General features: G+C 70.9%; 96 protein-coding genes, 1 pseudogene and 2 riboswitches (1 of these 99 only partly in view). Of the genes and pseudogenes, 41 read left to right on the top strand and 56 right to left on the bottom strand.

Annotated elements, in window-relative coordinates; genetic code table 11:
* Positions 1-77: 77 nt before the first annotated feature.
* From OG992_RS08140 to OG992_RS08130, 3 genes are read left to right on the top strand one after another with little or no spacing between them, the layout of a single operon-like run.
* Positions 78-1,361 (top strand): glycosyltransferase family 4 protein, encoded by a 1,284-nt coding sequence (locus OG992_RS08140; RefSeq protein ID WP_238684999.1) that lies wholly within the window; start codon positions 78-80, stop codon positions 1,359-1,361.
* Complete coding sequence (locus OG992_RS08135) at positions 1,358-2,377, top strand: sulfotransferase (RefSeq protein ID WP_266302866.1); 1,020 nt, start codon at positions 1,358-1,360, stop codon at positions 2,375-2,377. The genes OG992_RS08140 and OG992_RS08135 overlap by 4 nt, the downstream gene beginning before the upstream one ends.
* Positions 2,378-2,380: 3 nt before the next feature.
* Entirely contained in the window at positions 2,381-3,310 is a 930-nt protein-coding gene (locus tag OG992_RS08130) for a sulfotransferase (RefSeq protein ID WP_238684997.1), read from the top strand.
* Here the strand turns inward: OG992_RS08130 and OG992_RS08125 are convergent.
* From OG992_RS08125 to OG992_RS08110, 4 genes are read right to left on the bottom strand one after another with little or no spacing between them, the layout of a single operon-like run.
* Positions 3,289-3,777 (bottom strand): hypothetical protein, encoded by a 489-nt coding sequence (locus tag OG992_RS08125; protein ID WP_266302865.1) that lies wholly within the window; start codon positions 3,775-3,777, stop codon positions 3,289-3,291. The two genes, OG992_RS08130 and OG992_RS08125, sit on opposite strands and share 22 nt — an antisense overlap.
* A complete protein-coding gene (locus OG992_RS08120) occupies positions 3,774-5,051 on the bottom strand; it encodes a signal peptidase I (protein WP_238684995.1) in 1,278 nt (425 codons plus the stop codon). Before OG992_RS08120 ends, OG992_RS08125 begins: the two co-directional genes overlap by 4 nt.
* 11 nt (positions 5,052-5,062) lie before the next feature.
* A complete protein-coding gene (locus OG992_RS08115; protein WP_238684994.1) occupies positions 5,063-5,695 on the bottom strand; it encodes a SipW-dependent-type signal peptide-containing protein in 633 nt (210 codons plus the stop codon).
* Between the two features lie 9 nt (positions 5,696-5,704).
* Positions 5,705-6,340 carry a SipW-dependent-type signal peptide-containing protein gene (locus tag OG992_RS08110; protein WP_238684993.1) on the bottom strand — a complete coding sequence of 212 codons (636 nt, stop codon included), beginning with the start codon at positions 6,338-6,340 and terminating at the stop codon, positions 5,705-5,707.
* Positions 6,341-6,554: 214 nt separating this feature from the next.
* Here OG992_RS08110 and OG992_RS08105 point away from each other — a divergent pair, with 214 nt between their 5' ends.
* The 8 genes from OG992_RS08105 to OG992_RS08070 all read left to right on the top strand — a co-directional run bounded on the left by OG992_RS08105 (position 6,555) and on the right by OG992_RS08070 (position 17,856).
* Positions 6,555-7,232: a hypothetical protein gene (locus OG992_RS08105; RefSeq protein WP_266302864.1), complete on the top strand. Its 678-nt coding sequence runs from the start codon at positions 6,555-6,557 to the stop codon at positions 7,230-7,232.
* A 176-nt stretch (positions 7,233-7,408) separates the two neighbouring features.
* The gene (locus OG992_RS08100; protein WP_238684991.1) at positions 7,409-8,227 is read left to right on the top strand and encodes a basic amino acid ABC transporter substrate-binding protein; all 819 of its coding nucleotides are present in this window, start codon (positions 7,409-7,411) and stop codon (positions 8,225-8,227) included.
* Positions 8,228-8,352: 125 nt separating this feature from the next.
* Positions 8,353-9,147, top strand: coding sequence for an amino acid ABC transporter permease (locus OG992_RS08095; protein ID WP_091406922.1), 795 nt, complete (start codon positions 8,353-8,355; stop codon positions 9,145-9,147).
* A gap of 5 nt (positions 9,148-9,152) precedes the next feature.
* On the top strand, positions 9,153-9,992 hold the full coding sequence (locus OG992_RS08090; protein ID WP_238684990.1) for an amino acid ABC transporter ATP-binding protein: 840 nt from the start codon (positions 9,153-9,155) through the stop codon (positions 9,990-9,992).
* Positions 9,993-10,341: 349 nt separating this feature from the next.
* On the top strand, positions 10,342-11,346 hold the full coding sequence (locus tag OG992_RS08085) for a multicopper oxidase domain-containing protein (RefSeq protein WP_091406920.1): 1,005 nt from the start codon (positions 10,342-10,344) through the stop codon (positions 11,344-11,346).
* A 23-nt stretch (positions 11,347-11,369) separates the two neighbouring features.
* Positions 11,370-15,308 (top strand): ThuA domain-containing protein, encoded by a 3,939-nt coding sequence (locus tag OG992_RS08080; RefSeq protein ID WP_266302863.1) that lies wholly within the window; start codon positions 11,370-11,372, stop codon positions 15,306-15,308.
* An 8-nt stretch (positions 15,309-15,316) separates the two neighbouring features.
* A complete protein-coding gene (locus OG992_RS08075; protein WP_266302862.1) occupies positions 15,317-16,846 on the top strand; it encodes a plastocyanin/azurin family copper-binding protein in 1,530 nt (509 codons plus the stop codon).
* 32 nt (positions 16,847-16,878) lie between these two features.
* Complete coding sequence (locus OG992_RS08070; RefSeq protein WP_266302861.1) at positions 16,879-17,856, top strand: hypothetical protein; 978 nt, start codon at positions 16,879-16,881, stop codon at positions 17,854-17,856.
* A 271-nt stretch (positions 17,857-18,127) separates the two neighbouring features.
* Here the strand turns inward: OG992_RS08070 and OG992_RS08065 are convergent, their stop codons facing one another.
* Complete coding sequence (locus OG992_RS08065; RefSeq protein ID WP_266302860.1) at positions 18,128-19,264, bottom strand: DUF1996 domain-containing protein; 1,137 nt, start codon at positions 19,262-19,264, stop codon at positions 18,128-18,130.
* A 231-nt stretch (positions 19,265-19,495) separates the two neighbouring features.
* On the bottom strand, positions 19,496-20,032 hold the full coding sequence (locus tag OG992_RS08060) for a hypothetical protein (RefSeq protein WP_266302859.1): 537 nt from the start codon (positions 20,030-20,032) through the stop codon (positions 19,496-19,498).
* 214 nt (positions 20,033-20,246) lie between these two features.
* Between OG992_RS08060 and OG992_RS08055 the strand changes: the two genes are divergently transcribed.
* The 3 genes from OG992_RS08055 (at position 20,247) to OG992_RS08045 (ending at position 22,496) form a co-directional block, all read left to right on the top strand.
* Entirely contained in the window at positions 20,247-21,497 is a 1,251-nt protein-coding gene (locus tag OG992_RS08055) for an Ig-like domain-containing protein (RefSeq protein ID WP_266302858.1), read from the top strand.
* Between the two features lie 57 nt (positions 21,498-21,554).
* Positions 21,555-22,007 (top strand): hypothetical protein, encoded by a 453-nt coding sequence (locus OG992_RS08050; RefSeq protein WP_266302857.1) that lies wholly within the window; start codon positions 21,555-21,557, stop codon positions 22,005-22,007.
* Between the two features lie 105 nt (positions 22,008-22,112).
* Positions 22,113-22,496 carry a MerR family transcriptional regulator gene (locus tag OG992_RS08045; protein ID WP_266302856.1) on the top strand — a complete coding sequence of 128 codons (384 nt, stop codon included), beginning with the start codon at positions 22,113-22,115 and terminating at the stop codon, positions 22,494-22,496.
* Between the two features lie 86 nt (positions 22,497-22,582).
* Here the strand turns inward: OG992_RS08045 and OG992_RS08040 are convergent, their stop codons facing one another.
* Positions 22,583-23,692, bottom strand: a complete 1,110-nt coding sequence (locus OG992_RS08040) for an ROK family transcriptional regulator (protein WP_266302855.1) — start codon at positions 23,690-23,692, stop codon at positions 22,583-22,585.
* Positions 23,693-23,733: 41 nt separating this feature from the next.
* On the opposite strand from OG992_RS08040, the gene OG992_RS08035 reads away from it, so the two are divergent.
* On the top strand, positions 23,734-24,954 hold the full coding sequence (locus OG992_RS08035) for an MFS transporter (protein WP_266302854.1): 1,221 nt from the start codon (positions 23,734-23,736) through the stop codon (positions 24,952-24,954).
* 54 nt (positions 24,955-25,008) lie between these two features.
* On the opposite strand, the gene OG992_RS08030 is transcribed toward OG992_RS08035, so the two are convergent.
* On the bottom strand, positions 25,009-26,337 hold the full coding sequence (locus tag OG992_RS08030; protein WP_266302853.1) for an alpha/beta hydrolase: 1,329 nt from the start codon (positions 26,335-26,337) through the stop codon (positions 25,009-25,011).
* Between the two features lie 86 nt (positions 26,338-26,423).
* The gene (locus tag OG992_RS08025; RefSeq protein ID WP_266302852.1) at positions 26,424-27,800 is read right to left on the bottom strand and encodes a serine hydrolase; all 1,377 of its coding nucleotides are present in this window, start codon (positions 27,798-27,800) and stop codon (positions 26,424-26,426) included.
* Positions 27,801-28,036: 236 nt separating this feature from the next.
* Here OG992_RS08025 and OG992_RS08020 point away from each other — a divergent pair, with 236 nt between their 5' ends.
* Complete coding sequence (locus OG992_RS08020; RefSeq protein ID WP_266302851.1) at positions 28,037-29,413, top strand: NAD(P)/FAD-dependent oxidoreductase; 1,377 nt, start codon at positions 28,037-28,039, stop codon at positions 29,411-29,413.
* Between the two features lie 46 nt (positions 29,414-29,459).
* Here the strand turns inward: OG992_RS08020 and OG992_RS08015 are convergent, their stop codons facing one another.
* The 6 genes from OG992_RS08015 to OG992_RS07990 form a co-directional block, all read right to left on the bottom strand.
* Positions 29,460-29,936, bottom strand: coding sequence for a heme-degrading domain-containing protein (locus OG992_RS08015; RefSeq protein WP_112584538.1), 477 nt, complete (start codon positions 29,934-29,936; stop codon positions 29,460-29,462).
* Positions 29,937-29,984: 48 nt separating this feature from the next.
* Positions 29,985-31,445, bottom strand: a complete 1,461-nt coding sequence (locus OG992_RS08010) for an SDR family oxidoreductase (protein ID WP_238684975.1) — start codon at positions 31,443-31,445, stop codon at positions 29,985-29,987.
* A gap of 131 nt (positions 31,446-31,576) precedes the next feature.
* A complete protein-coding gene (locus OG992_RS08005) occupies positions 31,577-32,482 on the bottom strand; it encodes a siderophore-interacting protein (protein ID WP_266302850.1) in 906 nt (301 codons plus the stop codon).
* A 25-nt stretch (positions 32,483-32,507) separates the two neighbouring features.
* The gene (locus tag OG992_RS08000) at positions 32,508-34,607 is read right to left on the bottom strand and encodes an iron ABC transporter permease (RefSeq protein WP_274531166.1); all 2,100 of its coding nucleotides are present in this window, start codon (positions 34,605-34,607) and stop codon (positions 32,508-32,510) included.
* A 5-nt stretch (positions 34,608-34,612) separates the two neighbouring features.
* Complete coding sequence (locus OG992_RS07995) at positions 34,613-35,596, bottom strand: ABC transporter substrate-binding protein (RefSeq protein ID WP_238684972.1); 984 nt, start codon at positions 35,594-35,596, stop codon at positions 34,613-34,615.
* A gap of 31 nt (positions 35,597-35,627) precedes the next feature.
* Positions 35,628-36,461, bottom strand: a complete 834-nt coding sequence (locus tag OG992_RS07990; protein WP_238684971.1) for an ABC transporter ATP-binding protein — start codon at positions 36,459-36,461, stop codon at positions 35,628-35,630.
* 113 nt (positions 36,462-36,574) lie between these two features.
* Here OG992_RS07990 and OG992_RS07985 point away from each other — a divergent pair, with 113 nt between their 5' ends.
* Positions 36,575-39,754, top strand: coding sequence for a BTAD domain-containing putative transcriptional regulator (locus OG992_RS07985; protein ID WP_266302849.1), 3,180 nt, complete (start codon positions 36,575-36,577; stop codon positions 39,752-39,754).
* Between the two features lies 1 nt (position 39,755).
* Here OG992_RS07985 and OG992_RS07980 read toward each other — a convergent pair whose 3' ends face one another.
* From OG992_RS07980 to OG992_RS07920, 13 genes are all read right to left on the bottom strand, one after another.
* A complete protein-coding gene (locus OG992_RS07980; protein WP_124822795.1) occupies positions 39,756-40,583 on the bottom strand; it encodes an ABC transporter permease in 828 nt (275 codons plus the stop codon).
* Positions 40,580-41,560: an ATP-binding cassette domain-containing protein gene (locus OG992_RS07975; RefSeq protein WP_266302848.1), complete on the bottom strand. Its 981-nt coding sequence runs from the start codon at positions 41,558-41,560 to the stop codon at positions 40,580-40,582. The genes OG992_RS07980 and OG992_RS07975 overlap by 4 nt, the downstream gene beginning before the upstream one ends.
* A 334-nt stretch (positions 41,561-41,894) precedes the next feature.
* The gene (locus tag OG992_RS07970) at positions 41,895-42,698 is read right to left on the bottom strand and encodes a methyltransferase domain-containing protein (protein WP_266302847.1); all 804 of its coding nucleotides are present in this window, start codon (positions 42,696-42,698) and stop codon (positions 41,895-41,897) included.
* A gap of 51 nt (positions 42,699-42,749) precedes the next feature.
* The gene (locus tag OG992_RS07965; RefSeq protein WP_238684968.1) at positions 42,750-43,520 is read right to left on the bottom strand and encodes an ABC transporter ATP-binding protein; all 771 of its coding nucleotides are present in this window, start codon (positions 43,518-43,520) and stop codon (positions 42,750-42,752) included.
* Positions 43,520-44,263 (bottom strand): ABC transporter ATP-binding protein, encoded by a 744-nt coding sequence (locus OG992_RS07960; RefSeq protein ID WP_266302846.1) that lies wholly within the window; start codon positions 44,261-44,263, stop codon positions 43,520-43,522. The genes OG992_RS07965 and OG992_RS07960 overlap by 1 nt, the downstream gene beginning before the upstream one ends.
* Positions 44,260-45,279, bottom strand: coding sequence for a branched-chain amino acid ABC transporter permease (locus OG992_RS07955; protein ID WP_266302845.1), 1,020 nt, complete (start codon positions 45,277-45,279; stop codon positions 44,260-44,262). Before OG992_RS07955 ends, OG992_RS07960 begins: the two co-directional genes overlap by 4 nt.
* On the bottom strand, positions 45,276-46,172 hold the full coding sequence (locus OG992_RS07950; protein WP_238684965.1) for a branched-chain amino acid ABC transporter permease: 897 nt from the start codon (positions 46,170-46,172) through the stop codon (positions 45,276-45,278). Before OG992_RS07950 ends, OG992_RS07955 begins: the two co-directional genes overlap by 4 nt.
* On the bottom strand, positions 46,169-47,362 hold the full coding sequence (locus OG992_RS07945; protein WP_238684964.1) for an ABC transporter substrate-binding protein: 1,194 nt from the start codon (positions 47,360-47,362) through the stop codon (positions 46,169-46,171). The genes OG992_RS07950 and OG992_RS07945 overlap by 4 nt, the downstream gene beginning before the upstream one ends.
* A 53-nt stretch (positions 47,363-47,415) precedes the next feature.
* On the bottom strand, positions 47,416-47,820 hold the full coding sequence (locus OG992_RS07940; protein ID WP_030490280.1) for a roadblock/LC7 domain-containing protein: 405 nt from the start codon (positions 47,818-47,820) through the stop codon (positions 47,416-47,418).
* A gap of 16 nt (positions 47,821-47,836) precedes the next feature.
* On the bottom strand, positions 47,837-50,311 hold the full coding sequence (locus OG992_RS07935; protein ID WP_266302844.1) for a nitrate- and nitrite sensing domain-containing protein: 2,475 nt from the start codon (positions 50,309-50,311) through the stop codon (positions 47,837-47,839).
* Positions 50,312-50,489: 178 nt separating this feature from the next.
* On the bottom strand, positions 50,490-50,972 hold the full coding sequence (locus OG992_RS07930; protein ID WP_266302843.1) for a helix-turn-helix transcriptional regulator: 483 nt from the start codon (positions 50,970-50,972) through the stop codon (positions 50,490-50,492).
* Between the two features lie 262 nt (positions 50,973-51,234).
* Positions 51,235-52,527, bottom strand: a complete 1,293-nt coding sequence (locus OG992_RS07925; protein WP_266302842.1) for a cytochrome P450 — start codon at positions 52,525-52,527, stop codon at positions 51,235-51,237.
* 478 nt (positions 52,528-53,005) lie between these two features.
* A complete protein-coding gene (locus OG992_RS07920) occupies positions 53,006-55,360 on the bottom strand; it encodes an AbfB domain-containing protein (protein WP_266302841.1) in 2,355 nt (784 codons plus the stop codon).
* A 256-nt stretch (positions 55,361-55,616) separates the two neighbouring features.
* On the opposite strand from OG992_RS07920, the gene OG992_RS07915 reads away from it, so the two are divergent.
* From OG992_RS07915 to pdxY, 3 genes are all read left to right on the top strand, one after another.
* Positions 55,617-56,633, top strand: a complete 1,017-nt coding sequence (locus OG992_RS07915) for a LacI family DNA-binding transcriptional regulator (RefSeq protein WP_238684959.1) — start codon at positions 55,617-55,619, stop codon at positions 56,631-56,633.
* 156 nt (positions 56,634-56,789) lie between these two features.
* On the top strand, positions 56,790-57,584 hold the full coding sequence (locus OG992_RS07910) for a trypsin-like serine protease (RefSeq protein ID WP_238684958.1): 795 nt from the start codon (positions 56,790-56,792) through the stop codon (positions 57,582-57,584).
* Positions 57,585-57,758: 174 nt separating this feature from the next.
* A complete protein-coding gene (gene pdxY / locus OG992_RS07905; protein WP_266302840.1) occupies positions 57,759-58,610 on the top strand; it encodes a pyridoxal kinase PdxY in 852 nt (283 codons plus the stop codon).
* Between the two features lie 82 nt (positions 58,611-58,692).
* Here the strand turns inward: pdxY and OG992_RS07900 are convergent, their stop codons facing one another.
* The 6 genes from OG992_RS07900 to OG992_RS07875 form a co-directional block, all read right to left on the bottom strand.
* Positions 58,693-59,025 carry a putative quinol monooxygenase gene (locus OG992_RS07900; RefSeq protein ID WP_238684956.1) on the bottom strand — a complete coding sequence of 111 codons (333 nt, stop codon included), beginning with the start codon at positions 59,023-59,025 and terminating at the stop codon, positions 58,693-58,695.
* 9 nt (positions 59,026-59,034) lie between these two features.
* The gene (locus OG992_RS07895) at positions 59,035-62,271 is read right to left on the bottom strand and encodes an ATP-binding protein (RefSeq protein WP_266302839.1); all 3,237 of its coding nucleotides are present in this window, start codon (positions 62,269-62,271) and stop codon (positions 59,035-59,037) included.
* The gene (locus tag OG992_RS07890) at positions 62,268-62,981 is read right to left on the bottom strand and encodes a hypothetical protein (protein ID WP_266302838.1); all 714 of its coding nucleotides are present in this window, start codon (positions 62,979-62,981) and stop codon (positions 62,268-62,270) included. Before OG992_RS07890 ends, OG992_RS07895 begins: the two co-directional genes overlap by 4 nt.
* Entirely contained in the window at positions 62,978-64,081 is a 1,104-nt protein-coding gene (locus OG992_RS07885) for an endonuclease domain-containing protein (protein ID WP_266302837.1), read from the bottom strand. The genes OG992_RS07890 and OG992_RS07885 overlap by 4 nt, the downstream gene beginning before the upstream one ends.
* 68 nt (positions 64,082-64,149) lie before the next feature.
* Positions 64,150-65,568 carry a PQQ-binding-like beta-propeller repeat protein gene (locus OG992_RS07880; RefSeq protein ID WP_266302836.1) on the bottom strand — a complete coding sequence of 473 codons (1,419 nt, stop codon included), beginning with the start codon at positions 65,566-65,568 and terminating at the stop codon, positions 64,150-64,152.
* Positions 65,569-65,746: 178 nt separating this feature from the next.
* Positions 65,747-67,366, bottom strand: coding sequence for a hypothetical protein (locus OG992_RS07875; RefSeq protein WP_266302835.1), 1,620 nt, complete (start codon positions 67,364-67,366; stop codon positions 65,747-65,749).
* A gap of 209 nt (positions 67,367-67,575) precedes the next feature.
* Here OG992_RS07875 and OG992_RS07870 point away from each other — a divergent pair, with 209 nt between their 5' ends.
* The gene (locus tag OG992_RS07870; protein ID WP_266302834.1) at positions 67,576-68,709 is read left to right on the top strand and encodes a tyrosine/phenylalanine carboxypeptidase domain-containing protein; all 1,134 of its coding nucleotides are present in this window, start codon (positions 67,576-67,578) and stop codon (positions 68,707-68,709) included.
* Between the two features lie 15 nt (positions 68,710-68,724).
* On the opposite strand, the gene OG992_RS07865 is transcribed toward OG992_RS07870, so the two are convergent.
* The 3 genes from OG992_RS07865 to OG992_RS07855 all read right to left on the bottom strand — a co-directional run bounded on the left by OG992_RS07865 (position 68,725) and on the right by OG992_RS07855 (position 71,253).
* Positions 68,725-69,060: a hypothetical protein gene (locus tag OG992_RS07865; RefSeq protein WP_266302833.1), complete on the bottom strand. Its 336-nt coding sequence runs from the start codon at positions 69,058-69,060 to the stop codon at positions 68,725-68,727.
* Positions 69,061-69,201: 141 nt separating this feature from the next.
* The gene (locus tag OG992_RS07860) at positions 69,202-70,140 is read right to left on the bottom strand and encodes an acetamidase/formamidase family protein (RefSeq protein WP_266302832.1); all 939 of its coding nucleotides are present in this window, start codon (positions 70,138-70,140) and stop codon (positions 69,202-69,204) included.
* Between the two features lie 90 nt (positions 70,141-70,230).
* Positions 70,231-71,253 carry a polysaccharide deacetylase family protein gene (locus OG992_RS07855; RefSeq protein WP_238684947.1) on the bottom strand — a complete coding sequence of 341 codons (1,023 nt, stop codon included), beginning with the start codon at positions 71,251-71,253 and terminating at the stop codon, positions 70,231-70,233.
* 441 nt (positions 71,254-71,694) lie between these two features.
* On the opposite strand from OG992_RS07855, the gene OG992_RS07850 reads away from it, so the two are divergent.
* The 3 genes from OG992_RS07850 (at position 71,695) to OG992_RS07840 (ending at position 79,412) form a co-directional block, all read left to right on the top strand.
* Complete coding sequence (locus tag OG992_RS07850) at positions 71,695-72,774, top strand: glycoside hydrolase family 19 protein (RefSeq protein WP_266302831.1); 1,080 nt, start codon at positions 71,695-71,697, stop codon at positions 72,772-72,774.
* Positions 72,775-73,040: 266 nt separating this feature from the next.
* Positions 73,041-78,656 (top strand): GH92 family glycosyl hydrolase, encoded by a 5,616-nt coding sequence (locus OG992_RS07845; RefSeq protein ID WP_266302830.1) that lies wholly within the window; start codon positions 73,041-73,043, stop codon positions 78,654-78,656.
* 96 nt (positions 78,657-78,752) lie between these two features.
* Entirely contained in the window at positions 78,753-79,412 is a 660-nt protein-coding gene (locus OG992_RS07840; protein ID WP_266302829.1) for a phosphotransferase, read from the top strand.
* Between the two features lie 41 nt (positions 79,413-79,453).
* Here OG992_RS07840 and OG992_RS07835 read toward each other — a convergent pair.
* From OG992_RS07835 to OG992_RS07820, 4 genes and pseudogenes are all read right to left on the bottom strand, one after another.
* Positions 79,454-79,630, bottom strand: a pseudogene (locus tag OG992_RS07835) (TetR family transcriptional regulator); the annotation flags it as partial.
* 47 nt (positions 79,631-79,677) lie between these two features.
* Positions 79,678-80,274: a histidine phosphatase family protein gene (locus OG992_RS07830; RefSeq protein WP_266302828.1), complete on the bottom strand. Its 597-nt coding sequence runs from the start codon at positions 80,272-80,274 to the stop codon at positions 79,678-79,680.
* On the bottom strand, positions 80,271-81,041 hold the full coding sequence (locus OG992_RS07825; RefSeq protein WP_266302827.1) for a CbtA family protein: 771 nt from the start codon (positions 81,039-81,041) through the stop codon (positions 80,271-80,273). Before OG992_RS07825 ends, OG992_RS07830 begins: the two co-directional genes overlap by 4 nt.
* Positions 81,032-81,235 (bottom strand): CbtB domain-containing protein, encoded by a 204-nt coding sequence (locus OG992_RS07820; RefSeq protein WP_238677442.1) that lies wholly within the window; start codon positions 81,233-81,235, stop codon positions 81,032-81,034. Before OG992_RS07820 ends, OG992_RS07825 begins: the two co-directional genes overlap by 10 nt.
* Positions 81,236-81,269: 34 nt before the next feature.
* A riboswitch (cobalamin riboswitch) is annotated at positions 81,270-81,425 on the bottom strand.
* A gap of 265 nt (positions 81,426-81,690) precedes the next feature.
* Between OG992_RS07820 and OG992_RS07815 the strand changes: the two genes are divergently transcribed.
* From OG992_RS07815 to OG992_RS07795, 5 genes are all read left to right on the top strand, one after another.
* On the top strand, positions 81,691-82,569 hold the full coding sequence (locus OG992_RS07815; protein WP_266302826.1) for an amidohydrolase: 879 nt from the start codon (positions 81,691-81,693) through the stop codon (positions 82,567-82,569).
* Positions 82,570-82,892: 323 nt separating this feature from the next.
* A complete protein-coding gene (locus tag OG992_RS07810; RefSeq protein ID WP_238684939.1) occupies positions 82,893-83,900 on the top strand; it encodes an ABC transporter permease in 1,008 nt (335 codons plus the stop codon).
* Between the two features lie 40 nt (positions 83,901-83,940).
* Positions 83,941-84,993 carry an ABC transporter substrate-binding protein gene (locus OG992_RS07805; RefSeq protein ID WP_091406812.1) on the top strand — a complete coding sequence of 351 codons (1,053 nt, stop codon included), beginning with the start codon at positions 83,941-83,943 and terminating at the stop codon, positions 84,991-84,993.
* Positions 84,993-85,811, top strand: coding sequence for an ATP-binding cassette domain-containing protein (locus tag OG992_RS07800; protein WP_238684938.1), 819 nt, complete (start codon positions 84,993-84,995; stop codon positions 85,809-85,811). The genes OG992_RS07805 and OG992_RS07800 overlap by 1 nt, the downstream gene beginning before the upstream one ends.
* Positions 85,808-86,827 (top strand): aldo/keto reductase, encoded by a 1,020-nt coding sequence (locus tag OG992_RS07795; RefSeq protein WP_238684937.1) that lies wholly within the window; start codon positions 85,808-85,810, stop codon positions 86,825-86,827. Before OG992_RS07800 ends, OG992_RS07795 begins: the two co-directional genes overlap by 4 nt.
* 10 nt (positions 86,828-86,837) lie before the next feature.
* Here the strand turns inward: OG992_RS07795 and OG992_RS07790 are convergent, their stop codons facing one another.
* On the bottom strand, positions 86,838-87,560 hold the full coding sequence (locus tag OG992_RS07790) for a FadR/GntR family transcriptional regulator (RefSeq protein ID WP_238684936.1): 723 nt from the start codon (positions 87,558-87,560) through the stop codon (positions 86,838-86,840).
* Positions 87,561-87,567: 7 nt separating this feature from the next.
* Positions 87,568-88,965: an enolase C-terminal domain-like protein gene (locus OG992_RS07785; protein ID WP_266302825.1), complete on the bottom strand. Its 1,398-nt coding sequence runs from the start codon at positions 88,963-88,965 to the stop codon at positions 87,568-87,570.
* A 432-nt stretch (positions 88,966-89,397) separates the two neighbouring features.
* Positions 89,398-89,615: riboswitch (cobalamin riboswitch) on the top strand.
* A 191-nt stretch (positions 89,616-89,806) separates the two neighbouring features.
* Between OG992_RS07785 and OG992_RS07780 the strand changes: the two genes are divergently transcribed.
* Together OG992_RS07780 and OG992_RS07775 are read left to right on the top strand one after the other, a co-directional pair.
* On the top strand, positions 89,807-92,125 hold the full coding sequence (locus OG992_RS07780) for a ribonucleoside-diphosphate reductase subunit alpha (protein ID WP_266305175.1): 2,319 nt from the start codon (positions 89,807-89,809) through the stop codon (positions 92,123-92,125).
* Between the two features lie 56 nt (positions 92,126-92,181).
* Positions 92,182-93,177 carry a ribonucleotide-diphosphate reductase subunit beta gene (locus tag OG992_RS07775; RefSeq protein WP_266305174.1) on the top strand — a complete coding sequence of 332 codons (996 nt, stop codon included), beginning with the start codon at positions 92,182-92,184 and terminating at the stop codon, positions 93,175-93,177.
* A 460-nt stretch (positions 93,178-93,637) separates the two neighbouring features.
* On the opposite strand, the gene OG992_RS07770 is transcribed toward OG992_RS07775, so the two are convergent.
* On the bottom strand, positions 93,638-94,552 hold the full coding sequence (locus OG992_RS07770) for a MerR family transcriptional regulator (protein ID WP_266302824.1): 915 nt from the start codon (positions 94,550-94,552) through the stop codon (positions 93,638-93,640).
* Positions 94,553-94,670: 118 nt separating this feature from the next.
* Between OG992_RS07770 and eno the strand changes: the two genes are divergently transcribed.
* Positions 94,671-95,936 carry a phosphopyruvate hydratase gene (eno, locus tag OG992_RS07765; protein WP_266302823.1) on the top strand — a complete coding sequence of 422 codons (1,266 nt, stop codon included), beginning with the start codon at positions 94,671-94,673 and terminating at the stop codon, positions 95,934-95,936.
* On the opposite strand, the gene OG992_RS07760 is transcribed toward eno, so the two are convergent.
* Genes OG992_RS07760 through OG992_RS07750 form a run of 3 tightly spaced genes read right to left on the bottom strand, consistent with a single transcriptional unit; the run spans position 95,918 to position 97,818 of the window.
* Positions 95,918-96,358 (bottom strand): arsenate reductase ArsC, encoded by a 441-nt coding sequence (locus OG992_RS07760; protein ID WP_266302822.1) that lies wholly within the window; start codon positions 96,356-96,358, stop codon positions 95,918-95,920. The two genes, eno and OG992_RS07760, sit on opposite strands and share 19 nt — an antisense overlap.
* Before the next feature lie 18 nt (positions 96,359-96,376).
* Positions 96,377-97,468 carry an ACR3 family arsenite efflux transporter gene (gene arsB / locus OG992_RS07755; protein ID WP_266302821.1) on the bottom strand — a complete coding sequence of 364 codons (1,092 nt, stop codon included), beginning with the start codon at positions 97,466-97,468 and terminating at the stop codon, positions 96,377-96,379.
* Positions 97,465-97,818, bottom strand: a complete 354-nt coding sequence (locus OG992_RS07750; RefSeq protein ID WP_238684932.1) for a metalloregulator ArsR/SmtB family transcription factor — start codon at positions 97,816-97,818, stop codon at positions 97,465-97,467. Before OG992_RS07750 ends, arsB begins: the two co-directional genes overlap by 4 nt.
* Before the next feature lie 95 nt (positions 97,819-97,913).
* On the opposite strand from OG992_RS07750, the gene OG992_RS07745 reads away from it, so the two are divergent.
* Both OG992_RS07745 and OG992_RS07740 read left to right on the top strand, forming a co-directional pair.
* Entirely contained in the window at positions 97,914-98,411 is a 498-nt protein-coding gene (locus OG992_RS07745) for a GNAT family N-acetyltransferase (protein ID WP_238684931.1), read from the top strand.
* Positions 98,412-98,461: 50 nt separating this feature from the next.
* Positions 98,462-99,856: an FAD-dependent oxidoreductase gene (locus tag OG992_RS07740; protein WP_266302820.1), complete on the top strand. Its 1,395-nt coding sequence runs from the start codon at positions 98,462-98,464 to the stop codon at positions 99,854-99,856.
* Positions 99,857-100,006: 150 nt separating this feature from the next.
* Here the strand turns inward: OG992_RS07740 and OG992_RS07735 are convergent, their stop codons facing one another.
* On the bottom strand, positions 100,007-100,360 hold the full coding sequence (locus tag OG992_RS07735; protein WP_266302819.1) for a TraR/DksA C4-type zinc finger protein: 354 nt from the start codon (positions 100,358-100,360) through the stop codon (positions 100,007-100,009).
* Positions 100,361-100,477: 117 nt separating this feature from the next.
* Between OG992_RS07735 and OG992_RS33775 the strand changes: the two genes are divergently transcribed.
* A complete protein-coding gene (locus OG992_RS33775) occupies positions 100,478-101,068 on the top strand; it encodes a TetR/AcrR family transcriptional regulator (RefSeq protein WP_323181805.1) in 591 nt (196 codons plus the stop codon).
* Between the two features lie 126 nt (positions 101,069-101,194).
* Positions 101,195-101,545 carry a DUF1330 domain-containing protein gene (locus OG992_RS07720; RefSeq protein WP_266302818.1) on the top strand — a complete coding sequence of 117 codons (351 nt, stop codon included), beginning with the start codon at positions 101,195-101,197 and terminating at the stop codon, positions 101,543-101,545.
* Positions 101,546-101,608: 63 nt separating this feature from the next.
* On the opposite strand, the gene OG992_RS07715 is transcribed toward OG992_RS07720, so the two are convergent.
* From OG992_RS07715 to OG992_RS07700, 4 genes are all read right to left on the bottom strand, one after another.
* On the bottom strand, positions 101,609-102,820 hold the full coding sequence (locus tag OG992_RS07715; RefSeq protein ID WP_266302817.1) for a ferritin-like domain-containing protein: 1,212 nt from the start codon (positions 102,818-102,820) through the stop codon (positions 101,609-101,611).
* On the bottom strand, positions 102,817-103,662 hold the full coding sequence (locus OG992_RS07710) for a phosphate/phosphite/phosphonate ABC transporter substrate-binding protein (RefSeq protein WP_266302816.1): 846 nt from the start codon (positions 103,660-103,662) through the stop codon (positions 102,817-102,819). Before OG992_RS07710 ends, OG992_RS07715 begins: the two co-directional genes overlap by 4 nt.
* Positions 103,662-104,831 carry an acyl-CoA dehydrogenase family protein gene (locus tag OG992_RS07705; protein WP_266302815.1) on the bottom strand — a complete coding sequence of 390 codons (1,170 nt, stop codon included), beginning with the start codon at positions 104,829-104,831 and terminating at the stop codon, positions 103,662-103,664. Before OG992_RS07705 ends, OG992_RS07710 begins: the two co-directional genes overlap by 1 nt.
* Before the next feature lie 78 nt (positions 104,832-104,909).
* On the bottom strand, positions 104,910-105,857 hold the full coding sequence (locus tag OG992_RS07700; RefSeq protein ID WP_266302814.1) for an ion transporter: 948 nt from the start codon (positions 105,855-105,857) through the stop codon (positions 104,910-104,912).
* A 217-nt stretch (positions 105,858-106,074) separates the two neighbouring features.
* Between OG992_RS07700 and OG992_RS07695 the strand changes: the two genes are divergently transcribed.
* Positions 106,075-106,761 carry a TetR/AcrR family transcriptional regulator gene (locus OG992_RS07695; RefSeq protein ID WP_266302813.1) on the top strand — a complete coding sequence of 229 codons (687 nt, stop codon included), beginning with the start codon at positions 106,075-106,077 and terminating at the stop codon, positions 106,759-106,761.
* Positions 106,762-106,805: 44 nt separating this feature from the next.
* Here the strand turns inward: OG992_RS07695 and OG992_RS07690 are convergent, their stop codons facing one another.
* Together OG992_RS07690 and OG992_RS07685 are read right to left on the bottom strand one after the other, a co-directional pair.
* Positions 106,806-107,270 (bottom strand): GNAT family N-acetyltransferase, encoded by a 465-nt coding sequence (locus OG992_RS07690; protein WP_266302812.1) that lies wholly within the window; start codon positions 107,268-107,270, stop codon positions 106,806-106,808.
* Between the two features lie 181 nt (positions 107,271-107,451).
* Positions 107,452-108,309, bottom strand: a complete 858-nt coding sequence (locus OG992_RS07685) for an SDR family oxidoreductase (protein WP_266302811.1) — start codon at positions 108,307-108,309, stop codon at positions 107,452-107,454.
* Positions 108,310-108,405: 96 nt separating this feature from the next.
* Between OG992_RS07685 and OG992_RS07680 the strand changes: the two genes are divergently transcribed.
* The gene (locus OG992_RS07680; RefSeq protein WP_196924914.1) at positions 108,406-108,801 is read left to right on the top strand and encodes a helix-turn-helix domain-containing protein; all 396 of its coding nucleotides are present in this window, start codon (positions 108,406-108,408) and stop codon (positions 108,799-108,801) included.
* On the opposite strand, the gene OG992_RS07675 is transcribed toward OG992_RS07680, so the two are convergent.
* Positions 108,798-109,754, bottom strand: a complete 957-nt coding sequence (locus tag OG992_RS07675; protein ID WP_266302810.1) for a DMT family transporter — start codon at positions 109,752-109,754, stop codon at positions 108,798-108,800. The two genes, OG992_RS07680 and OG992_RS07675, sit on opposite strands and share 4 nt — an antisense overlap.
* On the opposite strand from OG992_RS07675, the gene OG992_RS07670 reads away from it, so the two are divergent.
* Positions 109,753-111,141 (top strand): PLP-dependent aminotransferase family protein, encoded by a 1,389-nt coding sequence (locus tag OG992_RS07670; RefSeq protein WP_266302809.1) that lies wholly within the window; start codon positions 109,753-109,755, stop codon positions 111,139-111,141. The two genes, OG992_RS07675 and OG992_RS07670, sit on opposite strands and share 2 nt — an antisense overlap.
* A gap of 37 nt (positions 111,142-111,178) precedes the next feature.
* On the opposite strand, the gene OG992_RS07665 is transcribed toward OG992_RS07670, so the two are convergent.
* On the bottom strand, positions 111,179-112,141 hold the full coding sequence (locus OG992_RS07665) for a helix-turn-helix transcriptional regulator (protein WP_238684918.1): 963 nt from the start codon (positions 112,139-112,141) through the stop codon (positions 111,179-111,181).
* 422 nt (positions 112,142-112,563) lie between these two features.
* Between OG992_RS07665 and OG992_RS07660 the strand changes: the two genes are divergently transcribed.
* Together OG992_RS07660 and OG992_RS07655 are read left to right on the top strand one after the other, a co-directional pair.
* Entirely contained in the window at positions 112,564-113,226 is a 663-nt protein-coding gene (locus OG992_RS07660; protein WP_238684917.1) for a hypothetical protein, read from the top strand.
* A 234-nt stretch (positions 113,227-113,460) separates the two neighbouring features.
* On the top strand, positions 113,461-114,603 hold the 5' portion of the coding sequence (locus tag OG992_RS07655; protein WP_266302808.1) for a phosphoesterase. It continues 369 nt past the right edge of the window; the window shows 1,143 of its 1,512 coding nt (coding positions 1-1,143); its start codon is at positions 113,461-113,463; its stop codon lies beyond the right edge, outside the window.

Here is a 114,603-nt window from a genome sequence, read left to right as displayed (position 1 = left end):
GCCCTGGCCGGGGCGGGCAGACCCCGGTCATCACCTCCGGGCCCGGATCGCCCGATCGACGTGAGCAGGGCGAGTCGATGCGCGTGCTGCATGTGAACAAGTTCCTCTACCGCCGTGGCGGCGCGGAGGGGTATCTGCTCGATCTCGCCGACCTGCAGCGGGCTGCCGGCGACACCGTCGCCTACTTCGGCATGAGCCACCCGGAGAACGAGTCGCCCCTGCCGTACGCCGCGCGGTTCCCGTCCGAAGTGGAGTTGGAGCCGACGCCGAGCGGGGTACGGCCCCGCGCGGTGGCCGTCGGGCGGATGCTGTGGTCACCGACGAGCCGCCGTGGGCTGGCCCGGGTGATCGACGACTTTCGGCCGGACGTGCTGCACCTGCACAACATCTACCACCAGCTCTCCCCGTCGGTGCTCGCCGCGGCCCGGGCCGCCGGTGTGCCGTGTGTGCTGACCATGCACGACTACAAGCTCGCCTGCCCGAGCTACCAACTGCTGGACCGGGGTCGCCCCTGCCAGGCGTGCGTCACCGGTGGCCCGTTGCAGGCGGCCCGTCGCCGCTGCAAGGACGGATCGCTGTCGCGCAGTGGCCTGCTCGCCGTCGAGTCCTGGTTGCACAGGCAGTTCGACGCGTACGACCCGGTGCAGCTCTTCGTGAGTCCGAGCGGGTTCCTGGCCGACGTGATGCGCCGCGCTGGCGTCTACCCGGACCGGCTGCGGGTGGTCAACCACTTCGTCGACCTGACCGGCGTCGCGGCCAAGCAGACGCCCGGCGGCGGTGTCGTCTTCGCCGGCCGGCTCGCGCCGGAGAAGGGTGTCGACGTGCTGATCGAGGCGACCGCCGCGCTGCCGGACGGGGTCAGCGTGGACATCGCCGGAGACGGCCCGGCCCGCCCGGAGTTGGAGGCGCTCGCCGCGCGGCGGGTGCCCGGCCGGGTCCGGTTCCACGGCCGTCTGGACAAGCCGCGCCTGCACGAGCTGATCCGGTCGGCGGCGGTGGTCGCCGTTCCGTCCCGGTGGCACGAGAACCAACCGATGGCGGTGCTGGAGGCGTTCGCCTGCGGTGTGCCGGTGGTCGCCACCGACCTGGGCGGTCTTCCCGAACTGGTCGAGCCCGAGGTGGATGGCCGCGTCGTCGCCGCCGACGCGCCGACGGCCCTCGGCGACGCGCTCAACGACCTCCTGGCCGACCCGGAGCGGGCGTACCGGATGGGCCGGGCCGGCCGGGCGAAGATCGCCGCCCAGTTCGCCCCGGACCGGCACCTGGACCGGATCCGTGGGCTGTACGCGGAGGCCGCCGAGGCGCTGCCGTCGCGGCGGCGGGCCGCCCGGGGCACCGCCGGTGGGGGAGCGGTCCGATGAGCCCGGTACGGGTGCTCTACCTCGCCGGCAGTGGTCGCAGTGGCAGCACACTGGTGACCACGGTCCTGGGACAGTTGCCGGGCTTCTTCGCGGCGGGCGAGCTGCGGTACCTGTGGCGGCGCGGGATCCTGGAGAACCGGCAGTGCGGCTGCGGATCCCCGGTCGCCGACTGCCCGCTCTGGGCCCGGGTGCGCGCCGACCTGACCGACGCCGACCCGGCCGGGATCGCCGCCCGGTTGGCCCAGCGGCTGCGGCTGCGCGGGCTGCCCGCACTGCTGCGCCGCCAGCGTCGGGGGCAGCCGCCGGTAGCGGGTCACCCCGACGACACGCAGCTGGCCCGGCTCTACGCCTCGATCGCCGAACACGCCCTGGCCGGCCGCCCGGACGGCGTCATCGTCGACTCCTCCAAGCTGCCGCCGTACGGGGCCCTGCTCGGCAGCCTGCCCGGCATCGACCTGTACGTCCTGCACGTGGTGCGCGACCCGCGCGCCACCGCGTACTCCTGGCGTCGCCGACGCCCGCTGGACGGGCGCGCCGACGATGAGCTGATGAGCCGGCCACCGGTCGGCAAGGCCGCGCTGCTCTGGCTGGTCTGGAACACCGCGACGGTACGGCTGTGGGGCGACCGCCGTCGTGCGCCGGGCCGCTACCTGCGGGTGCGGTACGAGGACTTCGTGGCCGATCCGGCCGGCGTCACCGCCCGGATCGCCGGCTTCGTCGGCGCGACCCCCGACGAGCTTCCGTTTCCGACACCGGCCACGGTGCGGCTCGCCCCCACCCACTCGGTGGCCGGCAATCCGTCGCGGCACCGCACCGGACTTGTCGACGTGGTCGCCGACACCGAGTGGCTGACCGGGCTACCCACCCGCGCGTACGCCGTGGTGACCGGGCTGACCGCCGTGGTCTTGCCCCGGTTCGGCTACCCGTTGCGTCGCCCGGCGGCCACCTCTCCCGCCGCCCGCCTCGCCGCGGACCCGGCTGTCTCTCCGTCACCCGCCACCCGGCAGGAAGGCTGAACGATGCTCTCACTGGTGGTGGGCACCGGTCGCTGCGGTTCGACACTGGTCCAGGAGTTGCTCTCCCGGCATCCCGCTGTCGGCTTCGTCTCCGGCCTGGACGACAAACTGGCCCGGCTCAACCCCAAGGGCAGGTTCAACGGCGCGCTCTACCGGCGTTCGGCGCCGCGCCCGGCGGGGATGACATCGCTGCGTCACAGTCGACGACTGCTGGAGCGGGGTCGGCTGCGGGTGGCGCCGTCGGAGGCGTACCACCTGCTCGACCGGCAGGTGCTTGCCGGCTTCTCCCGGCCGTGTCGGGACCTGGTCGCCGAGGACCTGACCCCGTTCGTGACCCGGCGGCTGCGGGCCTTCTTCGACGAGCGGATCGCACGGCAGGGCTGCCAGCAGTTGGTGCACCACGTCACCGGATGGCCACGGACCGGCCTGCTGCACGCCGCGTACCCGGACCTGCGGGTGGTCAACGTGGTGCGCGACGGCCGGGCGGTGGCCAATTCGTGGCTCCAGATGGGCTGGTGGGACGGGTGGCGTGGGCCGGACAACTGGATCTACGGCCCGCTCCCGTCCGACCTGCGCGAGGAGTGGGCCGAGTCCGGTCGCTCCTTCCAGGTGCTCGCCGCGCTGGGCTGGAAGATGCTGATGGACGCCTTCGCGCAGGCCCGGCTGCGTCACCCGGTCGACCAGTGGTTGGACGTGCGCTACGAGGACCTGGTCGAGCAGCCGCGCGAGCAGGTCGGCCGGATGCTCGACTTCCTCGGGTTGAGCTGGTCGACAGCCTTCGAGAAGGGCTTCTCCCGTTACGACTTCACTGTGGGCCGGGCGGAGGCGTACCGGGACGAACTCAGCCCGGCGCAGCTCGCCGCTATCGAACGGGTGCTGGAGAAGCCGCTGGCCGAGTGGGGCTACCCGGCCTACGGCACGCTGCAGGAGTAGAGCACAGCCGTCAGCATGCTGACCGTGCCGGTGACCGGGGTCGACGTCCAGCCGCCCGGGCCGTTCGCCACCAGGTTGAAGGTGCCGCTCCCGATGGACAGCAGCGCCCCGGAGAGGGTGATCGAGGTGGCGCTGGGGCCGAGAGTGCCGCCGCCGGTGAAGCCGCCCGACAGCGACCAGGTGAAGCCGCTGCGCGTCAGGCCGCCGACCGGCAGGGTCCAGGTGAAGGTCGGCGGGGTGAGCAGACCCGCTGTGCACTGCAGGTTGGTCGGTGGGTTGACGGTGCCGGCCTGCAGCGAGCCGCGGCCGTACTCGGTGTCGGTCCAGGCGGCCAGCGTCGACTGCGGCGGTGGGAGCACGACGGCGGTGCCGGCGAGCAGCAGGGCCGTGGCACCGGCGAGCCAGCGCCGCCGGACGTGACCGGTTCGCTGCCGGGCCGGCAGAGCGCGGATGCGTGCACGTCTCACGGCCGCCCCACGGGGATGCGGTACCGGCGCGCGGCGCGCACGAGCAGCAGACCGGTGAAGAGCGCACCGCCTCCGGCCAGCAGCGGTGTCCACAGGTTGGTTCCGGTGCGCGGCAGCGGGCCGACAGTGCCGCCCGCCGATGCGCTGTCGCCGAACCCGGTCGCAGTGACGATCAGGTCCGCCGACCCCGAGGCCACCGAGTTGGCGAGCAGGCTCGCGGTGACGAGCACCCAACGCTGCTGGTCGGCGCGCATCGAGCTGATGATGATCGGGTGTGCGGCCAGTCTGGTGGCAGGACCGTCGGCGAGGACCTGCTCACCCTGGCCGGTGGGGCAGGCACCCTTCACCCACCGGATGGCGCAGACGGCGACCTTCACCTGAAGTCCGTCCGGTCGGACGGTGAGGGGGCCCGACGCCGAGAGCGAGATGGTCACCTCACCGGGCTGCCTCGCGTGTGCCGATACGCCCACCTGCCAGGGCACTGGCTGGTCCGGCGCCAGGTTCGTCATGCGATCGTTGTCGCCGATCGAGACCAGTGTGAGGTGCCTGCTCCGGATGACCTCCTCGGTGGTGTCCGCACGGGCCTGGCCCGGCGTCGCCAGGACCGCGGCGGCGACGCCCGGCAGTACCGCCAGCACCACCAACATGCGCCCCAGCGTCGAGTCGCCGTGCGCTCCCGGACCGCTCGGCTGGGTGCCGATCTCCGGCACTGCCCCCGCGTCGTCCGGCACCGCCGAATCCGGTCGCCGGCGTCGCCGGGTCCCCTGCTCGCCCCCGCGCGGCCAGAACGCCCACGTGACGATCGCGGCGGCCCCGATCGTGATCAGACTCGTGGCGTACACGTTCGACACGGCTCGCACCGCGTACCCGAGCCTGGGCACCGACCACTCCACGAGCCGTACGTGGCTCACCGCGTGCGGTGCGGCGTCGTTGGTCGCGTTCGCGTCCCCCCGCAGGGTGAGCAGGCGGGTGGGCCCGCCGCCGTTGGCGATGTCGACGACCCGGTGGGTGATCGGTGCCAGCGGCGTGCGGTCGACGGTGACGACGTCTCCCACGTGGACCTCGGACGCGGGGATCTCCCGCACCACGGCCAGTGACCCGGCGGGAATGGTCGGGCCCATCGACCCGGTCTTGAACAGGATGAGCGAGATGTCGAAGAAGAACGCCAGCGGGACGAGGACGACGCAGGCCGACCCACCGACGGCGAGCGCTGTCAGCACCAGGTCGCCGACCCGGGCGAGGGTGCCGTGCCGTCGACGTTCGCGTCCCACCATCTGCAGATCCTTTACGTAGACGTGGCAGTGAACACCCAGGTGACGATCCCGGTCGTGCCCTGGTACGCGTTGCTGGCGCCGGCCTGGACCCGGACCTCGAAGCAGAACCGCAGCTGCGGCGTCGCGCCGCTCGGCACGGTGATGGGGGACGACACCGGCGAGCCGGGAACCGCGGTGATGGCGGAGTAACCGGGCCCGACGATCCAGGTGGGTGAACCGGAGAAGGCGGCGGCGGCACACGTGGTGCTGGTGGTGGCGGTCCGCACCGCCCGGTACTCGAGCGCGGGCAACAGGGCGCCGGAGTTGTTCGACGAACTCGTCAGCGCGACAGTGCCGCCGACGTTCGTCGTCGAGGTCGTCCGGATGTCGATGAAGGCGTAGAACGACACCGAGGGGGACATCGCCGTCGCGTTGAACGCCAGCGCCGCGGCGTTCGCCACCGGGGTGTGGCTGGCCCAGGTACTGGAGGCGGTCTGCGATTCGGTGCCGAAGACGCTCGCACCGAACGACCCGGTGCCGTACTCGCTGTCGGTCCACGCGGCGAGCGTGGACGTCGTCCCCAGGCCGAGAACGAGGGCGCCAGCGAGTACGGCACGGGTCCGGCGAAGCCGTGGTGTTCCGGCCGGCGTCCGACGGTTGACCACGGCCACCACCTAGACGGACTCGGCCAAGAGCTGCCAGGTTTCCGTTACCGACGTGCCCTGCACCAGAGTGCCCCCCGCCGTGACGACGAAGCAGAGGTTCACCGGAGCGCCCGGCGTCGTGGGAGGGGTGCCCTGCGTCAGGTTGAACGGCACCGCGCCGGCCACCGAGTTGAGCGGAGTGCCCTGCGCCACGATCCAGGTCGGGGTGGTGGGTGTCGCGCTGCAGTCGGCGAAGGCCGGGACGGTCGCGATGCCGTAGGTGAGGCCGACGAAGGCGGGTGGAGCGGGGGTCGCTGACGCCACAGTGACTGTCGCGTCGTACGTCGTGGCGGCGGTCAGCCGGACGGCGAACGGTGCCGCGACCACGTCACCGGGGCTGATGTCGTCGAAGCCGGTGCTGAAGGTCAACGCTGCCGCCGTGCCGGCGGTGTTGTGCTCGGCGTAGGTGGTGCCGTTGGTGCTGCCCTCCATGCTGAAGGTGCCCGCCGTGAACGTGCCGGTGGCGTACTCCGAGTCGTTCCAGGCGGCGAGGGTGATCGTGGCACCGAGGCCGAGGACGATTCCTCCGGCCAGGATGGCCTTCAGCTTGCGGCGGCGGCCTCGACTGCTCGGTTTCTCCACTGCCACCCCTGTCGGTTCGCTCAATGTGTCCTCCTCGGTGCTGGGCGGTTGGTTGTCGTGGGCCGGTGCCAGCGGCGCAAGGATCACGATAAGCACCAGACATGGACAAAACACCCAAAGCACTCAAGTCGGCACGAGAGGGTGCAGGCGGGCGGCCGGACCCACCGGTCGGCACTATCGACGGACGTCACGGGGCCGGTTAATCTTTGGCCCCACACCATCGATGTGAGGAGATCCGATGGCGCGCCGTACCGGCCGACCCTCCTACCAGCTGGACAAGGCCGACGTGCGCCGCCAGCGAACAGTGCGCTCGGTAGCCGTCGCGGGGGTGATCGCACTGGTCACCGCGCTGCTGGGTGGGTTGGTCGGCTACCAGGTGGGCCGTCCGGACGCCACCGAGGCGACCATCGCGAGCATCAAGCAGGACGAGGCGAAGCGGGACGCTCAGCAGATCGTGGAGCTGATCGAGACGGCCCGACGGGTCCGCGACCAGGTCGCCCCGGTCCTGACCGCCATCAAGACGGAGACGACCGGTGGACGTGCGCCGGATCCGGCGAAGGCACGCCAGTGGCAGGAGGTCATGCGCCAGGCGGCCGAGCCGTTCGCCGACCCGCCGTCGGGGGCCACCGCCACCAATGTGGCGCGCGGAGGATTGCGCGGAGCTGTCCAGCAGGCGTCGCTGGCCGTCGACGCCTACGCTCTGGCGGCCGGCGTTCCGGTCGCGCAACGGGCGGCCCTGCTGGACGTCACCGCGCGGCAGGCGGCCGAGGCCGCGACGATCTGGTCGGTCGCGGCGACCCAGCTCGATCAGATCAGCGTCGATTCCGGCCAGGGCCACCAGCACGTGTTCCTGGACACAGACCCCCACGAAGGGGCCCTCACCCCCGACGGGGCGGCCGAGGGAACCGGTGGCTGAGGCACGTTGCGGGGCAAGTGTCGGGTTTGCCGGCGGAGGTGGCCGGGCGGGGTCGACCGAGCGGTCCCGGTGTGATCTGGGGGCGACGCGCCGGATCGGGTACGGTCGCTTATCGCAAAGTCTATGAACCAAATTGGCTTTCTGTGCAATGGAAGCCGAATCGGAGGGACACAGCCGTGAGGTTCCCCAACGCCGTCCGTCAGGCCGGCCTCGTCGTGGCCGTCGCCGCCCTCGCGCTGACCGCGGGTTGCGCGAAGAAGGACGACAGCGAGGTCCAGGCGAGCGGCGTCAAGCTGGTCGCGGCGGGCAAGCTGACCGTCTGCACCCACCTGCCGTACCCGCCGTTCCAGTCCAAGGACGCCAGCGGCAAGGTGACCGGCTTCGACGTCGAGATCATGGACCTGGTCGCCAAGGAGCTCGGCGTCGAGCAGACGATCATCGACACCCCGTTCGAGGGAATCAAGTCCGGCCAGGACCTCAACACCGGCAAGTGCGACGCGGCAGCCGCCGGCATGACCATCACCGAGGAGCGGCGGAAGGTCGTCGACTTCTCCGACCCCTACTTCGACGCCACCCAGGCGATGCTGGTGAAGACCGGCAAGACGTACAAGTCGCTCGACGACCTCAAGGGCAAGAACCTCGGCGTCCAGGCGGCCACCACGGGTCGTGACTACGCCAAGAAGCTCGAGGCGGAGAAGGGTCTGAAGCTCGTCGAGTTCGAGGACCTCGCCGCCCTCCAGCAGGCCGTCTCCAACGGCCAGGTCGAGGCCGCCATCAACGACCTGCCGGTCTGGACCGAGTACCTGAAGAAGAACCCGGGCGGGTTCGAGGTGGCCGCCGAGTTCGACACCGGCGAGCAGTACGGCTTCCCCGTGAAGAAGGACGCCAACCCGGAGTTGCTCAAGAAGATCAACGAGGTGCTGGCCAAGGCCAAGCAGGACGGCACGTACAACACGATCTACGAGAAGTGGATCGGTAAGCAGCCGAGCGCCTGAGCCGCACAGCGGCCGAGCGCCTGAGCCGCACAGCGGCCGAGCGCCTGAGCGCCGTGTAGTACCGGAGGGCGCGCGTCCCGCGCGCCCTCCGACGTCGGTAACCTCCGGGAAGGCAACGAGCGAACGTGAAGCTGCGACGCCGCCAGCGGGAGCGGCTGTCTCTCGGGCTCCAGTACCTGGTCTTCATCGCCATCATCGCCACGGTGCTCGTCGCCGCGGACTGGGACAGGTTGGCCGACGCGTTCTTCCGCGTCGACATCATCAAGTCGATGTTCCCGACGATCATCACCGTCGCGCTGCGCAACACCATTCTCTACACGCTGGGCGCGTTCGCCTTCGGCCTCGTGTTCGGCACCATCCTGGCGCTGATGCGCCTGTCCCGGGTGGCCCCGTACCGCTGGGTGGCGACGGCGTACATCGAGCTGTTCCGGGGTCTGCCCGCGCTGCTGGTGCTCTTCCTCGTCGGGTACGGCATCCCGATCGCCTTCCCGGAGCGCGAGATTCCGGGCGGGGTGTTCGGTTCGATCGCGATCGGCCTCGGGTTGACCGCCGCGGCGTACATGGCGGAGACGATCCGGGCCGGCATCCAGGCCGTGCCGAAGGGGCAGATGGAGGCGGCGCGGACCCTCGGCATGTCGCACTTCACCGCCATGCGCACGATCGTCATCCCGCAGGCGTTCCGGATCGTGATCCCGCCGCTGACGAACGAGCTCATCCTGCTCACCAAGGACTCGTCGCTGGCCTACGTGCTCGGGGTGACGGCGCAGACGATCGAGATCACGAAGTTCGGTCGGGACATGCTCAACGACCGGGTGAACGCGACGCCGCTGCTGGTGGCCGGCCTCGCCTACCTGGTGATCACCCTGCCGCTGTCGCAGGTGGTACGACGCCTCGAACTCCGCTACGCCAAGGCCCGGTGACCCCGATGACGACCACCCCATCCCGCCCCGCCGTGGAGATCCGCGACCTGCACAAGTCCTTCGGGCCGCTCAAGGTGCTCAAGGGCATCGACTTCGAGGTCGGCCAGGGTGAGGTGGTCTGCGTCATCGGGCCGTCCGGCTCCGGCAAGTCGACCCTGCTGCGTTGCGTCGACCTGCTGGAGGAGCCGACCGCCGGCAAGATCTGGGTGAACGGGGTCGAGATGACCGACCCCGACGTCGAGATCGACGCGGTCCGCCGCGGCATCGGCATGGTGTTCCAGTCGTTCAACCTGTTTCCGCACCTGACCGTCCTGAACAACCTCACCATCGCCCAGCGTCGGGTGCTTCGGCGAGGTCGGGCCGAGGCCGAGGGGATCGCTCGGGCCAACCTGGAGCGCGTCGGGCTCACCGACAAGGCCGACGCCTTCCCGGCGCAGCTCTCCGGTGGGCAGCAGCAGCGGGCGGCCATCGCCCGGTCGCTGTCGATGGAGCCGAAGCTGATGCTCTTCGACGAGCCGACCTCCGCGCTCGACCCGGAACTCGTCGGCGACGTGCTCACCGTCATGCGCAAGCTGGCCGAGGACGGCATGACGATGATGGTGGTCACCCACGAGATGGCGTTCGCCCGCGACGTGGCCGACCGGGTCGTCTTCATGGACGGCGGTGTGGTGGTCGAGCAGGGGCCGCCGCAGGACGTGCTGGGCGCGCCGAAGCACGAACGGACCCGCGCGTTCCTCGCCCGGGTCCTGGACCCGACCCGCGTCGCGCAGCTCGGTCAGCCGGACCAGGCGTCCGCGCCGCCGCAGACCCCCAGCCTGCCGGCGGACGATCGCCACCACCTCTGACAGCACCTCCCGTACGTCCCCGCCGGGCTGCCTCATCGAGGGCAGCCCGGCGTTCCTCTGTGCGCTGCCCGGGAGGGGCGGCGGCGTCCGCCCCGCCACCGACCAGGTCGACGGGCTCCGTGTCAGCTTCATGTCAATCGACGGACGTCGTGATGTCAAGGTAATCTTTTTGCAATCAGACCTGTACTTTCGTCGATGGATTACATAAGTTGCTGTCATCCATCGAAAGTTCTGAGTCTTCCGAGCAAAGCCCGCGACGAGCCTCACCCTCAGTCGTGCCACCGCCCGTGCTCGGCGGTCAATGCACCCTGCCCTCGTCGCGTCTTCGCCCGGTCGGGAACGGAGACCCATGGACGATCACGCTGGTGGCCCTCACCGCCACCTGTCCCGCAGATCGCTGATCGCCACCGGCGCGCTCGCCGCCGGGGCGTTGGGCGCGTCCGCCCCAACGATCGGCACCGCGTTCGGCGGCAGCCCCGCCCGGGCCGCCGCCGGTGTCACCAAGAAGATCACCATCTACGCCGAGCAGTTGCCCGGCAACCTGTTCGGGTACGGCCTGGCACCCGGTCAGGCCACCGTCCCGGGCCCGATCCTGGAGATGTACGAGGGTGACACGCTGGAGATCACCCTGGTCAACACCACCAACCAGCGGCTTTCCATCCATCCGCACGGGGTGGACTACAGCACCGAGTCCGACGGCAGCCCGTTCAACGCCTCGTTCAACAACCCGGGTGAGACGCGGACGTACGTCTGGCGCTCCCACGAGATGGTGGCCGCGGCGGGTCGGCGGTACATGCCGGGCAGTGCCGGCTACTGGCACTACCACGATCACGCGATGGGCACCGACCACGGCACCGGCGGTGTCGCGAAAGGACTGTACGGCGCGCTGATCGTCCGACGGCGTGGCGACATCCTGCCGTCGAAGCAGTTCACTGCGGTGTTCCACGACATGATGATCAACAACAAGATGGCTCCGGCGACCCCGATGTTCGAGGCGAACCTGGGCGAGCGCGTCGAGTGGATCGCCATCGGCCACGGCAACCTGTTCCACACCTTCCACCTGCACGCGCACCGCTGGGCGGACAACCGCACCGGGATGTTGGAGGGGCCGAGCGACCCGAGCCTGGTGGTCGACAACAAGGACCTCAACCCCGGCAGCTCGTTCGGTTTCCAGGTGCTGGCCGGGGAGGGCGTGGGACCCGGCGCGTGGATGTACCACTGCCACGTGCAGACGCACTCCGACGGCGGCATGGCCGGGATCTTCCTGGTGCGCAACGCCGACGGCAGCATGCCGCCGGGCGCCGAGGAGGCGATCCACCGGTTCCAGGGCCACACCCACACGCACGGAAGCTGACCGAACCGAAAGTGGGGACGGGCATGACCAGAAAACTACGACGAACCCTTGCCGCGGTAGCGGCCTTGGCGACACTGCTCCCGGCGACGACGGCGGCTGCGGCCGCACCACGAACGGCGGCCGCCCCGCAGGCGGCGGCGCCGCAGCAGACCGCGGTCCTGGTGTTCCACGGCCCCGTGGCCGAGCAACAGGACCCGGTCGCACGCGCGGTGGACACCATCAAACAGCTTGGTGCCCTTCATGACATCGATGTCACGGCCACCACGGACCCGGCCGCCTTCACCGCGGCCGGCCTGTCCGCGTACCGCAGCGTGGTCTTTCTCTCCGCGACGGGCGCCGCACTGAACCGCGACCAGGAGTCGGCGCTGCAGAACTACGTCAAGGCCGGCGGCGGTTTCGTCGGCATCGCCGACGCCGCCCGCGCCCAGGTCGACTCCACCTGGTTCACCGGGCTGATCGGCACCCGCCCGGCCGGCGCCATCCCGGTCGCCGAGCCGGTGACCCGGGTGACCGCCAGCGGCGAGAACCCGCCCAACGAGACCAAGGAGAAACTGACCGACGGCGACGCCAACACGAAGTGGCTCGTCCGCACGCCGACCGCCTGGGTGGCGTACGAGTTGAGCGCACCGAAGAAGATCACCGGGTACGCGCTCACGTCGGCCAACGACTCCTCAGGTCGGGACCCGAAGGACTGGACCCTGCAGGGCTCCACCGACGGTCAGAGCTGGACCGACCTCGACCGCCGCACCGGGCAGACCTTCCCGGACCGGTACCAGACCCGGCGGTTCGACATCGCCGCGCCGCAGGAGTTCACGCGCTACCGGCTCAACGTCACAGCGAACAGCGGTGAACCGCTGGTCCAACTCGCCGACCTGCGCCTGTTCACCGGCAGCACCACCGCCCCGGAGCCACCCGCGGTGAACCGCGCGGTGGTGAACATCCTCGACCGCAAGCACCCGGCCACCGCGTCGCTGCCGATGACCCTCACCCGGTCCGACCGCTGGGAGAACTGGGACCCGAATCCGATCGGGACCGTGCACACGCTCGCCCAGGTCGAGGAGCGGCACTACAACCCGGGGGCGGCCGCCAACGGCGCCTTCCACCCGGTGTCCTGGTGCCGGGACTACGACGGCGGCCGGTCGTTCTACACCGGCATGGGCCACACCGAGGGCAGCTACGGCGAGGAGGCGTTCCGCACGCACCTCGCCGGCGCCCTCAACTGGACCACAGGTCGGGTACGCGGCGACTGCCAGGCCACCATCGCCGCGAACTACAAGGTGGAGCGACTCACCGCCGCCAACCAGACCGGGCAGCTGGACCAGATCGGTGAGCCGCACGGGCTCACCATCGCGCCGGACGGCACTGTCTTCTACGTCGGCAAGGCGGCCTGCCCGAGCGGCCCGATCGCGGACTGGAACAACCCGAAGGTCGGCCTGGGCTGCGGCACCATCCACTCCTGGGACCCGCGCACCAAGCAGGTCAAGCTGCTCACCACCCTGGAGGTGATGGGCAACCGGGGCAGCGGCTCCGAGTTGGTCAAGAACGAGGAGGGTCTGCTCGGCATCGTGCCCGACCCCGCGTTCGCCGAGAACGGCTGGCTCTACGTCTACTGGATGCCACACGACTCGGTCGACCGGGTGAAGCGGGTCGGTCAGCGGACCGTCTCGCGGTTCACCTACGACCGGCAGGCGCAGAGCGTCGACCAGGCGACGCGCAAGGACCTGTTGCAGTTCCCGGTGCAGATCCACAGCTGCTGCCACGCCGGCGGCGGCATGGCGTTCGACGCCAAGGGCAACCTCTACGTCGGCTCCGGCGACAACAACTCCTCCGAGGGGTCGCAGGGCTACGCCGGCAACAACTGGACCCAGGAGTACGAGGGGATCTCGTTCCAGGACGCCCGCCGCACGTCGGGCAACACCAACGACCTCGCCGGCAAGATCATCCGGATTCACCCGGAGCCGGACGGCACATACACCATCCCGGAGGGCAACCTGTTCCCACCGGGCACCGAGAAGACCCGGCCGGAAATCTACGTGATGGGCGTACGCAACATCGCCCGCCTCCAGATCGACCCGGTGCACCAGTGGCTGACCGCCGGCTGGGTCGGCCCGGACGCCTCGTCGCCCAGCCCCACCCTGGGCCCGGCGAAGTACGAGACGGCCACCATCATCACCTCCGCCGGCAACCAGGGCTGGCCGTACTGCATGGGCAACCGGCAGCCGTACCGCGACCGCAGCAACACCGACGCGACGGTGCTGACCGGCTGGTACGACTGCGACAACCTGAAGAACACCTCGCCGCGCAACACCGGACTGGAGGACATCCCGGCGGCCCGGGACAACATGATCTGGTACTCGCCCGACGGTGGCGGCCCGGTGTTCCCGAAGCGGACAGACGGCAGCGGCCTGCCGACCTACGTGGCGGCCGACGCCACCTACACGCAGCCGTACCTGCGCGGCGGCGGACAGGCCATCATGTCCGGCCCGACGTACCACCGTAGCCTCGTCGACACCACCAGCGGCGTGGCGTGGCCGGAGCACTGGGACGGCAAGTGGTTCATCGGCGACCAGTCGAACGCCGCCAACCGGGTCGCGGTCACCGTCGACCCGGCCGGCGTGCCGCAGGCCGCCCCACCGGTGTACGCCGAGTCGCTGCGGGCCATCATCCCCGGTGGCAACGGCGACAACCGGCTGCAGAGCTGGATGGACGCGAAGTTCGGCCCGGACGGCGCGCTCTACCTGCTCGACTACGGCGGCGGCTTCTTCAGCCTGCACGCGAACCAGAAGCTGATCCGGGTCACCTACACCGGCGGGGCGCCCACCCCGGCACCGGCGGCGGCCTCGGTCGCCGTGCAGAACAAGCCACTGACCATCGCCTTCACCGGTTCCCGCTCCGGCGGCGTCAGCCACCGCTGGGAGTTCGGCGACGGCGCCACGTCGACCGAGGCGGACCCCCGGCACACCTACGCCACTGTCGGCACCTACACGGCGAAGCTCACCGTCACGTACGCCGACGGTCAGACGGCGACGGTGCAGACCACTGTGACGGTGGGCTGCGCGGTGCCCGACGACCGGTCGACGGTGTGGCTCGGCGACACCGACACCGGGGTGCCCAGTCGCACCGTCGGGCAGGGCTGCACGGCCAACGACCTCATCGACGACGAGAGCACCTGGGCCGACCACAACGGTTTCGTCCGGCACGTCACAGCGGTCGCCCGCACGTTGCAGGACGACGACCTGCTCAGCACCCGCGAAGCCGGCACCCTCACCCGCCTGGCCGCCGCGTCGCAGATCGGCCGGGACGGGCACACCGGGTACGAGCCGCTCTTCGACGGCACCACCGAGTCGCTGCGCGGTTGGCAGCAGGCGCCGTCGGGACAGTTCGGCATCCAGCCGGACGGGTCACTGCGCTCCAGCGGCGGCCTGGGCATGCTCTGGCACACCAAGGAGCTGGGCGACTTCTCGCTGAAGTTGCAGTTCCGGGACATCGCGCCAGGCACCGGCCGGGCCAACACCGGAGTCTTCATCCGGTTCCCGGACCTGCGAACACCCCTCGACCAGCGGCCACCGGACAGCTGCGGCACTGTCGGGTCGGCGCGGACCTCGGCGGCCTGGATGGCGATCTACTGCGGACACGAGATCCAGATCTACGACGGTGACACCGGTGAGCCGCAGAAGACCGGCTCGGTCTACAACTTCGACCCGGTGCCGCTGGCCCAGGCCGGCGTGACGCCGAAGAACGAGTGGAACGACTACGAGATCCGCGCCGTCGGGCAGCACTACACGATGATCCGCAACGGCGTGGTGATCAACGAGTTCGACAACACGCCCGGCAAGCAGTCGTCGCGAGCCGGCGACCCGCCGACCGACCTGCGGCAGTTCCTGCGCGGCTTCATCGGCCTGCAGAACCACGGTGACAACGACCTGACCGAGTTCCGCAACATCCGTGCGCGGGAACTCTAGGAGTGACGATGACCCGACGACTGACGGCCGCGCTGGCGGCGCTCCTGCTCACGGTGATCCCGTTGGCAGTGGCGCCCGCCTCCGCCGCCCCGCGCGTCGCCGCCGACCAGGTGTTGACCTGGACCGCCGACGACAGCATCACCCAGTACAAGTCCGCGCCCACCACGGCGGTGGCCGGAGCGACAACGATCATCTGGGAGAACAGCGCGGCCACCGGCAACACCACCGGGATGCCGCACACGCTGACCTTCGACACCAGCACCGAGGGCTACAACCACGACGTCACACTCAACATCCTGGCCAGCCCGTTCGACGCCAACGACGGCCGCCACCAGGCGACAGTGACGCTGACGCCGGGCCGGTACCGGTACTTCTGCTCGATCCCCGGCCACAGCTCGATGGTCGGTGAGCTGGTGGTCACCGACGGCGGTGGCGGTGGCGACACCACCGCGCCGACAGTGACCGCCGCGGTCTCCGGCGACCAGGACCAGGACGGCAACTACCTCGGCGCGGCCACCGTGACAGTGACGGCCACCGACGCCGACTCGGGGGTGCAGACCGTCGAGTACCAGGTCGACGACACCAGCTTCCTGCCGTACACCGAGCCGGTGCGGGTGACAGCGATCGGCGACCACGCGGTGCAGTTCCGCGCTACCGACCAGGCCGGCAACACCAGCGCCGTCGGCTCGGTGGCGTTCCGGATCGTCGAGCCGGGGGAGGACGACACCACAGCGCCGGTGGTCGCGATCGCGCTGGCCGGCGACCGCGACGACGACGGCAACTACATCGGTACGGCCACCGCCACGTTGACCGCCACCGACAGCGGTTCCGGCGTCGCCACCATCGAGTACGCCCTGGACGGGGCGGCCTTCGCCGCGTACACGAACCCGATCGTGGTGAACGCGGCCGGGATGCACATGCTGCACTACCGGGCCACCGACGTCGCCGGGAACACGTCGGCGGAGCAGATGTCCCACTTCACAGTGGTCGAACCGCAGGCGGAGGACACGACTCCACCCACTGTCGCCGCCACTGTGGCCGGTGACCGCAACGACGACGGCGGGTACGTCGGCGGCGCGACAGTCACCGTCACGGCCACCGACGCCGAGTCCGGCGTGGCGAAGATCGAGTACGCGCTCGACGCCGGGGCCTGGACGGCGTACACCGCTCCGGTCGCCGTCCGCGCACCCGGCGCGCACACAGTGCGGTACCGGGCGACCGACACGGCGGGGAACTCCTCCACCGAGCAGTCGACGTCGTTCACAGTGGTGGTCGACGGCACCGACCGTTGCCCCGACTCGGACACCCGGGCCACCGTGATCATCGACGGCGGCGACACCGGTGTGGCCAACGCGGACACCGGCGACGGCTGCACCATCAACGATCTGATCGACGAACACGCCGACTACCCCGGCCACGCCGAATTCGTCCGACACGTCGAAACGGTCACCGCCGCGCTCGTGACCGGCGGCACGCTCGACCGGCGGCAGCAGGGCGCCATCGTCCGGGCCGCGGCCCGATCGGACGTCGGCGCATGAGTCCTCGAACCTCACCGACAGGGAGAACCACGATGCCCGGACGTACCGTCGCCAAGCTCGCCACCGTGAGCGCCGTCATCGCGGCCTCGGTGCTGGCCGTGGCGCCCACCGCACACGCCGACCTGGTCACCCACTGCATCGGCACCGGCGGCGCGGTGACAGTGCCCAACGACCTGCTCGTGCCCGCCGGTGAGTCCTGCGCGCTCACCGGCACCACGATCACCGGCAACGTCACCGTCGCGGCCGGCGGCAACCTGGTGGTGACCGGTGGCCGGGTCAGCGGCGAGGTACGCGTGTCCCCGGACGGCTACCTCGACGCCACCGACACCACAGTCGACGGCCAGGTGGTGCTGGCCGCCGGCGGGTACGGCATCTTCCTCTCCAACGCCCAGACCGGCAACGTGACAGTGCGACCGAAGGGCAGCGCGACCATCGACAGCTTCCTGTTCGCCGAGGGATCGACGGTCGCCGGGACCGTCACCGTCGGCGCCGGTGAGGTCCGGCTCGACGGTGGCACCCAGGTGCAGCGCAACCTCAGCAGCACCGGCACCTACTACACCGACCTGCACGACTCGTTCGTGGACGGCACGCTGTCGGTGCTCAACAGCGCCACCGGCAGCGTCGTGTGCGGCAGCGCGGTGCGCGGCAAGGCCACGTTCGCCGGCAACCTGGCCGGCGTGCAGGTGGGCCCGAACGGCACGCTCGACAGCTGTGCCTCCGGTGGCTACTGGGGCGGGGACGTGAGCATCACCAGCACCACCGGCGGCGTCACCGTCGACGACAACATCATCAACGGCCAGTTGACGGTGACCGACAACAACCCGGCCGCCCAGGTGGCCGCCAACAACCGGATCCGCGGCGGGGTGACCGGCGACCAGGCGGCCACGACCACCAACCGGTCGGCCCGGGTGGCCGGCCCGGATCGGGAGGACGCCGGCGACCAGCGGGCCGAGGTCCGCCGTACCTCGGCGGTGCAGGAGGCCACCGAGGCGGGCGCCGCCCGGCTCTAGACGAGTGAGTCCAACCCTGGCTGGGGCGTGGGCGCGCAGCCGGCGGCCGGCGGTGACCGTCGGTCACCTCCGTCGGGGCGGATGCGGCAGTGAGGGGTATACCTCAGGGGCATATTCATACCTCTGAGGTATACCGCTCATCAGCACATGGAGAGGGTGGGCTAGCCAAAGCGCCGCCCTCAGCCCCAGAGTCAGCACGAGTGCGAGGCACACGCGAGAGCGGCCGGTCGCCCCCAGGGGGTGACCGGCCGCCACCGTCGGGCCTCGTCGACTAGAAGTTACCGGCCGAGTTGCACTTGACGCCCTGGTCGAGGCAGTTGCGCACCCGTGCGGCGAGCGCCTCGTCCTTCCACGCGTTGAAGAAGTCCGCGTGCATGGAGAACGACGTGCCGGACGCGAGCGTGATGCCGTCCGTGTTCGCGCTCAACGGGTACGAGATCACGAAGGACACCGAGGGGACGGGCACCGGGTGGCTCCTGGGGCACGCCCCGGTGTGGTCCCCGTTGGCCATGTGCGCCTTGTGGTCGGGGCTGTCGAGGTGCTTGCCGTCCCAGCAGTCCGGGAAGGTGATCTGCCGGACGATGTTCGCGGTCTTGGCGCAGACCGGGAACGTCTTGTCGGCGCTGCGGCCGATCTCGCCGCCGATGCCGGCGCACCAGAAGTGGTTGCCCTGCTTGTCCGGGGTGTCGACCTGGTTCTTGGCGTTACCGGTGATCATTCGCAGGCCGAACGGGAACGGCTGGGTCTTGCCCGGGTCCTTCAAGCGGGAACCGTAGTAGACGGTCACCTCCTTCGGGTCCACGACCTTGCCGTTCTGGTACATCGTCGGCACCCAGTAGGCGGACTGGTCGTCCGGTGAGTTGCAGGTGGTCGCCTTGGACGCCCGCAGCGATTCCGCTGTCGAGTTGGCATCGGTCGACCTGTTGCCCCAGAACGTGTGGTTGTGCGAGCCGCCCACCAGTTTCGGCAGCACGATCGGGTCGTCGCTGTTGTGGTGGCTGGTCGTACAGCCGACGTTGAATTCGGGCACCTTGACGGGGTTGCCGGTCACCGGCTTGGGCTTACGCGCGAAGAACGCCTTCGTCGCGGCGGCCTGAGCGGCGGCGTCGATGGTGATCCAGCCGCCGGACGCGGTGGGCGGGGCGGCGCTGGTCGCCGGCGTTCCCGGCTTGCCCGGCGCGGACGGGGTTGCCGAGGTGCCCGGGGCGCTCGACGTGGCCGACGGGCCGCCAGGGGCGGTGGCAGTCGGCGCATCCGGGCCGGGCGAGCCGATGCCGGTGTCGCTGGACGGGCCGGACGCGCCGGGCGTGCCCGGCGCCTCCTTGCATCCGCCGGCGAGCGCCACGCTCACCAGCAGCAGCGCGGTGACTGAACGGCGGCGTCGAGGGGTGGATCGGAGATTTATCAACGGGGGCGCACCTTTCTTCCGAGCACGAAGAATACGAGTCGGCCCCCTGCTCGTTTCCCACTGAAACGATTAATTCTCCCTTAAATAGCGCTCAGCGATTGCCTGGTCAGCTCTGCGGAGCCGCCGCGATGTCGACTCAATCTCAATTCTTTGATTTTCCTCTAAAAACCGTAATCGACGGCTGCGGCGGCACTCTGCTTCTCTGCCGGGTCCCCGCGACCGCCGTCCTGCTCAACACTTGTCCCGTGCCTTGCGCAGGAAGGTCTCCCGGGACACGACAGTCGTCGAGTCCTGTCCGCGCGGCGCCAGCACCTGGTCCGGGCCGATCCGTGGGAGGTCCGCGAGGGTGAAGTCCACCGGAATGGCGTCACGGCGGCTCGACCCGCTGACGGTGTAGGTGACCCCGGGCAGAAATTCGGTGAGCGGCTCGACGTCCGGATCGATGCCCGCCTCGGCCGCTGGGGTACCGACAACGCCGGCGACCTCCCAGCCCTCCGGCGGCTGACCCAACAGGGCGACTTCCACGATCTCGCTCGCGGGCGGGCCGTCGATGCTCCACCTGATCAGGGTTCGTTTGCCCGGTTCACCCTGATGGTTGTTCTCGAATACCGCGAGGCGCGCGTACCTGTCCTCGCAGGTGACCAGTACGCCGACGGGCTGGCCATCCTGGACGGCGAGAGCGGCGATCGGCTCATCCGGTGGGGTGCAGGCGGTCAGGAGGAGGAGGGGCAGCGGGAGCAGAATCCACTGACGTCGTCTTCTGCGCATGTCGGCCAGCATTCCACGGCTGCATCACGCTTCGATGCCCCGAGGATCACGAAAGGGAAGCGCAACGGACGGACCCGGACCGCGTGCCGTGCCGAACGTTCCCACCTTCGTTGCGTGATTTCCGGAAACAGCACAGGGCACCGTCGGCGCGGAGAGAATTGCCGCCACGGAGCACGCGGAAGCCGGGGGACGTTCGATGGGTTTACGAAGGCGTATGGCGCTCGTTGCGGTGACCGTCGCGGCGACACCGCTGGTCCTCGGTGGGTGCACCACCGAGCGAAAGGCCGCCGTGCGTCCCGCCGAGCAGGTGGTGCCCTCGCCCGAACTGACCCTCACGCCCGCCGATCTCTCCCGGGACGTGCCGCTCAGCGCCGAGGTGGCTCCGCTCGTCACGGGCGGGAAGATCACCGCCGTGCGCATCGTCGACGACACCGGCGCGCTGGTCCGGGCGGAGCCACGCGAGGACGGCTCGGCCTGGGTGCCGAGCGCTCCGTTGCGCCCGCAGCAGACCTACACCGCGGCGGTGACCGCCACCGGCGACTCCGGGCGGACCACCACCCGCACCACCACCTTCACCACCGCGGCGGCGTCGACGAAGCCGCAGGTGAGCAGCACCCTGTACTTCGCCGACAAGCAGACGTACGGCACCGCGATGCCGGTGACCATCGGTTTCGATCCGCCCATCGCCAGGGCGGCCCGGGCCGACGTGCAGCGTCGGCTGTTCGTCACCACGAACCCACCGCAGCCGGGTGCCTGGTCCTGGGTGGACGACGGCAGCCAGGTCTACTACCGGGCTCCCGACTTCTGGCGGCCCGGCACGACCATCAGTGTCCGGGCTGGCCTGGCGGGGCTGCCGATCGGCAAGAACCACGTCGGTGACGCCGACCGCACCGCGACGTCCCGGATCGGACGGCAGGTGGCGCTCGAAGTCGACAACGCCACCAAGCAGATGCGCGTGCTGCGCGACGGCAAGCTGATCCGCAGGATCCCGGTCAGCCTGGGCAAGCGCAGTACCCCCACGTCCACCGGCAAGATGGTGATCATGGAGAAGCACCAGTACACCACGTTCGACACGCGCGGCGAGCCGAACGGCGGCTACGTGGTGAACGTCGAGGACGCGCAACGGCTCACCTGGGGCGGCGAGTTCATCCACGGGGCACCCTGGTCCGTGTCGGATCAGGGACACCGCAACGTCTCACACGGCTGCACGAACATCTCGGCGGCCAACGCCGACTGGTTGATGGGCGTCACCCGGGTCGGTGACCTGGTCACCTTCACCGGCACCGAGGTCCGGCTCCAGTCGGGCAACGGCTGGACGGCCTGGAACACCAGTTGGGGCCAGTTCGTCAAGGGCAGCGCGCTGCCCGTACCCGCGGATCTGCGACCGGCCCCGGCGTCGGCGCCGCCCGCCCGCGCGGTCGCCGGTGGCGTGCCGACGCCGGGGCCGTCCGCCTCCGGAGGCTGAACCACCGGGCGCCCGGCGGGCTCTCGCCGCTGGCCCGGCGGCCCTACCCTCCGGGTCATGACGTACGAGCCGATGATGGTTCCCGCCCCGAGGCCCAACCGGACGCTTCGTACGGTCCTGCTCGTCGTCGGCGCCCTCCTGGCGTTGTGCTGCGTGGTTGGCACCTGCGTCGGCCTCTGGCTCTACCGCTCGGTCAAGGAGTCCGTCGAACCGGTCCGGGTGGCCGCGACGGCCTACCTCGACGACGTGCGGGCCGGCAACTACGCGAGCGCGTACGGGCGGCTGTGCGACCGGGTGCGCGACACCATGACGCAGGAGGACTTCGCCCGGATCCAGAGCGCGCAGTTGACGATCAGCAGTTACGAGATCACCGGTGTGAACGTCAACAACTACAACGGGCGGGTCACCGGGACCGTCCAGGTCGAGGCGGTCCAGGCGGCCACCGGTGCGAGGTTCACGCAGGGGGTGGCGCTGGTCAAGGAGGACGGCGACTGGCGCGTCTGCCAGTGAGTCACCGTGCCGTGCAGGGAAGTCGGTACGCGAGCTACGGTAAAACCTGACGTTCGCGTGAGGGAAAGCTGTGTGGCTGGCGTCACCGGCTGGGGGGAGGGGTCGATGCGGATCGGGGAACTCGCCACGAAGACCGGGGTGTCGGTACGCGCCCTGCGCTACTACGAGGAGCAGGGCCTGCTGGCTGCCACACGGAGCAGCGGCGGTCAGCGCCACTACCTCGACGACGCTGTCGACCGGGTGTATCTGATCCAGATGCTGTACGCCGCCGGCCTGTCCAGCCGAACCATCCTGGACCTGCTGCCCTGCGTCGACGCGAAGGTCAACACACCGCAGTCGCGGGCCATGCTCCGTGCCGAACGCGACCGCATCGACCGGCAGATCACCCAGCTCCGGCAGGCGCGCAAGCGGCTCGACGAGGTCATCGCGCTCAGCGAGAGCCCGACCAACGGTTGCACCCGAACGGACACCGACGCCGCGGTGGCGTAGCGACGCGGCGAACCCCCGTCGCAGGCATCTGAGCTCGCGGCGATCGGTGGCAGCTCAGCAGGGCGCCGTTCGGCGTGTCGAGCTGCTCAACTGCCAACGATCAGGGGATGGGCCAACTCCGGGATGCCGTAGTGCTGGTCGAGAACCTGCATGGCGGCGCCCGCGGCGATCACGTCCGCGCCGAGACTGGACAGGGCCACAGTGGTGCTGAGCCAGTCCGCGCGCCGGGCGTCCGCCCCGACGGCCTCGGTGACCGCCGCGAGATAGGTCTGCGGGTGCCGGAGGAGGTCCGCGCCCGCCAGCACCACGTGGGCGAGGTCGAGGGTCTGAAGCAGGTTGACGACGCCGACGGCCAGCACGCGGGCGGCGTGTGCGGTGTCTCCGGCCTCGGTGGCCCGGTGGTGCACGATCTCCAGGCACCCGTGCCGGCCACAGACGCAGCGGGGCCCGGTCAGGTCGACGACCGTGTGGCCGAACTCGCCCGCGTTGGTGTGCGCCCCCCGGTGGGCCGCACCGCCCAGCCAGAAGCCTCCACCGATGCCGGACTCGACCATGATGAGGGCCGCGTCGCCGAACGTCGCGCCGTGCCGCCAGGCCTCCGCCGTGATCCCCGCCGTGACGTCCTTGTCCAGGTGGACGGGGAGGCCGAGGTGCTTCTCGGCGATCTCGCGCAGCGGTACGTCGTGCCAGTGCCGCAGACCGTGGGCGTCGCGGACCAGGCCGTTGGCGTGGTCGAGCGGGCCGATCATGCCGATGCCCAGCCCGGTGAGCCGGCTCCGCAGGTCGCCGATGCCGGCCATCGTGTCGATGCCGGCGCTCAGGGCGTCGAGGAGCTGCTCCGGGGTGAAGTCGCGGGGCAGTGGGCTGACCGCCGAGTGGTGCACGGCGCCGGCCAGGTCGACCAGGACGAGCCGCAGCGTGCGTCGGGCCACGTGGGCGCCGATCGCGTACCGGCTGTCCGGGACGAGTTCGTAGACGACAGCGGGCTTGCCGATGCCTGGACGTCGCACGCCGGCGGGGCGGATCAGGCCGTCGGCGGTCAGCCGGGCGATGACCTTGGAGACCGCTTGTGGCGTCAGGCCGGTGGCCTCGACCACCGTCGCGCGCTCGAACGTGCGATTCGTGCGCCCCACCGCCATGACCAGTGCCTGGTTGTAGCCGCGTAGGAAGGTGACGTCGGCAGTGACGCGAGTCATCTCACCACCCTATTACGCAACGCTGTTGCTAAATTTTTTCGGTGATCGAGTTGAGTAGACGTCGACGGTTGGCGGCGCTGGCCGCCCTGGCACTGGGCGGCGTCGCGGTCGGCCTCACCGAGTTCGTGGCGATGGGGCTGCTGCCCGACATCGCCCGTGGTCTGCTTCCGCACGAGTACGCGCAGTCGTCGTCGGACGCCGTCGCCCGAGCGGGCTGGATGATCACCGCGTACGCGCTCGGTGTGGTCGTCGGCGCGCCGCTGATCGCCGCGTTGAGCGCACGCCTGCCCCGCAAGAAGCTCGTCCTCGGGCTGCTCGTGCTGTTCGCCGTCGGCACCGTCGCGTCGGCGCTCGCCCCCACCTTCGACCTGGTGCTGGTGGCCCGGTTCGTGGCGGCGCTGCCGCACGGCGCGTACTTCGGTGCGGCCGGTCTGCTCGCGGCGACCCTGATGGGCCCCGGTAACGAGGCCCGTGGTTTCGCCACGGTGCTCGGCGGTCTGACAGTGAGCAACCTGGTCGGCGTACCCCTCATCACACGGCTCGGCCAGGCGGTCGACTGGCGGGTCGCGTACCTGGTCATCGCCGGCTTCTTCGTGCTCACCCTGCTGGCGGTGCTGGCGGTCGTCCCGGAGGTCGCCGCGGCGGTCGACGGCTCGCCGGCCGCGGAGTTGCGGGCGCTGCGGACCTCGCAGGTCTGGTGGGTCGCCGCGACGGGCGCTGTCGGTTTTGCCGGTTTCTTCGCGGTGAACACCTACATCGCACCGGTCACCACCGACGTCACCGGCCTCTCCGCCGCGACGGTGCCGTGGACGTTGGTCGCCGTGGGTCTCGGGATGACCGTCGGCAACGCCCTGGGCGGCTGGCTGGCGGACCGCGACCTGCAGCGGAGCATGGTCATCGGCTTCGTGGCGATGATCGTGAGCATCGCCGTGTTCAGCCTCGTGGCGTCGACCCGCGTCGGCCTGTTCGTGGGCGCGTTCCTGGTCGGTGCGACCAGCCTGTATCTCGGTCCGGTCCTGCAGGCACGCCTGATCACCGTCGCCCCGGGAGCGCAACTGATGGGCGCGGCGGTCAACCAGTCGGCAATGAACATCGCGAACAGCCTGGGCGCCGCGCTGGGCAGCGTCGCCATCGCCGCCGGATTCGGCTACCTCGCGCCGGCTCGGGTGGGCGTCGTTCTGGCGGTCATCGGGTTGATCCTGGGGCTGGTCAGTTTCGCCGTCGGGCGACGAGTGCGCGAGCGGGTTCCGGCCACCGTCTGACGAGTGCGAGCGGTCCCGGCCACCTGAGGCGGCCGGGCCGTCCGCGAGACGCGGTCAGAAGTCGTCCACGCTGACCGTCACCCGATCGGTGCTCGATCTCCAGTTGGGCACGTTGATCACCTCGTGGCCGCCGCCGCGTTGGCCCACGGTGATCCGTACCAGGCCGAGGTGTGCCGGCGTCGCCGGGATGAAGACGTCCATGCCGGTGATGAAGGTCTGGCTGAAGAACTCCGGCAGCGGGGCCGTCAGGTCGGTGACGCCGTCGCTGCCGTCGTCGAAGGCGAAGATGCCGATCGTCCGCTTGACGCGGGGTGCGTTCGCCGCGTTCAGGACATCCCTGCCGTTGATCCAGAGTTGGTCGCCGGCGTCGCCCTGGTCGCCCCACCACTCCTTCTGCCGTTGGATGGTGAGCGCCGTGTGCCGGTCGCTGGTCTCGACCAGGCCGCTGAGGCCCTCGCCCGGCTCGCTGGTCGCCAAGCGCAGGAACGAGTCCGAGCGGAGGAACGGCTGGAAGTAGAAGTGGTGCGTCGCGGCGCCCGGGCGCACGATGGCGAACTCGTAGCGGGCCGTCGCGAGCACCGGGAGGGGGCCGAACGAGCCGTCGCCGCCGAGCGGCAGCCGGTGTGCGGGCCGGTGTGACAGTCGGCCGCCGGTCAGCGGGCTGACCGGGTAGACCTCGAGGGTGGCACCGGTGACACCGACGTTGCTCGGGAAGAGCACGGCGCGGCCGGAGACCCGGGCGGTGCCGAAGAGTTGCGGCACGATCCGCGTCGTGTGCGGCGCGTGGCCCCGGAGGAAGCCGAACATCTCGGTGAACGACTCCGCCGACGACACGGTCTGGGTGTGCGACTGGTTCGGCAGGTGCACGTTTGTCGCGCCGACGACGGTGCGGGCCGGGTCACCCTCGCCCCAGATGGCGAGCGTGGGCACACCACCCGGCGGGGAAGTGGCGGTGCGCCCGTCCAGGTTGACGTAGTGCGCGACCCGGGCGGCACGCACCGGCGAGCTGGTGAGATAGCCCTGGGAGACGAAGGTGCCCAGCGAGTGCGCGACGAGGTCGACCCGGTCCGCGCCGGTGGCCGCCAGCAGGCGGGAGATCCGTGCGTCGAGTCCCGCGTACACCTGGGGCAGGATCGTCGCGATGCTCGGGGAGTCGTACTCGTGGGCTTCGATGATGTCGATCGGGTACCCGTTGCTGGCCAGCCGTTTGGCCTGGGTCTCGAACTGCGCCGCCGATCCCGCGCTGCCGTGTACGAAGATCACTGGACGGTGCGTCGGTGTGGCGGCGGCTTCGGCGGCGCGGGGAACGGCGACGGCGGACAGGCTGGCCACGAGGGCGACCCCGGCCAGCACGGAGAGCAGGCTCCGGCGAGATGTGTGCATCGATCCTCCACCTGGACGGACGAAGTATTTGCACTACTAGCGCAAGTATCGTGTCAGGGTGGGACGCGATGGTCCACACCTTCCGGTCAGTTGACCTTCGTGGCGAGCAGGTCGCCGACGGCGGCGCGGACCGGGTCGGGGTTCGACCAGCTCCAGTTGGGGTGCGCGCGGTTGGTGAGCAGCGCCAGGACGAGTCTGCGGTCGGGCGCGACCACCAGCGAGGGGCCGGCGAATCCGGTGTGGCCGAAGGCCCGGGCCGAGGTGAGCTTCCCCATGAACCAGCTCTGGTTGAGCACGACGCCGAGGCCGTGCGCCGAGGTCCGGTTGGGGCGCTCGGGGTCGATGGCGGGTTTGCCGGCGTTGTGGTTGGTGAGCATCCGGCGCACCGTCGCCGCGGCGAGGATCCGCTCACCCCGGTGGATGCCCTCGTCGAGGAGCAGCTGGCCGATGGCCGCGAGATCGGTCGCGGAGGCGAAGATGCCGGCGTGACCGGCGACGCCACCGAGGTGATTGGCGACGTCGTCGTGGACGACGCCACGGAGCAGCCCCCGGGACGAGCGGGCGTCGGTGGCGACCAGCCGGCTGGCCTTCGCGGCGGCCGACAGCCAGCTGTTCGGGTTGAAGCCGGTGTCGCGCAGGCCGAGCGGGTCGGTCAGGTGGGTCTTGAGCGCCTGGTCGAGCCGCTGGCCGGTGACCTTCTCGACGATCTTGCCCGCGACCATGAGCCCGACGCTGGAATAGCGGAACGTCTTCCCCGGCACGGCGCCGGAGACCAGCGGCGTACCGAGCACGGCGTTCCAGCGGGCCGCGTTGTCGCGAAGGCCGGTGACAGTGGCGCCGACGGGAAGGCCGCTGGTGTGGGTGAGCAGCATCTCGACGGTGATCCGCTCCTTGCCCGCGCCGGTGAAGGCGGGCAGGTAGTCGCGCACCGGAGCGCCGAGGTCGACACGTCCCTTGTCGACCTGCTGCAACAGCAGGATGGCCGTGTACACCTTGGTGACCGAGGCGAGGTCGAAGATGGAGTCCGGGCGCATCGCGACGCGCTGGTTCGCCGCGAGCAGCTTCGGGCCCGCCGAATACCGCAACGCCTCACCGACAGCAGTGTGCACGGTCACCTTCCCGCCCACCAGGACGAGAGCGACCGCACCGGGAAAACCCTTGTGTTGCACGGTCTGCGGGGTCGCGGGCAGGTGTCGCCGGAGCAGGGCGGTCACGTCCTGCCCGTAGGGGGCCTGACGGACCGGTGGGTTGCCGCCGACCGGTGCGTCCGGTGCCCTGAGCGGCGGCCCGGCGTCTCCCGCCGGACCAAATCCGACCCGGCTGCCGGTGGCGCCCTTCCCGGTCGCCGCGTCGCCAGAGCCGGCCGAACCGGGGTTCGGCGCGCCGGTGGCACCGCAACCGGTGAGGGCGGAGGTCGCGGCGGCCAGGCCGATCCCGAGCAGAGTTCGACGTGCGACGGGCATGCCGGAGATCGTGACAGCCGGCCAGGAGACGCGCCACCTGACCCGTCCGAACGTCGGACCCGTCCGGCCCATCGGTCAACAGGTCGTCATCTGGCGGACACAGCCGGTTGCCGTTCAGGTGGTTGTGCGACGATCGGCGGGCAAAACGTCGAATGACCGTCCACCGGTCTGTCCGCGCACGGTCGCGGACAGTGACCGGGGAGGGCACACACCCCGTTACCCCCTTGGAGAGCACGATGTCCCTCTCCCCGTCCCGGGTCTTCGCAGAGCTGAATGCGGATCGACCCCCTGACCAGCCGTCCCCGACGATGGGCACGGCCGTCGTGGTCGGCGGCAGCGTCGCCGGTCTCCTGGCCGCCCGGGTGCTGTCCGACCACGCCGACACCGTCGTCATCATCGACCGGGACGACCCGCAGGTGACCGGCGCGCGGCCCGGCGTACCCCAGGGGACGCAGCTGCACGCGCTGCTGCCCGGCGGCCTCTTCCAGCTGGAGCGGCTGTTTCCCGGATTCCGCGACGAGGCACTGGCGCGCGGAGCGGTCGAGGCGCCGCCCGCGGCCCGGCGCAACTACCTCGACGGGCGTCTGAAGGTCGTCGTCCCCGACGACGCCGACAGTCTGGCCGGCAGTCGGCCGCTGCTGGAAGGGCTGATCCGCCAGCAGGTGCTCCGACTGCCCAACGTCAAGACGATCACCGCCCGCGCCACCGGCCTCGTGTTCGACGGCACCACGGTCACCGGCGTCCGTTGTGAGGTCGGTGGGGTGCCCGGTGTCGAACGCGCTGACCTCGTGGTGGACGCCATGGGGCGGTCCAGCCGACTCTCGGACTGGCTGGAGCAGGCCGACTGGGACCGGCCGGTCACCCGGCGGATGACAGTGCACCTCAACTACGCGACAGCCCTGTTCCGCCGCCCGGAGGTCACCCCGCCCTCGACTGTCGTGCTGGCCCTGAACACGCCGAGGACGGCGATGGACGTGGCAGGGGCCGCGTTCTTCGCCATCGAGGACGACCGGTGGATGGCCATGATGGCCGGTTACGGCAACGACCGTCCGGGGCGTACCGCTGACGACTTCGTCCGCCGCCTGCGCGAGCAGTTCCCACCGGAGTTCGGCGAGGTCGCCGACCAGGAGATGATCGGCGACGTCCAGACCTACCACCACGCCGACAGTCGACGACGGGACTTCCACGCGCTCAAGCGGTTCCCGGCCGGCCTGATCAGCGTCGGTGACGCCGTCGCGTCGTTCAACCCGGTGTACGGGCAGGGCATGACCGCGTCGGCCCTGCACGCGGCCTGCCTGTCGACGTACCTTCGGTCCGGCCCGGACCTGCGGGCGCCCGCGCGCCACTACCTCGCGCTCCAGAAGGTAGTGGTCGACGCCGCCTGGTCGCTCTCCACCTCGGCGGACCTGGCGTTGCCCCACGTCGACGGGCCCTACCCGCGCGGCTACCGGTTCTCCCGCTGGGCCAGCGGCCAGGTCATCGCCGCGACCGTCACGGACGTGGCGACCGCGCGGCGGTTCAACGACGTGGTCTCCATGCGCGAACACCCGCACTCGCTGGCCCGCCCCGGCGTGCTCCTGGGCGCCCTGCGCGCCAACCGGCGCACACGCTGAGCGCGTGACCCGGCGGCCTCGCCTGCGAGGCCGCCGGGAACGCGCTCTAGCGGGGGAGCTTGCGGAGGATGTCGACCACGAAACGGTGGTCGTCCAGCTGCGGCAGCCCGGAGACACCGACCCAGCCCACCACGCCGGTGCCGCGTACGCGCAACGGCACCGCGCCCCCGGCCGCCGCGTACCGCGAGGCCGGCAGGCCGAACCGCTCGGCCAGCGTCACCTGCTTGTCCTGGCACAGCCGCGCCATGTAGAGCGAGGAGTGCTCGAACCGCATCACCACCCGACCCTTGCGGCGCAGCCACGCGTCGTTGTCCGCCGTCGACCCCGGCAGGCCACAGTGGAACAGCTGCCGCCCGGCCCGCCACACGCCCACCGAGACCGGCAGTCGCTGCTCGGTCGCGGCGGTGACGGCGAGCATCCCCAGCTCGTACGCGTCGGTCTCGGACAGGCCCGCGAGCTCCAGCTCGTTCTCCTCGCGCAGCAGCTCGTCCAGCGTCGGCCACGATTCACGGTCAGCTGACATGTTCTTCTCCTTATTGGTGCGGGCGATCATCCTCGTCCTGCGGGGCGATCACCAGGCGCAGGGCGCGTAGTCCTTCAGGAAACAGCCGTACAGGTCCTCGCCCTGTTCGCCACGGACGATCGGGTCGTACACCCGGGCCGCGCCGTCGACCAGGTCCAGTGGGGCGTGGAAGCCCTCGTCGGCCAGCCGCATCTTCGTCGGGTGGGGGCGCTCGTCGGTGATCCAGCCGGTGTCGACGCTGGTCATCAGGATGCCGTCGGTCAACATCTCCTCGGCGCTGGTGCGGGTCAGCATGTTCAGCGCCGCCTTGGCCATGTTGGTGTGCGGGTGCCCCGGCCCCTTGTACCCGCGGCCGAACTGGCCCTCCATCGCCGACACGTTCACCACGTACTTGCGGCGGGCCGACGCGGCGGCCATCACCGGACGCAACCGGCTGACCAGCACGAACGGTGCGGTGACGTTGCACAGCTGCACTTCGAGCAGCTCGACCGGGTCCACCTCCTGGACCCGTTGGACCCAACTGTTCACCGAGTCGAGGTCGGGCACGAGACCCCCGGCGTCGATGGCAGTGGACGCCGCGATCCGTTCCGGCGAGGCCGAGCCGCTGGTCAGTGCCAGCGCGGTGAGCGCGTGCGGGGTGAGCGCCGTCGACTGTGGCCCGGCGGTCAGGCTGCCCACCGGGCCGCTCTGCCCGTCCGACTTGGCGAACGTGATCAGCTCCGGCAGCGGGCCGTCCGGCAGGGCCGCGGCCTCGGCGGCGATGAGCTGCGCGTACGCCCCGGGGGACCGGCGGACGGTCTGCGCCGCGTTGTTGATCAGGATGTCGAGGGGGCCCTGACTGCTGACGTCGTCGGCGAGGGCGATCACCTGGGCGGGGTCGCGCAGGTCGATCCCGACGATCCGCAGTCGGTGCAGCCAGTCCGCGCTGTCGGGCATCGCGGCGAAACGGCGTACCGCGTCGTGCGGGAACCGGGTCGTCACCGTCGTGTGCGCGCCGTCGCGCAGCAGCCGCAGCGCGATGTACATGCCGATCTTGGCCCGGCCGCCGGTGAGCAGCGCACGCCGGCCCGTGAGGTCGGTGCGGGCGTCGCGGCGCTCCCGGTTCAGCGCGGCGCAGGAGGGGCAGAGCTGGTGGTAGAAGGCGTCCACCTCGCGGTAGCGCTGCTTGCAGACGTAGCAGCCGCGCGGATTGTGCAGGAAGCCGGCCGTCTCGCCCGGGACGGAGGACGCGAGCGGAATGCCCTGCGTCTCGTCGTCGATCCGCCCCGGAGCGCCGGTGGCGGTGGCCTCCGTCACCGCCCGGTCGGCGGCGAGGATGGCGTCGCGCCGCTCCTCCCGCCGCCGCTGCTTGATCACCTTGTAGAGCCGGGCGGTGGCCCGCTGCACCTGCACCACGTCGGGATGGTCGGAGGGCAGCGCCTCCAACGCCTCGAAGACGCTGAGGCAGGCCTCCAGCCGGCTTCGGTCAATACCCTCTTGACCGTTTTCGGTAATGTTGTCCACCGTCATGCGTCGTTGTCTCGTCCCGTATCCCGTGCCGGCTCCAGCCGACCCGCCCCAAGTCCGACCCGAAACGGTACGCGCCTCACGGCCTCCGACGCACCTCGCGGCCGCCCGGCGTGGTGCGCCTCGCGGCGCTGTCAGTCGGCGTCGACGTGACCGAGACGCCAGTAGCCCATGAAGGCCACCGCCCGCCGGTCCAGACCCCGCTCGGTGACCAGGTGCCGGCGCAGGTTACGGATGACACCGGCCTCCCCGGCCAGCCACGCGTAGAGCGGCGCCGAGGCCACCTGTTCGGGCACCTCCCACAGGATCTCGGTGTCCACGTCGACGTCCGCAACGGGTTGGGCGGCTTCCGACACGCCGGGGGCCAGCAGTTCCCCGGCCGCCGCGACGACGGCGGGCACCAGCCGGCTGCCGTAGCCGCCGGCGCCCCGGGCCAGCCAGCGGACCTCGACGCCGGGCGGCGCGAGCAGCGGCAGCACGTCGGCGGCGTCGGGCACCTCCAGCACGACAGTGCCCCGGGCGTCGAGGGGGAGCCGCTCGCAGATGCTGCTGATCGCCGGCACGGCGGTCTCGTCCCCGGCCAGCAGCAGCGTGCCGCCGGTGGACTGTCGAAACTCGATCCCGCCGTGGTTGCCGTCGAAGCCGGCATCCGGCCCGACCAGCGCGATCTCGTCGCCGACGCTGGCCCGCCGAGCCCAGCGCGTCGCCGGGCCACTGTCGCCGTGCAGCACCAGGTCGACGTCCACCTCGGCCAGGTGCGGGCGGACCGCACGCACCGTGTAGGTGCGTATCGGGTTGCGCAGGTGCTCGGGTAGGGCCCGCCACGTCGCGTACCAGTCCGCGCCGTCCGGCAGGGTCGCCCGGTCCTGACCGGGCAGCGGCATCGCCAACTTGATCCGCTGGTCGTAACCGTTGTCGGCGAAGCGGTCCAGGTCCGCCCCGGTGAAGGTCACCCGGGTGAAGGACGGGCTCAGGCGGCGTACCGCCCGGACGGTGACGGTGAACACGCGCCACGGGGCGATGGGCAGGGTCTCGGTCATGGTGCCTCTCTCGACTCGGGCGGCTCTACCGGGTGGTGCTCGCCACGGCGCGGGAGCGCCACAGCAGCCAGACGAAGTACGGGGTGCCGATCATGGCGGTGACCAGGCCGGCGGGGATCTGGGCCGGCGCGATGACCGTCCGACCGAAGGTGTCGGCGATGCTGACCAGCGCCGCGCCGAGCAGGGCGGCCACCGGGAGCACCCGGGAGTGCCGGCCGCCGACGAGCGCCCGCGCGGCGTGCGGGGCGACCAGACCGACGAAACCGATGACCCCGACGGCCGAGACGGCGGTGGAGGTGAGCAGCGCCGCCGCGCCGAGCGCGATCAACCGGGTGCGTTCCAGCCGGACGCCGAGCACGCGGGGGGTGTCGTCGTCCAGCGCCATCAGGTCGAGCTCCCGGCGGGCGGCGACCACGGCCGGCGTGAGCACCAGCAGGGCGATCAGCACCGGCAGCACCTGGGTGGGCATCCGGCCGTAGGTGGAGCCGGACAGCCAGGTCAACGCCTTCCCGGTGTTCCACGGGTCGAAGGCCACGACCAGGTAGGTGATGACCGCCATGCCGCCCTGCCACGCACCGAAACCGATCAGCACCAGTCGGTCGGAGCTCAGCCCGCCGCGCCAGGCCAGGCCGTAGACCAGGGCGAACGCCAGCATCGCGCCGAGCCCGGCGACGCCGGAAACGGCCCACACCCCGGCCAGTGGCACGAAGGTGAGCAGGGAGACCGCGCCGAGGCCGGCACCGGCGGTGATGCCGAGGATGCCGGGTTCGGCCAGCGGATTGCGGCAGACCGCCTGCACCGTGGTGCCGGCGACCGCGAGCGCCGCGCCGGCCAGGACCGCCGCGGCGACGCGCGGCCACCGCTGGTCCAGCACAAAGGTGTACGCGGGCCCGGTGGTGCCGTTGACCCAGTTGACCACGTCACCGAGCAGCACCCAGGTGTCACCGGCGAGCATGCCGACCGCCACTGCGCAGACGGCCAGGGTGGCGGTGACGGCGACGACGCCGCGGTGGAAGGCGGCGGAGCGGACGGCCGCGTGCCCGCCGGGCGGACGACGGGTGGGGCCGGCGTCGCGGTGCCGGCGGGCCAGCCAGATGAGGATCGCCGCGCCGAACAGAGTAGTGACCACGCCGGTGGGAATGTCGACCCCGGCCTGCCCGCCCATCACGGCCCGCAGCAGCACGTCGGATCCGAGCACGATGATGACCCCGGCGATGCCGGACAACGGCAGCAGGACGCGGTGCCGGTGCACCCCCGGCACCACGGGGGCGAGTAGCCGGACGATCACCGGTGCGCACAGGCCGACGAAGCCGACCGGGCCGGTGAGGGTGACTGCCGCGGCGGAGAGCAGCACGGCCAGCACCATGACGGTCAGCCGGGTGCGCCGCACGTCGAGGCCGAGCACTGTGGCGGTGTCGTCGCCGAGGGCGAGGATGTCGAGGCGGTGCCCGAGCAGCACGAGCACGATGGCGGCGCCGACGATCACCGGAGCGAGTTGGGTCAGCGCGGTCAGGTCGCTCTGCACCAGCGAGCCGTTGCCCCAGGCGAACAGTCCGATGGTGGCCTGTTCGAACAGGAGCAGCAGCACTGTGGTCACCGACCCGAGCGCCAGCGCGGTCGCCGAGCCGGCGAGGATCAGCCGGGTGGTGCCGGCCTGCCCACCGGAGGACATCGCCATCACCAGGCCGGCGGCGGCCAGCCCGCCGCAGAAGGCGAGGCCACCGGCCGGCAGCGCGGGCAGCGAGACGCCGAACGCGGCGACGGCGACGATCGCCAGGTGGGCGCCCGCGTTGACAGCGAGGGTGTCGGGGGACGCGAGCGGGTTGCGGGCGATCGACTGCAGCGCCGCCCCGGCGAACCCGAGCGCCACGCCGATGGCGAGCCCGGCGAGCAGCCGGGGCAGGCGGGACGCGATCAGGACGCGGGCCGCCTCGTCGTCGGCGCCGGTCGCGAGCCGCAGCAGGTCGAGGGCGCCGACGGTCGAGGTGCCCTGGGTGAGGTGCACCGCGCCGACCACGAGCAGCAGCAGGATCGCGGCGACGAAGACGACGGCGATGCGGGGCACGGCCGGGCGTCCGCCCGGAGCCGGCAGGGTGGCCGGCTCCGGGCGTGGGGGCGCGTTCAGCACGCTCACACCGCGTACGTCTTGACGAGTTCGTCGATGTACTGCTTGCCGGAGAGTGGACCGCCGAAGGTCCAGATGCCGTTGGGCATCTTGTGCAGGTTGCCCTTCTGCACGAAGGGCAGCGACTTCCAGATGGCGTTGCCGGCGAGACCGTCGGCGAAGACGTCGTCGCCGTCGGAGGCGTTGTAGAAGAGGTGCGTGTTCGGGTCCTTGAGGACCGTCATGCCCTCGACGTCGGTCTGGCCCAGGCCCCACACCTCGTCGGTCTTGCCGGTCCAGGCGTTGGTGAGGCCGAGTTGGATGCCGATCTGGGAGACCAGCGCGCCAGTGCCGAACATCCGGATGCTGACGGTGCTGCCCTCCTTCCAGCCGTCGGCGATGGCGAACGGTCGGCCGGCGGCACCCGCGTCGGCGATCTTCTTCTTGCCGTCGGCGATGGCGGCGTCGAAGTCGGCGAGCAGCTTCTCCGCCTCGGTGGTCTTGCCGACCGCCTTCGCGATCATGTTGAGGTCGGTGCGCATCCGGCCGAGGTTGTCGGTGGCGTCACTGCCCTTGGCGACCACGACGGGCACGAACTTCTCCAGCTGACTGACGATGTTGGCGCCCCGGTCGTCCTCCATCACGACGAGGTCGGGTTGGAGGGCGACGATCGCGTCGACGCTGGGCTCCCCGCGGACCCCGACGTCCTTGACGCCCGGGTCGAGCTTCGCGGAGGTGACCCAGGTGCCGTAGCCCTTGGGGTCGGCGACACCGACGGGCATGACGCCCAGGCTGACCAGCAGCTCGACCTCGCCCCACTCAAGCCCGACGACCTTGGTCGCCGGCGCCTTGAGGGTGATCTCCTTGCCCCGGCTGTCGGTGACGGTGACCGGGCCGCCGGACGCCGAGGCGGAGGTGTCGGGGGCCGCGGCGTTCTCGGTGGTGCCGCAGGCGCCGAGCGTCAGCGCGGCCACGACGGCGATGAGGGCGGTGAAACGGGTACGGGTCATGACGGTCTTTCTCTGCTGTGGATGGGGGTGTTCAGACCAGGGCGCGGATCTGGTGCCGCCCGACCGGGCGGGTGGTGACCAATCCGCTGACCGGATCGGTGGTCACCTCGATGCGGATCCCGTAGGTCTCGGTGAGGGCGTTCTCGGTGAACACCGTTGCCGGGGTGCCGGTGGCGCGGACCCGGCCCTGCTGCAACAGGACCACCTCGTCCGCCACGGCGGCTGCCTGGTTGAGGTCGTGCAGCACGACGCCGACGGCGACGCCGTGATCGTCCGCGAGGTCACGGACCAGGTCGAGGATCTCCACCTGGTAGCGCAGGTCGAGAAACGTGGTGGGCTCGTCGAGGAGCAGAACCGGGGTGTCCTGGGCGAGGCAGGCGGCCAACCAGACCCGCTGCAACTCGCCTCCGGAGAGTTCGTCGACGGGACGGTCGGCCATCGCGGCGACGCCGGTGACGTCCATGGCGCGTGCGATGGCGGCGGGACCGTCCGGGTCCTCGGTGCGCCAGCGCCCCCGGTAGGGGTGGCGGCCGTAGCCGACGACGTCGCGGACGGTGACACCGCTGGGCACCGGCCGGCTCTGAGCGAGCAGGGTGACCCGCCGGGCGAACTCCCGGGCCGCGAGGCTGGCGGCCGTGACACCGTCGGCGAGGTGCACGATGCCGGCTTCGATCGGGTGCAGCCGGGCCAGGGCCCGCAGCAGTGTGGACTTGCCGCTGCCGTTGGGCCCCACCAGTGCGGTGACGGCACCCGCGCGGAGATCGATCACGGCGCCGTGCACCACCGGCACACCGTGATAGCCCAGACGGAGGTCGACGCCGGACAGGCTGCGCTCCCCGTTGACCGACGCCAACTCGCTCTGCATGAGGTTAGGCTAACCTAACCGAACGACGGCCTGTCAAGCCGGCCTCGGGGCTGCGACCGGCCTGGCGGGCCGGTGGTCGTCGGGTCGGTGCGCGCGTGGGGGATGCTGGGTCCGTGCAGATCGCGACCCTCGGCCCACTCGCCGTCGACGGCCAGCCCGTTCGGGGTGAACGGCTCGCGGCGGTGCTCCGCGCGCTCGTCGACGCGCGGGGGCGGGCGGTCTCCGTGACCCTGCTCGTGGACGCCGTCTGGGACGGCGCGCCACCGGACGACGCGACAGGCGCCGTCCAGGCGCTCGTGTCCCGGGTACGCCGTCTCGGGCTGCCCGTGGTCGCGGTGCCGGGCGGATACCGGCTGCCCGCCGAGGAGATCACCGTCGACGCGGTCGAGGCGCGCGCGCTCGTCGATCAGGCGGGCACCGTGCTCCGGTGCGGTGATGTCCGTGCCGCCCGCGACCTGGCCGATCAGGCACGGGCCCTGTTCCCCGTGGTGCCGGAGTTTGTCAGCGCCGAGGACAGCCGCCTGTTCGCGGAGGTCGCCGCGCTGCGCGCGCAGGCGGCACTCGCCGGCGTGGGCCCCTTCGACGAGGTCGACCTGGGCCGACTCGTCGCGCGGACACCGCCGGACGAGCCGTCCGCCGCCCTGCTCGTCCGGGTGCTCGCCGCGCAGGGACGGGAGGCGGAGGCGTTGGAGGTGGTCGAGCGGCTGCGCGCCGAGCTGGCCGACCGCTACGGCACCGACCCGTCGCCCGTGATCACGAGCGTCCACCTGGCGTTGCTGCGCGGTGAACTCACCGCACCGCCCGTCGCGGCGCCGCCCCGGCAACAGGCCCGGATCACGCTGCCCGCCGCGTGGCGCCGCCCCATGGCCGGCCTCGTCGGACGGGAGCGGGACGTCAAGGCCGTCACCGACGCGCTCGCCGAGACACCCGTCGTGACGATCGTGGCGACCGGCGGGGCGGGCAAGACCCGGCTCGCCGCCGAGGTGGCCAGGCGTACGGCAGCGGGTGGGCGCGCGGTTCGCGTGATCGAACTCGCTGGTCTGCGCTCGCCCGACGAGGTGCTGCCCACTGTGCTCGCCGCGCTCGGCGGCGCGGACACCACGGCGACCGGCGGCAACCTGGGTCTGGAACGGCGGGTCCTGAGCCCCGAGGAGCGGCTGCGCGCCGTGGCGCCGGACCTCGACGGGTTGGTGGTGCTGGACAACTGCGAGCACGTGCTCGACGCGGTGGCCGTCGTCGTCGCGGACCTGGTCGCGGCTGCCTCGCCGGAGGTCGCGGTGCTCGCGACGAGCCGCGCCCCACTGGGCCTGGTCGGCGAGTTGGTGCACCGGCTGACCGCGTTGCCGGACGCCGACGCGCTCGCGCTGGTCGAGTCCCGGGCGCGGGCCGGCGGCGCCGTACCGACCTGGGACACCGAGCGGGCGCTCGCCCTGTGCCACCGGCTCGACAACCTGCCGTTGGCCCTCGAACTGGCCGCCGCGCGACTGCGGCACATGCCGATCGACGACGTGCTGGCCGGGCTGACCGACCGGTTCGCGCTGCTCGACGACGCCCTGCGCGGCCTGCCTGAGCGGCACGCGAGCCTGTGGGCGCTTGTCGACTGGAGCAGGGAACTGCTCGCCGAGGCCGACCGCGACCTGCTCCAGCGGGTCGCGGTCATTCCCGCGCCGTTCACAGCGGACCTCGCCGCCGCCGTCGCGCAGGCCCCGGACGTGCGTCGCGGCCTGGCGACCCTCGTCGAACAGTCCCTGTTGACGCTGGTCGAGGGGGACGGTCCGCCGCGCTACCGCATGCTCGAAACGGTCCGTGAGTACGGCGAGGCCCGGCTGGACGCGGCCGGTGCCCGGGATCAGGCCATGGCCGGCCTGGTCAGGTGGGCGCGGGAGCAGGCCGTGGCGCTGGCCGCCCGCTTCATCGGCCCCGGCCAGGTCGAGGCGCTGCACCGTTGCGCCGCCGAGCAGGACAACCTGGTCGCGGGCCTGCGGTGGGCAATGGCAGCGGACGACGAGCCCGCCTCCGTCGACGTCGCCACCGCGCTGTTCCACCTCTGGTCGGTGCGGGGCCTGCACCTGGAGGTCCTCGCCTGGGCGCGCGGGCTGTTGCACATCGACGACCCGCAGCGGCGGCTGCGATCGGCGATCCTGCGCGGCGCGGCCAGCGGCCGGCCACTTCCCAACGCCGACCGGCTGGCCTGGACCTGCGTGGTGATCAGCGTGAACGCCGGCGTCAGCGCGGACCTGCGGCCCGCCGTGCTCGCCCGGCGGGCGCTGCGGACGCTCCTGATCGAACGTCCCGGCGAGGTGTCGTCCCGGTTGACCGCTCTCACGTCGGCACTGCCCGGTTTCGACGCCGCCGACGTGGAGCAGAGCCTGAAGAGCGCTACCGAGATGGTCGCGCACCCGGACCCGTACGTGCAGGGGCTGGGGCTGTTCGCGCGCGCGGCGGTACGGGAGAACGGCGGCCTGCCGGAAGCGTCGATCAGCGACGCCGAGCAGGCTTACCACCGCTTCGAGGCCGCCGGCGACCACTGGGGCATGGCGATGGCGGCGGGTGCTGTCGGGCAGTTCCTGGTTCCGGGCGGGGATGCCCGGTCGGCCGAGTGGCTGACCCGCAGCGTCCGGCACATGGAGTTGGTCGGCGCCACGCAGGACGCCAGGTCGATCCGGGTACGGCTGGACGTGCAGCTCGCCCTGACCGGCGACGCGGAGGCGGAGCGGCGACTGGGTGAGACGGCCGCGCTGGGCCAGGCCGAGCAGATCGACGCCGCGCAGGCGCTACTGGGCCTGGCGCACCTCGCCTGGCAGCGTGAGCGGTACGACGAGGCACTCGCCCACGCCGACGAGGTGACGCGGGTCCTCGCCGGCTGGGTCGGGCCGCAGCCACAGCCGCGCGTGATGCTCCGGGCCACGGCGGCCATCATCTACCTGCGGGTGGCCCAGGTTGGGCGGGTGTCGGGCACCGACGCCACCATCCAGGCGGCCGCGATGCTGTCGCTCGCCCGCGAGGACGCGCTGACCTCACGGGACCTGCCGGTGATCGGGGCGTGGGCGTCGGGCGGCGCGGAGTTCGCGGCGTACCGGGGTGACGTCGACGCCGCCCGCGAACTGGCCGTACTCGCGAAGCGGATCGGCACCCAGATCGAGATGTTCTTCCCCTTCGAAAACGGCGAACGGCTCAACGCCATCCTCGGGAACGAGGAGCAGCGTGAGCCGTTGCTTGCCGCGTGGCGCGAGCGGCCACCCGCCGCGGCCGTCAGCCGGATCCGCGAGCTGATGGACGACCTGCTCGCGTAGGTCAGATCTTCTTGCGGTACGCCCGCAGCGCCAGCGGCATGAACACCGCGACGAAGCCGGCGCACCAGGCGAGCGTCCACCACACGTGGTTGCCCAGCGGGGTGCCGAGGAACAGCCCGCGCACCGACGCCACCAGGTGGGTCATCGGGTTGACGTCCACGAACGCCTGCATCCAGCCCGGCAGGGTGTCGGCGCCGACGAACACATTGGACGCGAAGCTCAGCGGCATGATCAACGCGAACATCACACCCTGCACGGCACCCGCGGTCCGCACCTTCATCGACACCAGCACCGGCAGCCAGCTCAGGCAGAGCGCGAACAGCACAGCGAGCAGACACCCGGCGATCGCCCGGAACGGGTCGGTGTCGATCCGGAAACCCATCACGTAGCCGATCGCGAGGGTCGACACGGTGACGATGACGTACCGGACGACATCGCCGAGGACCGCGCCGACCAGAGGTGCGGAGCGGGGGATCGGCAACGACCGGAACCTGTCGAAGATGCCCTTGGCGATGTCGGTGTTGAGGTTGACGCCGATCGCGATGGCGCCGGTCGCGATCGTCTGCGCCAGGATGCCGGGCAGCAGGAACTGAAGGTAGTCGTGGGTCGATCCGGCGACGGCGCCGCCGAAGACGTACACGAAGATGATGAGGAACAGCACCGGTTGCAGGGTGACGTCGATGAGCGCTTCGGGCGTACGCCAGGTCTTGATGAGGCTGCGCTTGGCGAGCGCCAACGAGTGCCGCACCAGCCGGAACGGCCGAGGGTTCGGCGCCGTTGTCGAGAGTGCGCGGCTTCGCGTGGGCGCGGTGTCGGTCAGAGTGCTCATGCCGCGACCTCCGTGGGGCGGGTGGTGTCGTCCTCAGATGCCGTACGCCCGGTGAGGGTGAAGAACACCTCGTCGAGGCTCGGCAGGTGCAGGGAGAGTTCGGTGACCGCGATGCCGGCCGTGGCGAACCGCGCGACGCTCTCGGTCAGGGCCGCGTCGTCGGTGACCGGCACCGCGAGCACGCCCTTGCGGATCTCGTCGGCCTGCGCGCCGGAGCCGACCTGGGTCAGGATCTCCGCGGTGCGGGGCAGCTGAGCCGGATCGGACGGCCGGACCTCCAGGGTCTGACCGCCGACGACCCGCTTGAGCCCTTCGGGGGTGTCGTGCGCGATGACCCGGCCGTGGTCGATCACCGTGATCGCATCGGCGAGCGCGTCGGCCTCCTCCAGGTACTGGGTGGTCAGCAGCACCGTCGAACCGTTGTTGACAAGCGTTCGGACGACGTCCCACATGTCCTCGCGCTTGGCCGGGTCGAGCCCGGTCGTCGGCTCGTCCAGGAAGATCACGTCGGGGGAGCCGACCAGGCTGGCGGCCAGGTCCAGCCGTCGCCGCATGCCACCGGAGTAGGTCTTGGCCTGACGGTTCGCGGCATCGGACAGGTCGAACCAGTCGAGCAGTTCGGCGGCCCGTCGCCGGGCGCCGGCACGCCCCAGCTCCAGCAGGGTGCCGAACAGCTCCAGGTTCTGCCGCCCGGTCAGGTCCTCGTCGACCGAGGCGTACTGGCCGGTGAGGCCGATACTCTGCCGAACGCGTTCGGCGTCCCGTACCACGTCGAAACCGCTGATTCGGGCGGTCCCGCCGTCCGGGGTGAGCAGTGTGGAAAGGATGCGCACGGCGGTGGTCTTGCCGGCGCCGTTGGGCCCGAGTACCCCGAGCACCGTCCCACGGGGCACGGCGAGGTCCACGCCCTGTAGCGCCCTCGTCTTCCCAAACGTCTTCACGAGGCCCTCGGCCTCGATCACCAGGTCAGCTGTCATGCGCCCAGTCTGCGCGGGCCCGCTGACACCGCCCCGACACGCCACCGACACGGGCTGACACGGGCGAACGTCGGTGCCGAGAGCGCCCCGTCCGCGCCGATCTTGCAGTTTCGGTTGCCGAAACGTGCGAAATGCACCCTTTGCTGGGACAGTAAGTGCAAGATCGCGGGGCTGGGCGAGGCACCACGGACATGGGCCGGCCGGGCTCCCTCGCGGGGAGCCCGGCCGGTGCGGTCGACGCCGTCGTAGAGCTGTCCGGAGCGCAGCGGGGGGAGGGGCTGCGGCGGGAGAGGTACGGACGGCGTGACCGCGCTCCGCGCGGTGGTCCACCTGCTCAGCTCGGTCGGCGGCCCCGCGTGGAGACGAAGTGGTACGACATGACGGCGAACCCCGGGTCACGGAGCAGCCGCCGGAAGGCGTGCAGTTGCTGGGGCGACAGCCCGGCCGCCAGCAGGTCCGGTTCCAACTGGCGGGAGTTGGTCTCGTAGAGCGACGTTCCGGTCGACCCGCCGGCCCAGCTCTGCGAGTGGGTGATGGTGTCCAGGTCGGTCAGACCGGCGAGGGCCATCTCGGTGTGTACGTCCTGCGCCCATCCCAGGTCGGCGCCGTGGTCCTCCAGGACACCCATCATGGCGTCCATCACCTGCGCGAAGAGCTTCGCGGCGTCGTCGGTTGGGGCGGTCAGCACCCGCTGCGGCGCGGTGCAGTCGAACTCCTCGACCACCAGCCACCCGCCGGGTGCCAGCGCGCCGCTGAGCGTGCGCAGGACCCGTCGTCGATCGGGGAGGTGCAGCAGCACCAGCCGGGCGTGGATCAGGTCGAACGCGTCCCCCGGTGGCGGTTCGGTGCGCACGTCGTGCTGGCGTACGTGCAGGTTGGCCTCGGCCACCAGGTGGGTGGGGTCGATGTCGGTGGCCAGCACGTGCCCGTCGTCGCCGACCGCGCGGGCCATCCGCCGGGCCATCGAGCCGCCACCGGCCCCGACCTCCCAGCAGGTCGCACCCGGTTCCAGCACCGGGCGGGCCAGCCGACGCGTCGTGATCGGATCCAGGAAGGACTCCAGCGCGTGCATCTGGGGAACGGCGTCCGGTGCGCCGTTGTCGAACGTGTACCTGTCATCGCTCGTAGCGGTTGTCATCGGTGTCTACCTCTCCGTAAAGGGTCGGGTGACTCGAGAATGTTCGGGTGACTACGGGGTGTCGGCCCAGAGCCGAGGGGTCGATCGGTTGGCCGGGGGCGGCGCAACGGCGGCGACGCTCAACATCGCCGCCAGTGGGGCCGGGTCGCGGCGGGCCTCCGCGGTCGGCCGGTCGTAGACCACCCGGCCGTACTCCAGCACCGCCACCCGGTCCGCGAGCTCGATGGCGTGCTGGAGTTGCTGCTCCACGAGCAGCACGGTGAGGCCGTCGGCGGCGAGACGGTTGACGAGTTCGCGGACCCGCGCCGCCAGATCGGGCGAGAGCCCCTCGCATGGTTCGTCGAGCAGCAGCACCCGGGGTTGGCCGAGCAGCGCACGGGCTATCGCCAGCATCTGCTGCTCGCCCCCGGAGAGTTCGCAGCCGCGGTGTCGCAGCCGTACCGCCAGCCTCGGCAGCAGTTCCAGGGTCCGGGCGACCGTCCAGCCCTCGCCGCCGGAGGTGCGGGCCCGCCACGGCGCGGCCGCCAGGTGCAGGTGCTCGGCGACTGTCAACCGGGAGAAGACCCGGCGGCCCTGCGGGACGAGACCGACGCCGGACTGGGCGATGCGATGTGGTTGCCGTCCGGCGACGTGCACGCCGCCGATCTCGACGCGACCGCTGGCCGCCCGCACCAGCCCGGCGATGGTGTGCACGAGCGTGCTCTTGCCCGCCCCGTTGCGGCCCACCACGGCCTGGATGCTGCCCGGGCGCACCCGCAGGCTGACCTCGTGCAGGACGATTCCCCCGCCGTAGCCGGCGCAGAGGCGATCCACTGTGAGCATCAGGCCACCCCGTCGGCGTAGGCCTGCCGCACCAGCGGCGAGGTGCGGATCTCGTCCGGTGTGCCGGCGGCCAACGTCTGACCGTCGCGCAGCACCGTGACCGTGTCGGAGAGGGCGTACACCAGGTCCAGTCGGTGTTCGACAAGCAACACGGCGACCGCCCTGGGCAGCGCCTGGAGCAACTCGACCAGCCGGCCGACCTCGATGGCGGACAGCCCGGCCGCCGGTTCGTCGAGGAGCAGCAGGCGGGGGCGACCGGCCAGGGCCATCGCGATCTCCAACTGGCGTCGTTGCCCGTGCGCGAGGTGCCCGGCGGGCACCGCTGCGACGGCGCTGAGCCCCATCTGGTCCAGCAACGGGTCGGCCAGTTGCCGTGCGGCGCGGCGGCGTCCGCCCGGCCACCACCGGTGGCCCGGGATGACCCGTGGCAGTGCGGCCACCACGACGTTCTCCGTCGCGGTGAGCGTCGGAAAGACAGCGGGTCGTTGGTGGATGCGGTTGATGCCCCGCCGGGCCCGGGCTGCCGGGCCGAGCCGACCGACGTCCCGTCCGTCGAACCGCACGGTGCCGCGTTGCGGCCTGGTGGACCCGCCGAGCACGTTGAGCAGTGTCGTCTTGCCGGCCCCGTTCGGGCCGATCAGCGCGTGCCGTTGGCCGTCGTGGATGCGCAGGTCCACGCCGTCGAGTGCGGCGAGCGAGCCGTAGCGCACGGTGATCTCCTGGGCTTCCAGCAGGCCGGTCATCGGTGCAACTCCGCGACGGTGGCCTGATCATGGGCGGCTGGCCGGTCCGGCTGTCGTGCCGGGACGCCGGGCAGGCGCAGCCGACCCCGGGCCCGGTTGACGCCGGTCGGCAACAGGTAGACAGTCGCCACGAACAGCGCGCCCAGCACCAGCGGCGCGTGGCCGGGCAGCACCCCGAACAGCCAGTCCCGGACGGCGATGACCAACGCCGCACCCACCAGGGCGCCACCCACCGAGGCGGTGCCACCGATGACGACACCGAGCAGCAGCAGCGCGGACGTGTCGAAGCCGAAATCGGCGGGGGAGATGTACTGCTGGGCGACGACCAGCAGCGAGCCGGCGGCACCGGCGATCGCCCCGGCCGCGATGTGCGCGCCGGACAGGTGCACCGCCACCCGGTGACCGCTGGCCCGCAACCGCGTCTCGTCGTCGCGGCCGGCACGCAGCACCAACCCGGCCCGGGTACGCAGCAGCACCAGCACCGCGCCGACCAGCGTGGCCACGACGACCAGGGCGTACAGGTAACGGGCCTGATCGTTGGCCAGCGCCGGGAGCCCCCAGAACGGGCGGACCGCGGGGATGCCGGCCAGCCCGTCCGTGCCACCGGTCACCGACCGCCACCGCCCGAGGACGATGACGACGAGTTCACCGATCGCCAGGGTGATCATCAGGACGATCACCCCTCGGGCGTGCACGACGAGCGGCACGGTGAGCGCGGCCAGCAACGCCCCGGCGGCCGCCGCGACGACGAGCTGCACGACGCCGACGTCGGAGACTCGGCTGCCGACCACGGCGCAGGCGTAGGCGCCGGCCGCGTACGGCGCCGTCTGACCGAGGGTGGGCATGCCGGCGACGCCGGTGAGCAGGGCCACGCTCACCCCGACCAGGGCCAGCGCCAGCGTCCGGGCGAGGATCGACGTGGTGTAGTCGTCGACCACCCAGGGCGCCACGACCAGACCGACCAGGACGAGCGCCGCGATGCCGCCCCGAACGCGGCGGATCACCTCACCCCTCATGCCGCCCTCCACCTGCCGGCCAGGCCACGCGCCCGCACGGCCAGCACGGCCGCCATCGCGGCGAACAGCAGAAACGGCGCGGCGGACGGCAGCAACGCCACTCCCAGCGTCTGGATCTCGCCGATCGCGAGCGCGGCCAGCAGGGTGCCCGCCATCGACCCGAGACCACCGAGGACGACCACCACCAGGGACAGCAGCAGCACCGTGTCGGCGGTGCCCGTGCCGGGGCCGATGATGGGCGCGCCCAGGACACCGGCCGCGCCCGCCAGCGCGCCGGCGGCGGCGAGCACACCAGCCCGGATCCGTGCCGGACTCACACCCAGACAGGCGACCATCTCCGGGTCGTCGACGGCCGCCCGGACCAGCATCCCGGCCCTGGTGCGTCGCACCACCAGGTAGAGGGCGGCGGCGAGCACCGCCGCGACGACGATGAAGACCAACCGGTACGCGGCGTAGCGGTGACCGGCGACCATCACCGACCCCTCCAGGGCTGCGGGCACCTGGACCTGCGGGTTGTCGGGCCCGAAGCCGGCGACGAGCAGGCTGCCGCCGGCCAGCGCCACCCCGAACGTCAGCAGCGCCTGACTCAGGTGATTGCCGGTGGCGACCGGTGTGAGCAGGCCGGCCAGGAGCACCCCCGCCGCGGCGGCGGCCAGCACACCGACGGCGAGGGCCAGCGCCAGGCTCGCCCAGCCGCCGTCGAGCACCGCCGCGGCGGTGTACCCGCCGATCGCGTAGAGCAGGCCGTGCGCCAGGTTGAGGATGTTGGCGACGCCGAAACAGAAGACCAGGCCCGACGCGGCGACGAACACGAGCAGCCCGTAGGCGACCCCGTCCAACGCCGGGATCAGGTACGGGTCGATCCGGTTCGTGCCGGCCGCCACCGCTATCACCGGCCGACGGTCGCGAGGTCGCCCACGACGGTGTTGGACAGCGCCCGGCCGTCCTGGCGGACCTGCCGCAGATACCACTTCTGCACGGGGGAGTGCGTGGTGGTGGAGAACTGCCAGGTGCCGCGCGGGCTGGCGATCTGGCCGAGTTGGCCGATGGCCGTGTTGATGGCCTCGGGGGTCGGGTCGCTGCCGGCGGCGCCGATCGCCCGGTCGAGCACCGCCGCCGCGTCGTACGAGGCCAGCGCGTAGGTCGTCGGCGAACCGTCGTGCTTCGCCTTCCACGCGGCCACGAAGGCGCGGTTCTCGGCGTTGTCGAGGTCGGGCGAGTAGTTGAGCACCGAGTAGATGTCCCGGGCGGCCTCGCCCTGAGCGTTGAGCACGCCGCCTTCGGTGAGGAACCCGGCCGCGTACAACGGGATGTCCTTGATCTCCGACTGCGCGTACTGCTTCACGAAGTCGACGGCGGCGCTGCCGGCGTAGAAGGTGTAGACGGCCGCCGCGCCGGAGGCCTTGATGCGGGCGAAGTACGGGAGGAAGTTGGTGGTGGCCGGGAACGGCGTGAAGGTCGTCTTGCCGTCGGCGTTCGCGAGCTTCCCGCCGATCTTGCCGAACGCGTCGGTGAAGCCGCGCAGCTCGTCCCAACCGCCCTGGTAGTCCGGGCCGATCGCGTACACGGAGCCCTTCACGTTGTCGCGGACGTGCTGGGCGATCGCCGCCCCGGGCTCGTCGGAGAGGTACGAGGTGTGCCAGACCCGGGAGACATCCTTGAGCTCCGGCCGACCGTTGGAGCCGACCAGTGGCACCTTGGTCTCGTTGAGCACGGGGGTGACTCCGGCGACCGAGCCGCCACCGACGATGCCGGTCAGCGCGGACACCCGGTCCTGCTTGAGCAGCTTGGTCGCCGCCGGAACAGCGGTCTGGGCGCCGTTGCCCTCGTCCGCGACGATGAGGTCGACCTGCCGGCCGCCCAACTTGCCGTCGTGGGTGTCCAGGTAGAGCTGGAAGCCGTCGCGGATCTCCGTACCGACCGCCTGGTACGTCCCGGACAGCGACGCGAGCAGGCCGATCTTTATCGAGCCGCCGGCGCTCGTGCCCGGAGCGTCGTCGCCGCAGGCCGTGCTGGTGGTCAGCACGGCGGCGAGCAGCGCGGCGGTGAGGGCACGGCTGCGCCAAGGCGTGGTGAGAGGCATGTCTAACTCCAGAGGAAGGGGAAGGGGTCTCCGGCGTGGGGGCGCCGGGGTGGTCAGCGGCTGCGGGCGAGCGCCGCTCGGGCAGCGGGGGTCAGCGCGTCCCCGATGCGGTTGGCCAGCTCGGTCATCTCGTAGGAGACCTTGCCCACGTCGCACTCGGGCGCGGCGAGCACCAGCAGCGAGGCGCCGTCGTTGAAGGCCATGGAGAACATGAACCCACCCTCGAGCTGGGTGACGTTGGAGATCACCGCGCCGGCGTCGAAGAAGGCCGCCGCCCCCCGCAGCAGGCTGACCAGCCCGCTACCCGTGGCGGCCAACTGGTCGGCCCGATCCGGTGGCAGGTCGCGGGTGGCGGCCACCATCAGGCCGTCGCTGGAAATGGCGATCGCGTGGCTGACCTCGGTCGCGCGCGCCGCGAAGTTGTCCAGCAGCCAGCCGAGATCCTGTTGGTCGGTCACGTGCTCTCCTGTCGCGTCATTTGTTACCGAGGTTGATCGGGGTGCGCCGTCGGTTCGCCACGCCGCGCGCGTACGCGGCCATCGCCGTGGCCACCTGCGCCGGGTCGCGGTACTCGGACCGTTGCTGCTGTTGCGGCACCGTCACACCGCCGGGCACGAGGTGCCGTTGCGGCTGTCGTTTGGGCAGGCCGGAATTGGTGGTCGTGGCGACCTCGGGGGTGTGCGCCTGGGCGGCCGTACGCCAGGCGTCGTCGGCGGGGCTGGACCACTGCTGGCCGTTCTGGCCGTTCTGGCCGTCGACGACATCGCTCTGGAACCAGTGGTTGACCTGTTCGAAGATGAGCAACTCCTCGGTGGGCGCGTCACCCCGATCCGGGGACGGGGGAGCCGGTCGGAAGACCGGCGCGGCCGGCAGGGTCCGTTCGGTCGGCTGGCGTCCGGCGGTGGGTTCGGGGCGCGGCTGGTACGGCGGCGGAGGGCTGGGCGTCCGCGCCGCCCGCCGCGACAGCCGGCCGGGTGCGAGCAGGTACTCCTCCGGCGGCAGCGACCGGATGATCGCCGCGGGCAGTGTCGCCTCGGCGAGGATGCCGCGTCGGGGGCCGCGCCGTAGTTGGACGGTGGCGCCCAGCCGGGCCGCGAGCTGGCCCACGACGACCAGCCCCATCGCCCGTACGGCGGCCACGTCGATCGCCGGCGGACGGGCCAGCAGCTCGTTGAGTTGCTGCATCCTCTGCGTGGACAGCCCCACACCCTCGTCGCTGATCTGGACGATGACGCGGTCTCCCAGGCTCCGGCCGCTCACCCAGGTCTCGCTGCCCGGCGGCGAGTACGTCGTGGCGTTGTCCATGAGTTCGGCGAGCAGGTGCACGACCTCGTCGACGGTCTTGGCGGCCACCGCGACGTCCCCGTCGATCATGCCGAGCCGGACCCGTGCGTAGTGCTCGATCTGGGACAGCGCCGCCTGGAGCACCTGTTGCAGCGGAACGTCGCGCTGGCGTACGCGACCCACGCCGACACCGCCGAGCACCAGCAGGCTGGCGTTGATCCGGCCCATCCGGGTGGCCAGGTTGTCCAGTGTGTACAACTGGTCGAGCCGGTCGGGGTCGGTTTCGTCCCGCTCGACCAGGTCGACCTGGGCCAGGACGGCGTCGACCAGTCGCTGTTCCCGGCGGCTGAGGTGGATGAAGATGTCGGCGGTGTTGGCGCGCATGACGGCCTGTTCGGCGGCGGTCCGCACGGCGGCCTGGTGCACGGCGCTGAACGCCTGACCCAGCTCGCCGATCTCGTCGTCGCTGGACGGTTCGAGGGCGGCACTGGACTGCTGGTGGGCCAGTTTCTGTGGGTCGACGGCGGCGCTGCCGGGCTGTTGGAGCTGGGCCACCACGGCGGGGAGTTGTTCGAAGGCAACGGCGTTGGCAGCGTCGCGCAGCCGGCGCAGCCGTCGGGTGATCTGCCGTGCGACGGCCCAGGTCACCAACGCGGTCAGGATCAGGGCCAGGAGGACGCTGGCCGCCTCGGCCACGGCCCGGCGGCGCTGGTCGGCGTGGGCGGCCCGAACGTCGTCGCGGACCGCGTCGTCGACCCGGGCGCGCAGGTCGGCCAGCCGGGCGGCGCGCGTCTGGGTGGTGGACACCCAGGCGTCGGTCTCCAGTTTCAGCCGCGACCCCGGCTGGGCCCGGGACACCTCGTCCTGCATCCGTTGCAGGGCCAGCGCCTCCTTGCCGGTGCCGGCCTGCTCCCACCAGATGCTCCACTCGGGTGGGGCCAGGGCCAGGAACGACAGGCTCGACTCGGTGTAGCTGGTGCGGGCCGCGGTGATGTCCTGCTGCATGGCCGGGGTCAGTTCCCCGCCCGCGACGGCACGCAGCACGGCCACCTGTTGCTGACCAATGGCCTCGGCCGTCTTCGACAGCGCAGCCGAGGCCCGGATCCCGTCGGCGAGTGGGGCGTCCACCACGCCGTGTGAGACGTTCTCCCGGAGGTTGATGAGGTCGGCGATCGCGATGCGGTAGCTGAAGGTCATCGCCGACACCGACGCGTGCGTGGCGGTGCGCACCTGGGTACGCAGCGGGGCGAGGCCGTCCAGAGCAGCATCGATGCGCCGCAGGAGAGCGGAGCTGGTGCCGTTGTCGGTGGACAGTCGGTCACGCTGTCCGCGGTAGCGGGCGACGGCGGAATCGGTGGCGGCCATCTCCACGCCGAAGGCGTCCTGCTGCTCCGGCCGGGCGTAGGTGAGCAGGTCGGCGGCGGCGATGCGCTCGCGTTGCAGGCGGTAGGCCAGGTCGCCGGCCTCGGCACCGACCTGCGCCAGGATCTGCAGGTCGCCGGCGCGGGCCGTCTGGCGTGCGCTCTCGGTCAGTGCGAGACCGGCGAAGCCGATCACTGCGACGAGCGGGGCCGCGACGATGAGGCGCATCCGGCCGGCGATCTTCCAACCGCGTCGGCGGGTCGGGTAGGGTCTGGCCGCGTGGGACCGGGTGCTCGACGCCAAGATTGACTCCCACGACTCGTCGATGACGGTCTATCCGCACATTGCCGAATGCAAGTCCCATTCGGCCGGAAGCCGCGCTCGTAGACCAGACCTGGCCGTGGTACAAACTGCCGGTACCAGCATCTGTACCCAACGTCAGCGACCGGTGACGCCGCGAGGTCGGGTCGGATCCGTCAGGTCAGCGCTGGTTGTCGAGGGGTTCGGCCGACGGGTGCCGCCGCTCCGGTTCATCCGGTTCGGGTTGGCCGTTGAGCACCTGGCCGATCAGCTCACGCAGCTCGTCGATCGCGTCCACCACGGCACCCGGGTCGCGCGCGTCACGCCGTCCACGCTGACGCGGCACCTGCCGATCCAGTCGAGGCGGCTCTGGCGCGCGAGGGCCTCGGCGACCGTCTGCCGCCAATTGCTCGGCCGCGACCTGCGGCCACAGTGCGGCCAGCCGGCCGCCGGTGTCGAGCACGTCATCGCAGCGCAGCGCGAACTCGTGGCTGCCGAACCGGCGACCTGACTCGACTGCCGCGACCGTCTCCCGGCTGAACCGCACCAGGTCCGCCAGGGCTCGTTGGGTCAGGCCCTGTTGGACGCGGGAGTCGCGTAACTCCCGTCGGAACCGCTGACTGGCCGCAGAGTGAGCCGAGCTCGACGGGGACGTGTGCTCCATGCGCTCACCTTCGTGGAACGGGCATTCAGCGGCGGACGCCAGATCGAGATTGGCCGATGAGTCGAACATTCGCAGAGGGCAATTCTTAACCCAGGAAGCGATGGGTGTGAAGACGTTCACCGGTATGGATCGTCGGGAAAAGCGGGAAAGGTGCACGCCGGACCCGGTGCCGGCACCGACGTGCCCGGGTGGAACGGGTCGACGCCGGCCCACCCCACCCTCGGCCCGCCCGCAGGTCAGCACCGCTGGCGCCAGTGCCCGCTCAGGCGGCGTGCACTTCGGCCGTCGCGCCCTCCCGTCCCGCCGGCACGTCCGTGGGCGCCGGAACATCGATTATCGCGAGCAGCGTGCGGTGCGCGCGAAACGCGACATTGGGTTTGTACGAGCGATGTTGCTCCGGTGACAATCTCAGCCCGGGAATGGATTCGGCGAGCCGGCTGAGGGCGATTCCGGCTTCCAGTCGCGCCAATCCCGCACCGATGCAGAAATGTGGACCGTGGCCGAACGACAGGTGATTGCCCACATCGGCCCGGTGTGGGTCGAACCGGTCCGGGTCATGGAACGCCGCCGGGTCCCGGTTCGCCGCTCCGATCAACAGCAGGCACCGTGCGCCGGCGGGGATCGTCACGGCACCCACCGTGACATCCCGGGTGGTCACCCGCAGCCAGCCGTCGATGGCGGGCGCGAACCGGAGCGTCTCGCCCACGAAGGCGGGGACGAGCCCCGGGTCCACGGTGATCGCCGACCAGCGCTGGGGAGCCGACAGGGCCTGGTCGAGGGCGTGCGCGAGCAAACCGGCGGTGGTCTCGTGGCCCGCGACCAGGAGATTGAAGGCGAGGCTCGCCACCTCGGGCACCGTCAGCACGCTGTCGTCGTCGTCCCGGTAGTCCAGGGCACGGCTGATGAAGTCCTCGCCCCGGTGTCCACTGTCCACCCGCTGGCGGACCAGGTCCTCGCAGTAGTGCCAGAACTCCAGCAGGCCCTGGGCCAGGCGTACCTGCTCGGCCGGGTCCGGCTGCCCCCAGATGAGGGCTATCTGCCCGTCCGCCCAACTCCGGATCCGCCCGATGTCGGCGTCGGGCACCCCGAGGATGTCCAGGACCACCAGCAGGGGAAGCTCGGTCGCGAACTCCGGGATCAGATCGACCTGATCGCCCTGGCGGGCGGCGAGACGGGACACCAGTTGGTCGACCCGGCGTCGGATGATCGCCCCGTACTCGGCCTCGACCCGCTCGGCGGTGTTCGCGAAGGTCGCCCGTAGGGCCCGCCGGGTGCGCGGGTGCGCCGGTGGGTCCGCGGCGGCCGTCGTGGGTGGCGCGTCGATCTGCATGATGACGTTCAGTGCCGGTGGGCACACCTCGTAGACCGGGGCGAGGGTGAGGGCGTTGGCGAATGTCGTGGCGTCGGCGAGGGCCCGCCGGACGTCCGCGTGCCGGCTGATCAACCACAGGCCCAGATCCTCGGCGTAGTGCACCCCGTCAGGATCGTCGAGAATGCGCCGCCACATGCTCGCCGGATCGGTGAGATAGACCCCGATGAACGGATTCAACCGCATGGAAAGCCTCCTGATGCACGCGGCGCGAAACCGGCAGCGCCCCCATTTGGCGATCCACTTCAGCCGGGCCGATAATGGCGTGCATCTGCCTCTGGCTCTTTACGGTGCGCTGGCCGGCCGTACAAGTCAAGATTGGTTCTTGTCTATTTATTGGTCGGCGTAATTGCGTGTTGCAACAGCCGAGTGAACCTGGCCAGATGCAAGTTGCGGCGCGGTCCTTGCCGTGAAGTCGACCCAGCCGGACGGTGCGATCAACTCGCCGCTTTCGCTCATGACCGGGGAAACGACGTCCGAGACGACGAGTGACGCCGGGGTCCGGTCACCGACCGCGACGGAAGACGTCGGCGCTGGCGGAAGGGCCGAGCCCCGGGCGGGCGGAGCCGGCCCCGCCGCATCGCCCGCGCGTCGCGGGGTTTCCGGACCATGCCGGAACCCCCGCGCGTCTTCTTCGTGGAGCGGCTCGGTCAGCGCGCAGCGGTCAGGGTGCCCACGGTGCGGCGATGTTCCAGGTGCTGTCGGCGGTCCACGACGTCGGCGTGTTGTACGCGTCGCCGCCGGCGCCGTTGCTGAGCCAGACCTCGGCGTTGTAATGCCGCAGGTACCTACCTCGGAAGTTGTACGACTCCAGCGACACGCCGGTGCCGGTCAGTCCGGTGCGGGCGCACCAGGTGGCGTCGGCGCGCAGCAGCGCGGAGCCGTCGTCCGGCGAGTTGCGGACCCGGGAGTTCTGGTGGCGCAGGTACTGCCCGGGAAAGTTGACCGACTCGAACGAGTAGCAACCGGCGCCGGCCAGACCGGGCCGGATGGTGTACGTGGCGTCGGCCTTGAGCAGGCTGGAACTCGCCGCGTCGACCACCTCCGTGTAGGCCAGGCTGTCCTGGTGGCGCAGGTAGCGGTTGGTGAAGCCGGGCGTCGTCACCTGCAACGACCGCCGGGCGTTGACCGGCAGGGCCACCGGCGCCGAGCCGCCGATGGCCTTCGAGGCGTTGATCAGGGCGGTGTTGGCGGCGCGGACCCGCGCCTGGTCCATCTTGATCACCTGCCGGTCGTACGTCAGGAAGCCGTTCAGCTCACCCTCCAGGTCGGTGATCTCGGTGTAGACCGAGGCGCTGAGCCCCTTGCCCAGCATCAGGTTCTGGCTGCCCTGCACCAGACCCACGTACCGGTCGGTGAGGGCGCTCGAACTGGTCTGCCACTCGTAGGCGAAGAAGCCGCCGCTCGGGCTGTACTCGTGGCCCGGCGTGTGCAGGCCCAGCCCGCCGAACTCACCGAGTGCCGCGATCCGGCTGCTCGACGGCGCGGGTGAGTCCGGCCCGAGGTAGACGTGCCAGTCGTCGATGTCGCCGTTGCCGGGGTTGCCGAGGGACTGGCAGCAGTTGTGGCCGCTGTGGGCGTTGACCAGACGGGTCGGGTCCTGGTTCTTGATGTTCTGTGCCACCCGCCGGGTGTCGGCGAGGGACCGCTCGCCCCACCCCTCGTTGTACGGCGTGTACGCGACGACGGCGGGCGAGCTGCGGTGCTCGTCCACGATCTCGCGCGCCTCGGTCTCGAACTGCGCCTGCTGGGCGTCGGTGGGGTCGACGTCCTGTGCGGTCAGCGACGGGATGTCCTGCCAGACCAGTAGGCCGAGCCGGTCGGCGTGGTAGAACCAGCGCTGCGGCTCGACCTTGATGTGCTTGCGCACCATGTTGAAGCCCAGGTCCTTGTGCTTCTGCAGATCGAAGGCGAGGGCGGCGTCGGTCGGCGCGGTGTAGAGCCCGTCCGGCCAGTAGCCCTGGTCGAGGGTGCCGACCTGGAACACGAACTGGCCGTTGAGCTTGGGGCGCAGCACCCCGTTGACCAGGCCGGTGGTTATCTCCCGCATGCCGAAGTAGTGAGTGGTCCGGTCCACCGTGGCGCCGGTGGTGCCGCGCACTGTCACCCGGAGGTTGTAGAGGAACGGGTCGTCGGGTGACCAGCGGCGGGCGTTGGGCACCGGCACGCTGAAGTCGGTGAAGCCGCCGGTGGCCGATCCGACCACTGTGGCGCCGTTCAACGCCTCGGCGAGGACGCTGTGCCCGCTCACGTCGCCCCGGGTGAAGACCCGGACCCGCAGTGTGTTGTTGCTCAGGTTCGGGTAGACGTCCACGCTGCTGATCGAGGCGGCGGGCACCGGCTCCATCCACACCGTCTGCCAGATGCCGGAGCTGGGGGTGTAGAAGATCCCACTGGGTGTCTTGGTCTGCTTGCCGATGGCGGGCAGGCTGCCGTTCTGCCGGGTGTCGGTGGGATCCCAGACCTTGACCACGATCTCGTTCGTCCCGGTGGTGAGCTGGGGCGTCACGTCGAAGGTGAAGGCGTCGTAGCCGCCGGTGTGCGCGCCGACCCGCACACCGTTGACCCAGACGGTGCTCTGCCAGTCGACTGCGCCGAAGTGCAGCAGGGTGCGCCGGCCCGACCAGTTCGCCGGGACGGTGACGGTGCGTCGGTAGAACAGGTAGTTGCGGTTGTCGTTGGCGGCCCGCTGGATGCCGGACAGGGCGCTCTCCACTGGGAAGGGCACGTTGACCCGCTCGGGCAGGCTGGTGCCGAACTGCGGGGCGTCGTCGGTCGTCGACTGGCGTAGCTGCCACTCGCCGTTGAGGTTGAGCCAGTCCGGCCGCGTCATCTGGGGCCGCGGGTACTCGGGCAGTGGTGTGCCGTTCAGGGCCTGGCTGGTCCACGGGGTGGCCAGGGGTGGTGTCTTGGCCGGTGCGGCGTGCGCCGACGGGGCGGGCGCGGCGAGAACGCCGGCGACCAGGGCGATGATGAGCAGTAGTGGCAGTGCGGGGCGGATGGGGACGTGACGTGTCATGCCGTCTCCGGGGGGGCGAGTCGCCGCGGGCGGTGCAGCCAGGCCCGAAGCGCGTGGATGGTGGGCATCGGGTGGTCATTGACGGGGGACGGGCGTCAGCGACGGATGTCGGTGGGATCTCCACACGCCAACGGTGACCGGCATATTGACATCCATCATCACCTGTATAACGTTATAGAGCCGCGCCGACCCTCCCGTCAATGCTTGTTCATCAATGTCCGGTCGGCCCGCCCGTCGAATTCGCGAAAGGTGGGGGATGGGCGTCAACCTGAAGGACATCGCCCAGCGCGCCGGTGTCTCCCTGGCCACGGTCTCGAATGTGGTGAATGGGTACCGGCCGGTGGGGGAGCGGACCCGACAACGGGTGCAGCAGGCGATCGACGAACTCGGCTACAGCCCCAACCTCGGCGCCCGGCATCTCCGTCGGGGCCGTACCGGCCTGATCGCCCTGGCCGTCCCGGAACTGACCAACCCGTACTTCGCCGAACTCGCCGAGATCGCCATCTCCGAGGCCGCCGCGCTCGGCTACACGCTCGTCATGGAGAACACCGCAGCGGACCGGGAGGCGGAACTGGCGCTCCTCGACGGCTCGCGACAGCGCATCATCGACGGCCTGATCCTCAGCCCGGTGCGCATCGGGCGGGAGGAGGTGCTGGCCCGCACGGCCGGCAGCCCGCTCGTGCTGATCGGCGAGGGCGTCTACGACGTGCCACACGACCACATCGCCATCGACAACGTCGCCGCCAGCCACGCGGCGATCCGGCATCTCGTGGCCATCGGCCGCCGCCGGATCGCGTTCATCGGCGCCACCCCGGGCGGTGACCGGCAGTCGGCCCACCTTCGAGTCCGGGGTTACCGGGAGGCCCTGGCGGCCGCCGGCCTGCCGTGCCGACCACGGTTGGTCGCCCCCACCGACGCGTTCGGTCGGCGCGACGGCATGCGCGCCATGTGTGACCTGCTCGCCCTCGGTGAACCGCCGGACGCGGTCTTCGGATACAACGACCTGGTCGCCATCGGCGCGCTGCGGGCGCTGGCCGAGGCCGGTCACCGGGTGCCCGAGGACGTCGCGGTGGTCGGGATCGACGACATCGAGGAGGGGCGGTTCACCGCCCCGACCCTCACCACGATCGCCCCGGACAAGAGGGAGATCGGCCGTCTCGCGGTGCGCCGCCTCGTCGCGCGCATCGAGGGCGCGGAGGTCGCGGGCCCGCTGACAGTGCAGACACCGTTCCGGCTTCTCCGCCGCGAGAGCACCGGCACACCGGACGCCTGACCACCGGTCGCCGACAAGCCCCGCGCCGCGTGATCCATACCGCCGGTGATACGACCCAGAGAGGATGACCCGCTAGATCCATAAACCTCAATATGATGACCGCTATCTCGATTGCGGTGCGCTCACGAGGCGTGCCATCCCGATGCGGAGGAATGCATGGTTCGCTGGCGTACCCTCACTGGCCTGCTGGCCACCGCGTTGGCCGCGGTGACCGCGGCCAGCCTCACCCTCACCGCGCCGGCCGCCGCGGCCGACAGCCCCGTGACGCCGAACGTCGTCGGCGGCACCCGCGCCGCCCAGGGCGAGTTCCCGTTCATGGTCCGTCTCTCAATGGGCTGCGGCGGGGCGCTGTACAGCGCACGGCTGGTGCTCACCGCGGCGCACTGCGTGGGCGGGACCGGCACCAACACCAGCATCACCGCGACGCTCGGGACGGTCGACCTCCAGTCGTCCAGCCGGATCACCGTCCGGTCCAACTACGTCTACCGTGCCCCCGGCTACAACGGCGCCGGCCGCGACTGGGCGCTGATCCGGCTGGCCAGCCCCGTCACCGGGCTGAGCACGCTGCCGATCGCCAGCACCACCGCGTACGACAGCGGCACCTTCACCGTGGCCGGTTGGGGCGCCGCGCGTGAAGGTGGCGGCCAGCAGCGGTACCTGCTCAAGGCGACGGTGCCGTTCGTCAGCGACTCCACCTGCAACGCCAACTACGGCGGGGACCTCATCCCCGCCCAGGAGATCTGCGCCGGCTACGCCAGCGGCGGCACTGACACCTGCCAGGGTGACTCGGGCGGCCCGATGTTCCGCCGCGACGCCTCCAACGCCTGGATCCAGGTCGGCATCGTCAGTTGGGGCAACGGCTGCGCCCGGCCCAACTACCCGGGTGTCTACACCCAGGTGAGCTACTTCGCCTCGTCGATCGCCTCGGCCGCGGCGAGCCTCGGCGGCTGACCGTACGACGGGACGGCCAACCAGCGCATCGGTCGCCCCGCCACCGCTCGGGCGGCCCGGACGACACGGTCCGGGTCGCCCGTTCGTGCCGTCCCGGGTGGGCGGCGAGTGGGGCACCCGACAGAAACGGCGGGCCGTCGGTGCGCCGCCGGCCGCAGCGGCGATGATGGGCCGGTGAAGATCCTGTCCATCCAGTCGTCGGTCGCCTACGGTCACGTGGGCAACTCGGCGGCGGCCTTTCCGCTGCAACGCCTCGGGCACGAGGTCTGGCCGGTCCTGACTGTGCACTTCTCCAACCACACCGGGTACGGCGCGTGGCGGGGACCCTTGCTCCCGGCGGCGGACGTGGCGGAGGTGATCGCGGGCATCGAGGACCGCGGGGTCCTCGGCAGCGCCGACGCCGTGCTCTCCGGCTACCAGGGCGACCCGGCGATGGGCGCGGTGATCCTGGACGCGGTGGCGACGGTGAAGGCGACCAACCCGGCCGCTGTGTACTGCTGCGACCCGGTGATGGGCGACGCCGGCCGGGGCATGTTCGTCCGGCCCGGAATTCCGGAGTACCTACGGGACACCGTCGTGCCCCGTGCGGACATCATCACGCCGAACCACTTCGAGCTGGACTTCCTCGCCGGTCGCACCACGAACTCGCTGGCCGAGGTGCTCGACGCGGTCGACGTGGTGCGCGCGACCGGGCCACGGCACGTCCTCGTGACCAGCGTGCTCCACGGCGACCTGCCGCCGGACTCGCTGGAGGTGGTGGCGGTCTCCGACGAGGGCGCCTGGGCGGTGACCACGCCGCTGCTGCCGATCAACCCGAACGGTGGGGGCGACGTCACCGCGGCGCTGTACCTGGCCCACCTGTGGACGACCGGCTCACCCGCGACCGCGCTGGAACGCACCATCGCTTCCGTCTACGCCGTGCTCGAGGCCACTCTCGCGGCGGGCACCCGGGAGATCCAGCTGATCGCGGCGCAGGACGTGATCGCCGACCCGCCGGCCCGGTTCACCGCCCGCCGACTGCGTTGACGACGGTCGCGGACCGGCTGCGTTGACGGCGGGCGCGGACCGGCTGCGTTGACGACGGTCGCGGTCCGCTGACCGGTGGCGGTCAGCGACCCTCGGGAACGGCCATTTCGCCGAGCAGCGACCAGTCCTCCTGCGGCACCGTGGCGTTCACGATCCGCGGCGTCTCGGCCAGGTACGGCGGCAGGGTCTCCTGGGCCGTGCGGAAATGCGCGGACTGGACGTGGGCCCCGCCGGCCTGGTCGTCGCGGAACGCCTCGACCAGCACGTACTCGGTGGGATCGTCGAGGCTGCGGGACCAGTCGAACCACAGGCAGCCCGGCTCCGCCCGGGTCGCCTCGGTGAACTCGGCGGCGATCTGCGGCCACCGGTCGGCGTGCTCGGCCAGGACCCGGAACTTGGCGGTAATGAAGATCATGGCCCCAGGCTACCCAGCCGGGCGGGCGCGGGCGACGACCTCCTCGGGGGTCAACGGCGCCTTCGGGTGGTGCGTCAGGCACAGCGGGGTACGGACCTTGACGAACGAGAACCCCTCCCCGGCCGCGTAGAACTCACCGCTGTTCAGCAGACCGATGTCCGGCAGCCGCCCGCCCTTGGCCTCGGCGAGCTGCCGGGCCGCGTCGATCTGCGCCGGCGCGTTGAGCAGCCCGAAGAACTGCGTCGTCGCGTTGCCGGAGATCTGGTTGTGCAGACCCTTGGGCGCCTGGGTGGCGAAGACCAGCCCGAGCCCGTACTTGCGGGCCTGCGAGGCCAGCGCGATCGTGCTGGCGGTGCAGGCAGTGGTGCCGGTCGAGGGCGCGAGCGTCTGCGCCTCGTCCATCACGAACAGCCCGCCCAGCGGTCGGTCACCGGCGGGGTGCCGTTTGATCCACGCGAAGAGCGCCATCTGCAACTGGTTGACGAAGCTCTGCCGCTCCTGATCCGAGGTGAGGCCGACGAAGCTGATCACCGACACCCGGGCCCGCCGCCCGGCCGACGGTGTCAGCAGCAGCCCCGGGTCGGCCGGCGCGCCGACCCCGCCGAAGAGCGGATCGGTGACCATCGCCGCCTTGAGCGCCTCGGCCAACTCCTCGGCGAGCTTCCCCGCGCGGGCCAGCCGACTGACCCCCTCGGGCAGGTCGGTGAGGAAATCGGTGAAGCCGGGCAGGCCCACCATCCCGCTGCGCGCGTACGCCTGCAGGGCCTCGGTCAGGACGGCCTTGCCCTGCTGGGCGAGCCGGCTGGAGCGGTCCACGCCCGCCCGTGGCGCGAGCGCCTCCACGGCGGAGCGGACGGCCTGGTCGAACTCGTCGGGCCAGTCCCGCAGCGAGGTGAAGTCGGGCAGCGGCTGGAAGCTCAGCGGCCGACCGGCGGTGACCCGGGGCGTCCACACCACCACCTCGGTGTGTGCGAGGTAGTCGGCGGCGCGTTCGGCGTCGCCGGGGCCCCAGCCGCCCGGCGGGTCGGGCCACGGGTCGCCGAGCCGGGCCAGGTCGTTGTTGGGGTCGAGCACGATCGCGGAGACTCCCTCGCGGGCACACTCCTCGACCAGCCGGCGGATCAGCACGGTCTTGCCCGAGCCGGACCCGGCGAACACGACCGCGTGGCGGCGCAGCGACTCCAGGGGAACCGTGAAGGGGTGACCACCGTCGACGGTCCGCCCCAGCCCGACGGCCCGACCGCCCTCGCCGACGACGAGGTCCGCCGGGTCAGCGGGTACGGGCTCGGCCGCCGCACCGGCGGGGACGTCGGCTTCCGACACGGTCGTCGGGTCGGATTCGGGACCACCCGACGGTGGCTCGTCGTCGTCGGGCGTCGGCGGCTGGGCACCGCCGCGCGTCCCGTCGGGCCCGGGCAGGACCGCGCGGAACAGCTCGGTGCCGCTGGCCGGACGGCGGGCCACCAGCCACTCCTGCAAGGCCGTGGACGGTTCGGCCGCCATCACCCGCAGCGCAGCGAAGACCCGCAGGTCCGCCTCCGGTACGGCACACCGCAGGCCGCCGGCCGCGTCGAAGCCCGTCAACACCTCGGTCGTACGCTTCCCGGTCGGCCACGGACCGTTGCGCAGCAGGATCAGCCGACGTTGTGGCAGGTCCCGGTCCAACCCTGCGAGGGTGCAGGCGGCCTTGACCCGGGCGGTGACGGCGACGGCATTGGGGTGCGCGACGGCCCGGAAGCACCAGTGCGCCTCGTTCTCGGTGGCCTCGTCGAGCACCTCGATGAGCCGCCCGTGCAGCGCGGGCTTGCGCCCCGGCGGCGGGTCGTACTTGTAGGTGGCGCCGGTCGGCGCCTGCTCGGCGATCCAGGCGGCCAGGCCGGCGGCGAGCAGCGGCGGCATGTGCTCGTCCTCGCCCGTCGGGTTGACGGCGGCGGACACGTCCGCGGCCTCGACCAGTTCCGCGAACCGTGCGTCCAACTCGTGCAGGCGGCGCTCGTCAGTCGTCGCCTCGGCGGAAGCGCTACGGGCGGTGCTGGCCGTCGGCGTCGAGTCGGTGCCGTCGATGAGCCGGTCGAGCTCGACCACCTCGTCGCGGTCACGGCACCAGGCGATGTGGCGGTCCACCCGGCGGAGCAGAGCGCGGGGCGTCAGGGTGGGTGCGTCGGCGAAGGCGGCGGGGGCGATCGGCCAGGTGGGGTGCGGTGGCCCGAAGTACATGCCCGCGAACGCGGCGGAGAGGCGCTTCGCCACGATCGCCTGCCCGATCTCCGGCGTGGGGATCCGGTCCGGCAGGGCCGCCGTACGGAAACGGTCAGCGACCGGGGTGGGCGCGGTGCGGGTCAGCAACACCCAGGTGTCCGGCAGGCACGAGACGACGACCAGCGTGCGGCGGGTGATGTCGCGGAGCTTGAGCAGGCCGTCGGCGATCGGGCCGAGCACCTTGGCCTGGCCGTCCTCCAGACCCTGATGCTGGTTGAGCAGTGAGGTGCTGGTCTGGGCGAACAACGTGTCGAGCTGGTCCACGGCGATGACGGTGGGGTCCAGGGTCAGGGCCATCAGCCGGGAGATGTCCTGCACGACCTGCTGGGGGGTGCGGATCGCGGTGCTCAGACCCCACGCCGCCCGCGAGGCCGGGTCACCCGGCTCGGAGATCAGGTGGGCGTAACCGACGTCCTGTGCCTCGAAGTCGACGGCGCCGTGCAGGACGAGCGCCCGAGCGGTGTCCTGGGCGTCCCGCCCGACCTCCCGATCGCGCTCGCGCAGCGCCCAGATGAAGGTGTCGAGCTGCGCACGGGTCACCGGTCGGGCGCCGGCTACCGCGTCGCGGACCTCCACCGGCAGGCCGAGCTGGGGGGTGAGTCGACGCAGGAAGGTCTTCAACTGGGTGCCCCAGCCGACGTGGGGGCGGCCCATTCCCTCCACCAGGGCCAGGGCCACGCTTTCCCAGAACGTCTTGCCACTGACCATGTCGACAAGGAAGAAGTAGCCGCCGTCGCCCTGGATCCGTTCGCGGACCGCCCCGAGCAGGTGCGTCTTGCCGGCACCCGCGCGGCCCTGCATGGCCACGCCGAGCGGCATGCTCGTGTCGTCGGTGCGGGCCCGCGCCACCCCGCGCAGGATCTCCGCGGCCACCTTCTCGTGCAGCTCCGGCACGTTGTGCGCGCTGGGTCGCCAGACGTCGTCCGGGGTGACCGCCGGGTTGAGGCTGACCGCTTCCAGCGCGGCCCGCTGGTCGTCCGAGATCATGCCGGGCCGATCGCCAGGGCGTGGTTGTCCTCGTTCCCGATGCGGACGGCCGCGGCCCGGTCCCGTGCGGTCAGTGACTTGGTGTTCGCCACCGGGATGATGCGGACGTCCTCCCGGCCGACCATCGCCCGCAACGCCGCGTCGAGGGTGGCCCGGTCGGTGTCGGCGAGCCGGTCGCGGACGTCGGCGAGGCCGACCCAGGCGCCCGGCGCGGCGGCCAGATCCCGGTACGCCGAGCGAACCAGTGCCTCCACCTGCACCGCGGACACCGGTGCCGCCGCCGTCGCAGGCGCCGCGGGTGCCGGTACTTCCCGTAGCGGCTCGCTGGTCGCCGGGGCGGCCGTAGCCCCGGTCTGCTTGAAGAAATCGCCGTGGCTGACCCGGAGCCGGTCCAGCGAACGGTGCAGGTTGGACAGGACGACGAACAGGGACCGGGTCGTCGAGCCACCCTGCTTCGGCGGCGCGGCGGTGTGCAGCTGACGTGCCACCCGCCAGCCCTGCTCGGTCAGCTCGTGGGCGAAGGGCCGGTGCGTCCGATCGGTGTCCACCAGGCCCAGGTCGACGAGCTTCGTGTTGTCCTTGCCGGTCAGCGTGAAACCGGCCAGCTCTTTCAGCTCGACGTTGGTGAGTCGGCGTGCCTCGACCATCAGCACCACGAGGGCGTTGATCTGGTTCGGCGTCAGGTGCGGGACGTCCGCCGGGCTCGTCATGATGTCTCATCTCCGTGGGGGTGCGTGCCGCCCGCGCGTCGCCGGGCCAGCAGCCGACGGATCCCGTCGACCACCGCCGGCGCGTCGGTGAGCACCTGCTCGTTGGTGAAGCGGAGCACGTCCAGCCCGAGGAGTTGCAGCTGTACGTCTCTCCGCCGGTCGTTGGCGAAAGCGATTCGCCCACGATGCTCCGGGCCGTCCACCTCGACCGCAAGACCCTCAGCGGGCCAAAACAGATCCAGACGGTACGCCGTGGCCAGGACGTGCCACTCGTAGGTCTGGTTCCACCGCCGGCCCCGCGCCCAGTCGTGCGGCGCGAGCGCACGTTCCAACGCCTGCTCGGCGGCGCTGTCACCGCGCGGCACACCCGCGATCGGCGGCCACGCCAGCACCGTCGACTCCGGCTCGGCGGCGAGGGCCGGAATCCGTTCGGTCGTGCTGGCCAGCTGGGCGAATCGGGCCGGCAGAGGCAGGGGCACCGAGCGCACCCGGTCGGCGTGGCGCAGCGGCCCGCCAGCCAACCACACAGTGAAGCCGCCGTGCCGCACGAGCCACTCGGCGGCGGCCACCAGCGTCCGCTCGGCTTCGGCGTCCAGGTCGGGCAGGGCCACGACGAGTACACAGCTCTCCCGGTCGTACGCGTCGGCGATCACCCGGGCGAGCCCGGCGGCGCGTACCCCCGGGGCGAAGCGGGACCGGCCGCCGGGGCGGCGCGGGCCGCGCAGCCCTTGCTCGGCGAGGTCGGCCAGGAACGGGCCGAAGTGCCGGGAGCGGGCGGCGGTACGGGCCGCGAGTGCCCGTACCGCCGCGACGCCGAGAGTGCCCTCGCTGTCGAACTGGTCGGCTCCCGTCAGCCAGCGGGGGAACATCGTGAGGGCCGCGGCGTCCAGTTGGTCGAGCACCACGTCCACGAGGTCACCGAGCGGACGCGTCACAGTGGGCCGGTAGTGCACGATCGCGGGTGCTGCCGGTGGCAGCGGGTCGAGTGCCACCCGCAGCAGCTCCGGGTCGATGCCCGGCAGGTGACTGACCCGCCGTGCCGGCGGGGCAGCCCACCAGGCCCTGCTGGCGTCGCCGTTGGCCCGGACGGGGTGCGCCATGGCGGCACCCTACGACACGGACGGGCGCGACCGGGGACCCCTGGGTAGCGAGGCGGAGCGCCCGCCGCTCAGCGCAGCCGGCGGATGTCGCCGTACGCGCGGTAGTAACCGCCGCGGCTGGATTCGCGCACCTCGGTCACCAGGTAGCGGGCGCCCGGCTCGCGGATCCCCTTGGGGAACTGCACCGACCAGTCGCGCCGGTAACCGTCGGAGAGCACCTGAACCCGCAGCCGCCCCCGATCGTCCAGGCACTGCACGACCACGCCCGCGCCCGAGTCGCTGGTCACCTCGACGATCGTCGGCTGCACCGGCTGGGGCGCCTGGCGGGGGGCCTTGACGTCGCGTACCTGGGGCACGTTGCCGGCCTGCGCCGCGCGGATCGCCGGCTCGCTCGCGTCGATGCAGGCCAGATGGCCGCCGGTGGTGACGACGTAGAGCCGGTCGTCGTGGTACTGCATGGAGTACGCCGAGCCGCAGCCCGTGCCGAGCTTCCACAGCCGGGTGCCCGCCGCGTCGAAGCAGTAGATCGAGGACTGGCTGTCACCGGCGAAGACGTACTCGCCGCCCTCGGCGGTGGCACAGGAGAAGACCGGGGCGTCGCACAGATAGGTGCGTTCGTGGCGACCCGACTTGGACAGCCGCACCACCTCGCGGCTGCTGGTGCCGGCGAACACACTGCCGTGCTCCTGCCAGCCGAAGAGCACCGAACCGGTATTGGTGTGCCACAGCTCGCTGCCGGTCCGCCACTCGTAGCCGGTCACGCCCTGCGAGTGGCCGTGATAGATGGCATCGTCGTCGCACCGCACCATCCAGGCCGAACGCCCCCGCCCGGGCCGACGCCACAGGAACTCGTCCTCGTGGTCGACGGCGGTGATCCCGCCGTCGGCGTCGGAGACGCCGAGGACGCCGTCGTGGATGTCCAGCCAGTAGATGTCGATCTCCGGGGCGATCGCGTACGCCACGCGGGGCACCTTGCCGGACAGGTCGTAGACGTTGCCGTCGTCGCAGCCGGCGTAGATCCAGGCGTCGTCGGCGACGATGCACTTCACCCCGTCGGGAAGGCGGACCTGGCTGCGCACCTGGGCGTCGTGGTCGAGCGTGGTGATGACACCGTGCTCGTTGCCGACCATGCAGTGCTGCCCGTCGACGAAGATGCCGAAGGCGGGGGCGCCGGAGTCGTAGCGCCAGAGCACCGGGGCGGTGTGGGCGGTGGAGCGGGTGCTCACGATCTGCCGCCGCGACACGGTGCGCTTCTGGCGGACGCCGGGGACCGCCGGGGCGTAGCCCTTGCGGACCTTCTCCCCGATCTTCTTCGCCGCGGCGGCCCGGGCCCGGGCGTTGTCCGGATAGGCACTCGCCTTCACCTGCCCCTGGTCGCCGATCCGGCCGTAGCGCACCGTCAGCGTGGTGTTGTCGACGATGACCTCGTAGAACTTGTGCGCACCGTCCACTTCGGACAGTTCGAGGTAGGTCGTCTCCTGGGACATGGGGGGCCTCCGAGGGTCAGCGAGCGGCGCGATCCGGCCGGCGCGGCGACAGTGACCACACGGTAGCGGTGCCCCCCGACAGGATCGGCTGCCGCTGACGGCTGGGCCCGAGCGGCGCGTCGGTCCGGTCCGCGACCCCTGCCGGGCCCCGTCGAGGACGGGCTCAGCCCACCCCGGGTCAGCCCTGGCGCAGGACGCGCGCGATGGCTGTCGCGACGGCTGTGGTCAATACCCATCCCGACAGGATCAGGCCCCAGGCCACCCATCGGGCGCCGCTGTCGAAGCGCCAGGTCGAGTCCTGCCCGAGGCTCACCACCGGAATCAGGAGGTCCACCGAGTAGACGAGTGAGTGGAACTGCGGTGGCTTCTCCACGGCGGCGATGGCGCTGTCACCGATCGGCGTGAAGATGGACCACCCCAGAGCCGTCAGCCCGATCAGCCAGATCGACGCGAGCCACGTGCGATAGCCGTAGCCCACGGTGGCCCACAGGATCCCCGACCAGATTCTTGAGATCCCTCTGACCTCCTTCGCGCGGGCGTGTTGCTTCCGGTACCCGACGACACGCGCCTCGTGCTCCTGTCCGGCTTGCCGGTACGCCGCGATCAGTTGTTCGTACGGCTGCGGGCGGTAGGTGGCGTCGCCCCTGGTGAGCCACCTGATCCTCTCGTGGACGGTGACCGGTTGGGGCGAGCTCAGTCGGTCGTACGCGAACCCGTCGAGCACGATGGCTGCGGGCCAGGTGCTCGGGTTGTCCGTCACCACTCGGGCAGACACGTTCGTCATGTCGAGCGTCGCCGGGGGTTGTGCGAAGTCGAGGTCGACCATTCCGGCAGACGTCCCGGACAGGTCGACCAGGCTCGGGTCCGCCGCTGAGTCAGCCGCACCGGGAGCGAACGCCGCCGTGTCGAACGAGACCGCCCCCTCCACGCTGGCGTAACACAGACCGATCGCCCCGTCCGACCGAAACGCCTGGTCACACCTGATGTCCCTGGTCACCTTGAGCCCGTACGCCTGCAGGCTGGTGGGGCGGTCCTTCAGCCGCTTGCGCGTCGACCCCCGATGCGGGTGGGTCAGTGCGACGCCACTCAACAGGATGGACCCACCGACCTTGGCGTTGTCGAGAATGATCCGTCCCTCGACGGTGGCCGCTCGTCGTGTGGCGTCCGCGTCGAACCAGAGGCCCTCATCAATTTCCGTACGCTCGGCCTGCAGGCACACGTTGCCCGGATTGCGCAGCTCCGCACCGCGGAAGATGGCGGCTCCGCCGATCTGGGCGCCGATCATGCGAATCTGACCGGTGACGGCGGTCTTGGCGAAGGACACGTTACTTCCGACGGCCATCTGGCTCGCGCGGACCGCGTGCGAGGAACTACGGAGATCGCACTCCCGAAAGTGCAGCACGCCGTCGATCTGGGCGTAGCGCAGATCGATCGTGTCGGTACTGGTGACCCGAACCATGCTGACCGAGCCTCGGACCCTCAATCCGGTGGCGTCGAGCCCGGGGATCGTCGAGTCGGTGAGGGACAGACTCAGCAGGTTGGCGTCGCAGAGCCGGGGAGCCTGGTCGAATTCGCACCCGTCGAAAGTCAGCGGGTAGCCGATGTCGAGGCCGGTCAGGACCAGTTCACCGACGATGGACGCTCCGATGAGGTGGATCGTACGGATCTCGCCCACCAATTCCTTGACCTGACCGGTGACGAGCCGCTCCAGAAAATCCGCGCGGACCGTTTTATCGGCGACCGACCCTGCGTCGGCGGGCGTGCGGCTTGTGCAGACGGCCAGTATCAGCCGCTCCATCGGAGAAACGTCGGCGTCCGGTCCGTCACTTGTGGAACGTGGCTGGGGCACATCCATTCCCAGCATTCTTGTGACGGTGACATGAGACGGCAATGACCCATCAATGCCTCAACCGTGGCTGATCGTCCGGTTGCTGTCGCCGAACGTCCGTCCGGCGCGACTCTGTGAGAGCATCTCATGCAGCCGTCATGCCGCGAAGGGATCAGACAATGGGCGTCGACCTGGATGCTGTCAACCACGCCACCCGGGTGGTGCTCGACGCCGTTCACCCTGTTCGCTACGCCCACTACATCACGCCCACCAACCTGGCACAGGTGCGCGCGGAGTTTCTGGACGCGTACAACGCCGGCCGTGCCGTGGATCCACTATTCGAATACCCGCCGATACCCGGCCAGCTCGCGGCCGCGCTCGACGCGGCGCGGGCCGCGTCGACGGGGGCGGGGCCGTGGCGAGAGACCCTGGACCGAGAGTTGACATACGCGCGGGCAGGTCTCGCGGCACTGCGTTCTCGTGACCCGGAGGCGATGACGAGCTACTCGCAGAGCCAGTTCGGCGACGTTGCCGCCGCTGCGGTGGCGGGCGCGCGCCGACGCCTGGCAGAGCAGCCACCGACCGTCGACACCGAAGCGACGTGGAGCTCCGATCGGGTGGCAGCCGTCATGGGCCGGGTCCTGGCCGAGCTGGGCCTGGACGATTGGACCATTGATCACAATGACCGCATGGCAGCGCGGATGAGTGTGGTCGGCCGGCGGCGTCAGGTGCGAGTCAAGCGTGGCGTCACTTTCACCGCCACGACGGTACGGCGACTGATCGTGCACGAGGTCGGTACCCACGTGCTGCGCACGGCCAACGGCATGCGGCAGCCACTGCATCTCCTGGCGCACGGAATCCCCGGCTACCTGGGGACCGAGGAGGGCCTCGCGGTCTGGCACGAGCAGCAGGCGGGGATGACAGATCCCGGTGTCATGCGGCGGTACGCGCTGCGGGTAATTGCCTGTGATACGGCGCTGCGGGCCGGCTTTCGAACCGTTTTCGATGCTGTTCTTCCGCATACCACTGCCGACGAGGCCTTCGATCTCACGCTCCGCGTGAAGCGGGGGCTACTCGACACGTCCGTGCCTGGCGGTTACATCAAGGACCACATCTACCTTGGCGGCTTCATCGAGGTCACTAATCATCTGGAGCGCAACCCAGGTGATCACGATCTGTTGATGGCCTGCAAGTGGCCACTGTCGGAGGTGCCGATGTTGCGGACACTTCTCGACGACCGGTCGTCGATCCCGCCGCACCATCGGGTCGACAAGGTGGTCGACCTGACTCGGACAGTTGTCGCCGAGGGTTGAGGTGTGAGGCCGCCGTTACTCTGTCTTGAGGACCTCCCACTTGTGGTAGAAGGCGGAAATCATCTCGAAAAGCTCCCGAGCGCTCCGCGTCTCGGGACTCTCCGGCCCCCGAAGGAACTTCAGCGATACAGAGTAGATGTTCCACTGCATCAGTGGTTCGACGAGCGCTGTGTAGAGATTCCCGGTGGCTCCGATGAGGACGAAGAAGCTGACGACGGCGTTGAGGGTCTCGACGATTTCCGGCCCGGCCGCCGCAGGGTCGATCTCCCCGGCGTCCACCTGTTGCTGCAGGAAGCCCACCCGCTCCAGCGCGGCACCGGCGTCATCCTTTGACTCGATCGTGACCGGCACTGTGCCTCCTGGTCGGTTGTGGAAACCCGGAGCCAGATTAGATGCCATAACGTGAGAATGGTCCGCACTGACCGTTAGCCGACACGCTCGCCTCTGGTGAGGGGACCGCCCGCCCTGGGGGGTTCGGCGTAGCGTTCTTGGTCACCGATCTGGCCAGCGCAGCGCGTCGTCGCGGAGCACCGCGTGCGCGCCGACGATCTGGTTGACGATCTGCGTCACTCGCACGTCGACAGCGATGCTGGCCAGCGCCGCCGCGTCCGCGCGGCTGAGGCCGTGCAGTCGCTGCATCAGCGTCAGCATCGAGTTCAGGGCGGTGAACGTGGCGTCGTCGAGGGAGTCGCCGACACCCAGGGTCAGCCATGCGTCGGGGGTACGGGCCACCGGGCCGGTGACCGGAAAGTCGTCGCGTACGTCGAAGGTCAACGTCACCTCGTCCATCGGACACTCGATCGCAGTGCCGCCGACCTCGCCGTCACCCTGGGCGGCGTGCCCGTCCCCGACGGAGAACAGCGCGTCGTCCACCGGGATCGGCAGCAGGAGGGTACTGCCGGCGGTGAGGTCCCGACAGTCCAGATTGCCGCCCGAGGGGCGCGGTGGAGTCGTCGAGTGGAGCCCCGGCTCCGCGGGTGGCATGCCGAGCACTCCCATGAAGGGCCGCAGCGCGATCGTGTGGCCGTGCTGGTTGCGGCCGGTCATCGTCACCGGGTCCAGCGCCCAGGCGTGCACCACCTGTTGGTCCTGCACGCCGTAGCGCTGGTTGAACGCACTCGGCCAGCCGCCGGCCACTGTGGTTCCCCAGCGGCCCGGGACGACCGCGTCGACGCGTACCGCGAGGGTCTGGCCGGCGCGCGCACCGCGGACCGCGACCGGACCGATCAACGCGTGGCCGTGGTCGGGCCGGTGCTGCGCGACCCGGGGTCGGTCCCGGTTCGGCCCGCCGGGGTACGGGCCGGCGGACCACCAGCAGTCCAGGGTGCGATAGGTGACGGTGTCGCCGGGGTCGATGGTCAGCACCGGCGGGAAGTCGGGGGAGAAGTGGCCGTGCAGGCTGTCATTTCCGGGCGTGAGGGTGTGTCGCATCAGTGCAGGCTAGTGGCCAGGTGCGGCGGGCAGGCAGGTGCGCGGTGGGTGCCGGGCGCACCCACCGCGCACGTCTCAACCTGGGCGATGTCAGCCCGAGGTGCAGGAGCGGATCTGTGGGCGGGCGCTGCTGTTGCCGTTGGTCATCGTGGTGAAGCCGAAGGTGTTGCCGCTGCCGTTGGACCGCATGGTCATGACTGTCCCGCTGCTGTCCCAGGTGGCGGTGCCGTTCCAGATGGTGGTGACCCGCTGCGGCGAGGTGATGGCAACGACCACCGTCCACGTGCTGGCGCCGCTGACCGTCACCGACGTGTTGTACCGGTCGCCCCAGACGTTGGGGGTCGTGGCGGTCGCGGTGCAGGTGCCGCCGGCGGGCGGCGGAGTGGTGGTGGGCGGCGGGGTGGTGCCGTCCGGCGCGACGGCGCGGCCGGTGGACGGCGAGATCATGCCGGGGCACAGGTTGCGGCTGGTCAGGTTCGCCATGATCTGGGGGATGGCGTCGCGGGTGTTCTGGATCCCGTCGTGCATCAGGATGACCTGACCGGCTTGGAGTCGGCTCGCGTTGGCCACGATCTGGCTGACGCTGGCGCCGTTCCAGTCCTGGGAGTCCACGTCCCAGAGCACCTGGCGCATGCCCAGTGACGACGCGACGGACTGCAACGTGGAGTTGGTCTCGCCGTACGGCGGCCGGAACAGCACCGGTCGGCTGCCGGTGGCCGACTGGATCGCCGAGCTGGTCTGGGAGAGGTCCGACTGCATCTGAGCCTGGCTCATCGAGGTCATGTGGGCGTGGTTCCAGCTGTGGTTGGCCACCCACATGCCGGCGGCCACCTGTGCCTGCGCGGCCGACCGGTTGTTCTGGACGTTCTGCCCGACGTTGAACATGGTGGCTCGTACGCCGTTGGCGCGCAGCACGTTCAGCAGGGAGCTGGTGCTGCCGGTCGGACCGTCGTCGAAGGTGAGGCCGACGTAGCCGTTGCAGGCGGCGGCGCTCGACGGGGTGGAGGTGGCCGCGATGACGACGCCGCACATGGCGACGGCGGTGGCCAGGACGGCGAGCGCCGCGCGCAACCGCCTGGACCACAGGGCCGTGCGGGGGAAGAGCCTGCTCATCTGGTGCCCCTTCGCGCAGGCCCGGACGCGCCCCGGGGCGGGCAGCACGGTCCGGACAGGTGTGGACAAGTGGGTAGGTGGAGCGGAAACCGCAACGAAGCCGATCGCATTGACCTCAGTGGATCGGAGTATTACAGCGAGAATTCCAACGCGTCAACAAGTTCCGGAACATCCTCGGAACAACTCAGGAGGCTCTGCGGCGGTCGGTGCAGGAAGGCCCCGGTCGTCGCTGGAGCTCCGACGCCCTCTCGATCACGTCATTTGGCGGATCTGCCGGTTACGTGATCCGGAAAGTGGCCGGAACTATCGATCGCCGAGCGCCGGGTCCACCGTCGCACCGTCGCGCTTAATAGTAAAGATTGTGAACAGAAGATGTTACAGTCATCGCGGTCGATATCCGCTCGGGTTTCGGCCGATGAGGTTCCAGAAAGGAGTGATCACATGGCGAGACTGCGCGCGCTGGTCGCGCTGGCGGCACTGATCGTCGCCGGTGGGCTGGTCGCTGTCATCCCGGCCACCGCCGCCTCGGCGGCGGCCTGCTCGGCTTCGTGGCAGGCCTCGGCCGTCTACTGGGGAGACGCCCAGGTCTCCCACGGCGGCCGCAACTACCGGGCGAAGTGGTGGACCCAGAACGAGGCGCCGCCGGGAACGACCGGTGTCTGGGAGGATCTCGGCGCGTGCGGCGGGGGCACCACGCCGCCCACCGGGGGGACGTGCAGCTACCCGAACTGGACCGCCGGGACCTGGTACGCCACCGGGGCGATCGTGCGGTACACGAACGGTTCCTACTACATCGCCGAGCACGACAACCCGGGGTACGACCCCATCGTGAGCACCTGGTACTGGGAGCCCTACACCTGTGGCGGTCAGCCACCGACCACCCCGCCGCCCACCAACCCGGGCGGCTTCGTGGTCACCGAGGCCCAGTTCAACCAGATGTTCCCAGGCCGCAACTCCTTCTACACGTACTCCGGGCTCGTCGCCGCGCTCAGCGCCTACCCGGCGTTCGCGCGCACCGGCAGTGCCACGGTCCAGCGTCAGGAGGCCGCGGCCTTCCTGGCGAACGTCTACCACGAGACCGGCGGGCTCGTGCACGTGGTCGAGCAGAACACCGCGAACTACCCGCACTACTGCGACTACGGCCAGCCGTACGGCTGCCCCGCCGGGCAGGCCGCCTACTACGGGCGGGGGCCGATCCAGCTCAGTTGGAACTTCAACTACAACGCCGCGGGCAACGCCCTCAACCTGCCGCTGCTGACCAACCCGTGGCTGGTGCAGACCGACGCCGCGGTGGCCTGGAAGACCGGTATCTGGTACTGGATGACCCAGAACGGGCCGGGCACGATGACCGCCCACAACGCGATGGTCAACGGTGCCGGGTTCGGCCAGACGATCCGCAGCATCAACGGCTCGATCGAGTGCAACGGCGGAAACCCCGCCCAGGTGCAGAGTCGCGTCACCCGTTACCAGCAGTTCGTCGGCATCCTCGGGGTGTCCGCCGGAGCCAACCTCTACTGCTGAACAGTGGCCGGGCCTCGGCGGACGGCGTCGAGGCCCGGCATCTCGGCCGCCGAGGCCCGGTGAGGGCGGCGGCCGTATCGGCGCGATCAACCCGTTGACACGGCCGTGCTGCGCCCGGAACTATCAGCGGCAGTCCACCCGTCCTGGCTCCCGTTGCTCACGAACTCTCATGACAACGATGTCAGGGCTCCGACCCGCCACCCGATCCACACTGCCCAGACGTTCGACGTACTCGACCCGGTTCGAGTCGAAAGGCTCCGTCCCTCATGTCGCACACCCCCCTTGCGCGCTCCCTCTCACCCCGCCTGATCGCGGCGACGACAGCCGCCCTGCTACCGCTGGGCCTGCTCGTCGCCGCGCCCCTGGCGAACGCCGCCCCCAATCCCGCACAGCCGGGCAACTTCACCTCCTCGTTCGAGTCCGGCGACCCGCAGCCCGCCACCAGCACCGCGGAGGTCGGCCCGAACGGAAAGCCGGTCCAGGCCAACCTGAGCGGCACTGTCGCCACGCTGCCCGGCAGCCTGCTCGGCCAGGTCAGCGCCGTGACCGCGAGCGACGAGAACCCGCCGCGAGAGATCGCCGCGAACCTCACTGACGACGATCCGTCGACCAAGTGGCTCGTGTTCGCGTCCACCGGCTGGGTGACCTACCAACTCGCCAAGCCGGCGACGGTGGCGCGCTACTCGCTGACCGCGGCCGACGACGCACCGACCCGGGACCCGAAGGACTTCGTCATCCAGGGGTCGAACGACGGCAGCACCTGGACCGACCTGGACAAGCGTGCCGGCGAAAAATTCGGCGGGCGCTTCGCCACCAAGACGTACAGCATCACCAACCCGAACGCCTACGGCTTCTACCGGCTCAACATCACCGCCAACTCCGGTGACTCGCTCGTGCAGCTCGCCGACTGGAACATCAGCGACGGCTCAGACGTCCGCCCGCCGGCCACCCCCATGGTCAGCGAGGCGACCGCAGGCCCGAACGGCGGCTACACCACGAAGCCGGACGTCGGGTTCACCGGACTGGCCGCGCTGCGCTACTCCGGCGGTGCCGAGGGCAACGGCCGGTCGTACGCGACGAACAAGCTCTTCGACGTCACCATCCCGGTCGGGCCGGAGACCCGACTGTCGTACAAGCTCTTCCCCGAGTTCACCAGTGGAGACGGCCGGTACCCGTCCACCTACGCCGCCGTCGACCTGCACTTCACCGACGGCAGTTACCTCAGTGGTCGATCGCCCGTCGACCAGCACGGCTACCCGCTCACGGGCGCCGGTCAGGGCGCCTCGAAGGTGCTCTTCGCCGACCAGTGGAACCTGGTGCAGGCCGACCTGGGCGCCGTCGCGCGCGGCAAGACGATCGACCGCATCCTGCTCGCCTACGACAATCCGCAGGCCACCGGGGCTACCCGCTTCCAGGGTTGGCTCGACGACATCGAGCTGACGGCCGCGCCGGCGTCCATCGACGGCTCGAAGCTGACCAACTACGTCGACACCCGACGGGGCACCAACTCGACGGGCGGCTTCTCGCGCGGGAACAACCTGCCGATCACCGCAGTGCCGAACGGGTTCAACTTCTTCACCCCGGTGACCGACGCGACCTCCGACTCGTGGGAGTACGAGTACCACCGGATCAACAACGAGGCCAACCTGCCCATGCTCCAGGGCCTCGCGATCTCCCACGAGCCCAGCCCCTGGATGGGTGACCGCAACCAGATGTCCGTCATGCCGGTCGTCGGTGGCGGTCCGCTCACCGGTCAGCCAGCCAGTCGTGCGCTCGCCTTCAGTCACGACGACGAGACGGCGCAGCCGGACCTCTACCGCGTCACGCTCCAGAACGGCCTGGTCGCGGAAATGTCGCCCACCGACCACGCCGGGATCATGCGGTTCACCTTCCCCACCGGGCAGGCGACCGGAAGCCTCGTCTTCCACAACGGCACGTTCACCATCGGCACGGACGGCACGTTGACCGGTTGGGTCGACAACGGAAGCGGCCTGTCGGCCGGTCGTAGCCGGATGTTCGTCTCCGGCGCCTTCGACCGGGCGCCGACGGCGTCCGCCGCGACCTCTGCCACCTTCGACATCTCCGGCTCGCGGGAGGTGACGATGCGTCTCGCCACGTCGTTCCTCTCCGTCGACCAGGCGCGCCGCAACCTCGATCTGGAGGTCACCGGCAAGAGCTTCGACCAGATCCACGCCGAGGCGACGGCCGCGTGGAAGGACCGGCTCGGCCGGGTCGAGCTGCGCGGCGCCACCGAGTCGCAGTTGGTCACGATGTTCTCGAACCTGTACCGGCTGAACCTCTACCCGAACTCACAGTCGGAGAACACCGGCACCGCCGCCGCGCCGCGCTGGCAGTACGCGAGCCCGGTCTCGGCGCCGACCGGCGCGTCGACCCCCACCCGGACCGGCGCGAAGGTCGTCGACGGGCAGATCTACGTCAACAACGGCTTCTGGGACACCTACCGCACCGTGTGGCCCGCCTACGCGCTGCTGTACCCGGACGTCGCCGCGAAGATCTCCGACGGCTTCGTCCAGCACTACCGCGACGGCGGCTGGATCGCCCGCTGGTCGTCCCCCGGCTACGCCGACCTGATGACCGGCACCAGCGCGAACGTGGCGCTGGCCCAGGCGTACCTCACCGGGGTCAAGCTGCCCGACCCGCTCGCGGCGTACGACGCGGCCGTCAAGGACGCGACCGTCGCGTCCGGGCGCAGCGCGGTCGGGCGTAAGGGCATCGAGAGCTCCCTGTTCCTCGGCTATACGCCGACGTCCACCGGGGAGTCGGTGTCCTGGGCGCTGGAGGGCTACATCAACGACTTCGGCATCGGCAACATGGGTGCGGCGCTCGCCAAGGACCCGGCCACGCCCAAGTCGGAGCGCGCCCGGCTCAAGGAGGAGTCCCGGTACTTCCTGGAGCGGGCCCGCAACTACGTCCACCTCTTCGACCCGAAGACGAAGCTCTTCCAGGGTCGCGACGCCGCCGGCAACTTCCTCGCCGGTGACCCGCTGGACTGGGGCGGCGTCTACACCGAGACCAACGGGTGGAACTTCGCGTTCACCGCTCAGCAGGACGGCCAGGGTCTGATCAACCTGTACGGCGGGCAGAAGGCGCTGCGGGACAAGCTCGACGCGTTCTTCACCATCCCGGAGAACGCCGACCGCCCCGGTGGGTACGGCGGCGTCATCCACGAGATGCTCGAAGCGCGCGCGGTGCGGATGGGTCAACTCGGCATGAGCAACCAGCCGTCGCACCACATCCCGTACATGTACAACGTGGCCGGCGCGCCCGCCAGGACCCAGCAGACCGTGCGGGAGATCCTGCGGCGTCTCTACGTCGGCAGTGAGATCGGCCAGGGCTACCTGGGCGACGAGGACAACGGCGAGATGTCGTCCTGGTACATCCTCAGCTCGCTGGGCATCTACCCGTTGCAGGCCGGGTCGTCCGAGTGGGCGATCGGCTCGCCGCAGTTCACCCGGATGACAGTGCGTCGCAGCAGCGGCGACATCGTCGTCAACGCGCCGAACAACAGCACGGCGAACGTCTACGTGCAGGACGTGAAGGTCAACGGCAAGAAGCAGCGCGGCCTTTCCCTGGATGTCGCGACGCTCGCCAAGGGCGGCACCATCGACTTCCAGATGGGCCCCAAGCCGTCGTCGTGGGGCACCGGCAAGAACGACGCGCCGCCGTCGCTGACAAAGGGTGACGAGGCGCCGAAGCCGTTGCAGGACGTCACCGGCCCCGGTCTCGGCACCGCGACCGCGACCGGCGCTCAGGACGCGTCGAAGCTGTTCGACGACTCGTCGACCACGCAGCTGACCTTCACCTCGGCGACCCCGCAGATCACCTGGGCCTTCCGTGGTGGCAAGCAGAAGCCGAAGTACTACACGGTCACGTCCGGGGCCGCTGCCGGCGATCCGGCGGACTGGCGCCTGCAGGGCTCCAACGACGGCCTCACCTGGACCACTGTGGACTCCCGCACCGGCCAGGTGTTCCCCTGGCGCAACCAGACCCGCCCGTACTCGATCGACAGGTCCGGACGGTTCGCCCAGTTCCGCCTCGCCGTCACGAAGACCGTCGGCGCCGCGCAGACCAACCTCGCCGAGGTCGAGCTGCTCGCCGGAGGTGACCTCGACCTCGGTGGCGGCGACATCACCGTCACCGCCGCGGACGGCGTGCACGCCACCACCGGCGTACCCGTCTCGGTGCCGCTGGGCACCGTCACCGGCGGCGACGCCAGCGGCTACCAGGCCACCGTCGACTGGGGTGACGGCACGCCGGTCACCGCGGGCACCGTGACGTTGAGCTCGCGGGCCGTCTACCGCATCGCCGGGTCGCACACCTACGCCACGCCCGGCTACCACCAGGCGAACGTCACGGTGACCGACGGCGAGAGCCAGAGTTCCGTGACTGTCGGCGTCGAGGTGGCCTACGCCCCGGCCTCCGGTCTCACCGCCGCGTTCGACAACGTCTGCGTCGGTGACGAAGGGGTCCTGGCGGCGGACTGTGACGCCAAGTCGTGGGCGTACTCGCGGGCCGCCCTGGCGGCCGGTGGTGCCACCCAGGGCCAGGCACAGCAGGTCCCCGGAACGGCGCTGCGGTTCACCCTGCCGGTGATTCCGGCCGGGCAGCCGGACAACGCCACCGGCAACGGGGCGACAGTCGTCCTCGACCTTCCGCAGGACGCGAAGAGCATCTCGTTCATCGGCGCCGGAACGCAGGGCAACCAGAACACCACCGGCACGGCGACGTTCAGTGACGGCAGCACGGCCAGCATTCCGATCCAGTTGAGCGACTGGACGCTGGGCGGCAACGCCAACGGCACCCCGTCCTACGGCAACATCGTCGTGGCCCGGACGGCGTACCGGTTGCAGGGCACGAGCCGCGACGGCGCCCAGCCGTTCCTCTTCGCCACCGCGCCCTACCAGATCCCGGCAGGCAAGACGCTGGTGTCGGTGACCCTGCCGACGCAGACCGGTGACCCTCGCTCGGCGGGTCGGATCCACGTGTTCGCCGTGGCCAACGACGGCACGCCCGCCCCGGCGCTGACGACCGCCGCCCCGAAGAACCAGACGGCCACCGCCGGGCAGGCCCTCGCGGCGAACCTCGGTGCGGTGACCGGCGGCGTTCCCGGTACGACGGGCTACCGCGCCCGCGTCCAGTGGGGTGACGGCACGGTTCCGGACGACGTGACGATCGGCGCGTCCGGCGCGATGAGCGGCCAGCACACCTACGCACGGGAGGGCACCTACACGGTGCGCGTCACCGCGTGGGACGCGCTGTCGAGCAGCACCCAGTCCTTCACCGTGACAGTGGCTCGGGGCGGATCGCAGCCGGCGATCGCCCTGTCCGCGTCCGGCACCGTCGCCACCGGTGGCGCGATCACCGTCACCGGCAGCGGCTTCTCCGCCGGCGAGCAGGTGACCGTCAGCGTCGGCACCGACCCGGGTCGGATCATGAAGGTCGCGGCCTCCGCGACGGGAACGGTCCGCGCCTCGGTGCCGACCTCCGGTGACGCGCAACCCGGCCGGTACGCCGTCACCGCGACGGGCACGTCCTCGCGTACGCCGGCCACGGCCACCGTCCAGGTGACCGGGGAGCCGGAGGCGCGAACCTACCAGCCGCGGGTGGCGCTGTTGACCACCTCGGGCCCGCGCGGCACGTCGATCATGGTCGACGGTTCCGGGTTCGCGCCGAACGAGGTGGTCACGATCGCCTTCGGGACCGGACTGGCGGTCAGCACCGTGCGCGCGAACGGTGACGGCGTCATCTCCGGCGCGACGGTCAGCGTTCCGGGTGCGGCGAAGGCGGGCGCGACCAGCGTCACGCTGAACGGCGCCACGTCGGCGACGAAGGTGTCCCGACCGTTCACCGTCACCGGCTAGCACCGAGCCGGGGACAGTACAGCCGCGTGGGGCGGGCCGTGATCACGGCCCCGCCCCACGCGCTCGTCGTGCAATCCACTGTTAGCGTCGTCTGCCATGGCCGATCACGCGCTGCTCGCCTCGGGGCGCGACGCCGACGTCTACGCGCTCGACGCGTCTCGGGTGCTGCGCCGCTACCGCCAGGGCGGGGACAGTGCGCCCGAGGCGGCGTTGATGGCGTACGTCGCGGCCGCCGGCTACCCGGTGCCCATGGTGTACGACGCCCAGGGACCCGACCTGGTGCTCGAACGCCTCGACGGCGAAACTCTCCTGGCGTCGACGCTCGCCGGGCGCACCGGCATCGGCGCGGCCGCCGACCTGCTCGTGGGCCTGCACGACCGCCTTCACAGCATGCCGGTCCGGTTCAGCGCCGACCCGGCGGACCGCGTCCTGCACCTCGACCTGCATCCACAGAACATCATGGTGACCTCACGCGGGCCGGTGGTCATCGATTGGCGCAACGCGACCGAAGGGCCGGCCGACCTGGACGTGGCCATGACCGCTCTCATCCTCGCCGAGGTGGCGATCAGCACGGACCCGCAGCTCGCCGATCCAGCTCGGGACGGCCTCGATGCCTTTCAGCGACGCGCCGAGCCGCCCCGGGCCGGCCAACTACGGCACGCCGTGGGTCTGCGTCGGGTCGACCCCGCGCTGTCCGCCGACGAGAAGGCCGCCCTGGGTCGCGCCGCCGCCCTGGTCCACACCCGCGTCGGCTGAGGCAGAGCCGAGCCCCCGGCCGGGCTCAGCGCCACGTTGACGCCCGCGCCGTCGGCGATGTCCCGGACGGTGGTGGCCGCGTAGCCGTCCCGGGCGAAGCGCTGGCGAGCGGCGTCGAGCAGCAACTGCCGGGTCTCGGCCGCGTCCCGACGGCGACGCTGGGCCGGTTCGCCGGCGGTGTGGCTGGTCGCGGGGACAGGCGGTTCTGCTGCTGTCACGACGCGTTCTGCAAGGGCTGCCCACCGACGCGGCGTTCGGTTCGACCTCAACCTGCTCGCGGCGCGCCCAGTCGGAGCTGCCAGCGCGTGCCCTGACTGGTGAGCCGGACGACGGCCAGGGGCTCCACGTCCACCTGCCGGTACGTTGCCACCGGAAGACCGAGGGCGTGCACCACAGCGACCCGGATCACCAGTGGGTGGGTGACCGCGATGACGCGTCCGCCGGCTCGGTGCTGCTCGTCCAACCAGCTTCCGACCCGATCCCGCACGGCCGTGACGGACTCACCGCCGTGCGGCGCGGAGTCCGGAGCGGACAGCCAGCCGTGCAGCGCCTGTGGCTGCGATTCAGCGATCTCCTCAAGCGTCCGTCCGGACCAGATCCCGTAGTCACAGTCGGCCAACGCCGTCTCGATCGTCGGCAGCAGGCCGAAGGCGTCGGCGGTCTGTCGAGCGGCCACCGCGGGACTGGACAGGCAGGTGGCGTTCACGCCGAGGAGCCCACGCCGGTCAGCGCCCGCCTGGGCCTGGGCGAGGGCGGCACGAAGGCCACCCTCGTCCAGGCCGTCGTCGACGCCGCCGAAGCGGGCGCGGCGCAGCGCGGCGGTGTGACCGTGGGCGACCAGCCGGAGGCTGGTGCCGGTCACGTGCTCGGCAATGCGATGCCGGTCCGGCGACGCCGCTCGTGGTGCATCAGGGCCGCGAACAGCAGGCCGATGCCGGTCCAGAGCACGACCTGGGTGCCGAGCGAGGCCAGTCGGAAACTCCACAGCAGGGTCGCCGGGAAGTCCGCCGGAACCTCCTGGAAGGACGGCATCACCACGTACGACACTGCCGTGACCAGGAGGAACCCGCCCACGGCCGCAGCCGCGCGCAACCACGTCGGCGCCTGGGCGCCGACCGACCGGTAGCCCAGCGACCCGGCCCACACGGCCACCAGCCCGAGCACCACCATCAACAGATAGGTGACGGTCCGTTGGTTGATGGTGGCCGGGTCGCCGACCGCCGGTGGGTTCGCCGGGTACTTGAGGAACGGCACGATCACCGCGCCGAGCAGCGCCGCGCCGGCCAGCAGCAAACCCGACCGTCCGTCGTCGTCGCCGCGCCGCCGACGGGACAGCAGGACGTACGCCGTGGCCAGCAGGCCACCCATCGCGGCCCCGAACAGGCCGGTGGCCAGGAACAGCCCGCCGCGCTGACCCGTCCGGCCGACCAGGGCGTCCTCGTGATCGTGGGCACCAGCGGCGGGCTCGGCGTGCGCCGCCGCCTCCTCGATGGCGATGGCCGCCTCGACGTGCGGTTCGCCGGCGACGTACGCGAACGCACCGGCCAGCAGGCCGGCGATCAGGCCAGCCAGCAGCCCGCGGACGAGGACGGCGAGGAACGGGGGAGCGGCGGTGGTGTTCAGTGGCACGGGACGCCCAGCAGGTGCCGGCCGTCGTGCATCAACTCGTGCAGGTACATCCCGCTGCGCGACACCGCGCCCTGGTCGAAGGCGACGAGATACGCCAGCAGGGTGAGTGCGGCAACGGTCGCCAGAGCTGTCCACAGCAGACGGGCACTGCCAGCGGGGTGCACCACCGGCTGGCTGGAAGCGGAGCTAGACATGAATACACGAACCTCCCCAGGGATGACGCGTCCCCATCGCAAGGCTGCGGACGACCGAGCGTCCTGGCTCGCGGCCCCCAGGTGTGGTTGGGAAACCGCTCACAGTGGCGCGACCGCGCCGGATTCACACCGGCTTCCCTCGCGTCGCCGCAGATAGTGGGTCGACGGTATCGGTGCCGCCTCAGGCGGTCAACCCGGGCCCCGCGCCCCGAACGCGTCCACATACCGGTACGCCGACGAGGCGGATCGGCCGCAGGTGCCAGTGGATTCGTCAGACCAAAAGGCGACACTGCCGGAAGCTGGTCGTGACGCGCGTTCCGGGACTCAACAACAGTCTGTTACCGCTAACATGGTCAACCTGCCAGATCGACTCTGTGGCTCCGGGTTGACCCGGAGGGCTCGATCAGCGGCTGGGCGGGGTGTGAGGTGGACGAGAACGCGCCAGGGCGGGTCCCGTGACGACCGGCGACGTCGCGCGACGACCGGGCATCGTCGACGCGCATCATCACCTCTGGGTCCGGGCGCGGCACCCACAGCCCTGGATCGATCCGCACACCATGGCCGCGATCGACGACGACTTCACGCCGCTCGAGCTCGCCCCGGCGACCCGGGCCGCAGGGGTCACCCAGACCGTTGTCGTTCAGTCCGTCGCCGTTCGGTCGGAGACGCCGGAGTTGCTCGGCATCGCGGCCGACGACCCGCTCATCGCCGGGGTCGTCGGCTGGGTCGACCTGAGCGCCGCCGATGTCGACCGCCGCCTTGCCCGACTCCGCAGGGCGCGCGGCGGCGAACGACTGGTCGGGATCCGGCACCTGGTCCAGTCCGAACCCGACCCGACCTATCTCGACCGTCCCGACGTGCGGCACGGCATCGCCGCGGTCGGTGCCGCCGGCCTCGCCTTCGACCTCCTGGTGCGCCACAGCCAGCTGCCGGCGGCCGTCCGGCTCGTCCGCGACATGCCCCAGGTGCGGTTCGTCCTGGACCACCTCGGCAAGCCCCCGCTCGGGCGTGCCGATCTCGGTGACTGGCAGCGCGACCTACGGGCGCTCGCGGCCGAGGCCAACACCACGGCGAAGCTCTCCGGCCTGGTGACCGAGGTGGACGGCGGGTCCTGGACGGCGTCCGACCTGCGGCCCGCGGTCGAGTACGCCCTCGACGTGTTCGGGCCGGATCGGCTGATGTTCGGCTCGGACTGGCCGGTGTGCCTGCTCGCCACCTCGTACACCCGCTGGGTCACCGTTCTGGGTGACCTGCTGGACCCGCTGTCCGACGACGAGCGGGCCGCGATCTGGCGTCAGACCGCCGGCCGGGTCTACCGGCTGGCCCCGTCCTGAGACGGCAGCGCCCTTTTCGACCTGGGGACATAGCATGTTATCGATAACATGCTAGCGGCGGCAGTCGATGTCGATTTGGTCTGACGTATGGCTTCGATGGCGCAGGTAACGATGGCAAAACATGCTCGCAAGACCTTGGCAACATACGTGAATGCGTGGCAAGGTAACGCCTGATCGTGGGAAACATCCGACCTATCTCCGAGGGGTGTGCGGGCGCCTAGCCGCACCGCCGTCCGAGCGGGGTCGGTCGCTCACAGGCGTTCGGCTCGTCGGCGGGTCCCCGTCGGACGCCGGCGCCACGCTTGGGGAGGTCAGGTCCGACGATGAGTAGCGCCGAGGCAACCGCCGGCACGCAGCGCGGCGAACTCAGCGACTGGTTCCGGGAACGGATCTCCCACGCCGTCTCCGAGTTCACCGCCGCGACCGCGCTGGTCGTCCTGTTCATCGCCCTGTCCTTCGCGAGTCCCTACTTCCTGACAGCCGACAACCTCTTCAACATCGGGGCCCAGACGGCGGTGATCGCCATCATCGCCACGGCCCAGACGATGGTCATCATCACGAAGGGCATCGACCTGTCGGTGGGATCGGTCGCCGCGCTCGCCGGCGTGTTGGGCGCGATGGTCGTGCGCGACCTCGGCTTCTCGCTCTGGGCGGCCACGGCTGTCGCCATCGGCGTCGGCGCGTTGGCCGGGCTGTTGAACGGGCTGCTCGTCACGGTGGCCCGGATTCCGCCGTTCATCGCGACGTTGGGGACGATGTCCGTGGGCCGCGGCCTCGTCTTCATCATCACCGGAGCCGTCGGCGTCTACGGCCTGCCCCGATCCTTCCAACTGCTCGGCAACGGGCAGATCCTCGGCATCCCGTTCGCCGTGGTGATCACCGTCCTGGTTGCCGTCGGGGTCGCCTTTCTGCTCTCCCAGACCCGCTTCGGTCAGTACACCTACGCGATGGGCTCCAATCTGGAGGCAGCCCGCCGCTCCGGCATCCGGGTCGGGCGGCACCTCACCGGGGTGTACGTGCTGGCCGGCGTGCTGGTCGGGCTGGGCGGCATGATCGCCGCGTCCCGGGTCAACTCCGGCCAGCCCAACTACGGGATCTCGCTGGAACTCGACGTCATCGCCGCCGCCGTCATCGGCGGAGCCAGCCTGTTCGGTGGGCAGGGCCGGATCGTCGGAACCATCATCGGCGCGTTCCTCATCGCCCTGGTCCGCAACGGCGCCGTCCTGCTCGACATCAGCATCCACTACCAGCAGGTGATCGTCGGCGTGATCATCTGGGCCGCCGTCTACTTCGACCAGTACCGCCGCCGGCGGCTGGAATCACGGGGTTGACATGCCATTCCGAGAGTCCGAACGAGGAAGGACACACACCATGGCACACACCACCACCAGCCGGCGGACGCGAGGACGACTCCTGCGCGCGCAGGCGATCCTGGCCGCGGCCGCGGCGACCGCCCTGCTCAGCGCCTGCGGCGGGGTCGAGGTCCGGGACGGCGGCGACGGCGCGACCAAGGACGCGAGCGGCCCGTTGAAGCTCGCCGTCGTACCCAAGGCGGTCGGAGCCGACTACTGGAACACTGTCAAGGCCGGCGCCGAGTGCGCCGCGCAGCGCGCCGGGGACGTCACCGTCCAGTGGGACGGGGTGACCACCGAGACCGACGTCGAGGGCCAGGTCAACCTGATCCAGAACTTCGTCACCAAGAAGGTCGACGGCATCGTCTACGCGGCGACCGACTCCAGCGCGCTGGCACCGGCGACCGACAAGGCGCTCAGCGCCAACATCCCGGTCGCCATGATCGACTCCGGCACCAGCCCGCAGCCGTCGAACGTGCCCCTCTTCGCCACCGACAACCGCGCATCGGCGACCGAGGCGGCGAAGCTGCTCGCCACCGAACTCGGCCCCGGCAACCACGAGGTGGCGCTCGTCGAGTTCCAGCCCGGATCCCAGACCAACACCGAGCGGGTCGACGGCTTCAAGGCCGGTCTCGCCCAGTACCCCAACCTGAAGCTGGTCGGCCAGCAGCCGAGCCGCAGTGACGTCAACGAAGCCCGACGGGTCACCGAGAACATCCTCACCGCCAACCCCAAGCTCGCCGGCGTCTTCGCCGCCAACGAGCCGAGCGTGCTCGGTGCCGCGCAGGCCATCCAGGCCGCCGGCAAGTCCGGCAAGGTGGTCATCATCGGCTGGGACGCCGCCCCGGACGAGATCGCCGGAGTGCGCAACGGCCAGATCTCGGCGCTGGTCGTGCAGAACCCGTTCAAGATGGGCTACTTCGGCGTCGACAAGATGGTCAAGCACCTCCGTGACAAGGCGCCGCTGGCATCGGCCGACACCGGCGTCACGTTCGTCACCAAGGAGAACATCGACTCGGCGGAGATCAAGGCGGTGCTCGAGCCCAGCTGCGCCAACCCGCCGGTGCAGTGATGGGCGGCACTCCAACGGCCACCGCCGACAGCGACCAGCAACCCACCGAGACGGAACCGCCGGTCCTTGAGGCACGCGGCATCGTCAAGCGGTTCGGGCACGTCGAGGCGTTGCGGGGCGCCGACTTCACGGTCCGCCGCGGTGAGGTCGTCGCGTTGATCGGCGACAACGGCGCCGGCAAGAGCACCCTGATCAAGACCCTGTCCGGTGTGCATCCGCCGGACGAGGGCGAGATCCGGGTCGGCGGCCGTCCGGTCCAGTTCTCCACTCCGGTCGATGCCCGACGGGCCGGGGTGGAAACGGTCTACCAGGACCTCGCCGTCGCCGACGACCTCAGCGTGGCCGCCAACCTGTATCTCGGCCGGGAGATCCTCCGCTCCGGACCACTCGGCCGGCTCGGACTGTTGGACAAACGCGCCATGCGCCACGGCGCTGCCGCCGCCCTCGACGAACTCGGCGTACGGATCCCCCGGGTCACCACCCCGATCGCGATGCTCTCCGGTGGGCAGCGGCAGTGCGTGGCGGTGGCCCGCGCCATCATCTGGGCGACAAACGTGGTCATCCTCGACGAGCCCACAGCGGCCCTGGGTGTGGTCCAGACCGGGCGGGTGCTCGACGTCGTCCGGCGTGCCCGCGACGCCGGCATGTCGGTGGTGCTGGTGAGCCACAACATGCCTCAGGTGCTCGAGATCGCCGACCGGGTCGAGGTCCTGCGCCTCGGTCGACGCGCTGCCCAACTCCGCGCCGACGAGGTCACCACCGACGACCTGGTCGCGGCGATGACCGGCAGCACCAGCGTGGATCGGGACGAGCGGTGACGGCTGCCGTCCAGCGGGGCGCGCAGGATCCCGGCCGTCGGGCGACCTCGAACGCCGTCGGGTCGCCGTTGCGGCTGAGCCCACTGGGCTTCGGCGCCTCGCAGGGCGGCAATCTCTACCGGGCGACGTCGGACGAGCAGTTCGCCGCCGCCGTGGACACCGCGTGGGCGGGCGGCATCCGATACTTCGACACGGCGCCGCACTACGGGCTGGGCCTGTCCGAACGACGCCTGGGCGCGGCCCTGCGCTTACGCCCGCGCGGCGAGTACGTGGTGTCGACGAAGGTCGGCCGGCTGCTCGTGCCGTCCCCGGAGACGGCACACCGGCGGGATCCGGAGGGGTTCGACGTCCCCGCCGACCATCGCCGGGTCTGGGACTTCAGCCGCGACGGCGTACGCCGTTCCCTGGAGGCGAGCCTTCGGCGCACCGGCCTGGACCGGATCGACGTGGTGTACCTGCACGACCCGGACGAGCATTGGGAGCAGGCCGCCCGCGAGGCGATCCCGGCGTTGGTGGAGCTGCGGGAGCAGGGCGTCATCGGGGCCGTCGGGGCGGGGATGAACCAGTCCGCGATGCTGGCCCGTTTCGTGGCGGAGACCGACGTGGACGTGGTGATGTGCGCCGGCCGGTACACCCTGTTGGAGCAGGGCGCGTTGACCGACCTGCTGCCCGTCGCGCAGACCCACGACGTCGGTGTGGTGGTCGCCGGGGTCTACAACTCCGGGCTGCTGGCCCGGGACATGCCGCCGCCCGACGCCGTCTACGACTACCAGCAGGCGCCGGCAGAGGTGATCGACCAGGCCCGCCGGATAGCGCGGGTCTGTCAGATGTACGGCGTCACGCTGCCCCAGGCGGCGTTGGCGTTCGTCCGTCGTCACCCGGCCGTCGTCTCGACAGTGGTCGGCATGCGGGACGAGGCCCAGGTGACCGAGACCCTGCGTCGAGCCGGTGTCGACGTCCCAGATCAGCTCTGGACGGCGTTGTACGACGAAGGGCTGCTCGACGTGCAGCCGTGAGGGGCGGCCGTCACGACCGGGCCGTCACGATGCTCGCGTCGGCGTCGTCGGGTAACCCCTGCAACGACTCCTCCACGCCGATCAGGTGGTTGGCCATCCGGGTGCGCGCCCGCTCCGGGTCGCGCGCCACGAGGGCCTTCAGGATCGCCACGTGTTCGTGATGGGTGCGCAGGTCCGCGCCCTCCTCGTGCAGACTCCGCCAGAGCCGGCCACGGATGGTGCGCCCGGCGAACGCTTCGATCAGGCCGACGAGCACCGGATTCTCGGCGTGCACCGAGATGATCCGGTGGAAGGCGATGTCGATCTCCATGATCCGCTCGTGGTCCGGCGGTGACTGGCCGATCAACCGGGCCGCCTCGTCGAGCAGGTCACCCGCCTGGGCCAGGGCCTCGTCGGTGATCCTGGTCGCCGCCAGGCAGGCGGCCTCGCACTCCAGCAGCCGGCGAACGGTGTGGATGTGCCGGGGGTCGCCCTGGCCCTGGAAGTCCACCACGAAACCCATCGGCGCCAGCAGTTGTGGCGCGTCGAGGTTGGTGACGTAGGTGCCGTCGCCCTGGCGGATGTTGACGATGCCGAGGATCGACAGGGCCGACATCCCCTCGCGCAGAGATCCACGCGAGACGCCGAGCTGCTCGGCGAGGTCCTTCTCGATGGGCAACCGGTCCCCGGGCCTGAACTGCCCTTCGAGGATCATCCGCTTGATACCGTTGACCACTTCGTCAGTGCGAGACATGATCCCCCTAGCGGCCGGCGGGGGTGGCCTTCCCACCCGCAGTCACGTACGCCGCCTCCGGAGATGACACGGTAGTCGGGTCTGTCGCCGCCCAGTAGTGGCCGTCGGGAAAGCGGTAGAGCGCTACCGACTCCTGACGCATCCGGGTGGAGTAGCCGGGCTGGCTGGGCAGGACGTATCCGCTGCCGGAGCCGGTGTCCCGGATGATGCAGGGATCGGTGAAGTGCTCGTGCAGGTGGTCGACGAACTCGGTGACCCGGTTGGTGAGGTCTCCCGAGACCGCGACGTAGTCGAGCACCGACACGTGTTGGACCATCTCGCACAGGCCGACACCGCCGGCGTGTGGGCACACCGGGACGTCGAACTTCGCGGCGAGCAGCAGCACGGCGACGATCTCGTTGATGCTGGCCAACCGGCCGGTGTCGAGCTGGCAGAAGTCGATGGCCTCGGCCTGGAACAGCTGCTTGAACATCACCCGGTTGTGGCAGTGTTCGCCGGTGGCGACGCCGATCGGAGCGACGGCGCGGCGGACGGCGGCGTGGCCCAGGATGTCGTCGGGGCTGGTCGGCTCCTCGATCCACAGTGGCGTGAACTGCGCGAGGGCGGTGACCCAGTCGATGGCCTGACCGACGTCCCACACCTGGTTGGCGTCGATCATCAGGTTGCGATCCGGCCCGAGGATCTCGCGTGCGATAGCGCATCGGCGGATGTCGTCGTCGAGGTTGGCGCCCACCTTGAGCTTGACGTAGCCGTAGCCGGTGTCCACCGCCTCCTGGCACAGCCGGCGCAGCTTGTCGTCGCCGTAGCCGAGCCAACCCGCGGAGGTGGTGTAGGCGGGGTAGCCGGTCCGGTCGAGCTCGGCGAGGCGGGCGGCCTTCGTGCCCTCCTTGGCCCGCAGGATGGCCAGTGCCTCGTCGCGGGTCAGCGCGTCGGACAGGTAGCGCAGGTCCGCGATGTCGACGAGTTGCTCGGGGGACATGTCGACGAGCAGCCGCCACAGCGGCTTGTCGGCGAGTCGGGCGACCAGGTCCCACGACGCGTTCAACACGGCGGCCAGGGACAGGTGGACGACACCCTTCTCCGGGCCGAGCCAGCGCAGTTGCGAGTCGGAGGTGAGGAGGCGGTAGACAGCGCCCATGTCCGCTGCCATCGTCGCCACGTCCAGGCCCACCAGGAGCTGTGCCTGGTGGACCGCCGCCGCGGCGACGATGTCGTTGCCTCGGCCGATGGTGAAGGTCAGGCCGTGCCCCGCGAGTGGCGCGCCCGCGCCGTCGACGCCGTCGGTGTGCAGGACGACGTAGGCCGCCGAGTAGTCGCCGTCCTTGTTCATGGCGTCTGACCCGTCAGCGGTCAGGGAGGTGGGGAAGCGGACGTCTTCGACGGTGACGGCGGTGATCTGCGGCATGCGCTCCTCGCCCGGCTCGGCTAAAGATCAGATGATCACTGGGAGTATACGGAGGGCTGCTCCAGCCCGTCAACGATGTCGATCACCGTAGGCCCACAGACATATGATGTTTGCGCCGCAGGGTCGTTCCGCCTTGTCGCCCATCGTGCCGGTAGACGGGCGAAGGTGGCGGGGGTGGCGGGTTGTGGAGATTGGATGTTCCCCCTCGCGCCAAGGCATTGACGTCGACGTATGGGAGCACTCTACGGTGCCGTGGCCTCGATACATCAAATCTTTGTCGACTGTCGACACGCGCGGGGAGAGTCCGGTCTCTGGTGCCCGGCCTCGGTCGGCGTGGGGTGGTCGGCCGGGGTGGTGACGGTGGTCACCGAGTGAGTCGCCGACACGCCCGAGACCGACATGTGGGGTGTGACAACGGCTGTGTCCCTATATATGGTGTCGAGCGCAGCTGGTTCGGCCGCTCATCCGGGGCGGTCGAGGCAACAGGGAACCCGGTGGAAATCCGGGACTGTCCCGCAGCGGTGAGTGGGAACGACCGCCGTCATCAGCACTGGGCCACCAATCGGCCTGGGAAGCGACGGCCAGTAGGAGACCGGCGAGTCCGGTCGTGCCCGCGAGTCCGAAGACCTGCCAGCGCGCCGCGTACCCGCACCCGGGTGGGCGGCGGTCCGAGGCCGCGTGGGACGGCTGACGCCACCTGACCCACGCCGTGCTGGCGTGGCGTCCGCCGGTGTCTGTCTCCTCGCGTCCGGACCACCAGGTCTCGAACTCCGAGGAGCGAGTGGTGACAGTCACCGAGGTAGTCCCGGCCAGCGGCGACGCGATCCTGCGGCGGACGCCGATGCAGGTCCGCAAGCGCGACGGCGGCACCGAACCCGTGGACGTGAACAAGATCGTCCGGGCGGTCGAGCGGTGGGCCGACGACCTGACCGACGTCGACCCGATGCGGGTGGCCACCCGCACCATCAGCGGCCTCTACGACGGCGCGACCACTGCCGAACTGGACCGGCTGTCCATCCAGACCGCGGCCGAGATGATCGGCGAGGAGCCGCAGTACTCGCGCCTCGCCGCGCGGCTGCTGGCCGGCTACGTCGACAAGGAGGTGCGTCGACAGGGCATCACCTCGTTCAGCGCGGCGATCCGGGCCGGCCACGCCGAGGGCCTGATCGGTGACGACACCGCCGCGTTCGTCGACGCGCACGCCACGACGCTCGACCACGCCATCGACCCGGACGGCGACCGCCGGTTCGAGTACTTCGGCCTGCGCACGGTGTACGACCGCTACCTGCTGCGCCACCCCACCAGCCGACTGGTGCTGGAGACCCCGCAGTACTGGCTGCTGCGGGTGGCCTGCGGCCTGGCCCGGACGGCGGACGAGGCGGTCGGCTTCTACCGACTGATGTCCAGCCTGGCCTACCTGCCCAGCTCACCGACCTTGTTCAACTCCGGGACGCGGCACACCCAGATGTCCTCCTGCTACCTGGTCGACTCCCCGCTCGACGAGCTGGACTCCATCTACCAGCGGTACGCCCAGGTCGCCAACCTGTCCAAGTTCGCCGGTGGCATCGGCATCGCGTACTCCCGGGTCCGCTCCCGCGGCGCGTTGATCCGGGGCACGAACGGGCAGTCCAACGGGATCGTGCCGTGGCTGCGCACGCTGGACGCGAGCGTCGCCGCGGTGAACCAGGGTGGCCGGCGCAAGGGGGCGGCCTGCGTCTACCTGGAGCCGTGGCACCCGGACATCGAGGAGTTCCTGCAACTGCGGGACAACACCGGCGAGGACGCCCGGCGCACCCACAACCTCAACCTGGCCAACTGGATTCCAGACGAGTTCATGCGCCGGGTCGAGGCCGACGAGCTGTGGTCGCTGTTCGACCCGCACGAGGTGCCCGAGCTGCCCGACCTGTGGGGGGAGCGGTTCGACGCCGCGTACCGGGAGGCCGAGGCGCAGGGCCGCTACGTGCGGCAGGTTCCGGCACGGGAGCTGTACGGGAAGATGATGCGGACCCTCGCCCAGACCGGCAACGGCTGGATGACCTTCAAGGACGCCGCCAACCGGCTCTGCAACCAGACCGCCGAGCCGGGCAACGTGGTGCACCTGTCGAACCTCTGCACCGAGATCGTCGAGGTGTCCAGTGACACCGAGACCGCCGTGTGCAACCTCGGCTCGGTGAACCTCGCCGCACACCTCACCGACGGCGGCATCGACTGGGAGCGGCTGCGCGCCACGGTGCGGACCGCGGTGACCTTCCTCGACCGGGTCATCGACATCAACTACTACCCGACCGCGCAGGCGGCGGCGAGCAACCCCCGCTGGCGGCCGGTCGGGCTCGGGCTGATGGGCCTACAGGACGTGTTCTTCGCGCTGCGGCTGCCGTTCGACTCGCCGGCCGCCCGCGAGCTGTCCACCCGGATCAGCGAGGAGCTGTACCTGACCGCGCTGGAGACCTCCGCCGACCTGGCGCGCGACTTCGGCGCGCACCCGGCGTACCCGCAGACCCGGGCCGCGCGAGGCCAGCTCCAGCCCGACCTGTGGGGTGTCGAGGGTACGCAGACCGCGCGGTGGGACGCGCTGCGCGAGCGGGTCGAGGCGTACGGGCTGCGCAACTCGCTGCTCGTGGCGGTCGCACCGACCGCGACCATCGCCTCGATCGCCGGGTGCTACGAGTGCATCGAGCCGCAGGTGTCCAACCTGTTCAAGCGCGAGACCCTGTCGGGGGAGTTCCTCCAGGTCAACACCGCTCTGGTACGCGAGCTGAAGGCCCGCGGTCTGTGGACCGAGCGGATTCGTTCGGCGATCAAGCGGGCGGAGGGGTCGGTGCAGGACATCGCCGAGCTGCCGGCCGGCGTACGGGAGTTGTTCCGCACCGCGTGGGAGCTGCCGCAGCGGGCGCTGATCGACCTGGCTGCCGCCCGCGCCCCGTTCATCGACCAGTCCCAGTCGTTGAACCTGTTCCTGGCCGCGCCGACCATCGGCAAGCTCTCCTCGATGTACCTGTACGCGTGGAAGGCCGGGCTGAAGACCACCTACTACCTGCGCTCGCGCCCCGCGACGCGGATCCAGCAGGCCACCGTCAGCGCCGTCGCACCCGTCGTCGTCGACGCGGAGGCGCTGGCCTGCTCGCTGGAGAACCCCGAGTCGTGCGAGGCCTGCCAGTGACTCCCGCCGACGCCGCCACCACCGATGCCAGCACCACCGACACGAGGACCACGCACATGCTGCTCGACCCCGGGATGGACCTGACTCTCCGCCCGATGCGCTACCCGCACTTCTTCGACCGGTTCCGCGACGCGATCCGCAACACCTGGACGGTCGAGGAGGTCGACCTGCACGCCGACCTCGCCGACCTGGACAAGCTGTCGCCGGCCGAACGGCACCTGGTCAGCCGCCTGGTGGCGTTCTTCGCCACCGGTGACACGATCGTCGCCAACAACCTGGTGCTCAACCTCTACCAGCACGTCAACAGCCCGGAGGGTCGCCTCTACCTGTCCCGCCAGCTGTTCGAGGAGGCCGTGCACGTCCAGTTCTATCTCAACCTGCTCGACACGTACGTGCCCGACGAGACCGAACGCTTCGAGGCCTTCGCGGCCATCGAGAACATCCCCTCGATCCGTCGTAAGGCCGAGTTCTGCTTCCGGTGGATCGACTCCCTGACCGACCTGCGGGAGCTGCGATCCCGCGAGGACCGGCGCACGTTCCTGCTCAACCTGATCTGCTTCGCCGCCTGCATCGAGGGTTTGTTCTTCTACGGCGCGTTCGCGTACGTCTACTTCCTGCGCTCCCGCGGGCTGCTGCACGGCCTCGCCTCGGGCACCAACTGGGTGTTCCGCGACGAGTCCATGCACATGGCGTTCGCGTTCGACGTCGTCGACACCGTCCGCGCCGAGGAGCCGGACCTGTTCGACGACGACCTCGCCGACCAGGTTCGCCGGATGCTCACCGAGGCGGTCGAGTGTGAGGTGCAGTTCGCCGAGGACCTGGTGGGCCACGGTGTGCCCGGTCTGACGTTGGCCGACATGCGGGAGTACCTCCAGCACGTCGCCGACCGCCGCCTCGCCCAGCTCGGCATCGCGCCGCACTACGGTTCGAGCAACCCGTTCGGCTTCATGGAGTTGCAGGACGTGCAGGAGCTGTCCAACTTCTTCGAGCGGCGGGTGTCGGCGTACCAGGTCGGGGTGACCGGCACCGTCGCCTTCGACGACGACTTCTAGGCGGCGACCTCGGCCCACGCGTTGCCAGTGAGGACCACCCCGTCCGCGCCGATCTTGCAGTTTCGGTCGCCGGTATGCGCGCAATGCCCTGTTATGTCGCGACAGGAAGTGCAAGATCGCGGGGGAAGGGGCGGTCCGGTCTCGTCGATCATGGAGTTATGGTGCCTGATTGGTGTTGTGCGGGCACTTTGTCGCCCACCACAACTCCATGATCGACGAGGTAGCGCGGGGTTGGCGAACAGCCAGTCCGTCTAAACGCGACGGTGCTGGGCTACTTCTCATCAATCGATCAAGGAAGCGGCGCGCTCAGCTCTGGGCTTCTGCGACGTAGACACCTTTGCCTGGATGGCCCTCGACCAGCTCGCGGTCTTTGAGAAATCTCGTTGGCGATCCGCCGCATCGATCATGTTGCAGAAGTAACTGTGGACGGTGAGCGGTGCGGCGCGTTCGACGACGACTTCTAGGCGGCGACCGATCCGGGAGCCTGGCGTCGCTTGGTGAGCCACCGCATCACGTGCAGGGGGTGCGACGCCGGGTCCGGGATCGGGTGGAAGACGTGTTCGACAGCACCGTCGGCGACGATCAAGGTCAGCCGCTCGTAGAGCGTCATGTCGCCGGCGGCGCGGGTCGGCAGCCGCAGCGCCTCGGCCAGGGTCAGTCTCGGGTCGGGGATCAGCGGGTAGGGCAGACGCAGCCGGTGGGCGAGTTCCCGCTGGTACCCGGTCGACTGCGCGGACAGGCCGTACACCCGGGCGGCGCCGGCCGCGCGGAGTTCCGCGTGGTGGTCGCGGAACCAGGCGGCCTGCTCGGTGCTGCCGCGGGCACCGTGGATCTCCAGCAGGCCGTTGGGCAGGTCCACACCCGGTCGTCCGGTCAGTGGGTAGACGAAGATGACGCTGCGCCCGGCCCCGAGCGCGCCGAGATCGACCGGGCGGCCGTCGGTGCCGTAGAAGGACAGCGGTGGCAACCTGACGCCGACCAGCGCGGTGGGGTCGGCGCCTTCGGCGGGACTGCCGGGTACGACCTGGGTCGCGGCGGCGTCCAGGCGTGCGTCCAGCGCGTCCCGCTGGGCGGTCAACTTGCCGATCCGTTCCTGGAGGTTCGTGATGGTGCTGCGGTACGTGGCCACCGCCGCCGCGCACACGTCGGTGTCGTCGGAACCATCGGCGATCGACTCGACGAACGGGCGGGTCTCCTCGACGGTGAGGCCGAGCGCCATCAGCTCGCGGATCTGCGCCACCAGCCGCACCGCGATCGGGTCGTACTCCCGGTAGCCGTTGCTCAGCCGCCGGGGTACGACCAGCCCGGCCGACTCGTAGTACCGCAGTGCCCGGACCGTGGTTCCGGTCCGGCGTGCCAACTCACCCACCCGCATCCCGCGACCCTAAACCCGCACCCCGGGGTACGGGTCAACGTGTCCATCGTCGCGGTGTCAGGGCCGCCGTTTCCTGCCAGTCTGGCTGCGAAAAGGCAGCTTGAACAGGGAGTGTGCGATGACGGCAATCAGTCGGGTGTGGGCTCGGCAGATCCTCGACAGCAGGGGCAACCCGACGGTGGAGGCCGACGTGGTCCTCGCCGACGGGTCAACCGGCCGGGCGGCCGTGCCGTCCGGCGCGTCGACGGGGGCGAACGAGGCGGTCGAGCTGCGTGACGGGGACCTGACGCGTTTTCACGGCAAGGGCGTGAGCACTGCCGTCGCCGCTGTCAACGGCGAGATCGCCGACGCGGTGCTCGGGCTCGACGCGGAGGACCAGGCCCTGATCGACGAGACGATGATCGCGCTCGACGGTTCCAAGGACAAGGGTCGACTGGGTGCCAACGCGATCCTGGCGGTGTCCCTGGCGACCGCGAAGGCGGCGGCGTTGGCCCACCGGCAGCCGCTGTACCGCTACGTCGGCGGCGTCGGCACCCGCCTGCTGCCGGTGCCGATGATGAACATCATCAACGGTGGAGCGCACGCCGACAATCCGCTCGACTTCCAGGAGTTCATGATCGCCCCGGTCGGAGCGCGGACGTTCGCCGAGGCGGTCCGGATGGGCGCGGAGGTCTTCCACACCCTCAAGGCGTCCCTGGCCGCGGCCGGGCACAACACCAACGTCGGTGACGAGGGCGGCTTCGCGCCGAACGTCACGGACGCCGACGAGGCGCTGCGGTTCGTGCTGCGCGCCATCGAGGACACCGGTTACCAGCCCGGCGTCGACGTGCGGATCTGCCTCGACCCGGCCAGCTCGGAGTTCTTCCGCGCGGGTGTCTACGACTACGTCGGCGAGGGACGCCAGCGCAGCGTCGAGGAGCACATCGACTACCTGCTCGACCTGCTCTCCCGGTACCCGATCAGCTCGATCGAGGACCCGATGGCCGAGGACGACATCACCGGCTGGAAGCGGCTGACGGCGGTGGCGGGGGAGCGCGTGCAGTTGGTCGGCGACGACGTCTTCTGCACCGACGTCGACCGGCTGCGCGACGGGATCGACGGCGGCTACGCCAACGCGATCCTGGTCAAGGTCAACCAGATCGGCACCCTCACCGAGACCCTGGCGACGGTCGACGCCGCGCACAAGGCGGGGTACCGGGTGGTGATGTCGCACCGATCCGGGGAGACCGAGGACACCATCATCGCCGACCTGGCAGTGGCCGTCGGCTGCGGTCAGATCAAGACCGGCTCGCTGTCGCGCTCCGACCGCACGGCCAAGTACAACCAGCTCATCCGCATCGAGGAAGAGCTCGGCGAGCGCGCCAGCTACGCCGGAGGCCGTTGAGGGCTGTCCTCCGGTCGGGTGGCGAGGTTCAGCTCGGCGAGGAGCTTCTCCACCCGACCCCGGATCTCGTCACGGATCGGGCGGACGGCGTCGACTCCCTTGCCGGCCGGGTCGTCGAGCGTCCAGTCCTCGTAGCGCTTGCCGGGGAAGACCGGGCAGGTGTCGCCGCAGCCCATGGTCACGATGACGTCGGAGGACTCCGCTGTCGCGTACTCCAGAAGTTTGGGGGTCTGGTCGGTGATGTCGATGCCGACCTCGCGCATGGCCTGCACGGCGGCGGGGTTGATCGTCTCGGCCGGCGCGGAGCCGGCGGAGCGGACCTCGACGGTGTCGCCGGCGAGGTGGCGCAGCCAGCCGGCGGCCATCTGGGAGCGGCCGGCGTTGTGGACGCAGACGAACAGGACGCTGGGTCTGTCGCTCATGTCGGGGTTGCCTTCCGGTTACGCGGTCGCGGATTGCGGGGGAGTGAAGAAGCGGCGGCGGGCCCACAGGGAGACGTAGACCAGCCCGACGAGGACGGGTACCTCGATCAACGGGCCGACGACCCCGGCGAGGGCTTGGCCGGAGGTGACTCCGAAGGTGCCGATCGCGACGGCGATGGCGAGTTCGAAGTTGTTCCCGGCGGCGGTGAACGCCAGCGTGGTGGTGCGTTGGTAGCCGAGGCCGATGGCCCGGCCGAGGGCGTAGGAGCCGGCCCACATGAGCGCGAAGTACACCAGCAGGGGCAGGGCGATGCGGACGACGTCCAGGGGTCGGCTGGTGATGGCGTCGCCTTGCAGGGCGAACAGGATCACGATGGTGAACAGCAGCCCGTAGAGGGCGGCCGGGCCGATGCGGGGCAGGAACCGTGCCTCGTACCAGGCGCGGCCCTTGGCGCGTTCGCCGAGGCGGCGGGTGAGGTAGCCGGCGAGCAGCGGGATGCCGAGGAAGATGAGCACGTTACCGGCGATGTCCCACGCGGAGACGTTCAGCTCGGCGCCGGAGAGCCCCAGCCACTGGGGGAGCACGGCGAGGTAGAACCAGCCGAGCAGGCCGAAGGCGACGACCTGGAAGACCGAGTTGAGGGCGACCAGGACGGCGGCGGCCTCCCGGTCGCCGCAGGCGAGGTCGTTCCAGATGATGACCATGGCGATGCAGCGGGCCAGGCCGACGATGATCAGCCCGGTGCGGTAGGCGGGTTGGTCGGCCAGGAAGATCCAGGCCAGGGCGAACATCACGGCGGGGCCGACGATCCAGTTGAGGACCAGCGAGGAGATCAGCAGCCGGCGGTCGCCGGTGACGGTGTCGAGCCGGTCGTAGCGGACCTTCGCCAGCACCGGGTACATCATGATCAGCAGGCCGACCGCGATGGGTAGCGAGATCCCGCCGATCTGCACCGCGTCCAAGGCGCTGTTCAGCCCGGGGATCAGCCGACCGAGGAGCAGGCCGGCGGCCATCGCGAGCCCGATCCACACGGGTAGGAACTGGTCGAGTCGGGACAGGCGGCCGACGACCGCGCTCTCGGCCGAGTCGCTCTGGAGGGTCGTCGTCATGTCGCCGGCGCCACGGTGAGCAGCGCGGCGAGCTGGCGCAGGATGGCCGGTCGAGCGCGGTAGTAGACCCAGGTGCCACGGCGTTCGGCGTCGACCAGCCCCGCCTCGCGCAGCGTCTTGAGGTGGTGCGAGATGGTCGGACCGGTCAGGTCGAACGCGGGGGTCAGGTCACAGACGCAGATCTCCCCGGTCTCGGCGGAGGCGATCATCGACAGCAGTTGCAGCCGCACCGGGTCGCCGAGGGCCTTGAACGCGGGCGCGAGCACAGCGGCGGCCTCGGCCGGTACGCGTCGCTCGGCCAGCGGGACGCAGCACGACACGTCCATGGTCGGACCTGCTTGATTCGACATTCCTCTAGGTTGACACTTCTCTAATCAGTGTGCAACTGTCTGTTTCGACGGACGTCGAGACAGGCATCTGATCTCTTCCGGAAGGCAACCCGCTGATGGCCGACATCACCGTGCGCACCATGACCGACGACGACGCCGACCGGGTCCTGGCGATCTACCAGGCCGGTCTGGACGCCGGCAATGCCAGCTTCGAGATCACCGCCCCGACCTGGGCGGCGTTCGACGCCGCGCGCCTGAGCGCGCACCGCTTCGTGGCCGTCGACAGCGACGGGGTGGTGCTCGGCTGGATCGCCGTCTCGCCGACCTCGACCCGCACGGTCTACGCCGGTGTGGTCGAACACTCCGTCTACGTCGACCCGGCCGCCCAGGGCCGGGGCATCGCCCGGCTGCTGCTGACCGCGCTGGTCGCCTCCACCGAGGCCGCCGGCATCTGGACCATCCAGTCCGGAGTCTTCCCGGAGAACACCGCCAGCCTCACCCTGCACCAGCGTGCCGGCTTCCGGGTCATCGGCGTACGCGAGCGGGTCGGCCGCCATCACGACCGCTGGCGCGACGTCGTCCTGCTGGAACGTCGCAGCCCCACCATCACCTGACCAGCCGTGGCCCTCAAGACGGGCCAGGCCACCACACCGAGGAGCCACTGATGAACGCTCTGGACGACAGTCCCACCATCGTCATCGGCGCCGGCCCGACCGGTCTCGCCGCCGCCGCGCACCTGCACGAACGCGGGCTGCCCTTCACCGTCCTCGAAGCCGGCGACATTCCCGGTGCCGCCGTACGCCAGTGGGGGCACGTGCGGGTCTTCTCGCCGTGGCGTTACAACATCGACCCGGCTGCCCGTCGGCTCCTCGACGAGGCCGGTTGGGTCGCCCCCGACCCGGGGGCACTGCCCACCGGCGCGGAACTGGTCGACGACTACCTCCGGCCCCTCGCGCAGCTGCCGCAACTGAAGCCACACGTACGGTACGGAGCACGCGTCGAGGCGATCAGCCGGCTCGGCCTCGACCGGTTGCGTACCGCCGGGCGCGACACCGCACCGTTCCTGCTCCGCCTCGCCGACGGCGACGAACTGGTCGCCCGCGCCGTCATCGACGCCTCCGGCACCTGGGGCACGCCGAACGTCCTCGGCGCGTCCGGTCTGCGCGCGCGGGGAGAGGCCGATGCGGCGGCGTACCTGGAGCACGCGCTGCCAGACGTCCTCGGCGCCGACCGGGGCCGGTTCGCCGGACGGCACACAGTGGTGGTCGGCGCCGGTCACTCGGCCGCGAACACCCTGCTGTCCCTCGCGGAGTTGGCCGCCGTCGAGCCCGACACCGAGGTGACCTGGGCTATCCGGGCCGCCGCGCCGACGCGTACCTACGGCGGCGGGGACGCCGACGCCCTACCGGCGCGGGGCGCGCTCGGCGCGCGGCTGCGTTCGCACGTCGACGCTGGCCGGATCCGGCTGCTCACCGGCTTCTCCGTGCAGGCGCTCACCCCGACGGACGGCGGGGTGAGCGTGGTCCTGCGGCACGGCGACGGCACCGTCGAGTCGATCACCGTCGACCGTGTTGTCGCGGCCACGGGCTTCCGCCCCGACCACAGCATCGCCGCCGAGTTGCGGCTGGACCTCGACCCGGTGCTGGGCGCCACCCGTGCCCTGGCCCCGCTGATCGACCCCAACGAGCACTCCTGCGGCACCGTGCCGCCGCACGGGGTGGACGTGCTCGCCCACCCCGAGCAGGGCTACTACGCCGTCGGCATGAAGTCCTACGGCCGAGCGCCGACGTTCCTCATGGCCACCGGCTACGAGCAGGTCCGCTCCGTGGTCGCCGCGCTGGCCGGTGACTGGGCCGCCGCCCGCGACGTCCAACTCGACCTGCCCGCGACCGGTGTGTGCAACAGCAACCCTGCCGACTCGGTGGGCGGCGACGACTGCTGTGGGCCGCAACCGACGGGGCGTGGACTGTCCACCGGCATCTCCGGAGGGCTGCGGTCCGCTCCGATCAGCCTCATCGCCCTCGACGCCGCGCCGGCAGGAGGTTGTTGCGCCAGCTGATCACCGGATACGACGGTGCCCGCCGCCGCCTGCCTCGCCCGGCGGCTACCCGGCCGCCCCCCATGCCGCCGTCCGGGCAGCCCGTGCAGTCGGACGGTCCCCCCAGTGAGGTGCGGTCGGGCGGACCACCGCCGAGGCAGGCAGGCGCCGTCACCGCCGGCTGGCACAGGCGACACACGTACGCGCGGACGGGCGGGCGACGAGCCGGTCGGCGGGAATCGGACGGGCGCACCGTTCGCACACGCCGTAGCTGCCGTCGTCGACCCGTCGCAGCGCGACGTCCAGCTCCGCCAGGCGTCGGCGGGTGGCGTCCAGGACGGCGGTGAGCTGCGCGCGTTCGAAGGCGATCGTGCTGCCCTCGGGGTCGTGTTCGTCGTCGGCATTGGACGACCGGGACGCCTCGAAGAGGCTCCGCAGGTCACCGTCCAAGGCAGTGGCCTGAGCCTCGGTCTGCTCGCGAAGCCGCAGCAACGCCTCACGGATCGCGCTGGAATCCCTGTTCATGACCGTTTCAGAGTACTGGGGGATGACCGTGGTCACATCACTGGCATTCCGAGACGACCGGTCATATCGTGGTGTCCGTCAGTCAGCCGGAACCACGGACGAGAGGAGTGCCACGAGATGCCACGATCGAAGTCGCCGGCCTCCGCCGGGACCCGGCAACGGCTGTCCGACGCGGCGCTGGACCTGTTCCACCTGCGCGGCTACAACGGCACGAGCGTCCAGGACATCGTCGCCGCGGCCGGGGCGCCCAAGGGCACCTTCTACAACCACTTCGCCAGCAAGGAAGACCTCGCTCTCGACTCGGTAGCGAGGTACTCCGCGGCGATGGGGCTGGAGATGCTCGACGAGAAGCAGGGCGGCACCCCGCTGGAGCGGATCACCGGGCATCTGAGATACATCACCGGCCTCGGCGACACCATGGGCGACCGTGGCTGCCTGCTCGGCAACTTCGCCACCGAGATCCCGGCACACAGCGACGTTCTGCGCAACGCCGTCGACGCCGGCTTCGGCCGCTGGGTCGCCGCGCTCGCCACGGCGATCGAGCAGGCGCGGGCCGCCGGTGAACTGCACGGCGACGAACCGGCCACCGACCTCGCCGGCTTTGTCGTCTCCAGCTACGAGGGCGCGGCAGCGCGGGCGAAGGCATCCGGCGACTCGGCCGCTCTCCAGGAGTTCTTCACGATCACCACGGCCCGGATCCTCACCTGATCCGCGTCCGACCCCAGCGGTAACAGCTCGCGTCGCCCCCATCCGGCGCCAGCGCGTAACCAATTCAAGACGACCGGTCGTACGCCTTCGGCCGGGAGGCAGCACCCCGCAACTGAGGAGTGAGACATGAGCACCTACCTGATCAACCACCTGCGTATCCCGGGCGGAGTGCCGACCGAGGAGTCCCTGCGTTACCTGGAGCAGGTCCAGGCCACCACCGAGGCGTACGGCGCCACGTGGCTCGTCCTGGATGCCGAGGTGCAGGTCCTCGAGGGCAGCTGGCCCGGTTCGGTCGTGCTGATCGAGTTCCCGGACGCGGAAACCGCCAAGACCTGGTACAACTCGCCCGAGTACCAGGCGATCCTGTCGCTGCGCGTCGATCACACCATCAACGACCTGGTCCTGGTGGACTCCGTCGGCCCGGACTTCACGGTGGCCGGCTACGCGCGTCAGATCCGGACCCTGCTCGGCCAGTGACCAGCGCTCGCTGACCTGCCCTGCCGCGATCCCCGCGCACGCCATGCCGTGCGCGGGGATCGGCTACATGAAGTTGCGGGTGTGCAGGGCGGAGAGCGCCGCCGCCTCGTCCGGCCGGAAACCCAGGCGAACGAGGCGGCGCTGACGGCCCTGATCCATGGCGTGTTGCAGAGCCTGCACCCGGTCGAAGCCGGCGGAAACGTCGTCCGGATGCCAACCACCCGCCGCGAGCAGCACCAGCGCGTCGAAGACATCCGCGTTGAGCCCGGCGGTGTCGACAAGCGCGTCGTGACGGCGGTGGATGGCCGCCCGCAGCCGGTCCCGCAGCAGCGGATCCAGCTGCGCCTGATGCTCCAGGTGTGCCATGCCGAACACCACGTGCCGGCGCTCGTCCTGCATGGCGAGCCAACAGATCCGACGCGTCACCGGGTCCGGTGCGTTCTCGTGCAGGAACGAAAGCAGATCGACGAAGCTACCCTCGCCGAGCACGGAGAGCAGGAACGACGCCAACGCGAAGTCCGACTCCGCGACGAGGGTGAACAGCGACTGCCGACCGCCGGCGGACGACGTGCCCATCTCGGCGCCGCGCAGCAGTGCCCGCCGGCTGAAGACCTCCATGTGCCGGGCCTCGTCGGCCATCTGCACGGCGAGCAGTTGCACCACCTCCCGAAAGTGCGGGTGGATGCGCCCCACGAACCGGGCCGGCACGACGAGGGCGGCCTGCTCGTTCTCGACCAGGTAGGTCATCACCTGCACCACCGCCGCCTCGACGTCGGCCGGCAGCGCGAACGGGTCGTCCCACGGCACCGCGGTCTGCGGGTCCCACTGTCGGGCGGCGGCCTGCGCGTACAGGTTTGGGGCGATGTCGGCCCAGACCAGGTCGCGGTCGTCCAGGTCGAACCGCGCCTCCGGACCACCGGCTTCGAGGAGCGCGCCCCGGGCGCCGAGCCCCCACCGCGCGGGTGGGCGGCTGCTGAGCGCCGACGGCAGGGCCGGCCCGGCCCGCTCCGCCCCGAACCAGCGGTCGTCATCCGCCGACCCCCGGACCACCACCGCCACCAGCTCGCTCGCCTCGCCCCGGTCCGGCCATTCGACCCGATGGCCCCGGCCACGACACCAGGCGGGCAGGTGGACGCGCAGCGCCGGGTCGCGCCCGGAGACCGCCAACCGGCCGCCGGGCGGCAACCCGGCCAGGGCGCGCTGCACCAGCAGGTGCGCGCCCCGGCCGAAACCCAGATCACCCAGGTCGACCTCGGCGAGCGATGCCGCGCTCACGGCCGGTAGTCCGTGGCCGTCACCCGCCCGTCGGGGGAGTAGAAACCGCTGGCGTCGACCGCGTCCGCGAGGGCGTCGTACCCCGTGGTGCGGCCCTCCCGCCAGGCCTTCAACCCCTCCAAATCGAGCAGCGGACGCACCTGCGGATCGGCGTACGACATGCCGAGCAGCAGCCTGCCGAAGAGCCGGACGCCGTCGGACTCCGCCGCGCGGACCGTCATGTTGCAGTGGTCGTAGCGTGCGGTCTGCGCCACGACGCGGGTGCCCTCCGGCGGTAGCGTGCCCTCTCGGACGAACGCCAGGTGGTTGGCGTCGATCATGCAGGCGGCGTCGACCTCCCCGGCCACCAGGGCGCGGGCCGCGTCGCGCTCGCCGCCGATGTGGTCGCCGTGCAGGCCGACACCCACGTCGAAGCGGCGTACGTCGACAGTGACCCCGGCCGCCGCGAGGTGACCCAGTGGAATCAGCGTCGCCTGTGGACTGTCGACCGCCCCGACGGCGACCACCCGTCCGGCGAGGTCCGCGATCCGGCGCACCGGCGAGTCCTCGCGGACCACCACGACGGAGGTGAGGTCCTGGTCGGTGTCGCGCATGGTGAGCGCGCGGACGGCCGTGCCGGTGGCGGCCGCCAACCGCTCAGCCCGCAGCCAGGCCAGGGGAGAGTTCCAGGCCGCGTCGATCCGCCCGGCGAGGAGGTCCTCGACCTGTCGTTCGTAGTGGGAGTAGAGGACGAAGTCGAAGTCCAGGCCCTGCCCGCGCAGCCAGGCGCGGAAGCCCTCCCAGATGGTCACCACCTTGGGGTCGTACGCGACAGCGCCCAGCAGAACGGTTGGCGCGGGCATCAGCGGTTGGCCTCGTCGAGCAGCGGCAGCCCGGTGGCGAGCCGACCGACGAAATCGTGCAGCGCGTCGGTGGTCGGCGCCATCACCCGGGCCGCGCGGGCGTCCCGGAAACGGCGCTCAAGGCCCAACTCCTTGCGGAAGGCGCTGCCGCCGCAGAGCTGCATCGCGCCATCGGTCACGTCGGCGACGGTCTCGCCGGCGAGCGCCTTGACCTGGAGCACCCGCAGCGTCGCGTCCTCACGGCCGGTCTCCAGTGCGGTCAGCGTGTCACCCAGGAAGGCGCGCAACGCGTCGGTGCGGATCATCAGCCGGGCGAGGTCGCGTCGGGTGACGGGCGCGTCGCGCAGGGCGGCGCCGGTGTGCGCGAGCGTGGTCCTGGTGAGATGTCGGCCCGCCTCGGCCACCGCGCTGTCGGCGAGACCGAGGCAGAAGGCGGCGTTGAGCACCAGGAACCAGGGCAGGACCGCACCGAGCGCGGTGTCGAGCCCAGCCCCGTCGGCCGCCATCCTCGCCGTCGCCGGAACCCGGAGCCCGTCGGCGGTCATCGGCCGAGAGCCGTTGCCCCGCAGACCCAGCCCGTCGAAGTCGCCGGTCACGCTCAGGCCGGCGCTGTCGGCCGGCACCAGCCACAGCGTCATCGGGCCGGTGTCGCGGGTCAGCGGAAGGCTCGACCAGACGTAGCTGTTGGCCTCGCCGGCCGAGGTGACCCAGCTCTTACGCGCGTCGAGGCGGACGGTGTCGTCGGCGGCGGCTGTCGCGGTGCCGGTCGGCGACCAGAAGTGGCTGCGCGAGCCGTACTCGGAGAAGGCCAACGTGGTGAGGTGATCGCCGGTGGCGATCGCCGCGCGGACGTCGTGCGGGCCGTGCGCCTCGATGACGGCGGTGGCCGCGTAGTGCATGAGCACCACCATCGCCGTGGACCCGCACTCGGCGGCCAGCCGCTCGATCACCTCGGCGACCGCCCGCAGGCCGTGGCCGGCGCCTCCGACGTCGGTCGAGGAGGCCAGGCCGAGCAGGCCGGCTGCGGCGAGAGCGTCGACACCCGGACGGGGGAAGGTCCCGTCCCGGTCGACGATCGGCGCCTGCGGGCGGATCACGTCGTCGATCACCGTGCCGAGCGTGTCCGGGGGATCGGTGGCGGTCTGGGCATTGTCGACACTGGTCGTCATGCTCGGAACCCCTCACGGCAGGCCGATGGGACCGCCGCCGACACTATCCGAACTCGTGGACGCAGCGCGAGCGTCGGATCACCGTCTGGCGCGGGCGTTGTCCCGGTGGGGTCGGCCGTGCCCGTCGTCCCGGTCGATGCGCAGCTCGCGCTCCAACTCGGTGATGACCGCGCGCAGGTCGTCCAGCCGTTGGGTGAGCGCGATCCGGTCCACCTCGTCCGGTACGCCGTCGCCGTCCTCGTCGTACCCGGGAGCCAGTCGCTCGGTCATCTCCAACCGGCGGGCCTCCTCCATGGAGTTCACGATGACAGCGATGAGGATGTTGAGCAGCAGGTTGACGGTGATGACCACGTAGCTGACGTAGTAGAGCAGCGTCCATGGTGAGATCGCCATGCCCTGCTCGATGAGGTCCGGCAGAGTCTCCAGCGACAGCAGCACGAACAACGTCAGCAGCGAGCGGCCGATGTCGCCGTACTCCTCCGGATACCTGTTGCCGAAGATCAGCCAGCCGGCCATGCCGTACACGTAGAGCGTCACCACGGCCAGGGCGAGGAACCCGGTGACTCCCGGCAGGCTGCGCCACAGTGCGGAGACGATGGTCCGCAGACCGGGTGAGAACCGCACCAGGCGGACCATGCGGGCGACCCGGACGACCCGCAGCAGCGCCGGGTCGCCGTGCAGGCCCGGGATGAAGATCGCCGCGATCACCACGAAGTCGAAGACGTTCCAGCCGTGCCGGAAGAAGTCCTGTGGGCGTCTGCCGTAGGCGGCCAGCCGGACGGCGATCTCGACGACGAAGACGGCCCGGAAGAACAGCTCCAGGCCGTGCAGCGCGGTGCCCGCCGGGCTCAGATCGTCGTACGTCTCCAGGCCGAGAACGATGCCGTTGGCGAGGATGACCACGACGATGGCGATCTCGAAGGGCCGTGACCGGGCGAGCCGGTCGCAACGGCCGGTCCATCCGGAGCGGTGCGACGGCGGTGTGGACGGACCGCCCCGCTGGGCGGGCACGGGTGCGTCGGTCACCAGTCGGCCGGCTCGATGAGGCGTGCCGGGGCCGGGGCCCACCTCCGGCCGTCGTCGTGGCGGTGCGGATGGTGTGCGGGCATGCCCACCACCCTAGCCAAGATCAATGACGCTGCGCGACAGTGCCGTCAGTGCAGCGTGACGTGTTCGCTGCGCGTCGACGCGATCCGTGCGGCGACGACAAATCGGAACGCCGTGTGCGATTTACAGTAGATCAGTGAGTGACACAGCCGCGAGCGACCCCGACCGGCAGCCGATCTGGAGCAGGCCCGAACGCGGCAGCCGTGGCCCCGCTCCGGCGCACAGCCGGGAGGCCATCGTCGTGGCCGCCATCACCCTGGCCGACACCGAAGGGCTGGCCGCGGTGTCGATGCGCGCCGTGGCCGCCGCGCTCGGCACCGGCGCCGGATCCCTCTACCGCTATTTGTCGTCCCGCGATGACCTGCTGGACCTGATGACCGACCGGGCGGTGGGGGAGCTGCGCCCGTACCCGCAGGTGGAGGGCGACTGGTTGGAGACGATGGTGCTGCTGGGCCGCCGGCAGTTGGCACTGTTCGGCGCCCACCCGTGGCTGCTCGACGTGATCCACCGGCCCTCCGGCATCGGCCCGCAGAGCCTGGCCTGGTTCGACAACTGCATCCGGATCCTGGAACCAGTGCGCTGCCCTGCCGCCGCCAAGTTCGAGACCATCGCGATGATGACCGGCGTGGTGAGCCTCTTTGCCCGCCGCGAGTCCGCCGCCGGGGCGTTCAGCTTCGCCGGGGTGGACCTCGCGGCGTACCCGCACCTGGTCGCGGCGTTCCGTCAGCCCTCCGGACCGGCACCCCGGGCGGACCTCGTCGAACGGACAGTGCGCAGTCTGCTGACCGGCCTGCTGCTCGCGGAGTCGACCGAGGTGGGCTGACCCGCCTCGCCTCGGCCGGGACGCGGGAGCGCCCGCAGCCGGCGTCACGTCGCGGCGGTGAGATATCGACGGTAACCGAGAGCGGACTGCGCGAACCCGATGGACGCGTAGAACCGGTGGGCGTCGGTGCGAGCGGCGTTCGACACCAGTTGGACCTTGTAGCAGCCGGCCGCCGTCGCCTCGTCGAGCGCCGCCAGCATGAGGGCCCGGGCGACTCCGCGACGGCGCCAGCCGGGCGCGACCACCACGTTCTCCACCAGCATGTACGGTCGCGCGCCGTGGGTGAGGTTGGGGGCTACGAGGGTGTCCAGGGTGCCCACGAAGGTGTCCCCGGCGACGGCCAGCAGGAGGCTGCGGCCGGCTTGGGCGTGCAGGTCGCGCCAGGCGGTGGCGAGCCGGGCGGTGTCCGGCCGTGCGTCGTCGGGGGCGAGTTGCCACAGCACGTCGAAGACCAGCTCGGGGTCATCCTGCGCCACGGCGGCCCGGACGACGAAGTCCCCGCCGCTCACCGGGCCGACGCCGGAGTGTCCAGGTCGGACCGCACGGCGTGCCGACATGACGACCCGACGGGCCGGGCGAGTTGCTCATCGACGTGCCTCACCATGTCGTCGAGGATACGTGCGCGGCTTCACGGTGTGGCGGGCGACGGCGACCGGAGGCCCCGCCGCCCGCTTCGGCGATGGATCGGGTTCAGGCCCGAGCGGCGCGGATGGCGTCGTGCAGCGGGGTGCTCGGCCGGCCGAGCAACCGGCTGAGGTCGTCGCTGTCGGTTGCCAGCTCGCCGTTGGCGATCGAGTGGTCGAGCGCGGCGACGAAACCGGCGGTGCCCGCATCCAGGCCGACGTTTTCCAGGGCCGAGGCCAGGTCGGCGGCGGACATGTCCTGGTGGACGACTGTGGTGCCGGTGACCTCGGTGACGGCCTCGGCCAGCTCGTCGAAGGTGAACGCGGTGCCGCCCAGTTCGTAGACGGCGTTGCCGTCCTCTTCCCGGGTCAGCGCGGCCACGGCCGCCCCCGCGTAGTCGGCCCGGGTGGCGGCGGAGATCTTGCTGCCGCCGGTGGCGCCGAGGATCGTGCCGGACCCCAGGTACTGCGGGAGCTGGTCGGTGTAGTTCTCGGTGTACCAGCTGTTGCGCAGCACGGTGTAGGTCAGACCGGACGCGGCGAGGACCTCCTCGGTGGCCTTGTGCTCCGGGGCCAGCGGGTTCGCTGTGGTGTCGGCCTTGAGGATGCTGGTGTAGACGAGACGCTCCACCCCGGCGAGCTTGGCGGCGTCGATGACCGCTGTGTGCTGCGCGACGCGCTGACCGGGGGTGTCGCCGGAGATGAGCAGCAGGCGGCGTACGCCGGCCACGGCGCCGGGCAGTGTCGACGGGTCGTCGTAGTTGGCCTTGCGGATCTCGACCCCGTGCGCGGCCAGGTCGGCGGCCTTCTCCGGGCTGCGGACGATGGCGGCGATCTCGGCGGCGGGTACGCCGCTGTCGAGCAACTGCTCGATCACCAGGCGGCCCAGCCGGCCGGTGGCGCCGGTGACGGCATAGGTGGGCATGGGAACCTCCGGAGGGTAGGGGTCGATCAGTAAGCACTTACGAATCTACAGCACTAACTGATGGGCGGCATGGGATAGGCTGGTGAGGTGAGCGACATGCCGGCCCAGGACCCGGCGGGGCCTACCCAGGAATTCGTCAGCGATGTGTTCGCGCGGGGTTGCACCTCCCGTGCGGCCTTCGAGGATGTCACCTCGAAGTGGGCCTCGCTGGCCCTGTTGGCGCTCGGCGAGGGCCGCTACCGGTTCAACGCGCTGCGGCGCCGCATCGACGGGGTCAGCGAGCGGATGCTGTCCCAGACCCTGCAGACCCTCGAACGCGACGGGATGCTCACCCGCGAGGTGCTCACCGCGATCCCACCGCGCGTCGAATACTCGTTGACCCCGCTCGGCGCCCGGGTCGCCGAGCAACTGCGTGGCCTCGCCGACCTGCTGGAGGCCTCGGTGCCCGAGTTGCAGACCGCCCGCGACAGCCGCGAGCGCGACCGGGGCTAGCGCGATCTCGCGCCGGCCTCGCGTCGCGCCACCACCGTCCGTGGGCTCTGGCGGATGCGCTGGGTCGCCACGACGCATCCCAGCACCACCAGCGCCGCCGCGATCGAGGCGGGGGAGACCACCTCGCCGAGCAGCAGCGCCGACCACCCCAGGGTCAGCACCGGCTGGGCGAGTTGGACCTGGCCCACCTGCGCGATACCGCCCCGGGCCAGGCCCGCGTACCAGGCGAAGAAGCCCAGGAACATCGAGACCCCGGTGAGATAGCCGAACGCCGACCAGCCGAGAGCATCGGCCCGCGGCGGACCGGCTGCGGCGGCAACGACAGTGACGGGAACGGTGACGGGCAGCGAGAGCAGCAATGCCCAGCAAATCGTCCGAGCGCCGCCCAACTCGCGGGCAAGTGCGCCGCCCTCGGCGTAGCCGAGGCCGCAGAGCACTACCGCCGCGAGCAGGAACAGGTCGGGCAGGGTGAAGGCACCGCGTACCGCGCCGCTGGCGCCGAGAAAAGCGAGAACCGCCAGCAGTCCGCCCGCGCTCACGATCCAGAACAGCGGCGGTGGGCGCTCGCCGGCCCGCAGCACCGCGAACACGGCCGTCATCGCGGGCAGTGCGGCGATGACGACAGCGCTGTGCGCGGAGGTCTGGGTGAGAAGCGCCATCGAGGTGAACAACGGAAAGCCGACGATGACTCCGAGCGCGACGATCGGCAGCCGTTGCCACTGACCGCGGGTGGGCCACCGTGCGCCGGTGAGACACAGGTACGCCCATGCCAGCAGACCCGCGCCGACAGCCCGGCCGAAGGCGACGAACCACGGGTCGAGCTGCTGCACGGCGATCCGGGTGGCCGGTAGCGACAAGCTGAAGCCGAGCACGCCCAGGGCGCCGAGGCCGAGCCCGATGATCCGATCCGCTGTTACCGTGTTTCCGGCAGTAGCGCTACTCTTGTCCCTCATGGAAAACGGTAACGCAGCCCAACGCGTTATCCAAGATCTGCGGGGTCTCGCCGCCGCCGCCGGTCCCGGTGCCCGGCTGCCCTCGGTACGCGAGCTGACGGCCCGACATCAGGCCTCGCCGGTGACCGTCGCCGAGGCGATCCGCCAGTTGGCGGCCGAGGGGCTGATCGAGGCGCGACCCGGCCGAGGCACCTTTGTGGCCACTGAGCCGGACCAGCCGGGCGTACCCGACCTGTCCTGGCAGACCGTCGCGCTCGGGCCCCGCCGGTTCGGTCAGGACGAGATGCGGGCGCTGTTGGCGCTGACGCCGGCCGGAACGATCCCGCTGTCCGGTGGCTACCTCCACGCGGACCTCCAGCCCGCCGCCGCGCTCGGCGCCGCCCTCACCCGGGCCGCCCGCCAACCCGCGAGCTGGCAGCGTGGGCCCGTCGAGGGGCGCGCGGACCTGCGCGCCTGGTTCGCCCGCGAGGCCGGGGCAGGGCTGCACGCCGAGGACATGGTGATCTGCCCCGGTGGACAGGCCGCCCTGTCGTCCGCGCTGCGGGCGCTCACCACGCCCGGCGACGCCCTGCTCGTCGAGTCGCCGACCTACCTGGGTGCGTTGGCCGCCGCCCGCGCGGCCGGGCTGCGGGTGGTGCCCGTGCCGGCCGACGCCGACGGGGTACGACCCGACCAACTCGCCGCCGCGTTCGCCCGCACCGACGCCCGACTCTTCTACTGCCAGCCCCTGTACGCCAACCCGCACGGCGCGACGCTGGCGGAGCACCGCCGGGCGCAGGTCGCCGAGGCCGTACGCGACGCCGGGGCGTTCCTGATCGAGGACGACTACGCCCGTGACCTCACCATCGACGATCCGGCCCCGCCACCACTGGCCAGCGATGATCCCGACGGCCACGTCATCTACCTGCGCTCGCTGACCAAGTCGACCGCCCCCGGGCTGCGCGTCGCCGCCATCGGAGCCCGTGGTCCGGCCGGGGCGCGACTGCGCGATGCCCGGCTGCTCGACGACTTCTTCGTCGCCGGACCACTGCAACAGGCGGCGATCGACTTCCTCACCTCTCCGGTGTGGTCGCGGCATCGCCGGGCACTGCGCACGGCCCTCCGGACACGTCGTGACGCGTTGCTGACCGCGCTACGCCGGCACCTGCCAAGCCTCACTCCACATTCGATTCCACGTGGCGGCATGCACCTCTGGGTACGCCTCCCCGCCGGCACCGACGACGCGGCACTGGCCGCTGCCGCGGCGGCCGAAGGCGTCGCCGTCTTCCCGGGCCGGCCCTGGTACGCGGCCGAACCCCCGGCCCCGCACCTGCGCCTCACCTACGCGGCAGCCGCACCCGAACTCATGGACGAGGCCGTGCGACGCCTTGCCCGCGTCCTTCGCTGAACACCGGGCGCCTGGCTGGTTGGCGTCCGTGCGGGTCTCAGGTGTTCAGCGTCTCGCGCGGCGGCACCCCGAAGCTGGCGTGGTATCGCGCGGTGAACCTGCTGTGGCTGGCGAATCCCCACCGACTGGCGATTGCCGAGACCGTCTCCTGGCGCGGGTCGGCGCGTACCAGGTCGTGGTGTGCCCGGACGAGCCGGACCCGACGCAGGTAGGCCATGGGGGTGGTGCCGAGGTGACGGCGGAAGGCGAGTTGCACCGCCCGGAGGGAGACCCCGGCGGCGCCGGCGATGTCGGCCGCGCTGATGTCCCGCTCGGCGTGCTCCTCCAGAAACGTGATCGCGCGTCGCAGCGTGGCGGTGGTGGCGTCGTTCCGGTCGGCGGCGGTCGGTTCGGTGAACGCGGTGTTGGGGAAGACCGCGAGCGCGGCCGCGGCCAGCATCCGGGCGGCGTTGCCGATCACCAGCGACTGTGCCCCGGCGGCCGGGCTGTTCAACACGACGTCGCGGACGAAGCTTGTGGTGTTGCGCCACTGCCGGGCCAGGGCCGTGCTCGCGGCACCCAGCTCGGTGAACTCGATCCGACCGGGCCGGCGGGCCGGCGCGGTGGTGGCCACCTGTGCCAGCACCGACAGGTCCAGTACGCAGAGCTCCACCTCACCGGGATGCCAGCGGACGGCGCACGGCTCCTCCGGCCTGGTGACGAGGAAGACCTCGCCGGGGCCGAACCGGTGGGCGGATCCGGCGCAGGAGCGATCGACGTGTGCGGTGCGGGTGCGACCGATGACCAGCCCGCCGAGTGTGCTGGCATCGATCTCGAGGTGCCCGGTCTGGCGGGTCGCCGCGATGGCGAAGGGGCCGGTGTCGACGCGGCGGTGGGTGAGCCGGTATCCGTTCCTGCTCTGAATGCGCAGTCTCGGGTCGTACGCGGCGGACAGGAATTCCTGGATGGCCGCCGGGTCACGGCTGTCGAACTGGTGGGTCTGCACTGGCGATGACGTCATCCGCTGTCTCCGTCCGGTGGAGGTGCCGCCGGGTGCTGGAACGGGTGCCGACGGCAGGTTCGGGACGTGCCGGGGTGCTCGGCGGTGACCCGGCACGTCGTTGGCCGGCGGTGCGGTGGGATGGAACGTCGCGAGCGGGACGGCAGCGACCGGTTGAGCGTGTCGGATCTGGTCTGACCATTCACTGACGCTGAGGCGCAATATCTGTAGATGGGAATGTCACCATACGACAATCACCGACGTGCCGTCCCGCGAATCACCGCGACGTGTCGGCAGCTCGACTTCGTTTTCCGACTAGTGCGCCACATGGTTCTGCGTCTGCTGTCCTAGCCACCCTCGTGGCCGACAGCGAAATCTTGTTCATGATTCGTCGGAGGATGACCGGGTCACTGCCGGGAGGCCGACCCACGGAGGGGGAAACGTTGGACAGTACCGATCCTGACCGCGTCGTTCGGTTGGCCGTCGCCGAGGCGCTGGCCCGGGTGGCGGACGAGGACAGCCTGGGTCTGGGCGAGGGGGACGCGCTGGAGAGGCTCGGGCGTGGGCTCCGCGAGGTGCTGCGCCGCGCACTCGACGACCGGGTGCCACTGACCACGCCGGAGTTCGTCGACCTCTGCCGCGACCTGCGTCTGCACCGTGACGCCTTCGACCTGCTGGGGCACTATCTGATGACCGCGTTGCTGACCCAGCACGTCGGACCGGACGCCCTGATCCGCGTCGGCGTGCTCTTCGGCACCGTCGGGCGTTACCTGCCCGGTGCCCGTCCGGTGGCCCACCGCAACGAAGGGCCCGCGGCACGGCGACGTGACGTGCGCTCGGACAACAGCGTCGTCGGTCGGTACCGCCGCGCCAAGCTGCCCGAGCACCTCCCCAACCCACCGAGCTGGACCTGCACGGGATGTGGCCGCGAGTGGCCCTGCGCCACCAAGCAGAGCCAACTGCTCGCCGAGTTCGGTGGAGCGCGCGCCTCCCTCGCGGTCTATCTCGGCTCCTGCCTCGTCGCCGCCGCTCAGGACCTGCCCACGATGCCGTTGCCCCGGGTCCGGCTCCGCTTTCTGGGCTGGCTGCCGCGCGCCCGGATCTGAGCGGACCGTCGGCAGGGCACCGGTCGTCCGGTGTCCTGACCCGGACACGTCGTACGGGTCCCGACTGGACGCTGTGCGAGCACGGGGTGACCCGCTGCTGCCCCACCCCACGATGCGCGCAGGCCGGGGCAGGGTGTTCATCGTGCGCACCAGCTGCGTACGGCGGCTGTTCACCGCCTTCTCCGAGGCTCCTTGATCGAAAGAGCATTCGCTTGATCGAGGAGAGGCTCTCAGGTGAGAGACAGACATCCCGAAGAGACCGAGCACGCGCAGCTGTCCCGGCGCAAGCTGGTCAAGTACGCGGGCGTCGGCGCGACGCTGGCCGCGGCCAGCCCACTGGTCGGTTCCGGCGCGGCCTGGGCCGACGAGACCCGTCGACCGGGTGACGACGACAAGACCGACCGGGGCAACTCCAAGAACCGGGCGTGGCGTGCGGGCGACCACCACATCCACTCCGAGTACAGCGGCGAGTTCGACACCACGAAGTCCCCGATCGTCTTCCACAAGGGCGCGGACGCGGTCTACCCGATCGTCACCAACGCCATCATGGCGAAGAACTTCGGCCTGACCTGGGCGATGTGCACCGACCACGGTGGACCGACCCACTCGAAGGTGAACATCGAGCAGGCGTACCCCGACCTGCTGCGGTCCCGCAAGCTGGTCCCCGAGGTGCTCCAGTTCTGGGGCATGGAGTTCGACGCGCCCTCGCTGGACCACCACACGCTGATGATCCCGCGTCACGAGGACGAGGCGAAGCAGCTCTTCGAGCTGGAGAGCCGGTTCGCCAAGTACGACGCGTTCCCCACCGACCCGACCCGCGACACCGAGGCCAAGATGGTGGAGTTCCTCAAGGTGGCCCGGGGCATGCCGCACAAGCCGCTGGTGATCGCCCACCACGCGTCCCGTTCCGCGCCCGGTCTCAGCGTCTACGGTCAGGACACCCCGCGCGAGTTCCGCAACGGCAACAATGCCGCGCCGGACGTCTACATCGGCTTCGAGGGCGCGCCCGGTCACCAGGCCGGCCCGCTCAACGGCGGCAAGCGGGGCGGCTACGGCAACCACCCCACCTACGGCGGCTTCGACCAGATGACCGCCCGGGTCGGCGGCCTGTGGGACTCACTGCTCGGCGAGGGCCGGCGCTGGTGGATCACCGCGACCTCGGACTCACACGTGCACTGGACCCGGGGCGGCTCCGACTTCTGGCCGGGCGAGTACAGCAAGACGTACGTGCACGCCCGCCAGGACTACGGCGACATCATGGACGGCCTGCGCAACGGCCGGATCTGGGTCACCACCGGTGACCTGATCCGCAGCCTCGACGTCACCGCCACGTCCCAGGGCCGGACCGCCGAGGTGGGCGAGACGATCACGGTGAGC

Origin of the sequence: Micromonospora sp. NBC_00362 (assembly GCF_026342155.1) — a bacterium.
Lineage (GTDB): Bacteria > Actinomycetota > Actinomycetes > Mycobacteriales > Micromonosporaceae > Micromonospora > Micromonospora hortensis.
Note: the sequence above shows the minus strand (reverse complement) of the source record. Positions and strands in the feature narration are given on the sequence as shown.

What these genes read in the sequence shown, in the direction of transcription:
- OG992_RS08140 (WP_238684999.1), top strand. Translation starts at nt 78, where the DNA reads ATGCGCGTGCTGCATGTGAACAAGTTCCTCTACCGCCGTGGCGGCGCG.
- OG992_RS08135 (WP_266302866.1), top strand. Translation starts at nt 1,358, where the DNA reads ATGAGCCCGGTACGGGTGCTCTACCTCGCCGGCAGTGGTCGCAGTGGC.
- OG992_RS08130 (WP_238684997.1), top strand. Translation starts at nt 2,381, where the DNA reads ATGCTCTCACTGGTGGTGGGCACCGGTCGCTGCGGTTCGACACTGGTC.
- OG992_RS08120 (WP_238684995.1), bottom strand. Translation starts at nt 5,051, where the DNA reads ATGGTGGGACGCGAACGTCGACGGCACGGCACCCTCGCCCGGGTCGGC.
- OG992_RS08105 (WP_266302864.1), top strand. Translation starts at nt 6,555, where the DNA reads ATGGCGCGCCGTACCGGCCGACCCTCCTACCAGCTGGACAAGGCCGAC.
- OG992_RS08090 (WP_238684990.1), top strand. Translation starts at nt 9,153, where the DNA reads ATGACGACCACCCCATCCCGCCCCGCCGTGGAGATCCGCGACCTGCAC.
- OG992_RS08085 (WP_091406920.1), top strand. Translation starts at nt 10,342, where the DNA reads ATGGACGATCACGCTGGTGGCCCTCACCGCCACCTGTCCCGCAGATCG.
- OG992_RS08080 (WP_266302863.1), top strand. Translation starts at nt 11,370, where the DNA reads ATGACCAGAAAACTACGACGAACCCTTGCCGCGGTAGCGGCCTTGGCG.
- OG992_RS08075 (WP_266302862.1), top strand. Translation starts at nt 15,317, where the DNA reads ATGACCCGACGACTGACGGCCGCGCTGGCGGCGCTCCTGCTCACGGTG.
- OG992_RS08070 (WP_266302861.1), top strand. Translation starts at nt 16,879, where the DNA reads ATGCCCGGACGTACCGTCGCCAAGCTCGCCACCGTGAGCGCCGTCATC.
- OG992_RS08060 (WP_266302859.1), bottom strand. Translation starts at nt 20,032, where the DNA reads ATGCGCAGAAGACGACGTCAGTGGATTCTGCTCCCGCTGCCCCTCCTC.
- OG992_RS08055 (WP_266302858.1), top strand. Translation starts at nt 20,247, where the DNA reads ATGGCGCTCGTTGCGGTGACCGTCGCGGCGACACCGCTGGTCCTCGGT.
- OG992_RS08050 (WP_266302857.1), top strand. Translation starts at nt 21,555, where the DNA reads ATGACGTACGAGCCGATGATGGTTCCCGCCCCGAGGCCCAACCGGACG.
- OG992_RS08045 (WP_266302856.1), top strand. Translation starts at nt 22,113, where the DNA reads ATGCGGATCGGGGAACTCGCCACGAAGACCGGGGTGTCGGTACGCGCC.
- OG992_RS08040 (WP_266302855.1), bottom strand. Translation starts at nt 23,692, where the DNA reads ATGACTCGCGTCACTGCCGACGTCACCTTCCTACGCGGCTACAACCAG.
- OG992_RS08030 (WP_266302853.1), bottom strand. Translation starts at nt 26,337, where the DNA reads ATGCACACATCTCGCCGGAGCCTGCTCTCCGTGCTGGCCGGGGTCGCC.
- OG992_RS08025 (WP_266302852.1), bottom strand. Translation starts at nt 27,800, where the DNA reads ATGCCCGTCGCACGTCGAACTCTGCTCGGGATCGGCCTGGCCGCCGCG.
- OG992_RS08020 (WP_266302851.1), top strand. Translation starts at nt 28,037, where the DNA reads ATGTCCCTCTCCCCGTCCCGGGTCTTCGCAGAGCTGAATGCGGATCGA.
- OG992_RS08015 (WP_112584538.1), bottom strand. Translation starts at nt 29,936, where the DNA reads ATGTCAGCTGACCGTGAATCGTGGCCGACGCTGGACGAGCTGCTGCGC.
- OG992_RS08010 (WP_238684975.1), bottom strand. Translation starts at nt 31,445, where the DNA reads ATGACGGTGGACAACATTACCGAAAACGGTCAAGAGGGTATTGACCGA.
- OG992_RS08005 (WP_266302850.1), bottom strand. Translation starts at nt 32,482, where the DNA reads ATGACCGAGACCCTGCCCATCGCCCCGTGGCGCGTGTTCACCGTCACC.
- OG992_RS07995 (WP_238684972.1), bottom strand. Translation starts at nt 35,596, where the DNA reads ATGACCCGTACCCGTTTCACCGCCCTCATCGCCGTCGTGGCCGCGCTG.
- OG992_RS07990 (WP_238684971.1), bottom strand. Translation starts at nt 36,461, where the DNA reads ATGCAGAGCGAGTTGGCGTCGGTCAACGGGGAGCGCAGCCTGTCCGGC.
- OG992_RS07980 (WP_124822795.1), bottom strand. Translation starts at nt 40,583, where the DNA reads ATGAGCACTCTGACCGACACCGCGCCCACGCGAAGCCGCGCACTCTCG.
- OG992_RS07975 (WP_266302848.1), bottom strand. Translation starts at nt 41,560, where the DNA reads ATGACAGCTGACCTGGTGATCGAGGCCGAGGGCCTCGTGAAGACGTTT.
- OG992_RS07970 (WP_266302847.1), bottom strand. Translation starts at nt 42,698, where the DNA reads ATGACAACCGCTACGAGCGATGACAGGTACACGTTCGACAACGGCGCA.
- OG992_RS07965 (WP_238684968.1), bottom strand. Translation starts at nt 43,520, where the DNA reads ATGCTCACAGTGGATCGCCTCTGCGCCGGCTACGGCGGGGGAATCGTC.
- OG992_RS07960 (WP_266302846.1), bottom strand. Translation starts at nt 44,263, where the DNA reads ATGACCGGCCTGCTGGAAGCCCAGGAGATCACCGTGCGCTACGGCTCG.
- OG992_RS07955 (WP_266302845.1), bottom strand. Translation starts at nt 45,279, where the DNA reads ATGAGGGGTGAGGTGATCCGCCGCGTTCGGGGCGGCATCGCGGCGCTC.
- OG992_RS07945 (WP_238684964.1), bottom strand. Translation starts at nt 47,362, where the DNA reads ATGCCTCTCACCACGCCTTGGCGCAGCCGTGCCCTCACCGCCGCGCTG.
- OG992_RS07930 (WP_266302843.1), bottom strand. Translation starts at nt 50,972, where the DNA reads ATGGAGCACACGTCCCCGTCGAGCTCGGCTCACTCTGCGGCCAGTCAG.
- OG992_RS07925 (WP_266302842.1), bottom strand. Translation starts at nt 52,527, where the DNA reads ATGCGGTTGAATCCGTTCATCGGGGTCTATCTCACCGATCCGGCGAGC.
- OG992_RS07920 (WP_266302841.1), bottom strand. Translation starts at nt 55,360, where the DNA reads ATGACACGTCACGTCCCCATCCGCCCCGCACTGCCACTACTGCTCATC.
- OG992_RS07915 (WP_238684959.1), top strand. Translation starts at nt 55,617, where the DNA reads ATGGGCGTCAACCTGAAGGACATCGCCCAGCGCGCCGGTGTCTCCCTG.
- OG992_RS07910 (WP_238684958.1), top strand. Translation starts at nt 56,790, where the DNA reads ATGGTTCGCTGGCGTACCCTCACTGGCCTGCTGGCCACCGCGTTGGCC.
- OG992_RS07900 (WP_238684956.1), bottom strand. Translation starts at nt 59,025, where the DNA reads ATGATCTTCATTACCGCCAAGTTCCGGGTCCTGGCCGAGCACGCCGAC.
- OG992_RS07895 (WP_266302839.1), bottom strand. Translation starts at nt 62,271, where the DNA reads ATGATCTCGGACGACCAGCGGGCCGCGCTGGAAGCGGTCAGCCTCAAC.
- OG992_RS07890 (WP_266302838.1), bottom strand. Translation starts at nt 62,981, where the DNA reads ATGACGAGCCCGGCGGACGTCCCGCACCTGACGCCGAACCAGATCAAC.
- OG992_RS07885 (WP_266302837.1), bottom strand. Translation starts at nt 64,081, where the DNA reads ATGGCGCACCCCGTCCGGGCCAACGGCGACGCCAGCAGGGCCTGGTGG.
- OG992_RS07880 (WP_266302836.1), bottom strand. Translation starts at nt 65,568, where the DNA reads ATGTCCCAGGAGACGACCTACCTCGAACTGTCCGAAGTGGACGGTGCG.
- OG992_RS07875 (WP_266302835.1), bottom strand. Translation starts at nt 67,366, where the DNA reads ATGGAGCGGCTGATACTGGCCGTCTGCACAAGCCGCACGCCCGCCGAC.
- OG992_RS07870 (WP_266302834.1), top strand. Translation starts at nt 67,576, where the DNA reads ATGGGCGTCGACCTGGATGCTGTCAACCACGCCACCCGGGTGGTGCTC.
- OG992_RS07860 (WP_266302832.1), bottom strand. Translation starts at nt 70,140, where the DNA reads ATGCGACACACCCTCACGCCCGGAAATGACAGCCTGCACGGCCACTTC.
- OG992_RS07855 (WP_238684947.1), bottom strand. Translation starts at nt 71,253, where the DNA reads ATGAGCAGGCTCTTCCCCCGCACGGCCCTGTGGTCCAGGCGGTTGCGC.
- OG992_RS07850 (WP_266302831.1), top strand. Translation starts at nt 71,695, where the DNA reads ATGGCGAGACTGCGCGCGCTGGTCGCGCTGGCGGCACTGATCGTCGCC.
- OG992_RS07845 (WP_266302830.1), top strand. Translation starts at nt 73,041, where the DNA reads ATGTCGCACACCCCCCTTGCGCGCTCCCTCTCACCCCGCCTGATCGCG.
- OG992_RS07840 (WP_266302829.1), top strand. Translation starts at nt 78,753, where the DNA reads ATGGCCGATCACGCGCTGCTCGCCTCGGGGCGCGACGCCGACGTCTAC.
- OG992_RS07820 (WP_238677442.1), bottom strand. Translation starts at nt 81,235, where the DNA reads ATGTCTAGCTCCGCTTCCAGCCAGCCGGTGGTGCACCCCGCTGGCAGT.
- OG992_RS07810 (WP_238684939.1), top strand. Translation starts at nt 82,893, where the DNA reads ATGAGTAGCGCCGAGGCAACCGCCGGCACGCAGCGCGGCGAACTCAGC.
- OG992_RS07805 (WP_091406812.1), top strand. Translation starts at nt 83,941, where the DNA reads ATGGCACACACCACCACCAGCCGGCGGACGCGAGGACGACTCCTGCGC.
- OG992_RS07800 (WP_238684938.1), top strand. Translation starts at nt 84,993, where the DNA reads ATGGGCGGCACTCCAACGGCCACCGCCGACAGCGACCAGCAACCCACC.
- OG992_RS07790 (WP_238684936.1), bottom strand. Translation starts at nt 87,560, where the DNA reads ATGTCTCGCACTGACGAAGTGGTCAACGGTATCAAGCGGATGATCCTC.
- OG992_RS07785 (WP_266302825.1), bottom strand. Translation starts at nt 88,965, where the DNA reads ATGCCGCAGATCACCGCCGTCACCGTCGAAGACGTCCGCTTCCCCACC.
- OG992_RS07780 (WP_266305175.1), top strand. Translation starts at nt 89,807, where the DNA reads ATGCAGGTCCGCAAGCGCGACGGCGGCACCGAACCCGTGGACGTGAAC.
- OG992_RS07775 (WP_266305174.1), top strand. Translation starts at nt 92,182, where the DNA reads ATGCTGCTCGACCCCGGGATGGACCTGACTCTCCGCCCGATGCGCTAC.
- OG992_RS07770 (WP_266302824.1), bottom strand. Translation starts at nt 94,552, where the DNA reads ATGCGGGTGGGTGAGTTGGCACGCCGGACCGGAACCACGGTCCGGGCA.
- eno (WP_266302823.1), top strand. Translation starts at nt 94,671, where the DNA reads ATGACGGCAATCAGTCGGGTGTGGGCTCGGCAGATCCTCGACAGCAGG.
- OG992_RS07760 (WP_266302822.1), bottom strand. Translation starts at nt 96,358, where the DNA reads ATGAGCGACAGACCCAGCGTCCTGTTCGTCTGCGTCCACAACGCCGGC.
- arsB (WP_266302821.1), bottom strand. Translation starts at nt 97,468, where the DNA reads ATGACGACGACCCTCCAGAGCGACTCGGCCGAGAGCGCGGTCGTCGGC.
- OG992_RS07750 (WP_238684932.1), bottom strand. Translation starts at nt 97,818, where the DNA reads ATGTCGAATCAAGCAGGTCCGACCATGGACGTGTCGTGCTGCGTCCCG.
- OG992_RS07745 (WP_238684931.1), top strand. Translation starts at nt 97,914, where the DNA reads ATGGCCGACATCACCGTGCGCACCATGACCGACGACGACGCCGACCGG.
- OG992_RS07740 (WP_266302820.1), top strand. Translation starts at nt 98,462, where the DNA reads ATGAACGCTCTGGACGACAGTCCCACCATCGTCATCGGCGCCGGCCCG.
- OG992_RS07735 (WP_266302819.1), bottom strand. Translation starts at nt 100,360, where the DNA reads ATGAACAGGGATTCCAGCGCGATCCGTGAGGCGTTGCTGCGGCTTCGC.
- OG992_RS33775 (WP_323181805.1), top strand. Translation starts at nt 100,478, where the DNA reads ATGCCACGATCGAAGTCGCCGGCCTCCGCCGGGACCCGGCAACGGCTG.
- OG992_RS07720 (WP_266302818.1), top strand. Translation starts at nt 101,195, where the DNA reads ATGAGCACCTACCTGATCAACCACCTGCGTATCCCGGGCGGAGTGCCG.
- OG992_RS07710 (WP_266302816.1), bottom strand. Translation starts at nt 103,662, where the DNA reads ATGCCCGCGCCAACCGTTCTGCTGGGCGCTGTCGCGTACGACCCCAAG.
- OG992_RS07705 (WP_266302815.1), bottom strand. Translation starts at nt 104,831, where the DNA reads ATGACGACCAGTGTCGACAATGCCCAGACCGCCACCGATCCCCCGGAC.
- OG992_RS07685 (WP_266302811.1), bottom strand. Translation starts at nt 108,309, where the DNA reads ATGCCCACCTATGCCGTCACCGGCGCCACCGGCCGGCTGGGCCGCCTG.
- OG992_RS07680 (WP_196924914.1), top strand. Translation starts at nt 108,406, where the DNA reads ATGCCGGCCCAGGACCCGGCGGGGCCTACCCAGGAATTCGTCAGCGAT.
- OG992_RS07670 (WP_266302809.1), top strand. Translation starts at nt 109,753, where the DNA reads ATGGAAAACGGTAACGCAGCCCAACGCGTTATCCAAGATCTGCGGGGT.
- OG992_RS07675 (WP_266302810.1), bottom strand. Translation starts at nt 109,754, where the DNA reads ATGAGGGACAAGAGTAGCGCTACTGCCGGAAACACGGTAACAGCGGAT.
- OG992_RS07665 (WP_238684918.1), bottom strand. Translation starts at nt 112,141, where the DNA reads ATGACGTCATCGCCAGTGCAGACCCACCAGTTCGACAGCCGTGACCCG.